Genomic DNA, 113,002 nt, shown 5'->3' with positions numbered 1-113,002 from the left:
CCCGCGAGGAGGGCAAGAAGATCACCGTCAAGGACGGCTTCGAGGCGCTCTGGATCCTCCTCAAGATCCGCGTCCGCGAGGGCTCGCGCACCCGTCCGCCGCAGACCGCGGGGATCTGAGCCGATGGCCAGGAGGGGTCCCGTCGCGCTCGCTAAGGCGCTGTACAGCGGCCTGATCTCGTACGTGCTGAAGTTCGGCGTCGTCGGGATCCTCGGCCTCGTCGTCGACGTCACCGTCTTCAACCTGCTGCGCGTCGGCGGGATCGGCGGCGAGCACCTCCTCTCCGGGCCCATCGGTGCGAAGGTCGTCGCGGTGGCCGCAGCGACGGTCGTGACCTGGTTCGGCAACCGCTACTGGACCTTCCGCGAGCACCGCCGCGCCAACTACCTGCTCGAGCTCGCCGAGTTCAGCGTCGTCGCGGTCGCCGGCATGCTGGTGAACCTGCTGCCGCTCTACATCTCGCACTACGTGCTCGGCTTCGACAACCTCGTCGCCGACAACATCTCGGCGAACGTGATCGGCCTCCTGCTCGCGACCGCCTTCCGGTTCGTGCTCTACCGCTTCTGGGTCTTCGGCCACCACCGCTCCGGCGGCGTCGTCGAGAAGCGCGAGGCGCAGATGGCGGCGGCGGCGCTGTTCGAGGACGACGCCGCGGCGGCGAACGACACCGCGTCGATCAAGCTCCGCTGACGTGCCCGCCTACAATGGCGGGGTGCCTGAAGAGACGACTGCCCTCACGCCCGCCGGAGACGGCCCGGACGCCACGGCTCCGGACGCCTCGGTTCCGATGACCGCGGCTCCGACCGCCACGACTCCGGACGCTCCGACGTCCCAGTCGCGGACGCCGGAGACGGTCGAGGAGCTCCGCGCCCGCCTCGACGAGCTGCTGAACGACCCGCTCGACGAGTGGGCCGCGAACATGCACTTCGGTGGTGGCGCCCACTACGTCGCCGACTTCGAGAGCACGCTCTCGTGGCGGGTCACCCGCCCGCTCCGCGCGGCGCGCACCTTCCAGATCCGGGTGGGCCAGCTCGGTCTGCCGGGAGCGGTGCAGCACTCGATCCGCTACGCGCAGCGCCGCTTCGGCGGTCGCAGCCGGTGAACGCCGTCGACCTCGCGGGCCGTGACGCCCGCCGCGCCTTCGTGGTGCAGCGACTCGAGCAGATCGCCCCCTTCGTCCTCGACGATCCCGAGCAGGCCGCCGACCTCGCGCTCCGCGGTCCCGGCCCGTTCCTCGACGAGATCGCGCGCACCGTCCAGCGGCGCGACGCCGACGACCTGACCTGGCTGTCGCTCACCGCGTTCCTCGGCGTCTACCCGGTGCCGCACCTCTTCAGCTGGTTCAAGCGCTCGCTGCAGCTCGCGAAGCCGCACGAGGCGATGCGGGTCTTCCTCGTCGCCGGCACGCGCGCCTCGACCGGCTACCACGACCTCTCGACCACGCTCTCCGTCGTCACCGGCGCCGTCGTCGTGGACGTCGACTTCTGCGCGCGGAACTCGCACGCCACCGGCATCCAGCGCGTCGTCCGCCAGACGATGAAGCGCTGGCACCGCGACCACGACCCGATCCTCACCGCCTGGGAGCACGGCTCGATGGCCCTGCGCCGCCTCGGCGAGGGCGAGCTCGAGCGCGTCATCGACTTCGAGACGAGCAGCACCCGGGAGTGGGATCCGGGTCGCCCCGAGCGCGTCGACTTCATCGTGCCGTTCCGCTCCACCCTCGTCCTGCCCGAGGTTCCGGTCATCGGGATCTGCGCCCCGCTCGCCGCGCTCGCGGAGTTCTCCGGCAACACGGTGAGCCTGATCGGCTACGACGCGATCCCGGTCGTGAGCGCCGACACCGTTCCGCCGCAGGAGAGCCTGCGCTTCGTCAACTACCTCACCGTGGTCAAGCACTCCAGCCGGGTGGCCGGCATCAGCGAGGCCGCGACCCAGGAGTTCGCGGGCTTCAACGCCGCGCTCCCCGCGCAGGGCCTCGAGGGCCCCGAGCTCTCCACGGTCTCCCTCCCGGTCGAGGCGCCGCCGCTGGACGGCGAGCACCTCGAGGAGGAGGACGACCTCCCGCTGGTGCTCTCGGTCGGCAGCCACGAGCCGCGGAAGAACCACCTCGCGATCCTGTTCGCCGCCGAGGTGCTCTGGCGCGAGGGCAAGCGGTTCCGCCTGCGCTTCATCGGCGGCGGCAACCCGTGGGCCACGCAGGTCTTCGACGTCCGGATCCGCGAGGCCCAGCGCCGCGGTCGCACCGTGGAGGTCGTCCGCGGGGCCGGCGACGACGTGCTGCTCTCGTCCTATCGCAACGCGCGCTTCTTCGTCTTCCCCTCCACCCACGAGGGCTACGGGCTCCCGGTCGCCGAGGCGCTCGCGCTCGGCATCCCCGCGATCACCTCGGACCGCGGCTCGCTCGCCGAGATCGCGGCCGACGGCGGCTGCATCACGGTCGACCCGTACGACGACGACCAGCTCACCGCCGCGATGCGCGAGCTGCTCGACTCCGACGAGCGGGTCGCCGAGCTCACCGCCGAGGCGCACGCGCGCCCGAAGCGGACCTGGAACGACTACTCCGCCGAGCTGTGGGCGGCCCTCGTGCCCTCCGCCTCGAGCGAGCAGGAGGAGAACGATGCGTGAGTCCACCGCCCTCGAGCGCCTGACGCTGCTGCTCGAGACCCTCGAGCCCACCACCGCGCCCTCGCGCGAGGTGCCGGCGCTCGTCCAGCAGGTCGCCGACGCGGTCGGCGAGCCGAGCTTCGAGCAGACCTGGCTCATGCTCGCGGTGGTGAACGCCGAGCTGCCCGTGCGCGAGCAGGTCGTCGAGTCGCGCCGCAGCGCCCGTCTCGACGGCGTCGCCGCGCTGCTGACCGGGCTGCTCCGGCCGACCCCGGCCTCCCGCGTGCTCGACGCCGTCCGCGCGCCGAGCACCGTCGTGATCGCCCGGCACGCCGTCCTGGTCGACGTGCACCACACCGCGCGCACGGGCCTCGCGACCGGGATCCAGCGGGTCGTCCGCACCACGATCGTCGAGTGGAACAGCCGGCACGACATCGGCCTCCTCGTCTGGGACGACGCGATGACGGGCTTCCGCGAGGTCGGCAACGAGCTGCGGACGAACGCGCTCTACGGCTCCGCGCCGGACGCCAAGCTCGACGCGCACGCGCCCGTGGTCGTCCCGTGGGAGTCGCTCTACGTGCTCCCCGAGCTCGCGATCGAGGACGAGCGCAGCGGACGCCTCGCCGCCTTCACCGAGTTCAGCGGCAACGCGACGACGATGATCGGCCACGACTGCGTGCCGCTGACGACCGCGGAGACCGCGCACGGCGGGATCAGCGGCCAGTTCCCGCGGACGCTCGTCGCCGTCTCGCACATGGACCGGGTGACCACGGTCTCCCGTGCCTCCGAGACCGAGTACCGCGGCTGGCGCGGCATGCTCGAGGGCGAGAGGGGGCCGGAGATCGACGCGATCCCGTTGCCCGCCTCCGCCGGCGGCGACGACGACTTCGACGAGGCCGCGACCCGGCTGACCCTCGGCGCCGTGGGCGACGAGCCGCTGGTGGTCTGCATCGGCAGCCACGAGCCGCGCAAGAACCACCTCGCGGTGCTGCACGCGGCCGAGCTGGCCTGGCGCTCCGGCGTCGAGTTCACGCTGGCCTTCATCGGCGGCAACGCCTGGAGCAGCGAGGAGTTCCAGGGGCGGATGCACGCGCTCCAGGACGAGGGCCGTCACGTCGACTCCTTCTCGGCGATCACCGACGAGCTGCTCTGGAGTGCCTACCGCAGCGCGACCTGCACGATCTTCCCCTCGCTGAACGAGGGCTTCGGGCTGCCCGTGGCCGAGTCGCTCGCGGTCGGCACGCCGGTGATCACCTCGGGCTTCGGCAGCATGAGGGACATCGCGGAGCAGGGCGGCGCGCTGCTCGTCGATCCGCGCGACGACCACTCGATCCGCGACGCGCTCGTGACGCTGCTGACCGACGACGAGGTGCACGCCCGGCTCACCGCCGAGGCGCGCGCCCGGGTCAACCGCACCTGGACCGAGTACGCCGACGAGGTCTGGACCTACGTCACGGCCGTCGCACCGGCGGGCGTCTCGACGCTCTGAGCGCGGGCTCGCGGGCGCTCGCCGTCCGCGGGCTCAGCGGCCCGCGAGCTCCCGCGCGGCCCGCACGAGCGCCTCGGCGGCCTCGTTCCACGGGGCGATCCGGCCGGGCTCGACCCGCCGGGGGCGTGCGAGAGCGGTCTCGATCGCGCTCCGCAGCGCGTCCTCGTCGCCGACCGGGACGAACGTCGCCGCCGCCTCGTGCCCGCGGAGCGCGTCGTGGATCCCCGGGATGTCGGAGACGATGACGGGCGTGCCGGTGGCGACCGCCTCCAGGGCGGGCAGGCCGAAGCCCTCGTGCAGCGAGACGAGCGCGAGCGCGTCGGCACCGGTCATCAGGGCGGGCATCTCCGCGTCCTCGACGAAGACCGGCGAGAGCCGGACGTCGGCGCCCGCGTCGGCGGCCCGGGCGACGGCCTCGCGGACGTCCTCGTCGTCCCAGGCAGTCGCGCCGACGATCAGCAGGGTGCAGCCGGCCGGGCGGTCGGCGGCCGCGAAGGCGCGGACGAGCGCCGCGACGTTCTTCCGCGGCTCGACGGCGCCCACGTAGAGCAGGTAGCGCTCGACGCCGACGCGCGCGGTGACGGCGGCGACCTCGTCGGCCTGTCGGGGACGGAAGTCCGCCGCGTCGACCGTCGTCGGCAGGATCCGCAGCCGCTCGCCCGCGACGCCGAGGTGCCGCTCGATCTCGCCGGCCGCGGACGCGGTGCCGGTGGCGACCAGGTCGGAGCGGGCCAGCCAGCCGGGCATCCGGGCCTGCAGGAGGGCGCGGCGGGCCGCCGGGACGAGCTCGGGCGCGACGGCGAAGCAGGCGTCGTGCACGAAGGTGATCGCTCGCGAGCGGCGGCTGAGCGCCCAGTTGCGGTAGTTGGGGAAGAAGTAGACCCCGCGGCCGACCAGCGGGTCGATCGGCACCGGCGTCCGGGTCAGCAGGCCGACCAGGCGCCGGGGGAGCGGGATGCCGCGCACGCGGAAGCCGAGCCCGTGCCGGGTGATCGCGGCGGTCTCGGACGCGGGGGCGAAGAGGACCACCTCGACCTCGCGGCGGAAGCGCTCCTCGCCGAGGGCGCGCAGCGTCTCCAGCAGCACGTGCCCGACCCCGGTGAGCCGCTCGGCCGCGAGGGGGCTCGCGTCGACGAGCAGCCGCACCGGGCGTGCGGTCACGCCCGGGTGACGCCGTCGACGGTGGCCGAGGCGGCCACGCTCACGAGGCCGACGCGCTTGTCGCTGCGCTCGACGGTGAAGCGGGCGCCGACCGGCACGCGGACGAACTCGCCGTTGCCGAGCGTGGAGGCCGACGCGTGCACGGCGTAGGTGCCGCCGCCGAAGCGGATGTCCGGGAGGGAGAACGTGATGGTCGTCTGCTCCGTGAGCGGCGGGTGCTCGAAGCCGAGGCGCATGGTGTTGGTGCCGAAGACCACCTGGCCGAGCGGGGTGTCCACGCCCATGCCGACGAACCAGTTCTCGACCGGGGCGCCGCTGAGCGGGCGCAGGGTCACCGACACCGTCAGGTCGTCGCCGGGGCGCAGGGTGCGGTTGCCCTCCTCGACCGTGCCGCCCTGGAGCTCGACGCTGACGATCTCGGCGGCGGGCAGCGGCTCGGGCTCCTCGCCGGCCTCCTCCGCCTCGACGATCGCCTCGGCGGTCTCGCGCTCGACGCGCTCCTGGCGGGAGTTCTCGAAGCCGTTGCGCAGGACCTCGAGGCCGCGGGCGGTCTCGCCGTCGTAGATGACGTTGCCGTGCTGCAGGACGACCGTGCGGTCGCAGAGCTCGCCGACCTGCTCGAGCGAGTGGGTGACCAGCACGATGGTCTTGCCCGCGCGCTGGAAGGCGCGGATGCGGTCCATGCACTTGCGCTGGAACGGCTCGTCGCCGACCGCGAGGACCTCGTCGACCAGCAGGAGGTCGGGGTCGGTGTGGATGGCGATCGCGAAGGCGAGCCGCACGTACATGCCGGAGGAGTAGAACTTCACCTGCGTGTCGATGAAGTCGACGATCTCGGAGAACTCGACGATCGAGTCGAACTTCTCCTCGAGCTCCCGGCGGGAGAGCCCGAGGATCGCGCCGTTGAGGAAGACGTTCTCGCGGCCGGTGAGGTCGGGGTGGAAGCCCGCGCCGAGCTCGAGCAGCGCCGCGAGGCGCCCGCGGCGCTCGACGGTCCCGGTGGTGGGCTGGATGATGCCGCCGATGAGCTTGAGCAGCGTGCTCTTGCCGGAGCCGTTCGCGCCGATCAGGCCGACCGTGGAGCCGAGCGGGATCTCGAGGTCGATGTCGCGCAGCGCCCAGAAGTCGTCGCGGTGCTGCTTGCCGCGGCCGAAGTTGACGATGCGCTCCTTGACGCTCTTGTCCTTGCGGATCACGAAGCGCTTGGAGGCGTTCTGGACGCGGATGATGGTCGGCATCTCGGTCGACTCGGGAAGGGCGACCTCGGACTCGAGCGTCATGGGATCAGATCTCCTGTGCGAAGTTGCCCTCGAGGCGGCGGAAGACGCGGTGGGCGAGCCACACGAGCACGACCCCGACCAGGAAGACGATGAAGAGGTGGAGGGCCATGTCGGCCGGCCACGGCTGACCGGCGACGGTGTTGAAGCTGCCGTCGGCCTGCTCGACCTGGGTCTCCCGCGAGCCGGGACCCCAGATCGCCCGCTGGAAGGCGAGCATCGCGTTGGTCATCGGGTTGAGCAGGTAGATCTGCTCGAGCCAGCCCGGCACGGTCTGGACGACGAAGGACCACGCGTAGGTGATCGGCGAGAGCCAGAAGAAGATCAGCAGGCCGACCTCGACGAGGAACTGGATGTCGCGGAGGTAGACGTTGAGCGCCGAGAGCGCGAGCGCGAGGGCCAGGCCGTAGACCAGGGTGACCGCGAGCGCCGGGATGATGAAGAGCAGCTGCCAGCTGACGTTGAGCGCCCCGAGCGCGATCGCGCCCACGATCAGCACCAGGAACTGCACGGCGAAGTTGAACAGCGCGGCGCCGATGGTGGCGACCGGGAAGATCTCGCGCGGCAGGTAGACCTTCTTGATCAGTCCCGCGTTCGCGAGGATCGAGGTCGTGCCGGTGGCGACGATCTCGCTGAACAGGTTCCACAGCGTCAGGCCGCAGAAGACGAAGATCGCGAAGACCGGGATGCCGCGGGCGGCGCCGAGGAACTGGCCGATCGCCACGTAGTAGATCATCAGCATCACGAGCGGGCGGATGAGCGTCCAGACGAAGCCGAGGCTCGAGTCCTTGTAACGCGCCTTCAGCTCGCGGTTCACGAGCAGCTTGAGCAGCTCGCGGTGCCGGAAGATGTCGATCAGCGACGAGACGAAGCCGCCCGAGCGCTGACCCGGCTGGGTCCCGCTCTGATGGAACGGCTCCTGTGCGATCGCGTCGACGCGGTCGGCCGCGCGCGTGATCGTCGTTTTCCTGCTGCTCATCGGACTCCCAGCCCTAGCACTGCCGGGGCGGCAGCCAGATCATTGTACGTAACGCCTGCGCCGCCGCACGGCGACGGGCGCTGGACGGCGGCGGGTGCTCAGCCCGCGGCGCGGGCGAGCTCGAGGTCGTGCTCGACCATGCGGGCGACGATCTCCTCGAAGGCGACCGTCGGGGCCCAGCCGAGTTCGGCCCGGGCCTTCGACGCGTCGCCGCGCATCTCCGGGGCGTCGACCGGGCGGGCGAAGCGCGGATCGATCCGGATCCGGTCCTCCCAGGCGTCGATGCCGGCCGCGGCGAAGGCCGCGCCGACGAACTCGCGGACGGAGTGCGCGACACCGGTCGCGATGACGTAGTCGCCGGCCGACCCGGCGCGCGAGGCGCGGACGAGCGCGTCGACGTAGTCGGGCGCCCAGCCCCAGTCGCGGCGGGCGTCGAGGTTGCCGAGCGAGAGCTCGGTCGCGGTGCCCGCGGCGATCGCGGCGACGCCGGCCGTGATCTTCCGGGTGACGAAGCTCTCGGGGCGGCGGGGCGACTCGTGGTTGTAGAGGATCGCGGAGGACGCGTGCAGGCCGCGGCCGCGGTAGACCCCGACGAGGTGGTGCGCGAAGGCCTTCGCCGCGCCGTAGGGCGAGACGGGGCGGATCGGCGTCGACTCGGTCTGCGGGTTCTCGGTCGCCGCGCCGAAGATCTCCGAGGAGGAGGCCTGCACGAAGCGCACCTCGCGGCCCGCCGACTCCTGCAGGGCCAGCGCGGCCTCGAGCAGCGCGGCGACGGCCGTGCCGGTCACCTCGGCGGTCAGCACCGGCTCCTGCCAGGACTGCGCCACCGAGGAGATCCCGGCGAGGTGGAAGACCGTGTCGGGCCGCGCCTCGGCGATCACGCGGCCGAGGCCGGCGGCGTCGCGGAGGTCGCCCTGGAAGGGGCGGACGGACGCGGGCAGGGAGGCGTCCTCGTCGCGCACGAGCGCGGAGACCTCCCAGCCGTCGGCGAGCAGACGCTCGACGAGGTAGCCCCCGTCCTGTCCGCTCGCCCCGGTGACGAACGCTGCGGGCACGGCGGCTACTTGATCAGCGCGGACTGCTCGGCGAGGTCGTTCTCGACCATCATCGAGACGAGCTCCGGGAAGGAGACCTTCGGCTGCCAGTCGAGCACGTCGCGCGCCTTCGCCGGGTCGCCGATGAGCAGGTCGACCTCGGCCGGGCGCATGAACGCGGGGTTCTGCGTGACGTAGGGGGTCCAGTCCTCGATGCCGACGTGGTTGAAGGCGATGTCGAGGTACTCGCGGATCTCGTGGGTCTCGCCGGTGGCGACCACGTAGTCGTCGCCCTCGGGCTGCTGCAGCATCCGCCACATCGCGTCGACGTAGTCGCCGGCGAAGCCCCAGTCGCGCTTGGCGTCGAGGTTGCCGAGCTCCAGCGTCTCCTGCAGGCCGAGCTTGATGCGGGCGACCGCGAGGCTGATCTTGCGGGTGACGAACTCCGGGCCGCGGCGGGGCGACTCGTGGTTGAAGAGGATGCCCGACGAGGCGTGCATGCCGTAGGACTCGCGGTAGTTGATGGTCATGTAGTGACCGAAGACCTTGGCGACGCCGTAGGGCGAGCGCGGCCAGAGGAGGGTCTCCTCGCTCTGGGGGACCTGCTGGACCTTGCCGAACATCTCGGACGAGGACGCCTGGTAGAACTTCACGCGCGACATGTCGTCGCCGGCGTAGAGGCGCACGGCCTCGAGGATGTTGAGCACGCCCTTGCCGGTCACGTCGGTCGTGAGCGACGCGTTCTCCCACGAGTAGGCGACGAACGAGATCGCGCCGAGGTTGTAGACCTCGTCGGGCTGCGAGGCGGCGAGCACGCGCACGAGGCTCGACACGTCGGTCAGGTCACCGGTGAGCAGCGTCACCTCGGGGACGGTGCGGCGGACGAGCTCGTACTTGGGGTTGTTCTGCCCACGGACGAGCCCGAAGACCTCGTAGCCCTTCTCGAGCAGCAGCTCGGCGAGGTAGAGGCCGTCCTGGCCGGTGATTCCGGTGATCAAAGCGCGGGGCACGTGGTGGTCCGTTTCGTCGGGGTCGGTGACAGCGGGCTACATACTACCCACCGGCCTCCGCCGCGCCGGGGAGCACCCGCCGCGAACGCTCCGCGGGGCGGAGGGCGGGCGCGGGTAGTCTGACCCGGCCCTCACCGCGAGGGAGCCTCGATCCGATCGGACGCCATGCCGGAACGCCTCGCCGTCACGCTCGCCGTGCTCACCGTCGACCCCGGGGGGATGGGCGGCGGCGAGACCTACGCCCGCGCGCTGACCCGGCTGCTCGTGACGCGGCCGGGGGAGGAGGGGCTGCGCGTGCAGGCGCTCGTCCCCGAGAACGCCCGCGGCTTCAGCGAGGGCGTGCCCGAGATCGTGGCCGAGGGCGTCGTCAGCGGGGCCGGCCACCGCCGCCGGGCGACGGGGATGCTCCAGGCGCTCGTGCGCACGCTCCGGCTCCGGCGTCTGCTCGGGCCGGACGAGATCCTCTACTTCCCCTTCACCGTCCCGCTGCCCTGGCCGTCGCGCCGGCAGGGGCACGTGCAGATGGTCTTCGACCTCCAGCACCGCGATCTCCCGCAGCTCTTCCCGCGCGTCGAGCGCGTCTTCCGGCGGATCGCCTACGAGGCCACCGCCCGCCGGGCCGACGCGATCATCACCATCAGCGCCTTCACCAAGGGGAGGATCGTCGAGCTGCTCGGCATCCCGGAGGAGCGGATCCACGTGTCCCACCTCGGGGTAGACACCGAGCGCTTCCGCCCGCACCTGGGCGCGCGCGAGGACTTCGTCTTCTACCCGGCGCGCGCCTGGCCGCACAAGAACCACGCGCGGCTGTTCGAGGCGATGCGCCTGCTCCGTGCCGAGGGCCACGACCTGCGGCTGGTGCTCACCGGAGGCGACCTGGAGAAGCTCGGCCCGCTGCCCGACTTCGTCGAGTGGCGCGGGCACGTGGGCGCCGAGGAGCTGGCGGAGATCTACCGGCGCGCCGCCGTCCTCGCCTTCCCGAGCCTCTACGAGGGCTTCGGCTTCCCGCCGATCGAGGCCATGGCCTCCGGCTGCCCCGTGGCGGCTGCGGACTCCGGATCGCTGCCCGAGATCTGCGGCGACGCCGCGGTGCTCGTCGATCCGCTCGAGCCGCGCTCGATCGCCGACGGGATCCTCGAGGCGATCGAGCGCTCCGCCGAGCTCGGCGCGAAGGGCGTCGAGCGCGCGGCCCGGTTCAGCTGGGAGCGCTGCCGGGAGGAGCACCTGGCGGTGCTGCGGGCTGTCGCGGCAGCCCGCCGGGCCGGTCGCCGGGGTGCAGGAGCCGCCGCCAGCTGAGCCCCTGCGCGGCGCGCATCGCGCAGATCACCAGCAGCAGCCAGCCGGCGTCGACCAGGAGCGAGCTCTCCGCGAGCGAGGTGACGACGAGGACGCTGAGCACCAGCACCGGCCAGACGTGCACGACCGCCTTCCGCTCGGAGGCGATGAGCCACGAGCGCCAGAGGGCGAGGCCGACCAGCACGAGGAAGAGCGCGACCCCGACGACGCCCACCTGCAGCGCCAGGTCGAACACGGCGTTCAGGCTGGAGGAGTGCGGCCGGCCGGAGAGGAAGTCGATCGCGTTGAACGGGTAGAGGTCGGTGCGCCAGTAGCCCACCCAGCCCCAGCCGATGATCGGCGCCAGGTCGGTGAAGCGCCAGACCTGCTGCCAGAGGGTGACCCGGAACTCGAACTCGCTGCCCGCGTTGAGCAGGTCGACGATCCGGAAGCGGAAGAGCCCTGCGGTGAGCGCGGACGCCACGAGCACCGCGAGCGTCGTGTACTGCCGCCGCCGACGCTGCTCGCCGGTGGCGCGGCGCACCCAGCGCAGGATCAGCGCGACGACCGCGGCGACGACGAGCACGCCGGCGCTGACCGCCGAGCGGGTGAGCACCAGGGTGACCACGGCGAGCGCGAGCGAGGCGAGGGCCGGGCCGCGCGCCACGGACCGGGTCATCAGCTCGACCGAGAAGGTGACGACCGCCAGCAGGCAGACCAGCCCCAGCTGGTTGCGGGTGCCGACCAGCCCCTGGATCGGGCCGCCGACGGCCAGGAGGCCCTCGACGCCGAGGAAGCGCAGCGGCCGGTCGATCAGGGCGCCGGAGAGCACCTCGACGGCCAGCGAGCCGATCAGCACGAACCGCATCACGTCGCCGACCGCGCGGATCACCTGGATGATGTCGCGGGTGAGGCCGATCGCGATCGCGAGGAAGGCGAGGGCGAGCTGGTACAGCACGCTCGAGGCGGTGGCCCACTGGTAGCCGCTCCAGAGCGTGCTGAGGGCGATCCAGCCGAGGAAGACCAGGATGCTGGTCGGCAGGAGCCCCTCCCAGTCGAGCAGCTCGCGCCGCAGCACGAGCATGACGGCCGCGAGGGCGGTGAGCGTCGCGATCGCCGCGATGTAGCCGGGCCAGCCGATCATCCCGCGCACCGCCGGCGCGCAGAGCACGACGACGAGGGAGGTCTGCGCGAGGGCCGCCGCGAACTGCGGGGACGCCAGGGCGTCCGCGAGGGCGGCCGGCAGAGCCGACGGCCGACCGCCCCTCATCGGATGGCGCGCTGGCCGGCGAGGGGGATCGGCTCGGCGGTGAGCGCGTCCTCCTCCTCGTTCGCGGGCTGCTTGGTCAGGACCGCCAGGGCGGCCAGCAGGAGCCAGCCGCTCTCGATCAGGAGCCGGCTCTCGAACAGCGCCTGCGCGAGGAGGGCGGCGAGCAGCAGCAGCGGCGCGAGCGACACGGCCGAGTAGGGCAGCGCCGTCGTCGCACTGCGGCGCGGGCGGTCGACGGCGCGGAACCAGGCGCGCCAGAGGGTCGAGACCACGAGGGCGGTGAAGAGCACCAGCCCGATGATGCCGAGCTGGAACCAGACATCGAGCCAGGCGTCGTGCGCCTGCAGGTAGAGGACGCCCTTGCGCTCGGCGAGGGTGTCGAACGGGGCGGCCCAGGGCGCCCAGTAGCTGACCCAGCCCCAGCCGAGGACGGGCCGCTCGGCGGCGAGCGCCCAGACCGAGCGCCAGATGTCGAGCCGGCCGGTCGCGTCCTCGCTCTTGCCGAGGAGGCCGAGCAGGGTGCCCCAGCCCGCGATCGCGCCGCCCGCGAGCACGACGGCGGTCGCGGCGGCCGTGACGTAGACGGGCCGCCGCTCCGACTCGCCACGGCGTCGCGCCCAGAGCGCGAAGGCCGCGGCCGCCGCGACGGCGACGACGCAGAGCAGCACGGTGGCGGAGCGGGTGAGCAGGAGCGTCGCGGCGAACAGGACGATCCAGACGGCGCCCCAGCGGGGACGGAGGCTGCGCGCGGCCAGCTCGATCAGCACGACGATCAGGCCGAGCAGGGCGAGGAAGCCGAGCAGGTTGCGGTTGCCGACGAGCCCCTGGATCGGCTCGCCGGTGAACAGCGCGGCCTGCGACCAGTAGAAGGCGTCCGGGATGCGGCCGGCCGGCAGGTCGATGACGAACGGCAGCACGGGCGCGCGGACGACGACCGCCACGACGAGCTCGAACACGAGCGAGGCGCCGACGGTGATCCGGAGCGCGCGGCCGAGGGCGGTGACGAACTGCGCCGTGCTGAGCGTCAGGGCGAGGGCGACCGCCCCGAGCGAGGTGGCGAGCTGCGCGACGACGCCGATCGCGCTCGCCCCGGGGTACGCCGACCAGAGCAGCGAGAGCACGGCGAGGGCGAGGAAGGCGACGAGCGCCTTGGGCGTCCGGCTCCAGCGCAGCCGAGGCCGCACCCGGACCAGCAGCACGACGACGCCGACCAGCAGCGCCGCGACGACGACCCCCCAGCCCCACCAGCCCGCGAGGTTCCGCAGCGCCTGGCCGCCCAGCATCACCGTGAGCACGGCCACCGCGAGCGCTCGGGGAGCGGCGGGCGCGGCGCGTCGGATCATGGCGAACAGTCTAGGGAGCGGGCGGCCGGCGAACGGGCGGGCTGCGCCTCAGACGAACGCGGCGCTGCCCGTGATCGCGCGGCCGACGATGAGCGTGTTCATCTCCCGGGTGCCCTCGTAGGAGTAGAGGGCCTCGGCATCGGCGAAGAACCGGGCGACCCCGTAGTCGAGGACGATGCCGTTGCCGCCCATCACCTCGCGGCACCAGGCGACCGTCTCGCGCATCCGCGCCGTCGTGTAGGCCTTCGCGAGTGCGGAGTGCTCGTCGCGCTGCTCGCCCGCGTCGAGCATCTCGGAGACCCGGGTGGCCAGGGCGATGCTCGCGGTGATGTTGCCGATGCTCTTCACCAGCAGGTCCTGCACCAGCTGGTGCCCGACCAGCGGCTTGCCGAACTGGACGCGCTCTCGGGCATAGCGCAGGGCGGCGTCGTAGGCGCCGATCGCGACGCCGATCGCCTGCCAGGCGACCTCGGCGCGGGTCAGCCGGAGGACCTTCGCCGTGTCGCGGAACGAGTTCGCGCCCTGCAGGCGCAGCGACTCCGGCACGCGGACGCCCTCGAGCACGATGTCGGCGTTCTGCACGGTGCGCAGGCTCTGCTTGCGGGCGATGGCCGTGGCGCGGTAGCCCGGGGTCGAGGTCGGGACGAGGAAGCCCTTCACCTGGCCGTCGGCGACGTCCTTCGCCCAGATCACGGTGACGTCGCTGAAGGTCGCGTTGCCGATCCAGCGCTTCTCGCCGTCGAGGATCCAGGTGTCGCCCTCGCGGCGGGCGGTGGTGCGCAGGCCCTGCGCGGAGTCGGAGCCGGAGTGCGGCTCCGTCAGGCCGAAGGCGCCGATCACCTCGCCCGAGGCGAGCTTCGGCAGCCACTCGGCCCGCTGCTCCTCGGAGCCGGCGACGCCGACCGTCCCCATCACCAGGCCGTTCTGCACGCCGACGTAGGTGGCGATGCTCGCGTCGACCCGGCCGAACTCGAGGGCGACCCAGCCGCGGAACACCGACGAGTTCTCGATCGTGCGCGTCTCGGGCCAGGAGAGGCCGATCACGCCGGTGGCGTGGATCCCGGGGATGAGCTGGCGCGGGAACTCGGCGCGCTCCCAGTACTCGTCGGCGATCGGGCGGACCTGCTCCTCGAGGAACGCGCGGACGCCCACGAGGAGCTCCTTCTCGGCGGGGGTGAGCCGCGACTCGAAGCCGTAGAAGTCGGCGTTGAGCAGTTCGAAGGTCGTGCTGTCCATGGTTCATCGCTCCATCGCTCGGGCGCGCAGCGACTCGGCCCGCAGGAGCGGCGGCGGTGCGGCTCCCCCCAGCGTACGAAGGGGGTGCCCGGGCGGCGCGGACGCTGGTGATCGGCGCCAAGCGGCGGCCGCTCCTCCGGGGCCGCTCTTGTAGATCCTGCTAGCGTCGGGCCCGGCCCGCCCCGGCAGGATCCGGACGGTGCCGTCTCGCACACCGCTCCCGGAACGGAAGGCCCTCGCCGTGTTCATCCCGATCGGCAACACCCCCCGCGACTACGCCTGGGGCTCGCTCACCGGCATCTCGGACGCCCTCGGCACCGCGCCGTCCGGCCGACCCGAGGCGGAGCTGTGGCTGGGGGCGCACCCGGGCTCGCCGGCCCGCATCCTCGACCCCGCCTCCGTCGGCGCGTCGACCCTCGCCGAGTGGATCGCCCGCGAGCCCGAGACGGCGCTCGCCGGAGTCGCCGGCTCGGTCGACCCCGTGTCCGGTGCGCCGCGGCTGCCGTTCCTGCTGAAGATCCTCGCGGCGGGCGCACCGCTCTCGCTCCAGGCCCACCCGTCGTCAGCGACGGCGCAGCGCCGGTTCGTCGAGGAGGACGAGGCCGGCGTCCCGCGCGACGCGGCCGAGCGCAACTACAAGGACCCGTTCCACAAGCCGGAGCTGATCTACGCGCTCACCGAGAGCTTCGACGCGCTCTGCGGCTTCCGCGAGCTCGACGGCACCCGGGCGCTGCTGGCCGAGCTGGCCGGTCGCGCCGCGGGGGAGGAGGCGGCGGCGATCACGCGCTTCGCCGCGCAGCTCGAGGGCGAGCCGACGGTCGTGCTCCGCCGGGCGGTCTCCTGGCTGCTCGCCGACGGCGACCGCGCGGAGGTCGCGGCCCTGATCGCGGCGGTCGTGGCCGCGTCGGCGGGCGAGGACCGCCTCGAGACGGCGACGGTGCGCTCGCTCGCCGAGGCCTACCCGGGCGACCCGGGCGTCGTGCTCTCGCTGCTGCTCAACCGCGTGCGGCTCGCCCGCGGCGAGGTGCTCTACCTGCCCGCCGGCAACATCCACGCGTATCTCGCGGGCACCGGGGTCGAGCTGATGGCCGCCTCCGACAACGTCCTCCGCGGCGGGCTCACGCCCAAGCACATCGACGTGCCCGAGCTGGTCAGCGTGCTCGAGTTCTCGCCGCTGCCGGTGCCGTACCTGCCGGCCGAGGAGCCCGCGCCCGGGCTGCGGGTCTACCGGCCGGACGTGCCGGACTTCCTGCTCGCCGTCGTCGAGCCGACCTCGGACGAGCCGGTGCGCGTCGAGCTCGACGGACCGGCCATCGCGATCGCCACCGACGGCGCGTTCACCGTGCACGGCGCCCAGGGCTCGGTCGAGGTCGAGCGCGGCGGCAGCGTGTACGTGACGCCGTCGGAGCGCGCCCTCTCGGTCACCGGCCGCGGCACCCTCTTCGTCGCCACCGTCTGACCGAGGGCCTTTCAGCCCGCAGGGCGCACCAAGCCGGTCGAGCAGCGCGCAGCGCGTCTCGGGACCCACCGCCATCGGGTCGGCGGGTCCCGGCGCGGCTCAGGAGGCGGCCGCGGCCGCCGACGCGAAGGTGCGGCGGTAGGCCGCCGGCGTCGTCTGCAGCACGCGGGCGAAGTGGTGGCGGAGGACGGCAGCGGTGCCGAAGCCGACGCGGGTGGCGATCGCCTCGAGGGTCAGGTCGGACTCCTCCAGCAGCTGCTGGGCGCGGAGGAGCCGCTGACGGTTGAGCCAGGCCAGCGGCGTGGTGCCCAGGTCGGCGCGGAAGCGGCGGGCGAAGGCGCGCGGCGACATCAGCGCTCGCCGGGCGAGCAGGTCGACGCTGAGCTCCTCGTCGAGGTGGCGCAGCATCCACTCGGTGACGTCGGCGAGCGAGTCCGCGCGTGCCTCCGGGATCGGCGTCGGGATGAACTGCGCCTGGCCGCCGTGGCGCTGCGGCGGCACCACCATGCGGCGCGCGACGACGTTCGCGGCCGCGGCGCCGAGCTCCTCGCGGACGACGTGCAGGCACGCGTCGATCCCGGCCGCGGTCCCGGCGCCCGTGACGATCCGGCCCTCCTGCACGAACAGGACGTCCGGGTCGACCTCGACCGCCGGGTGGCGCCGGGCGAGCTCGTCGGCGTGCATCCAGTGCGTCGTCGCCCGTCGCCCGTCGAGCAGGCCCGCCTCGGCCAGCACGAACGCGCCGCTGCAGACGCTCACGATCCACGCCCCGCGCTCGTGAGCGCGGCGCAGCAGGGCGAGCACGCGATCGTCGGCGGGGCCGATCGGGTGCGCCGGCACGGCGATCAGGTCGGCGTCCTCGGCCGCCTCGAGGCCGTCGGCGATCATCAGCTCGAAGCCGAGCGAGGTGCGCACCGGCCCCGGATCCGCGGTCGCGATGCGGAAGTCGAACACCGGCCCGCCGTGGTCGCGCCGGTCGATCCCGAACACCTCGCAGACCACGCCGAACTCGAACGGGGCGACCCCGGGCAGGGCGAGGACGGCGACGGAGTGGAGCACGGCGGCAGGATATCGTGACACCACGAGATCCCGCCACCAGGCCCGCGTCACCCCGCCGCTAGGGTTGCGTCGGTGCGCGCGCGGCGCCCGTCATCGAGGAGGATCCACATGGCATGGCTGGTCACCGGGGGAGCCGGGTACATCGGAGCGCACGTGGTGCGCGCGTTCGCCGAGCAGGGCATCGACCCCGTCGTCCTCGACGATCTGTCGTCCGGCCACGAGGGCTTCGTCCCCGAGGGCGTGCCGTTCCACCGCGGCTCGATCCTCGACGAGGCGCTGCTGGACGAGGTCTTCGCGCAGCACGAGATCGAGGGCGTCGTGCACGTCGCCGGCTTCAAGTACGCGGGAGTCTCGGTGCAGCGCCCGCTGCACACCTACGAGCAGAACGTCACCGGAACGATGCGCGTGCTCGCCGCGATGGAGCGCGCCGGCGTCCGCTCGATCGTCTTCTCCTCCAGCGCCGCGGTGTACGGCGCGGTCGACGCCGAGCTCGTCACCGAGAGCACCCCCAAGAGCCCCGAGTCGCCCTACGGCGAGTCGAAGCTGATCGGCGAGTGGCTGCTGGCCGACGCCGGCCGCGCGCACGGAGTGCGCCACGCCTCGCTCCGCTACTTCAACGTGGTCGGCTCCGGCTACCCGGACGTCTACGACACCAGCCCGCACAACCTCTTCCCGCTGGTGTTCGAGGCGCTGCTGGCCGGACGGACGCCGCGCATCAACGGCGACGACTACCCCACTCCGGACGGCACCTGCGTCCGCGACTACATCCACGTCGCCGATCTCGCGCTCGCGCACGTCGCGGCGGCGCAGCGCCTGGCCGCCGGCGAGCCGATCGAGCCCGTCTACAACCTGGGCAGCGGGTCCGGCGCCTCGGTCGGCGAGATCATGACCGCGATCGCCGACAGCACCGGCATCGCCTTCACCCCGGAGGTCGCCCCGCGCCGCCCGGGCGACCCGCCCCGCATAGTCGCCTCGGGCGAGACCGCGGCCCGCGACCTCGGCTGGGAGATGCGCCACACCGTCGCCGAGATGGTGGAGAGCGCCTGGCGCGCCCGGAGCGCCGCGGGGTCCTGACCCCGCCCGGGAGCTTCGACACGGTCGCGACACGCCGGTGTGTCGTGAACCCTCCACGGCGGGTTGAGGGTTTATGGTCCGCGACTTGACCTCAGCGAATGACACCGGTGTAATTACTGAGGCGGCCCACCCTCCGGCAGGAGCCGGTCGCCGATCATGTTCGCGGGCGGGGTAGGAGACGGTATGGCGATTCCCGACAGCGTCTCTGGCAGCGACAGAGGCTTCGGAAACGACAGAGGCTTCGGAAACGACGCGGGCCCCGGCAGCGACCGGGCCTCCGGCATGAGCGCGGTCCCCGAGGACTGGTTCGTCGATCCCGTCCGCCTCGGCGTCCCCGGCGTGCGCCAGGGCATCGACTCGGGCAGCGAGGCGCCCGGCGGCGCCCTCTCCTGGCAGGTCGACTCGCTCTGCGCGCAGACCGACCCGGAGGCGTTCTTCCCCGAGAAGGGCGGATCCACGCGCGACGCGAAGAAGATCTGCACCTCCTGCGAGGTCCGGGCGCAGTGCCTCGAGTACGCGCTCGAGAACGACGAGCGCTTCGGCATCTGGGGCGGCCTCTCCGAGCGCGAGCGCCGCAAGCTGCGCCGCCGGGCGTGACGACCGCCGCTCACCGGAGGCGGCGAGCCGCCGCGGGGCGCCCCGCGCCCATCGCTTAGGGTGGTCCGCGATGTATCCCCGAGTAACCGCCGTCCTGGTCGCCCACAACGGCGCGGCCTACCTGGAACGCACCCTCGCGGCGCTGCGGGCCCAGACCCGACAGCCCGATGCGACCGTGTTCGTCGACGGCGGATCGAAGGACGCGACCGGGCAGCTCCTCTCCGGCTGGGGTCCGACCCAGTTCGTCCAGGTCGCCGAGAACCTCCCGTTCGGCCAGGCCGTCGCCCGCGCCGTGCGCGTCATGCAGGCGCCGACGGGGGAGGACGAGTGGCTGTGGCTGCTCGCCGCCGACTCCGCTCCTGAGCCGGGTGCGCTCGCCGCGCTCCTCGGCGCGGTCGAGGTCGCACCCTCCGTCGCGGTCGCCGGACCGAAGGTCATGGACTGGACCCGCTCCGGCTACATCCGCAGCTACGGCGAGTCGATCACCAACTACGGCACCACGGTGCACCTCGTCGAGGACGAGCTCGACCAGGGCCAGCACGACGCCACGCCCGACGTGCTGGCCGTCGCCGCCGGCGGCATGCTCGTGCGGCACGCGCTCTGGGAGGAGCTGGGCGGCTTCGACCCCGGGCTGCCCGTGGTCGACGACGCCCTCGACTTCTCGATCCGCACCCGCCTCGCCGGACACCGGGTCAGCCGCGTCCCCGACGCGCGGGTCACCACCGCGTGCATCGGCCTCCAGCGCCCCGACGGCCGCCGGATCGACAGTGGGGAGCGCCGCCGCGCCCGCCAGCACCGCACCGCGCAGCTGCACCGCCGCCTCGCCTACGCCCCGGTGGCGCTGCTCGTCCTGCACTGGCTCTCGCTCGTTCCGCTCGCCGTCGGCCGTGCGGCCGTCCGGCTCCTGCGCAAGCAGCCCGGCCTCGTCGGCGGCGAGCTGCTCGCGGCCTTCGTCGTCGCGTTCGGCGGCACCAAGGTCTTCCACGCCAGGCGCGTCCTCCGCTCGTCGAAGAACGTCGGCTGGAAGGCCATCGCGCCTCTGCGCATCCCGCTCGACGTGGTCCGCCAGCTCCGCTCGGTCCGGCACGACGCCGTCCGGGTGCAGGCCAGCCGCGAGCGGCACCCGCTGCACTTCTTCCAGGCCGGCGGAGTCTGGATCGTCCTGGTCGCCGCGATCGCCGGGCTGATCGTCTACGCGCGCCTGCTCGCCGCCACCGCCATGGGCGGCGGCGGTCTGCTCACCCTCTCGCCGTCGGTCGGCGAGCTGTGGCGGAACGCCGCGTACGGCTGGCGCGACCTCGGCTCCGGCTTCATCGGCGCGGCGGACCCGTTCGCCGCGGTGCTCGCCGTCCTCGGCTCGCTCACCTTCTGGGCGCCGAGCTTCTCGATCGTCCTCCTCTACCTCACGGCTCTGCCGCTCGCGACGATGGGCGCGTGGATGATGATCGCCCGCCTCACCGCGCGGCCGATCGCCCGCGGCGCCGGAGCCTTCGTCTACCTGCTCGCGCCGGCCTTCTTCGCCGCCCAGTCCGAGGGCCGCCCGGCCGCGATCCTGGTGCACGTCCTGCTGCCCTGGCTCTTCTTCGCCGGCTTCGGCGCCTACCGCTCCTGGTCGTCCTCGGCGACCGCGTCGATCCTCGCGGCGGCGGTCGTCGCCTGCGCGCCGGTGCTCGCCGTGCCGCTCGCGCTGATCTGGATCGTCGTGCTGGCCACCTCGGGGCGCCGGATCGGGCGCTTCGCCGGACTGCCGATCCCGGCCCTCGCCCTGCTCTTCCCGATCATCGTCGCGCACGCCCAGCGCGGCGACTGGTTCGCGATCCTCGCCGACCCCGGTGTGCCGCTGCCCTCCGCCAGGGCGGACTTCTTCTCGCTCCTCGCAGGGTTCCCGTCCGGCGTCACGACCGGGTGGCTCGAGTTCCTCGGCGGTCTCGGCATCCCCGCGTCGGCGGCGGGTCTCGCGACCGCGGTGCTCGTGCTGCCCCTGGTGATCTCCGCACTCGCGGCGCTGCTGCTCCCGAACAACCTGTCCGCCCTGGGCGGGGTGGGCGTGGCCGCCGCCGGCCTGCTGACCGCGGCACTCGCACAGGGCATCCAGGTCGTGACCACCGGGTCCGAGGCGGTCGCCGTCTGGAGCGGCACGGGCCTCAGCCTGTACTGGCTCGGCCTGGTCGTCGGCTTCTCGCTCTCGGTCGCCGCGCTGCCGTCCTACCGGGTCATCCCCGCGCTGGTCGTGACCGCCGCCGCCGTCGTGGCGGTCGCTCCGCTGGCGGTGCTGTTCCCGACGGGCGGCGGGACCGTGACGACCGCCGGCTCCGACCGCTCGCTGCCGGCCTACGTCGCCGCCGAGGCGCAGAACGAGCCGCGGGTGGGCACGATCGTGCTCGTCCCGCAATCGGACGGCGGGATCCTCGCGCGCCTCGAGCGCGGCGCGGGAGCGACCCTCGACCAGCAGTCGACCCTCGCCGCGACCGGCACCGAGCAGACCGACGCCATCGACGAGCTGGCCGGCAACCTCGTCTCGCGCACCGGCTACGACATCGGCGCGGCCCTGCAGGACCTCGGCGTCCGCTTCGTCGTGCTCGCCCCGCCGACCAGCACCGACGCCGGTGACGCGGCCTCGGCCGTCAGCGCCCGCGCCGCGGTGTCGCTGGACGGGAACGCCGCGTTCTCCGCCGTCGGCGACACCCAGTACGGCCTGCTCTGGACCGCGGTCGACACCGAGGGCACCCGGATCGACGCGGCGCCGCAGGGCGTCGTCGGCCCCTTCGGCGTGGCTTACACGATCGCGCTGCTGATCGTGTTCCTGGTCGCCTTCCTGCTGGCCGTCCCGACCGGCCTCTCGCTCGAGCGCTCCCGCTCGGGAGCCGCCGTCGCGGGGATCGACGACGAGCCCGGCGAGGCCACCGGCCAGTTCGACGACGGGACCGACGATGCCTGACCGGTCGAACCCCGGATCCGCGACGCCTGACCCCGCCGACCAGGAGAAGCGCATGTCGCAGTCCCCGTCCCGCCCCTCCCGCGCCGACCGGCGTGCCGAGCGCGGCGCCTCGAAGCCCGCTCCGGCGAAGCCGACGGGCGCCCGCGACCGGACCGTCTCGGCCGCCCGCCACCGCCGGACCGTGCTCCGCAGTGCCGCCGGCGCCGCGGGACTGGCCCTGGCCGTCGCCGCGGTCGTGCTGCCGCAGATCCTGCCGACACCGCTGGCGACCGTCGCCGCCGACGGCGTGGTCGTCACTCCGGTGGCGGCGGACGGCACCCTCGTCTGCGCGGGCAGCCTGATCGACGCGAGCGACCCCGAGGAGCTCCGCGCCCTCGACGACTCGGGCACCTCGCTCTGGCCGCGGGACGCGACCGGCGACCAGTCGGTCCTGGACGAGGCCGACGTGGCCGCCGCGGGCACCGGCATCACCCGGCTCGCCGTCCCCGCCGAGTCCGACCCGACGCCCGGCGGCGTGACGACGCAGTCGATCGCGACCGAGCAGCTCTCCGGCCTCTCGGCGCTCGGCTGCGCGGAGCCCTCGGCCGACAGCTGGCTCGTCGCCGGATCGACCGACGTCGGCCGGACCTCGGTGCTCGTCCTCGCCAACGCCAGCGAGGTCGCGGCCACCGTGGACCTCTCGCTCTACGGCGAGAACGGCGTCGTCCCGGCGACCGGCGCCACCGGCATCGTCGTCCCGGCCGGCACCGTCCGCGCACTCCCGCTCGCCGGGCTCGCTCCCGACGTGGTCCAGCCGGTCGTGCGGATGACCGCACGCGGCGGCGAGATCGCGGCGAGCATCCAGAGCAGCGCCATCTCCGGCCTGACGCCGCAGGGCGTCGAGACGACCGGCCCCGCGGCGACGCCGGCCACACTCACCGTGATCTCCGGCTTCACCGTCGCGACGCCCCCGGCGGACACGGCGGGCGACGACGGCACGGGCGGCGAGGGCACTCCCGTCCTGCGGATCCTCGCGCCCGGCGAGGCGGACAGCACCGTCTCGATCGAGGTCGCCAACGAGGACCCGAGCGGCATCGGCACCTCGACGCAGGTGGTGGTCCCGGCCGGCCGCGTCGGCGAGGTCCCCCTCTCCGGCCTGGCGGACGGCTCCTACCGCGTCACGCTCACCTCGGACCAGCCCGTCGTGGCGGCCGGGCGCACGACGTCGACCGGCGCCGCCGGGACGGACTTCGCCTGGTTCGTCTCCGGGACCGCGACCGACGTTCCCTTCGGCGTCGGCAACACCGGTGAGGCGGGGGCCGTGCTGCACCTCGCGAACGGCAGCGACACCTCGGCGTCGGTGCAGCTCGAGTCGGAGGCCGGCAGCCGCACGCTCGACATCGGTCCGTTCGCCTCGGTGTCGGCCGAGCTCGGCGTCGACGCCGTCGTCGTCACCAGCGATCAGCCGGTGCAGGCGTCGGTCTCGATCGCGAGCGAGGGGCGGATCGCGGGCTACGCGATCGTGCCGCCCGGGCCGCTGTCCTCGCCGGTCACCGTCTACTCGCACTGAGCGGTCGGCGTCTCGGAGGCGCCGCTCGGCTCAGCGGTGCCGGACGCTCAGTGGTGCCGGAACCGGTCCGGGGAGATGTCCCACGGGTCGCGGCCGAGGAGCTCGGCGACCGCGCGGAAGACGTAGCTCTCGATCATCATCCGCTGGTGCCACTCGTCGCGGCGGTGCAGCTTCGCCAGCCGCTCGATCGGCACGCGGTACAGCGTGATGCGCCGCGCGGCGTGGTCGACCCGCCAGCGCGCGATGCCCGTGCCCTCGAGCCGGGCCGGGTCGACGTCGGGCGTGGAGGCGAGCTCCACCCGGATCCCCGCCAGCTCGTCCGGCCAGGCGTCGCGGAGGTAGTCGAAGGCCGAGCCGATGGTCGTCTCGAAGAAGTCCGCCCGGGTCTGCAGCGGCGGCAGGTGCGGGCCGGTGACGGCACCGCGGATGCCCCGGCCGTGCCGGTCGCGCGAGCCGCCGCGCACCGAGCTCGACTGACGAGCGGTGGAACGGCGTGCGCGGGGCATTGGACCAGCTTATGGCCCCGCGGCCTCTTGCTACTGTGGCGCGATGGACCGACGGCAGTGCTCGCGCACCGGGTGCAGCCTCCCCGCGGTCGTGACCCTCACCTACGACTACCGGGACTCGCTCGTCGCGGTCGGGCCGCTCAGCCCGCAGCCCGATCCGCACGGCTACGACCTGTGCGCCGAGCACGACCGGCGGCTGCTGGTGCCCCGGGGCTGGGAGACCGTGCGCTACCTCGAGCCGCCGTCGGCCTGAGCGTCCGGGGGAGCCGGAGCGCTCGGTGCAGCCCGAGTTCCCCGCCGAGCCCGTGGGGCCTCGCGCACCGGGAAGCCGCGCGGCGCGTCCGCGAGCACCGGTGCGAGCCGGCTCATCCGCCGGTCGACGAGCTCCAGCGCCCGCTCCTCGCGGCGTCGGCGCAGCGCGGCGACGGCGAGCAGGAAGTCCTCGGCGGGTGCGGCCGGGAGCGGTGAGACGAACGCGGCGGCCTCCTGCGCCAGCGACCGGGCGAGCTGCGAGCGCGAGGGCTCGGTCATCCCGGAGCGCTGGCGGAGGAACTGCGCGAGCCGGCGCGCCAGGGCGTCGGGCAGCCGGGCCACGTCTGCGGTCGCCGCCCAGCCGGTGAGCGGCGCCGGGATCTCGACGACGAGCGGGGGCGCGGCCGGTACCCGCTCGAGCTGGCTGTGCGTGCCGGCGAGCACGTCGCCGAGCCGGCGCGAGCGGCGCGAGAGCAGGCCCACCACCGCGGCCAGCCCACCTGCTGTCATCACGATCTCGAGCACGCCGGTGAGACCCCGGACGAGGGCGTGGCGGAAGCCGATCGCGCCTCCGTCGTCGCGGACGACCCGGGCGCCGACTGCGAGCTTGCCGAGCGAGCGCCCCCGCGTCGCGGTCTCGACGGCGACGGGCACCAGCACGATCGAGACCACCAGGGCGGCGATCGCGACGGCGGCCGAGGCGGCGGCGTCGAGCCCGCCGTCGCTCGCGAGGACGGCGACGAGGTAGAACAGACCGAAGGCGAGCAGGAACTCCGCGACGAGGTCGATGATCGCGCCGGCGGCCCGCAGGACGAACGAGGTGACGGGGATCTCGAGGGCGATCGCCTCGCCGGTGACCAGGCCCGCCGTGTCGAAGCCGGCGCTGTCGAGGCGGAGGTCGTCGCGGTCGTCGGACATGCAGCAGCTCCCTCGATCGTCGGCCCCGGCTATCATCTCAGCAGATGGACATCGATGCTCTCTCGGCCGCGCGCGGCGGCCAGTGGACCCGCCTGGACGAGCTCGCGCGCAAGCGCCGGCTGACCGGCGGCGAGGCCGACGAGCTCGTGGAGCGCTACCAGTCCGCCTCCGCCGATCTCGCCGCGATCTCCTCGACCGCGGGGTCGACCGCTGTCGGCACGCGCCTGGCCGTCTCGCTCTCGCGAGCGCGGGGCCGCCTGACCGGGACGCGCGAGGATCCGCTCGCCGCGGTCGCCCGCTTCGCCGTCGTCTCGTTCCCCGCCGCGCTGTACCGGATCCGCTGGCTGACCCTGGCCGTCGCGCTGGCGACCGTGCTGGTCGCCGGCCTCTTCGCGGTCTGGATCCTCGGTGACCCGCGCCTGCTCGCCGCGCTCGGCGACGACGAGCAGCTGCGCCGCTTCGCGCAGGAGGACTTCGTCGACTACTACTCGGAGAACCCGGCCGCGTCCTTCGCCGGTCAGGTGTGGACCAACAACGCCTGGATCGCGGCGCAGTGCGTCGCCTTCGGCATCGTCGGCGTCTACGTGCCGTACATCCTGCTGCAGAACGCGCAGAACCTCGGCACCTCGGTCGCCGTGATGTTCCACGTCGGCGAGGGCGACACCTTCTTCCTCTACATCCTCCCGCACGGCCTGCTCGAGCTGACGGCGGTCTTCGTCGCCGCGGCGGCCGGGCTGCGGATCTTCTGGGCCTGGATCGCGCCCGGGCCGCGCACCCGGGGGCAGGCGCTCGCGGAGGACGCGCGGAGCCTGTTCACGGTCGCGATCGGGCTGGTCTTCGTGCTGCTCGTCTCGGGCGTGATCGAGGGCTTCGTGACGCCGGCGCCGTGGCCGTGGTGGCTGAAGATCGGCATCGGCGCGCTCGCGCTCGGCGGCTTCATCGCCTACTTCCTGGTGCTCGGCGGCCGGGCCGTGCGCGCGGGGGAGACGGGCGACCTCGGCCGCTTCGACGCCGGTTCGCGGAGCATCAGCGAGGGCTGAGCGCGAGGTCCGGGCTCAGAGCCGGCCGGTGGCCTTCAGCGCGAGGTAGCGGTCGGCGAGGGCGGGCGGCAGCTTCTCCGGCGAGGCGAGCACCACGTCGCCGCCGAGCCGCCGCACGGCGGCCGCCAGCCGGTCCGCGTCGGCGAGCGAGCGCTCCGCCGCCGCGGCCGCGTAGACCGCACCGCGGTCGCCGCGGTCGGCGGCCATCCGGGCCAGCTCGGGGTCGATCGCGCAGGCGACGACCACGGTGTGCTGCCTCGTGAGCTGCGGGAGCACCGCGAGCAGCCCCTCCGATGCGCCGACGGAGTCGAGCGCCGTGAGCAGCACGACGAGCGAGCGCTGCGAGACCAGGGTGCGAACCTGGCCCGGCACGGCCGACCAGTCGGTCTCGATCAGCTGCGGCTGCACGGGGGCGAGCGCGTCGACGACGCGGCTCAGCACCTCCGTCCCGGTCGCGCCGTGCACGCGGGCGCGCCGGGCGCGGTCGAAGGCGAGGACGTCGACGCGGTCGCCGGCCGAGGCGGCCAGCGCCGACAGCAGCAGCGACGCCTCGATCGCCGTGTCCAGGCGCGGCTCGTCGTCGATGCGGGCGGCGGAGGTTCGGCCGGTGTCGAGCACGAGCACCACCCGCCGGTCGCGCTCGGGTCGCCAGGTGCGGACGACGGGCTCGCGGCGCCGGGCGGTGGCCCGCCAGTCGAGCGAGCGGACGTCGTCGCCGCGGACGTACTCGCGCAGGCTGTCGAACTCGGTGCCCTGACCGCGGATCATCACGCTGGTGCGCCCCTCCAGCTCGCGCAGGCGGGCGAGGCGCGAGGGCAGGTGGCGGCGGGAGCGGAACGGCGGCAGCACCCGGACGACAGCGGGCGCCGCGAGGGTCGCCTGCCGGCCGGCCAGCCCGAGGACGCCGTTCGAGCGGATCGTCGCGTGCAGCGCCCGGCGCTCTCCGCGGCGGCGCGGCTCGAGGACCGTGCGGACCGCGCGGCGCTCGCCCGGCGGCAGCCGCAGCGGCGAGCGGGTCGCGAGCGCCCCGGCGGAGGGCTCCCAGGCGTCGCGGACGACGCCGGTGATCCGGTGCCGTCCCGTGTTCGTGATCAGCAGCGTCGCCTCCGCGCGCTCGCCGAGGCGCACCCGGTCGGGGGTCCGCCGCTCGAGCACGACCGCGCGCGCGGAGCCGGCCACCGCGAGGTCGACGCCCACCAGGATCAGCCAGACCAGCAGCCACAGCCCGAGCACGGCGAAGGCGACCTCGGCCCGGCGTCCGAGCAGGACGACCGGCACGAGGCCGACGAGGAGGACGAGGACGGAGCGTCCGGTGAGGTGCACGGCTCAGACCGGGACGCGGACCTGCTGCAGGATGCCGCCGAGGACGGCCTCCGTGCGCACGCCCTCGAGCTCCGCCTCGGGCTGGAGCTGCATCCGGTGCCGCAGCACGGGCAGGACCATCGCCTGGACGTGGTCCGGGGTGATCGAGCCGTAGCCGTTCAGCCAGGCCCAGGCGCGGCTCGCGGCGAGCAGCGCCGTCGATCCGCGGGGGCTGACGCCGAGCTTCACACTCGGGCTCTCGCGGGTCGCGCGGGCGAGGTCGACGATGTAGCCGAGCACGTCCGGGCCGGCGCCGACGCGGCGGACGGAGGCCTGGGCCGCCCGCAGCCGCCCCGCGTCCAGCACCGGGTGGACCCCCGCGGCGGCGAGGTCGCGCGGGTCGAAGCCGGCCGCATGCCGCGAGAGCACCTCGACCTCGACGTCCCGCGGCGGCACGTCGAGCACCAGCTTGAGCAGGAAGCGGTCGAGCTGCGCCTCGGGGAGCAGGTACGTCCCCTCGTACTCGACCGGGTTCTGCGTCGCCGCGACGAGGAACGGGTCGGGGAGGCGGAGCGTGCGGCCGTCGACGCTGACCTGGCGCTCCTCCATCGCCTCGAGCAGGGCGGCCTGCGTCTTCGGCGGCGTGCGGTTGATCTCGTCCGCGAGCAGCAGGTTCGTGAAGACCGGGCCCTCGCGGAAGGCGAAGCCCGAGGTGGAGGCGTCGTAGACGAGCGAGCCGGTGATGTCACCGGGCATCAGATCGGGGGTGAACTGCACGCGCCGGGTGTCCAGTCCCAGCGAGACCGAGAGCGCGCGCACGAGCAGCGTCTTCGCGACGCCCGGCACGCCCTCGAGCAGCACGTGCCCGCCGGCGAGCAGGGCGATCAGCAGCCCGGAGACGGCGCCGTCCTGGCCGACGACGGCGCGGCCGACCTCGGAGCGGACGCGGTCGAGCTCGCGGCGGAGCTCGTCGTCCGCGATCGGGGGGAGGGAGGAGTCGCTCATCGGAGGGGGCCTTCCGGTCGTTCGTGGTCGGGCTGATCGTGGTCGAGGCGGTCGCGCGCGGGGCGCCCGGTGCCGGCTCCTGCGGTGCCCGGTCCTGCGGTGCCGGCCGCGGCGGTGCCCGTGCGGGGTGCGCGGGCGGCGCGGAGCGCGCTCTCGAAGCGCAGGAGCTCGTCGGAGGCGGCCACGAGTGCGGTGTCGTCGGCCGGCTCGTCGTCGACGAGGAGCCGGCGCACGGCGCGCGGGTCGCGCTCGAGCAGGGCCGCGGCCGCCGCGACGACCTCGTCCACTCCGCTCGACGGGGCCAGACCGAGCAGGGCGGCGGAGCGGTGCAGCGTGCCGATCCGCAGTGCGTCCAGCGCGCGCACCTGGGTGGCGCCGTGGGCGTAGAGGCGGGCCCGGCCGCGGGCGGTCTCGCTCGCGTGCACGACGACGGGCAGCGGCTCGACGGCGAGCGGGCCGAATCGCCGCCCGCGCCAGACGGCGGAGGCGACGAACACCCCGACGAGCAGCAGCAGCGCCGGCGTGACCCAGCCCGGCGCGAGATCGGCCGGGTCGACGGCGGCGGAGGTCGCGTCGGCCGCGCCGGCGCGGTACCAGACCAGGCGGTCCTCGCCGCCGAGGAGGCCCAGCGCGAGGGCGGCGCGTCCCTCCTCGGCGACGGTGCCGTTGCGCAGGAGGTCGGCGTCGCCGACGGCGATCACGTCGGGGCCGCCGGCCGGGGAGTCGGCGACGAGCGCGAAGGCGTCGTCACCGGACGGGAAGCAGCCCGCGGCGCCGCCCTCGAGGACGCGGAAGGTGCTGCCGCCCGCGGGGATCCCCGCGGCGCGCTCCGCGGCGGGCAGCGTGCAGGAGGCGGCGAGGACGCCGTCCTCCTGCGGCGCGCCGGCGAAGGCGACGCCGGGCAGCAGCGCGTCGAGGGCCGCGCCGGACGGCTCGACGAGGACGACCGCGGCGGGGTCCTCGGCGAGCCGGGCGTACTGCTCCTCGTCCAGCGCCGAGCCCGGATCGTCGATCAGCAGCGTGCTGCCCGGGCCGACCGCGCGCAGGGCCTCGTCGAGCGAGTCGGCGCGGACGACGTCGACGCCCTGCTCGCGCAGGACCTGGGCGACCGCGCGGGCGCCGTCCGGTGCCGCGCTGTCGACGTCGAGGTCGGCGGCGGGCACCGGGGAGCCGGTCGCCACGGTCAGCAGGACCGTGCCGACGACGACGATCGCCGCCAGGAGCGCCCAGATGCGTCCCCGGCGCAGCAGCGCGCCGAGCGTGGGGGAGGAGACGGTGTCGACGGGAGCGTCCGACGCCGGCGGAGCAGCGGGCGCGGTCATCGCAGCGCCTCGAGCGGGACCGGCGCGGCCGCGAGCGCGCGGTCGAGCTCGGCGACCCGCTCGCAGTCCTCGCGCCCGCAGGGCAGGCCGAGGTAGCGGACCCGGTCGAAGGCGTCCGCCGAGCGCCGGAGCGCGTCGGCGGAGGCGGGGAAGACGGCGGCGGCCCGGCGGGAGAAGCCGTGCGCGGTGGTGCCGGGCGAGACGGTGAGGATCGTGCGCTCGTCCAGGGCGCGCACCAGGGCGCGGAACCGCTCCACCAGCGCCTCGTCCCAGTCGCCCCGGGCGGCCGCCGCCTCGGCGAGGGCGCGCAGCTCCGCGGCCGAGCGGCCGTCGTCGTCGGCGAGGACCGCCCCGGTCACGCGACTGCGCTGCCGCAGTCGCGGCCGTCCCGCGAGGACGAGGGCGACCACGACGAGCACCACCAGCACGAGCACGCCGATCAGCGCCGCGAGCGGCACGCCGACGCCGTCGCCCGGCAGCGTGAGCGAGGTGAACCAGTCGCGCACGGCCTGCACCAGGTGGTCGAACCAGTTCGGCTCGGCGGCGCGGTAGCGCGGGTCGGCGAGCTCCTCGAGGAGCAGGCGGCGGGCCTCCTGCGCATCGGGGTCGAGCGGCGCCGTGGCGAGCGCGAGGCGGATCACGGCGCGGTCCGCTCCGGAGCGGGGAAGGGATCGGGGGACTCGCGCCCGGCCGCGCGCTCCTCGACGTGCCGCATCAGCACGAGGTCGAAGCCCTCGCGCCGGATCCGGCGATCGAGGTAGACGAGCCCGGTGACCGCCGACTGCAGCACCGTGCCGACCGCGCCGACGACGAGGCCGACGGCGACCGAGAGCAGCGCGACGACGATCGACGCGACCACCTGCGCGTTCGGGTCGGTCGGCGCGACCAGCGCCCCGCCGATCGGGATCAGCAGGCTGAAGGGCGTTGAGACGACCTGCCCGGCCGCCTGGATGATGACCGCCATCAGCGCGAGCGCGCCGAACGTCCGCCAGAACCCGCCGGTGACGAGCCGCCAGGAGCGCGCGACCGCCCGGCGCAGCGGGAGCCGCTCGAGCACCAGGAGGCTCGGCACCAGCGCGAGCTTCGTCGCGAGCCAGACGCCCACCGCGGTCGCGGCGAGGCCGGCCAGCACGAGCACCAGGATCCCGCCGACGACCGCACTGGCCCCCGCGTCCTGGGCGCCGAGGAGGAAGAGCGGCACCGAGAGCGCCGCCGCGGCGACGACCAGCACCAGGACGCCGACGCCCTGCAGCACGGTCCAGCCCACCAGCGCCCAGAAGCGGCCGCGGAGCCGCCGGAGCAGCGCGCGCAGCGTCGGCCGCTCGCCGAGGACGGCGCGTGACACCTCGAGCACGACGACGCCCTGCACGAGCGCGCCGGTGGCCAGGGTGACGGCGAGCGGGATCAGCGCCGCGAGCACGACGATCGCCAGCGACCCCGACGCGACGGCGTCCCGATCGGCGACCTCGGCCTGGGTGATCCGGCCGACCGCGAGAAGGGCGACGGCGCCGTAGAGCACGAGAGCGAGCAGCGAGCCGAGGCCCTGCACGAGCAGCGCGACGCCGAGGGTGGTGCGCGGGCTGCGGCGGAGGACCGCGAAGGGCGCGCCGAGCAGGGTGCCGAAGCCGAGCGGCCGCAGCGGGATCAGCCCGGGCTTGGGCGGAGGAGTCCAGCCCTGCGGCGGGAACGGGCCGGCGGGACCCGCGGTCGGAGACCAGGACACGGGCGCGACCGGTGCGACAGGGGCGACGCGCGGCCGCGCGTGGTCGCCCTCCGGAGCCCCGGCGGGCGGTGGCCACTGAGCTGCGTCGGTCATCCCTCCCATGCTGTCACAGCCGCGCTCGGCCCTCGCGGTCGGGCGCGGCCGTGCTCCCACTCGCGTCGGTTAGCCTGACCCCATGAGCGCGCGAATCCTGGTGGTCGACGACGATGCGGCCCTGGCCGAGATGATCGGCATCGTCCTGCGCGCGGAGGACTGGGACGTCTCCTTCTGCGCCGACGGCACGGGCGCCCTCGAGGCCTTCCGGCGGGCCCGGCCGGACCTCGTCCTGCTCGACCTGATGCTGCCCGGGATCGACGGCATCGAGGTCTGCCGCCGGATCCGCGCCGAGTCCGGCGTCCCGATCATCATGCTGACCGCCAAGTCCGACACCTCCGACGTCGTGCAGGGTCTCGAGTCCGGCGCGGACGACTACATGGTCAAGCCGTTCGACCCGAAGGAGCTGGTCGCGCGGATCAAGACGCGCCTGCGCCCCTCCCAGGTCGCCGCCAACGCCGTCCTGCAGGTCGGCGACCTCAGCCTCGACGTCGCCGGGCACGAGGTCCGCCGCGGTGAGACCCGCATCGGCCTGACACCGCTCGAGTTCGACCTCCTCCTCGCCCTCGCCTCGAAGCCGCAGCAGGTGTTCACCCGCGAGATGCTGCTGGAGCAGGTCTGGGGCTACCACTACAAGGCCGACACCCGGCTCGTGAACGTCCACGTGCAGCGCCTGCGCGCGAAGGTCGAGAAGGACCCGGACGATCCGCGCATCGTGATGACCGTGCGCGGCGTCGGCTACCGCGCCGGCTCCGTGCTGCCGAGCTGACGTGAGCCTCGCGCGCCGCTTCCGGGCGCCGGCGCTGCGGCGCTGGCCGCGGAGGGTGCTCCGGGCCTGGCGGAGCTCGCTGCAGTTCCGCGCCGTCGCCATCACCGTGCTGCTCAGCGGCATCGCGATCGGCTCGACGGGCGCCTACCTCTCCTACAGCATCAGCGACAACCTGTTCCAGTCGCGGCTCGACCAGGTCACCGGCGACACCTCGCGCGCCACCCGCGCCGCGCAGGGCTACCTCGACGCGGCGACGGTCTCGACCCGGCAGGACATGGAGGAGGTCATGAACTCGGTGCGCACCGCGGTGCGCGACGCCTCCTCGTCCGCCCTGATCGCGGTCGTGCGCGCGCCCGATCAGGAGGCGTCCTCGCTCGCCCCGCAGGACAGCTACAACCGCGAGCTGCAGAACGGCGTCATCAGCGACGACCTGCGCGCGCGGGTGCAGGCCGGCGCCGACGGCCAGTACTGGCAGTCGGTGAGCCTCGGCGCCTCGGGCCAGCAGCTCCCGGGCATCGTCGTCGGCTCGACGATCGAGCTGCCGAGCTCCGCGGGGCGCTACGAGCTCTACATCGGCTACTCGCTCGCGGACGCGGAGCGCACGCTGCAGTTCGTGCAGCAGGTCCTCAACATCGCCGGCATCCTGCTGATCCTCCTGATCGGCGCGGTCAGCTGGGTCGTCGTCCGGATCGTGGTCGCGCCCGTGCGGGTGGCGGCGGAGACCAGCCAGCGCCTCGCCGCGGGCGACTTCGACGTGCGCATCCCGGAGAGGGGACAGGACGTGATCGCCACCCTCGCCCGCTCGTTCAACGGGATGGCCGACAGTCTCCAGGAGCAGATCAGCGAGCTCGCCACGCTCAGCCGGGTGCAGCAGCGCTTCGTCTCCGACGTCTCGCACGAGCTGCGCACCCCGCTGACCACGATGAAGCTCGCCGGCGACGTGCTCTACGACCAGCGCGAGGGCTTCCCGCCGGTCGCCGAGCGCACCGTCGAGCTGCTGCACGGCCAGATCGGCCGCTTCGAGAGCCTCCTCGCCGATCTGCTGGAGATCTCCCGCCACGACGCCGGCTCGGCCGAGCTCGAGCTGGAGCCGGTGAACCTGGTGCGGCTGGCCGGCGAGGAGATCGAGGGGATGCGCGGGATCGCCGAGGCGAACGGCTCGCGGCTCACGCTCTCCGCCCCCGGCGGCTACTTCGACGCCGAGATGGACGCCCGCCGCATCCGGCGCATCGTGCGCAACCTGCTCGGCAACGCGGTCGAGCACGGCGACGGCCGCGAGATCGTGGTCACGGTCGACAGCAACGCCACCGCGGTGGCGCTCGCCGTCCGCGACTACGGTCACGGCATGAGCTCCGAGGAGGTGGTCCGCGTCTTCGACCGCTTCTGGCGCGCCGATCCGTCCCGCCGCCGCACCCTCGGCGGCACCGGCCTCGGCCTCTCCATCGCGCAGGAGGACACCGCGCTGCACCACGGCTGGCTGCAGGTCTGGTCGATGCCCGGCCGCGGCGCGTGCTTCCGGCTCACGGTCCCGCGTCGGCGCGGCGAGCGGATCGACGCCTCCCCGCTGCCGCTGCCGCCCGTGGACGCGGGCGAGCAGGCCTACTCCGGTCCCATCGTTCTGCCGCCACTGCCGCTCGGCGGCGTGCCCGAGCACGGGGTCGTCCAGTGAGGGGCGTGCGCTCCGCGGTCGCCGCGGTGCTGCTGCTGGCCGCCCTCGCCGGCTGCGCGGGCATCCCGCGCGGCGGCGATGTCGGCGTCGGCCGCCCGGACACGGCGCCGCAGGACCTGCAGTACGACTTCCTCCCCTCCGGCCCCGCCGAGGGCGCCGACCAGTTCGAGATCCTCACCGGCTTCATCGACGCGGCGTCGAGCCCGCAGAACAACTACAAGATCGCCCGCGAGTTCCTCTCCACCGGAGCCGACTGGACGCCGGGCGAGCACGTCACCGTCGACGAGGGCCAGCGCTCCTCGACCCAGCCCGGCGCGTCGACGCTCTCGCTCACCATCACCCCCGTGGCCGAGGTCGACGCCACCGGCGTCTACTCCGAGGTCGCGACGACCACCGCGCTGGAGCTGGACTACGGCTTCGTCCAGGAGAACGGCGAATGGCGGATCAGCTCTCCGCCCAGCGGCGTCGTCATCGACCGGACCACCTTCGAGCAGGTCTTCTCCACCTACGCGCTCTACTTCTTCGACCCGAGCTACTCCTACCTGGTGCCGGATCTGCGCTGGTTCGCCTCGCGCGCGGACAGCTCGACCAGCACCACGATCGTCACCGAGCTGCTGCGCGGGCCGACGCCGTGGCTCCGCGACTCGTCCGCCGTCGTCTCGGCCTTCCCGACCGGGACGGCGCTCGCCGCCGAGACGGTGCCGGTCGAGGCGCAGCGGGCCGTCGTCGACCTGAACTCGGCGGCGCTCGAGGCCGACGAGCGGCAGTGGCGCCGGATGGCGCTGCAGCTCGGCAGGAGCCTGGCCAACGTCTCGAACGTCACCGGGGTCTCGCTCTCGGTGCAGCAGAACCCGATCGAGATCCCGACCGAGGTGACCGGGCTGCCGACCTCGCCGCGGGTGGACACCCGGCCGCTGGTGCTGACCGACGGCGACTTCGGCTTCCTCGGCTCCTCGGGACTCGCCGAGACGGCCGTCTCGGACCGGATCGCGGCGCTCTCGCCGCGGGCCGCGGTGCTGGGCGAGCAGCGGGGCGCCGACTCGAGCGCCTCGGCGGCCGTCCTCACCTCGGCCGGCGTCTCGCTGCTCACTCCCGGCGTCGACGACGTGCTGCTCGACGCCCGGAGCGGCCTCGCGGCCCCCGGCATGGACCCCTTCGGCTACGTCTGGTCGGTGCCCACGGAGGCGCCGGGCCAGCTGGTCGCCTACTCCTCCGACGGCTCCCGGTCGCTGCAGGTCGCGACCGCCTGGCCGGAGATCGAGTCGATCGCCTCGTTCGCGCTGTCCCGGGACGGCACGCGGATGCTCGCCTTCGCGCAGGACGGGCAGCAGGCGACCGTGCTCGTCGCCGGGGTCACCCGCTCGGCCAACGGCGATCCGATCGCGGTCGGCGAGCCGGTCGTGCTGCGCTCGACCCTCGGCACGGCGGTCGCCGCCGCCTGGACGGACGAGCTCGACGTCGTCTCGGTCGTCCGCGGCTCCACCGGCGAGGACACGGTGACGATGAACCAGCTCGGCGGAGGGGACACCCCGCTGGGGACGACCACCGGGACCGTGCAGATCGCGGCCGGCAACGCCTCGACGCAGATCCGCCTCCTCGCCGAGGGCGGCGAACTGCGCCAGCAGCGCGGCTCGGCGTGGCAGACGGTCGCGACAGGCATCGAGCTCCTCGCGACACAGACCGGCATGGGGTCCTGAACCCGGGCACACTCGCCCGATGCTGCGCGATCACCTCCTCGACGCCCTCGCCGTTCTGCTGCCGGTCGACTGCCCGGCCTGCGGGCGGCCGGCGACGCGGGTGCCCTGCCCGGACTGCGCAGCGGAGCTCGCCGCGCAGGCGCGACCGGACGTCCGCCGCCTGGGGTCCGACGACGACCCGCTCGAGGTGCGCGTCGGCGCGGAGTACGCCGGGACGGTGCGGCGGCTCGTCCTCGCGCTGAAGGCGGAGGGGCGGGTGGCCGCAGCGCGACCGCTCGGCGCGCTGCTGCGACCCGTGCTGCTCCAGGCGCTCGACGGCGCTCCGGCGCTGCTGGTCGCACCCCCCGGCTCGCGCCTGCGGCATCTGCGGCGCGGCTTCGACCCTGTCGACCTGCTGGTGCGCGCGGCGGGCGGGCGCCTCGCCCGGCCGCTCACGAGGACCCGGCTCGCGCTCGACCAGGTCGGCCTCGCCCGGGCGGAGCGGCACGCGAACCTCGACGGCGCGTTCCGCGCCAGGCGTCCGCTCGACGGCGAGCGGATCCTGCTGGTGGACGACGTGGTCACCTCGGGGGCGACCCTGCTCGAGCTGCGCCGGGCCGTCCGCGCGGGCGGGGGAGACGTGGCGGGGGCGGCCGCGCTCGCCGGGACCCCCGGCGGCCGCAGCGCGACTTCCTGATGAACTCCCGAGGACGATCCGGTGACCGCGGGTCTACGCTCGGGGGACGGCGTGAACGGTCCGCCCGGAGAAAGGCGGCACGCCGTACTCGACTGGGAGGTTGTCATGGACATCGACATCACAGGCCGCAACATGGGCATCACCGATCGCTTCCGCGCCTACGCGACGGAGAAGTCGGAGAAGATCGCCCACCTCGCCGACCGGGCGCTCGCGCTCGAGATCAAGGCGAGCCGTCACAGCGAGGGCAAGGGCGCCGCCGGCGGCGACCGGGTCGAGCTCACGCTCATCGGCAAGGGGCCCGTGGTGCGGGCCGAGGCGAGCGGAGCCGACAAGTACGCGGCCTTCGACGTCGCCCTCGGGCGCCTGCTCGAACGGGTGCGTCGAGCCAAGGACCGCAAGAAGGTGCATCGCGGTCAGCATCGGCCGACCTCGCTGCGCGACGCGGCGGCCGACGACTTCAGCGTCGTCGCGATCCAGCCGGCGGACGCCGAGGTGCTCGAGCGCCTGAGCACGGGCGTGATCCCCGTTCAGGAGGAGCCGGCCCCGGAGCCGGTCGCCGCGGACGAGGACGACGCGGAGGAGCCGTACTGCCCCGTCGTCATCCGCAAGAAGGTCTTCCCCTCCGTCTCGATGAGCGTCGACGACGCCGTCGACTACATGGAGCTGGTCGGCCACGACTTCTACCTCTTCATCGACGCGGACACCGACCGCCCGAGCGTCGTCTACCGACGCAAGGGCTGGGACTACGGCGTGATCGGCCTCGGCGACGAGGCGGACGCGCAGCCCGAGGCCGCCGCGGTCTGACCCGGGAGCCCCCCGGAGGTCCGCCTCCGGGGGGTTCTTCGCGCCCTGTCGGACCGCGCACAGCCCGCCCCGGCTAGTGTGGTTCCGTCCGCGCCGTGCCGTCGGGCACCTGTCTTCTACGTTTTGGAGTACCCCGTGGCCTCAGTTCTCGAAAAGGTCCTTCGCGTCGGGGAGGGCCGGGTCCTCCGCCGCCTCGAGAACTACGCGAAAGCCGTCAACGCCCTCGAAGAGGACTTCACGCACCTCAGTGACGAGGAGCTGAAGAACGAGACCGTCGAGCTGCGCGAGCGCTACTCGAACGGCGAATCGCTCGACGACCTGCTGCCGGAGGCCTTCGCGGCCGTCCGCGAGGCCTCGCGCCGCACGCTCGGCCTGCGCCACTTCGACGTCCAGCTGATGGGCGGCGCTGCACTGCACCTCGGCAACATCGCCGAGATGAAGACCGGAGAGGGCAAGACCCTCGTCGCGACCCTGCCGGCGTACCTCAACGCCATCGCGAGCCGCGGCGTGCACATCGTCACGGTGAACGACTTCCTCGCGAACTACCAGTCCGAGCTGATGGGGCGCGTGTTCCGCGCCCTCGGCATGACGACCGGCGTGATCCTCTCCGGCCAGACGCCCGAGCAGCGCCGCGAGCAGTACGCGGCCGACATCACCTACGGCACGAACAACGAGTTCGGCTTCGACTACCTCCGCGACAACATGGCCTGGCAGGCGCAGGACATGGTCCAGCGAGGCCACTTCTTCGCCGTGGTCGACGAGGTCGACTCGATCCTCATCGACGAGGCGCGCACCCCGCTGATCATCTCCGGCCCCGCCTCGGGCGAGGCGAACCGCTGGTTCGCCGAGTTCGCCGGCCTCGCCACGCGCCTGATCGAGGGCGAGGACTACGAGGTCGACGAGAAGAAGCGCACCGTCGGCGTGCTCGAGCCCGGCATCGAGAAGGTCGAGGACTACCTCGGCATCGACAACCTCTACGAGTCCGCGAACACCCCGCTGATCTCGTTCCTCAACAACTCGATCAAGGCCCGCGCCCTGTTCAAGAAGGACAAGGACTACGTCGTCCTCAACGGCGAGGTGATGATCGTCGACGAGCACACCGGCCGCATCCTGGCCGGCCGCCGCTACAACGAGGGCATCCACCAGGCGATCGAGGCGAAGGAGGGCGTGCAGGTCAAGGCCGAGAACCAGACCCTCGCCACCGTCACGCTGCAGAACTACTTCCGCCTCTACGGCAAGCTCTCCGGCATGACCGGAACGGCCGAGACCGAGGCCGCCGAGTTCATGTCGACCTACAAGCTCGGCGTGGTCTCCATCCCGACCAATCGCAAGATGCAGCGCATCGACAACGCCGACCTCGTCTACAAGAACGAGCAGGTCAAGTTCGAGCAGGTCGTCGAGGACATCGTCGAGCGCCACGCGGCGGGCCAGCCCGTCCTGGTCGGCACGACGAGCGTCGAGAAGAGCGAGTACCTCTCCCGCCTGCTCGCCAAGAAGGGCGTGCGGCACGAGGTGCTGAACGCCAAGAACCACGCGCGCGAGGCCGCGATCGTCGCCCAGGCCGGCCGCCTCGGCGCCGTCACCGTCGCGACCAACATGGCCGGCCGCGGCACCGACATCATGCTCGGCGGCAACGCCGAGTTCCTCGCGGTCACCGAGATGTCGACCAAGGGCCTCAGCCCCGTCGACACCCCCGAGGAGTACGAGTCCGCGTGGGACGACGTCTTCGCGGGCGTCAAGGCCAAGGTCGCCGAGGAGGCCGAGAAGGTCCAGGCCGCCGGCGGTCTCTACGTGCTCGGCACCGAGCGCCACGAGTCGCGCCGCATCGACAACCAGCTCCGCGGCCGCTCCGGCCGCCAGGGCGACCCGGGCGAGAGCCGCTTCTACCTCTCGCTCACCGACGACCTGATGCGCCTGTTCAACTCCGGCGCGGCCGAGGCCCTGATGGGCCGCGGCAACGTGCCGGACGACATGGCGATCGAGTCGAAGGTCGTCTCGCGCGCCATCCGCAGCGCGCAGTCGCAGGTCGAGGCGCGCAACGCCGAGATCCGCAAGAACGTCCTCAAGTACGACGACGTCCTCAACCGCCAGCGCGAGGCGATCTACTCCGACCGCCGCCACATCCTCGAGGGCGACGACCTGCACGAGCGCACCCAGAAGTTCCTCGTCGACGTGATCGACGAGATCCTCGAGGTGCACACCGGCGAGGGCAACGGCGACGACTGGGACTTCGACGCGCTCTGGACCGAGCTGAAGACCCTCTACCCGGTCAGCCTGTCGATCGACGAGGTCGTCCAGGAGGCCGGCAGCCGCGGCCGGATCAACAAGGAGTTCATGCGCCGCGAGATCCTCTCGGACGCGAAGCTCGCCTACCAGGGCCGCGAGGAGCAGCTCGGCGCCCCCGCCATGCGCGAGCTCGAGCGCCGCGTCGTGCTCTCGGTGATCGACCGCCGCTGGCGCGACCACCTCTACGAGATGGACTACCTCAAGGACGGCATCGGCCTGCGCGCGATGGCCCAGCGCGACCCGCTGGTCGAGTACCAGCGCGAGGGCTTCACCCTGTTCCAGCAGATGATGGGCCAGATCCGCGAGGAGACCGTCGGCTTCCTCTTCAACCTCGAGGTCGAGGTCACCCAGAAGCAGGGCGAGGTCGCCGGCGTCGCCGCGAAGGGCCTCTCCGAGCCGGTCGCCCCGGTCGAGAAGCTCAGCTACTCCGCGCCGAGCGACTCGGGCGGCGTCGAGGTCCGCGATCAGCGCGGCCGGGTGCAGCAGGCGGCGACGGCGAAGGCCAGCGCCGCGGCGGCTCGCGAGGCGCGCCCGGACGACGCGGAGGATGCCGCGACCACCGGCGCCTTCGGCCAGCAGACCGGCGGCTCCGACGAGACGCCGAACAACCGCCAGGAGCGCCGCGCGCAGACCAAGCGCCGCTGATCCCGGCTCTGCCGACCGGCACGACGAAGGTCCCGGTCCCGACTCCGCTCGAGCGGAGCGCGGGATGCGGGGCCTTCGTCGTCGACAGCGCGGGCGCGTGATCGGCGGCGTCAGACGCGGTGCCGCACCAGCGCCGAGACGAAGCCGCCGGCGAAGGTGTCGCCGAGGCCGATCGTGGTGGGGCGGTCGGTCTCGAGCACGAGGCCGGGCGTGCAGACGGCCTGCAGCCGAGCCGTGACCGCGGTGCAGACCGCGACTCCGCCGGGCTGCGCCGGCAGCTGTGCGACGCGGTCGTAGTCCGCGGCGGTGATGCCGTCGCCGAGCAGGTAGCGGGTGCTCGCCATCGTCACTCCGCCGAGGAGCGCCGCGCGGTAGCGCTCGGCCTCCGCTCCGACGGCCGCCGACCAGTGCCGGGTGTGCACGACGAGCACCGGGCCGGGGAGGAGCGCCGCGGCCGCGCCCAGCGCCTCGACCACGGCATCCGGGTCGAGCAGGTCGAGCCGGTGCCCGAGCAGCGCCTGCAGCTCGTCCTCGTTCATGCTGACGACGTCGACGCAGCCGAGCAGGGCGGAGCGGGCCCGGTCCTGCAGAGCGGGCAGGTGGAAGCCCGCGTCCTCGTAGATCACATCCGCGGAGGCGGGCAGCGCCGCGAGGTGGCGCTGCAGCGTCTCCAGCCGGTCCGTCAGCACCGCCCCGTCCTGGATGCTGTTGAAGCCGGAGACCAAGAAGACGCCCGCGTCGGCCAGCATGCCGCCGAGTCCCTCCGCCAGCAGCAGCTCGCGGTTGGGCGGGTGACGGGACCTAGGCTTGTCGGGTGTCGACCCTCAGTGATCTCGTCCTCTCCCACGGCCGCTCCACGGACGCGGACGTCGAATGGCTGCACCTCCTCGTCGGCGATCTCCAGCTCCTCGCCGACCTCGCCTTCGCCGACATCGTGCTCTGGGTGCCGACCGCCGAGGGCGGCTTCGTCGCGGTCGCGCACGCCCGGCCCTCGAGTGCGGCGACCCTCTTCTACCGCGACTTCGTCGGGCAGAAGATCAAGGCGGAGTGGCGCGCCCAGGTCGCCGAGGCCTTCGAGAGCGCTCGCATCGTCGACACCTCGGCCCCGGACTGGTTCGAGGAGACGCCCACCCGCGTGCGCGCCGTGCCGGTCATCCGGCGCCTCGGCGGCTCCGACAGCGCGACCACCGATCAGCCGATCGCGGTCGTCACCCGGCACACCAACCTCAGCGAGACGCGCACGCCCAGCCGCCAGGAGTTGACCTTCAACGACTGCGCGAACGACCTCTTCTCGATGATCGCCTCGGGCGACTTCCCCGACCTCGGCGCGCCGACCGGGCCCCGGCGCGGCGCCCCGCGCGCCTCCGACGGCCTGATCCGCCTCGACGTGGACGGGATCACGACCTTCGCCAGCCCGAACGCGCTGTCGGCGTTCAACCGCATCGGCTTCGCGGACGAGCTCGAGGGCGAGTCGCTCGCCGAGGTCACCACCGGCCTGGTCGCCGGCAAGGTCGTCATCGACGAGTCGCTGCCGCTGGTCGTGACCGGCCGCGCGCCCTGGCGCACCGACATCGAGGCGCGCGGGGTCACCGTCTCGCTGCGCGCCATCCCGATCCGCGACCGCGGGGAGCGCGTCGGCGCCGTCGTGCTCTGCCGCGACGTGACCGAGCTGCGCCACCAGGAGCGGGAGCTGATCACCAAGGACGCGACGATCCGCGAGATCCACCACCGGGTGAAGAACAACCTGCAGACCGTCGCGTCGCTGCTGCGGATCCAGGCCCGGCGCACCCACTCCGATCTCGCCCGCGAGGCGCTGACGCAGGCCATGCGCCGCGTCGCGGCGATCGCGGTCGTGCACGACACCCTCTCCGAGGGGCTCGCGCAGAACGTCGACTTCGACGCGGTGTTCGACCGGGTTCTGCTGCTGATCGCCGAGGTCGCCTCGACGCACAACACCACCGTGCACCCCACCTTCACCGGCAGCTTCGGCGACCTGCCGAGCGAGTACGCCACTCCGCTCGCCCTCGCGCTGACCGAGCTGGTCACCAACGCGGTCGAGCACGGGCTCGCCGGCCGGGAGGGCGACGTCGAGATCGTCGCGACCCGCGGCGACGACGAGCTCACCGTCAAGGTGCGCGACACCGGAGTCGGACTGCCGGAGGGCAAGGTCGGCTCGGGTCTGGGCACGCAGATCGTGCGCACCCTGATCCAGGGCGAGCTCGGTGGGACGATCGACTGGCACACGCTGGTCGGCCGCGGCACCGAGGTGACCATCGAGGTGCCGCTGCGCTGGCTGAAGGGCCCGCGGGTCTGAGCCGCACCGGTCCGCGCCGCGCGGGCTCGGTCCCCGCCCGGAGTCCCCGGGAACGACGCGACCCCCGCTGCCGGAGGGCGAGCGGGGGTCGGGGTCGTGCGGTGCCGGGTGGTCCCGGTGCCGGCGCTACGAGGCGCGGCGGGCGCGGGCGGCGCGGCGCTTGAGGGCGCGGCGCTCGTCCTCGCTGAGGCCGCCCCAGACGCCCGAGTCCTGACCGGTCTCGAGGGCGTACTGCAGGCAGACCTCGGTGACGGTGCAGCGACCGCAGACGGTCTTCGCCTTCTCGATCTGGTCGACCGCGGGTCCGGTGTTGCCGACCGGGAAGAAAAGCTCGGGGTCAGCGGTGAGGCAAGCGGCCTTGTCGCGCCAGTCCATGCGGGTGCTCCTTGTGTGACAGCGTGCGTGGAGGAACCACGCAGTGTTCGGGTGGGATGATCGAGTCACACCGACGGCCTGGACCATCGGTATGCACCGGGCGCCCGAACCGGCGCACGCCACGAGACCCTGCGCAGCTGCGCAAGGCGGTTCGGGTGCGGGACCGGACGGTGCTCGGTTCTTCCCGACAGATCGCCCCGCTCGCACGCATGCCTCTCGGCACGGCAGGATCGGGGTGTTCACATCGGCGGTAACCCACGACCCTGTGAGCGGTGAAACGAACTGCACTAGCCTGTCACGGAGGCAGGCTCGAATCAAGAGTGCTGGATGGGATGCAGCTGTGATCATGGACGGGAACCGGCCTCCGACCAGGCCGGGAAGCGGCCGGCGGCCCCTCGGCCTGCTCCTCCTGGTCGCCGTTCTGGCGCTGGAGACCGCTGCCGTGGCGTGCATCACGGGGTGGCTCGTTATCGAGCTCCTCACCACCCGGGCCGGCTCGATCGGCGGCGGGATCGCGATCGTCGTGCTCTCCGTCATCGCCCTGGCCTGGGTCGCCGCGACGACCGTCGGAACCGCCCGGTGCCGCAGCTGGATCCGCGCCTCCGCCCTGACGATCCAGCTGGTGATGATGGCCGTCGCCCTCGGCGCGTTCCAGGGGCAGTACGCCGTGCCGGACATCGGCTGGGCGCTGCTGGCGCCGGCCCTGCTGGCCGTGGTGCTGCTCTTCCTGCCGAGCACGGTCGCCGCCACCCGCCGCGATCCCGGGCTGAGCTAGCGTCACCGAGCCGGCCGCCCCGCGCCGGCGTCACTGGGCTAGCGTCGGAGGATGGACTCCACCCGACTCGGCCTCAGCGGCCTCCAGGTCTCCCCGATCATCCTCGGCTGCATGAGCTTCGGCGCGCCCGACCGCGGTGCGCACGGCTGGAGCATGGGGGAGGAGGAGTCGCGGCCCTTCCTCCGCCGGGCGCTCGAGCTCGGCATCACCACGTTCGACACCGCCGACGTCTACTCCGACGGCACGAGCGAGGAGTTCGTCGGCCGCGCTCTCGCGGACTTCGCCGTGCGTGAGGAGGTCGTCATCGCGACCAAGGTGCACGGCACGATGCGCCCGGGCGCGAACGGTGGCGGGCTCTCGCGTCGGCACATCCTCAGCGCGATCGACGACAGCCTCCGCCGCCTCGGCACCGACTACATCGACCTCTACCAGATCCACCGCTGGGACCCGCAGGTGCCGATCGAGGAGACGATGGAGACTCTGCACGACGTCGTCCGCACCGGCAAGGCGCGCTACATCGGCGCGTCGAGCATGTGGGCGTGGCAGTTCGCGAAGGCGCAGTACACCGCCGACCTCGGCGGCTGGACCCGCTTCGTCTCGATGCAGGACCAGTACAACCTCATCCAGCGCGAGGACGAGCGCGAGCTGCACCCGTTCTGCCTCGACCAGGGCGTCGGCGTGATCCCGTGGTCGCCGCTGGCCCGGGGGCGCCTCACCCGCGACTGGGACGCGACCACATCGCGCACCGAGACCGATCTCTACGGGAAGACGCTCTACCACCAGCAGGAGGAGGCCGACCGTCGGACCGCGGGCACCGTCGAGCGCATCGCTGCCGAGCGCGGCGTCCCGCGCGCGCAGGTCGCCCTCGCCTGGGTGCGCCAGCAGGAGGCGGTGACCGCCCCGATCGTCGGCGCGACGAAGATGCAGCACCTCGAGGACGCGGTCGCCTCCGTCGACCTCGAGCTGACGGCCGAGGAGCTCGACGCCCTCGGCGCCGACTACGCCCCGCGCTTCAACGAGGGCTTCTAGCCCTCGGCGGATCTCGAGACGCCCGCTGCGCGGGCTCCTCGATCAGCATGGGCGATCCGCGGCCCCGGCCGGCTGGTCGAAGCGCGGCGTAGAGAGGCGCGGCGGGTCAGGCCAGCTTGAGCTTCTTGCGCAGCGCCTGCACGTGGCCGGTGGCGCGCACGTTGTACTGGGCGAACTCGAGGGCGCCCTCGGGGCCGACGACGAAGGTCGACCGGAACACGCCGACGACCGTCTTGCCGTAGCTGTTCTTCTCGCCCCAGACGCCGTAGGCGCGGTGCACGCTCATGTCCGGGTCGCTCAGCAGCGGGTACGCGAGGCCGTGCTCGTCGGCCCAGCGGCGCAGCGCCTCAGGGGTGTCGCGCGAGACGCCGAGCACCTCGTAGCCGGCCGCCTGCAGGGCCGCGGTGCTGTCGCGGAAGTCGCACGCCTCGGTGGTGCAGCCGGGGGTGTCGGCCTGCGGGTAGAAGAAGAGGATGACGCGGCGGCCGCGCAGGCCCTCGAGGGCGACCGGGGAGCCGTCCTGGTCCGGCAGCGTGAAGTCGGGGGCGGTGTCGCCTGCGGCGAGGCGCTCGTCGGCGGGGATCGGGGGGAGGGCGGTGTCGGTCATCGTCTGCTTCCGTCGGTGGTGGCGAAGGTGGTCAGGAGGCGCTGGAGCGAGTCGAGGCGCTCCGGCCCGCTCGCGCCCAGCAGCCCGCCCTCGACGGCCTCGATGATCGCGCAGTCGGGGGAGTCGGGGAGGTGCGTGCAGCCGCGCGGGCAGTCCTCGGCGAGCACGGCGAGCGTCGTGAAGGCGCCGAGAATGTTGTCGGTGTTCACGTGGCCGAGGCCGAAGGAGCGCACGCCCGGGGTGTCGATCACCCAGCCGTGCCGGTCGCCGCGCTCGACGCGCAGCGAGACGGTGGAGGAGGAGGTGTGCCGGCCGCGCCCGGTCACCGTGTTCACCCGGCCGATCGCCCGGTGCGCGTCGGGGACGAGCTTGTTCACGAGCGTCGACTTGCCGACTCCGGAGTGGCCCACCACGACGGTCTCGTGGCCGAGCAGCGCCTCGGCGATCTCGTCGACGGGCGGCTCGTCCTGGCTGGAGAGGAAGACGCGGAGGTCGAGGCCCTCGAAGTTGCGCAGGAACGGCGCCGGGTCCGCCAGGTCGGTCTTGGTGATGCAGAGCATCGGGGTGATCCCGGCGTCGAAGGCGGCGACCAGGTAGCGGTCGACCAGCCGGGTGCGCGGCTCCGGATCGGCGGCGGCCACCACGCACACCATCTGGTCGGCGTTGGCGACGATCACCCGCTCGATCGCGTCGGTGTCGTCGGCGCTGCGGCGCAGCAGCGTCGATCGCTCGCGGATCCGGACGATGCGGGCGAGGGTGCCCTCGTCGCCGCTGGAGTCGCCGACCACGTCGACGCGGTCACCGGGGACGATCGCCTGCTTGCGCAGCTCGCGGGCCCGCGCCGCCGTGAACTCGTGCTCCTCCGGGGTGCCGTCGCCGATCATCACGGTGTAGCGGCCGCGGTCGACACCGAGGACCATCGCGATCTCGGCGTCCTCGTAGGCCGGCCGGTTCTTCGTCCGCGGCTTGGTGCCCTTGGGGTTCGGCCGCACTCGCGCGTCCGACTCGTCGTAGCCGTCGAAGTCGTCGAGCACTCCGTCGGCGTCGAGGCCGCTGTCCGTCCACCACGACACGGGTCAGACCCCGCCCGCGAGTGCGGTCCAGAGCTCGGGGAACTGCGGCAGGGTCTTCGAGGTCGTCGCGATGTCCTCGATCGCGACGCCGGGGACGACCAGGCCGATCAGCGCACCGGCGTGGGCCATGCGGTGATCGGAGTAGGTGCGCCAGCGGCCGCCGTGCAGCGGCGCGGGCTCGATCCGCAGACCGTCCTCCAGCTCGGTGACGGAGCCGCCGAGGCCGTTGATCTCGGCGGCGAGCGCGGCGAGGCGGTCGGTCTCGTGGTGGCGGATGTGGCCGATGCCGGTGAGTGTGCTCGGGCCGCTCGCGAGCGCGGCGAGGGCCGCGAGCGCGGGGGCGAGCTCGCCGCCCTCCGAGAGGTCGAGCTCGACGCCGAGGATCTCGTCCCCGCCGCGGACGACGAGGTCCTCGCCGTCGCGCTCGACGCTCGCGCCGAACATCGGCAGGATCCGCTCGAGGTGCGCGCCGACCTGGGTGGTCTCGGCCGGCCAGTGCCGGAGGCGGACGGTGCCGCCGGTGACGAGTGCGGCGGCCAGGAACGGCGCGGCGTTGGAGAGGTCGGGCTCGATCAGGACCTCGGCACCGGCGATCCGCTGCGGCGCGATCGTCCAGGTGCCGGGCGTCGAGGCGTCGACGCTCACGCCGCGGGCCGCGAGGGCGGCGATCGTCATGTCGATGTGCGGCTGGCTCGGCAGCGCGCCGCCCTCGTGCCTCAGGCGCAGGCCCTCGTCGAACCGGGCCCCGGCGAGGAGGAGGGCCGAGACGAACTGGCTCGAGCGGGTGGCGTCGACCACGGCGTCGCCGCCGCGGATCGAGCCGGAGCCGTGCACGGTGAAGGGGAGCGAGCCGCGCCCGTCGTCCGCCACGTCGACGCCGAGCGAGCGGAGAGAGGCGATGGTCGCGCCCATCGGCCGCTTGTAGGCGTAGGCGTCGCCGTCGAAGGTGGTGGGCCCGAGCGCCAGCCCGGCCAGGGGCGGCAGGAAGCGCATCACGGTGCCGGCCAGGCCGCAGTCGATCGTCGTGGAGCCGAAGAGCTCCTCGGCCGGCTCGACGACGAGATCGGCGCCGAAGGAGCCGGTGGCGCCTTCCTCGCGGATCGTCGTGCCGAGCGAGCGCAGGCCCTCGATCATCAGGGCGCTGTCGCGCGAGTGCAGCGGCGCGCGCAGCACTGACGGAGCGTCGGCCAGAGCGGCGAGGACGAGCTCGCGGTTCGTCAGCGACTTGGAGCCGGGCAGCTCGACCACGGCGTCGAGGGCGCCGACGGCGGACGGCGCGGACCAGTCCTCCTCGCCGGGGAGCGCGCGGGCGTCGCCGTACGGATCGAACTCGGGAGCGGAATAACGCGAGAAGACCATCGGTTGTCAGAGTAGTCGGCGAACGGACCGACGGCAGGATCAGGCGGGAGGCGAGGCATGACGGCGACGATCGACCTCGTGCGACCCCGGCCGGCCCGACCGGCCGCCTCCCGGCGCCGCGGCCTAGAATCGCGTGTGATGACTCGCGACGACAGCACACGCCCCAGCACCGCCGACGAGGCGCAGGCGACCGAGGAGACCGAGACGATCGAGGAGACCGTCGAGGAGGCTCTCGACGACGCCGCTCCCGACGCTCCGGTCGACCTCCGCGCGCTGTTCGAGCAGCAGGCGCTGCCCTTCATCGACCAGCTCTACGCGGCCGGCCTGCGGATGACCAAGAACCCCTCCGACGCCCAGGACCTCGTCCAGGAGACGTTCGCGAAGGCGTTCGGCGCGTTCAAGCAGTTCGAGCAGGGCACGAACCTCAAGGCGTGGCTCTACCGCATCCTCACCAACACGTTCATCAACTCGTACCGCAAGAAGCAGCGCGAGCCGTACCAGAGCGCGATCGACGAGCTCGAGGACTGGCAGCTGGGCGGCGCCGAGTCGACCACCGCCACCTCGAGCCGCTCGGCCGAGGCCGAGGCGATCGACCACCTCCCCGACACCGCCGTCAAGGAGGCCCTGCAGGCGATCCCGGAGGACTTCCGGCTCGCCGTCTACTTCGCCGATGTCGAAGGGTTCTCGTACCAGGAGATCGCCGACATCATGAAGACCCCCGTCGGGACCGTGATGAGCCGGCTGCACCGCGGCCGGCGCATGCTGCGCGAACGACTCACCGACTACGCACGCGAGCGCGGGATCCGCGCCGCTTTCACCACCGGGAGCACGAAATGACCGACTGCGGCTGCACGAAGGCGAAGGCCGAGCTCGAGGAGTACCTCCACAACGAGCTGTGCAAGGAGGACGCCGCCGACATCCGCGAGCACATGGCGAACTGCCCCGACTGCTCCGGTGAGGCGAAGGTCGGCGTCGTGCTGACCGTCGCCGTGCAGCGCGCGTGCAAGGAGACGGCGCCGGAGGACCTCCGCGCCCAGGTGCTCGGCATGCTGCGCGATGCGCAGGCGAGCCACGCGGCGGCTCCGGCGCGGGTCTAGCGCTCCGCACTCTCTGCTCGACGACCTCCGGCTCGTCGGAACGCGCGCGGCTCGCAGGAGCCATCCGTTCCGGCGAGCCGGAGGTCTTTCCGCGAGCCGGACTCTCGTGAGGCGAGAGGTCGCCGAAATCCGGCTCGCAGAACGACGTCCGGCGCGCCGGATCCGAGGATTCCGACGAGCCGGACTCGATGCGGCGAGCCGGAGCCGCCGCCGAGGGGGCGGCTCCGGTCGGGCGGTCAGCGCTGCAGCGCTCGGCCCAGCAGGTCGGCCTGCTCGGAGGCGTGCCGCTTCGCCGAGCCCGCGGCGGGGGAGGCCGCGGCCGGGCGCGAGACGACGCGGATCGGCCGGTCCAGCTGCGGAGCGACGTTCAGCGCGATGAACGGCCAGACGCCCTGGTTCTCGGGCTCGTCCTGCACCCAGACGAACTCCGCGTCCGGGTAGCGGGCGGCGATCGCGCGCAGCTCCTCGATCGGCGCCGGGTAGTACTGCTCGACGCGCACCAGCGCGATGCCGTCGTCCGGCTTCTTCTCCAGCTCGGCCTTGAGGTCGTAGTGCACCTTGCCGGCGTGCAGGAGCACCCGGGTCACGGCCGACGCGTCCTGGACGCGGGCGTCGTCGATCACGGGCTCGAAGCGGCCCGAGGTGAAGTCCTCGACCGGGCTCGACGCCCCGCGCAGGCGCAGCATGGCCTTCGGAGTGAAGACCACCAGCGGGCGGCGCGGCCGCGAGTACGCCTGGCGGCGCAGCAGGTGGAAGTACGACGCCGGGGTCGACGGACGCGCGACGGTCATGTTCCGCTCCGCGCACATCTGCAGGTAGCGCTCGATGCGGGCGGAGGAGTGGTCCGGGCCCTGGCCCTCGTAGCCGTGCGGGAGCAGGAGCACGAGCGACGAGCGCTGGCCCCACTTCTGCTCGGCGGAGGAGATGAACTCGTCGATGACGATCTGGGCGCCGTTCGCGAAGTCGCCGAACTGCGCCTCCCAGAGCACGAGCGAGTCGGGCCGCTCGACCGAGTAGCCGTACTCGAACGCCATCGCGGCGTACTCCGAGAGCAGCGAGTCGTAGATCCACAGGCGGGCCTGCGAGTCCGACAGGTTCATCAGCGGCAGCCACTCCTGGCCGTTCTCGCGGTCGTGCAGCACCGCGTGGCGCTGGACGAACGTCCCGCGGCGGGTGTCCTGGCCGACGAGGCGCACCGGGGTGTCCTCGAGCAGCAGCGAGCCCAGCGCGAGCAGCTCGCCGAAGGCCCAGTCGATCGAGCCGGAGCGGCTCATCTCCTGGCGCTTGGTGAGGAGCTGCTGCAGCTTCGGGTGCACGGTGAAGCCCTCGGGCGGCGAGGTGAACGCGTCGCCGATGCGGGTGACCACCTCGGCCTTGACGCCGGTCACCTCGGGCTCGCCGGGGTAGTCCTCGCCCTGCTGGGCGTCCGGCAGCTCGAGGTCGGCCACGGAGTCGCCGTCGGCGCTGATCACCGGGATCGCACCGGTCTGCGCGGCGTGCGTCTCGGCGAAGGCGCGCTCGAGGCGGTCCTGGAAGTCCTGGTGCGCCCGGTCGTACTCCTCCTCGGTGATGTCGCCGCGACCGACGAGCGCCTCGGTGTACAGCTTGCGCACCGAGCGCTTGGCCTCGATCAGGCTGTACATCAGCGGCTGGGTCATCGAGGGGTCGTCGCCCTCGTTGTGGCCGCGGCGGCGGTAGCAGATCAGGTCGATGACCACGTCGCGGTTGAACCGCTGGCGGTACTCGAAGGCGAGCTGGCCGACGTGCACGACGGCCTCGGGGTCGTCGCCGTTCACGTGGAAGATCGGCGCCTGGATCGTCTTCGCCATGTCGGTCGAGTAGATCGAGGTGCGCGCCTCGTGCGGCGGGGTCGTGAAGCCGACCTGATTGTTGATGTTGATGTGGATCGTGCCGCCGGTGCGGTACGCCCGCAGCTGGGACATCTGCAGCCCCTCGACGACCACGCCCTGGCCCGCCATCGCGGCGTCGCCGTGGACGAGGATCGGCAGGGTGGTGAAGGTGCCGATCGGCTTGCGGTCCTGCTTGGCGCGGACGATGCCCTCGAGCACGCCGTTGACGGCCTCGAGGTGGGAGGGGTTCGCCGCCAGGTAGACGGGGATCTCCTCGCCGCCGGCGCCGCGGAAGGTGCCCTCGGTGCCGAGGTGGTACTTCACGTCGCCCGACCCCTGGACCGTCTTCGGGTCCTGGGTGCCCTCGAACTCGCGGAAGATCTGGCCGTAGGTCTTGCCGGCGATGTTGGTCAGCACGTTGAGGCGGCCGCGGTGGGCCATGCCGATGGCGACCTCGTCGAGGTCCGCGTCCGCCGCGCCCTGCAGGACGGCGTCCAGCAGCGCGATCAGCGACTCGCCGCCCTCGAGCGAGAAGCGCTTCTGGCCGACGTACTTGGTCTGCAGGAAGGTCTCGAACGCCTCGGCCTCGTTGAGGCGGCCGAGGATCCGCAGCTGCTCGTCGTGGCCCGGCTTCTCGTAGCCGCGCTCGAGCTTCTGCTGCATCCAGGCGCGCTGCTCCGGGTCCTGGATGTGCATGTACTCGACGCCGACGGTGCGGCAGTAGGAGTCGCGCAGGATGCCGAGGATGTCGCGGAGCTTCAGCTGGCGGGAGCCGCCGAAGCCGTCGGTGACGAACTCGCGGTCGAGGTCCCAGAAGGTGAGGCCGTGGCTCTCGATGGCGAGGTCCGGGTGCGAGCGCTGGACGTACTCCAGCGGGTCGACATCGGCCATCAGGTGGCCGCGGACGCGGAAGGAGTTGATGAGCTCCTGCACCCGCGAGGTCTTCGAAACCCGCTCGGCGAGGTCGACGGCGATGTCGGTCGACCAGTGGATCGGGTCGTAGGGGATGCGCAGCGCGGAGAAGATGTCCTCGTAGAAGCCGCGCTTGCCGAGCAGCAGCTCGTGCACGATCTTGAGGAACTCGCCCGAGCCGGCGCCCTGGATGACGCGGTGGTCGTAGGTCGAGGTCAGCGTGATCGTCTTGCCGATGCCGAGCTCGACGAGCGTCTTCTCGGACGCGCCCTGGAACTCCGCCGGGTACTCGAGGGCGCCGGCGCCGATGATGCAGCCCTGGCCCTTCATCAGGCGGGGCACGGAGTGCACGGTGCCGATGCCGCCCGGGTTGGTCAGCGAGAGGGTGGTCCCGGCGAAGTCGCCGGCCGCGAGCTTGTTGCCGCGGGCGCGCTTGACGAGGTCCTCGTAGGCGGCGAGGTAGGCGGTGAAGCTCAGCGTGTCGGCGCGCTTGATGCTCGGGACGAGCAGGGCGCGGGTGCCGTCGGGCTTGGGCATGTCGATCGCGATGCCGAGGTTGATGTGCGCCGGGGCGACGACCGAGGGCTTGCCGTCCGGCTCGTCGTAGTAGACGTTCTGGCTCGGGAAGTCCTTGAGCGCGCGGATCAGCGCCCAGCCGATCAGGTGGGTGAACGACACCTTGCCGCCGCGGGTGCGGCGCAGGTGGTTGTTGATGACGATGCGGTTGTCGATCATCAGCTTCGCCGGGATGGTGCGCACGCTGGTGGCCGTCGGGATCGACAGGCTCGCGTCCATGTTCGTGGCGAGGCTCTTGGCCATGCCGCGCAGGGGGGAGACGACGTCCTCCTCCACGGCGGCGGCGGGCTCGGCCGGCTTGCTCACGGGGGCGTCGGCCGGGATGGGCTGCGCCTTCGGCTGCTTCGAGGTGGTCTTCGCCGTGCTGGTCGCCGAGGTGGCCGGATGGCTCACCGCTCCGCCCGCGCTCGTCGACACGCGCTCGGCGACGGGCGCCTTCGCCGGGGCGGCGGGGGCGGCGGCCGCGGGGGCCTCCGCGCCGGCGGGGGCGGCACCGCCGAGCTGCTTGCCGTAGCGCTCGAGGATCGGCCACCAGGACTCGTCCACCGAGGCCTTGTCGGCGCTGTACTGCTCGTACAGCTCCTCCACCAGCCACTCGTTGGCCCCGAAGTCCTCCGAGCCCTGATCTGTTCCCGCTCCGGTCAACTGGCTCGACACAGCCGATCGCCCACTCTCTCCGTTGATTCGTTCTCGATCATCCGGACGGCACCGTCGCATCCGACACGCATCTGGGCGTCGTCGCCCGGTCCCGTCCCGGTCGTCAAGCCTAGCCCGGATCCTCCGGCGAAGGTCCCCAGCCGGGCCGGAGTAGCGTCGTCTCCATGCGCTTCTACGGTGGAACACCCTCCGGCGACCTCACCTACTCGGACGTCTTCCTCGTTCCCGGCCGGTCCTCCGTGACCAGCCGGCTCGACGTGTCGCTCGCCCCCGGTGACGGCACCGGAGCCAGCATCCCGATCGTCTCCTCGAACATGAACTCGGTCACCGGGCCCCGGCTCGCGGCGACGCTCGCCCGGCGCGGCGGGCTCGGCGTCCTCCCGCAGGACATGCCGCTGCAGCAGCTCGACGCGGCGATCCGCTGGGTGAAGGACCAGCCGGTCGCCTTCTCGGGCGCGCTCACCGCCTCGCCGTCGACGACCGTCGAGGAGGCGCTCGCGATCCTCCCGGCCGTCGCGGGCCACGGCTTCGTGGTGCAGGAGGAGGACGGCAGGATCCTCGGCTGCGTCCCGGCCGCGCGGCTCGCCACGGCCCTGGAGGACGCCAGGCTCGGCGACCTCGTGCACGGCGCCTCCGCCTCGATCGACGCCGACGACGTCACCACCGCGCGCGCCGCCTTCGACCTGATGGTCGCGGCCGACCTCGACTTCGCCCCGGTGCTGCACCACGGCGCGCTCGTCGGCACGCTCTCGCGCACCGGCGCGCTGCGCTCGACCATCTACGACCCCGCGCTGGACGCCGACGGGCGGCTCCGCATCGCCGCGGCGGTCGGCATCAACGGCGACGTCGCCGCCAAGGCGCGCGCCCTCGTCGCCGCGGGCGTCGACGTGCTCGTGCTCGACACGGCGCACGGCCACCAGGAGGGGATGCTGCGCGCGCTGCGCACCGTCTCCGCGCTGAAGCTCGGCGTGCCGATCGCGGCCGGCAACATCGTCACCGCCGACGCGGTGCACGACCTCGTCGACGCGGGCGCGGACATCCTCAAGGTCGGCGTCGGCCCGGGCGCGATGTGCACCACGCGGATGATGACCGCTGTCGGGCGGCCGCAGTTCTCCGCTGTGCTCGAGACGGCGGAGCGGGCCCGCGAGCTCGGCGCGCACGTCTGGGCCGACGGCGGCGTGCGCTACCCGCGCGACGTGGCGCTCGCGCTCGCGGCCGGTGCGGCCTCGGTGATGATCGGCTCCTGGTTCGCCGGCACGATCGAGGCGCCGGGCGAGCTGCGCAGCGACGCGGCCGGCCGGATCTACAAGGAGAGCTGGGGGATGGCCTCGGCCAAGGCCGTGCAGGAGCGCTTCGACCGCCTCGACGCCTATGAGCTCGCCCGCAAGCGGCTCTTCGCGGAGGGCATCTCCTCGTCGATGATCTACCTCGACCCGCTGCGCCCGTCGCTCGAGGACCTGCTCGACATGATCACTTCGGGCGTGCGCTCCTCCTTCACCTACGCCGGGGCGCGCAGCGTCGCCGAGTTCCACGAGCGCGCGCTGGTCGGCCTGCAGTCGGCGGCGGGCTACGAGGAGGGCAAGGCGCTGCCGGTCAGCTGGTGACCGCTCGCCGGTGACCGTCAGCCGGTGCCCGGCGCGCGCGTGCTAGAACCGAGCCCATGACGATCGTCGACAACGCCGTGTACGTCGGCGGTCACCGCATCCGGAACCCCGACTCGCTCGAGGACACCTTCGAGCTGATGCGCGACGAGCACGGCATGGCCTGGATCGGGCTGTACCGCCCGAGCCGCGAGGAGGTCGAGGCGGTCGCCCAGGAGTTCGGGCTGCACCCGCTCGCCGTCGAGGACGCGCTGAGCGGCCACCAGCGGGCGAAGCTCGAGCGCTACGACGACGGGCTCTTCGTGGTGCTCCGTCCGGCGCGCTACGTGGACTCCGCCGAGACGGTCGTCTTCGGCGAGCTGCACGTGTTCGTGGGCCCCGACTTCGTGGTCACCATCCGGCACGCGGACTCGCCGGACCTGGCGGCGGTGCGCAAGCGGCTCGAGGGGGACCCGTCGCTGCTCTCCCGCGGACCGGAGGCGGTGCTCTACGCGATCCTCGACCAGGTCGTCGACGAGTACGCGCCGGTGGTGAACGGCGTCCAGGGCGACGTCGACGAGATCGAGGACCAGCTCTTCGGCGACGGCTCGGACGACGGGCTCTCGGAGCGCATCTACCGGCTCTCCCGCGAGGTCATCCACTTCCAGCGCTCGGTGCAGCCGCTGACGGCGCTGCTGCGCGAGCTCGCCGAGGCGCCGGACGCGGCCCCGGGCGCCGACGCGACGCTCGACCACGTCGAGCTGCACCGCTCGCTCCGCGACGTGCTCGACCACACCATCCGGGTGACGGAGGCCGTCGACGCGCTGCGGGCGATCCTGGACAAGGCGCTGACCGTGCACTCGACGCTGGTCTCGCGGCGGCAGACCGAGACCGGGCTGGCCCAGAACGACGTGGTGCGGAAGATCTCGTCCTGGGCCGCGATCCTGTTCGCACCGACGCTCGTCGCGGGCATCTACGGCATGAACTTCGACGACATGCCGGAGCTGCACTGGCGGCTCGGCTACCCGTGGGCGATCGGGCTGATGCTGGTCTTCGGCTTCGCGCTCTACGCCGTGTTCAAGCGCAAGAAGTGGCTCTGAGCGCGGCCCTGCCGGAGCCGGGCTGCCGCTAGACTCGACGCCACAATGGACGACCCCCCTTCTGCGCATCCGCCCTCGCACCGGCTCGTCCGGATCTCCCCGATCCCCTCGGGCTCGATCCTGCAGCCGCTCCCGCTTCCGCTGACCGGGGGTGATCCCCGTGGGCACTGAGTGGCTCCTGCTCGGCGTCGGCCTGCTGCTGACGCTCGGCACCGGCGTGTTCGTCGCGAGCGAGTTCGCGCTGGTCAACCTCGACCGCGCCGATCTCGAGGCCCGCCGCGACCGCGGCGAGACCCGCCTCGGCATGACGATCGCCGCCCTCCGCGTCACCTCGACGCACCTCTCCAGCGCGCAGCTCGGCATCACGCTGACGACGCTGCTCACCGGCTACACGATGGAGCCGGCGCTCTCGACGCTGCTGCGCGTGCCGTTCGGCGGGCTCGGGATCCCGGACGAGGTGCTGACGCCGATCATGACGGTGCTCGCCATCGTCATCGCGACCCTGCTGTCGATGATCCTCGGCGAGCTGGTGCCGAAGAACTTCGCGCTGGCGCTGCCGCGGGCGACGGCGAAGCTGGTCGTGCCGATCCAGACCGCGTTCACCACCGTCTTCCGGCCGGCCGTCGCGCTGCTGAACGGCAGCGCGAACGCCCTGCTCCGCCTGGCCGGCATCGAGCCGAAGGAGGAGCTCTCGGGCGCCCGCAGCGCCGAGGAGCTCTCGAGCCTGGTGCGCCACTCCGCGAGCGCCGGACTGCTCGAGGAGGACACGGCCGACCTGCTCGGGCGCACCCTCCGCTTCTCCGCGCTCTCCGCGGGCGACGTGATGACGCCGCGGCTGCGGCTGTCCACGCTCGAGCGCTCCAGCACCGCCCAGGACGTCCTCGACCTCGCGCGGACCACCGGCCTCTCGCGCTTCCCGATCACGGACGACGACATCGACGACATCGTCGGCGTCGTGCACGTCAAGCAGGCGGTCGCGGTGCCGCGCGGCAAGCGCTCCGAGGTGCCCGTCACCGCCCTGCGCTCGGAGCCGCTCCGCGTGCCCGAGACGATGAAGCTCGACGTGCTGCTCACCGAGCTGCGCGGCCGCGGCTTCCAGCTCGCCGTCGTCGTCGACGAGTACGGCGGAACGGCGGGCGTCGCGACGCTCGAGGACCTCGTCGAGGAGCTCGTCGGCGAGGTGGCGGACGAGCACGACCGCTCGCGCCCCGACGTCGTGAAGCTGCCCGGCTCGACCACCTTCCCCGGCATGCTGCGGCCCGACGAGGTGCGCGACCGCGCCGGCGTCGTCATCCCCGAGGAGGGGCCGTACGAGACGGTCGCCGGGTTCGTGATGAGCGAGCTCGGCCGCCTGCCCGCCGTCGGCGACGAGGTGCCCGTCGAGGGCGGCTCGCTCCGCGTGGAGCGGCTCGACGGCCGGCGCATCGACCGGCTCCGCTTCACCCCGGACCCCGACGCGGCGGGCGAGGGCATCCCCGACCCGCTCGCCGACGTGGGCCGGCCGCACCGAGGACGCCAGGAGGCCGACCATGAGTGACTGGGCAGGAATCGCCTGGCTCGTGGTGCTGCTCGCCGCGAACGCCTTCTTCGTCGGAGCGGAGTTCGCGGTCATCTCCGCGCGCCGCTCCCAGATCGAGCCCCTCGCCGAGAGCGGACGCCGCAGCGCGATCACGGCGCTCGCCGCGATGGAGCACGCCACGCTGATGCTGGCGACGACGCAGCTGGGCATCACCGTCTGCTCGCTGCTGATCCTCAACGTCAGCGAGCCGGCGATCCACCACCTGCTCGAGGTGCCGCTGCACGCGGTCGGCATCCCGGACGAGTTCTCGGGCACGGTCGCCTTCGTGATCACCCTGGTGATCGTCTCGTTCCTGCACGTCGTGCTCGGCGAGATGGTGCCGAAGAACATCTCGTTCTCGATGCCGGACCGCGCCGTGCTGCTGCTCGCGCCGCCGCTCGTCGCGATCGCCCGCGTGATCAGCCCGATCATCGTCGCGCTCAACGCGATCTCGAACGGGGTGCTGCGGCTCTTCCGGGTCGAGCCGAAGGACGAGGCGAACAGCACCTTCACGCTCGAGGAGGTGCAGACGATCGTCGACCAGTCGACCCGCGAGGGCACCCTGCGCAGCAACGGCACCCTCCTCGCCGCGTTCGAGTTCACCGAGAAGAAGGTGCACGACGTGGCGCTGCCGCTCGACGGCATCGTCAGCCTCCCCGCCGGAGCCTCGCCCGCCGACGTCGAGCGCGCCGTCGCGAAGCACGGCTTCTCGCGCTACGTCGTGCTCGGCGAGGACGGGCAGCCCGAGGGCTACATCCACCTCAAGGACGTCCTCGACCTCGACGGCGACACCGAGGGTCCCAAGTTCCGCCTGCCCATCCCGGCCAAGCGGATCCGCCAGCTCGCCTCGATCTTCGAGGCCACCGACCTCGAGGACGCCCTCGCGATCATGCGCCGCACCGGCGCCCACCTCGCGCGCGCCTTCGACGAGCAGGGCCGCGCCACCGGCGTCCTCTTCCTCGAGGACATCATCGAGGAGTTGGTCGGCGAAGTCGACGACGCCACCCGCCGCTGAGGCGCGGGCCGGGGAGGCGGCGCTCGCGGCGTTGTCGTCGGTCGCGATACCGCCGGTATCGCTCCCTCCTCCGCCTTGCGATCACCACCTCCCCGGCCCGCGCCTCGACTCGAGGCGGGGTGGCAGCGGCTTCGCCGGCTGCGGTGGGCAGCGGCTTCGCCGACTGGGCTTCACGGCGGAAGCGTCGCCGGCTGCGGGTGCGGCAGCGGCGGCCCTTCATGCTGGTCGAGTAGCCCCGCAGGGGCGTATCGAGACCCACCGTCTCCAGCAGGGCGGGACTGCAGACTCAGGTGCTGACGGTGGTGGATCTCGATACGCCCGCTTCGCGGGCTACTCGATCAACATGGTGCCCGGTCCCGCTGCACATGTGAGGTGGTGATGATCATGCTGGTCGAGTAGCCCGCAGGGGCGTATCGAGACCCGCGTCATCAGGCGTGCGGCTGCCGGAGTTCTGCTGCGGGCGGATCTCGCAGAGGGCGGCGTCAGGGGTGCGACCTAGGCTGGCGGGATGACGGATGGGCAGAAGGAGTTCGGGCTCGCGGAGGCGGCGTCGGCCGTGCGGGTGCCGCGTGCCGAGGACGACAAGTACAGCCGCGGGGTGCTCGGGATCGCGACCGGGTCGGAGCGCTACCCGGGGGCGGCGGTGCTCGGGGTCGAGGCGGCGGTGCGCACCGGGCTCGGCATGGTGCGCTACCTCGGGCCGGAGCGGCCGTCCGCCCTCGTGCTGGCGCGTCGCCCCGAGGTCGTCACCTCGGCCGGGCGGGTGCAGGCCTGGCTCCTCGGCTCCGGGACGAGCGCGGACGACCGCTCGGAGGACGAGCGCGCCGCCCTGCTCGAGCAGCTGCACTCGGGGATCCCCGTGGTGCTCGACGCGGGCGCGCTCGACCTGATCGGCGAGGCCCGCGGTCCGGTGGTCATCACTCCGCACTACCGCGAGCTCGCCGGCCTGCTCGCGCGCGCCGGGGTGGACGTCGACGCGGCCGCGATCGCCGCCGACGCGAGCGGCTGGGCGCGGCGCACCGCCGAGCGCTTCGGGGTCTGCGTGCTGCTCAAGGGCAGCACCACGCACGTGGTCTCCGGGAGCACCGCCCACGAGGTCAGCGGCTCGACGCCCTGGCTCGCCACGGCGGGCAGCGGGGACGTCCTCGGCGGAGTGCTCGGCGCGCTGCTGGCCGGCCGAGCCGCGGATGCGGAGAGCCGGGGGACGACGCTCGGGGACGAGGATCTCGCGGCGGTCGCCGCCGCCGCGGCCGTCCTGCACGCGCAGGCCGGCGCGGCGGCGTCCGGAGGCGGGCCGATCGCGGCCCTCGACATCGCCGAGCAGCTCCCCGGCGTCGTCGCACGGCTGCTGAACTGAAACGCCGCCATCGCCTGCCGCACTGAACCGATCGCGTCCCCGGCCCGTTGACACAGGAGAGACGGCCTTCCCCCGCGACCCGCACATCGGAGCCGCACAGCCGCCTCATCGGAACCCCCGAGCTCCCGGCCCTAGCGTCGGGGACGACAGCCGCGTCCGCCCCCCACCCAGGAGAACAGACATGACCGCGAAGACCACGACTCCCGTCCGCTACGCCCTCACCCTCCTCGCCGGAGCCGGCACCCTCGCGGCCCTCGCCGCCTGCTCGAGCACCGCCACCGCCGGGACCGAGGACGCCGGCTCGAGCGCCGCCGCGACCAGCGCGCCCGCCGCGACCTCCAGCGCCGCCCCCGAGTCGACCGGTTCCGCGTCGACCGGCTCCACCGCGACCGGCGCCTACGCCGACGGCACCTACGAGGCCGACGGCTCCTACACCTCGCCCGGCGGCAACGAGTCGGTCGGCGTCGAGCTGACCCTCGAGTCGGGCGTCGTCACCGCCGTCACGGTGACCCCCGAGTCCGAGAACCCGACCGGCCAGGAGTACCAGACCCGCTTCGCCAGCGGCATCTCGGGCGAGGTCGTCGGCAAGAGCCTCGACGAGCTCGACGTGACCAAGGTCTCCGGCTCCTCGCTCACCTCCGGCGGCTTCAACGACGCCGTCGAGACGATCAAGGCCGATGCCGCGGCCTGAACCTCTGCACCCTGACGCCGCGCCGACCGCGACCCGGCGCGTCCTCGAGAGCGCGTGGCGCTTCGAAGCGATCGGCACCACCTGGCAGATCGACACGGACGCGCCGCTGGACGCGCTCGTGCGCGAGCGGGTCCGCGCGCGCATCGAGGCCTACGACCGCACCTGGTCGCGGTTCCGCGACGACTCCGCCGCTTCGCGCCTTCGGACCGAGCCCGGCGAGCACGTCTTCCCGGCGGAGGCGGTCGAGCTGTTCGCCCTCTACGACGAGCTCTTCGCGCTGACCGGGGGCGGCGTCACGCCGTTCGTCGGCGACGCCCTCGAGCAGCTCGGCTACGACCCGGCCTACTCCCTGGTTCCGCGCGGCCCCGTCGCGCCGGCTCCGTCCTGGGCCGCGGCCCGCGTCGGCGGGGGAGCGACGCTCCGCACCGCGGCCGGAGTCGTGCTCGACGTCGGCGCGGCCGGCAAGGGTCAGCTCGTCGACCTCGTCCTGGACGAGCTCGCGAGCGCGGGCGTCGAGCGCGCCGTCGTCGACGCGAGCGGCGACCTGCGCGCCCGCGGGGTCGGCGCCTACCGCGTCGGCCTCGAGCACCCCTTCGACGCGAGTCGCGCGATCGGCGTCGCCGAGCCGGGCGAGCGCGCGCTCTGCGCCTCGGCCGGCAACCGCCGGGCCTGGGGCGACGGGCTGCACCACGTCCTCGACGGCCGCACCGGCCGCCCGGTCGACACCGTCATCGCCACCTGGGTCGTCGCCGACAGCACCCTCGTCGCCGACGGTCTCGCGACCGCCCTCTTCGTCTGCCCGCCCGAGGTGCTCGCCGAGCACTTCGACTTCGAGTTCGTCCGCGTGCTCAGCGCCGGCGGCCTGCACTACTCGCCCCGCTTCCCCGGAGAGGTCTTCTGATGATCGGCACCCTCGATCGCGCCCTCGGTCGCATCACCATGTACCGGCTGGTCTGGCTGACGCTCGCCGCGCTCCTCGTGGTCGCGCTCGGCTACTCCGCCGCCGGGCTGATCTTCTTCACACCGATCGAGATCGCGGCGACCGCGGTCGTGGCGATCGTCTCGACGACCGGGGCGACCTGGCTGATCGCCCGGCTGGTCGGCTCGCCCGCCCACCTCGAGTCCTCGCTGGTGACCGGACTGCTGATCGCGTTCCTCCTCTTCCCGACCTCGGAGCCGCGCGCGCTGCTCGTCGTGGCGCTGATCGGCCTGATCGCCGCCGCCTCGAAGTACGTGCTGGTCTGGCGCGGGCGCCACCTCTTCAACCCGGCCGCCGTCGCGGTGCTGATCGTCGGCATCGCGCAGGGCCTGCTGCAGGACACCCCGATCGCGGGCTCGCTGACCGCCGCGGCCTGGGCGCTGCCCACCGGCGCGCTCTGGCCGTGGGTGCTGCTCGGCGCGCTCGTCGTCGTCGCACGGGTGCGCCGCTGGGCGATCGTCGTCGTCTTCATCGCGGTCGCCGGAACCGTCTCCGTGCTCAACTCGGTGATGAACGGACAGGAGCCCGGAGCCGCGCTGTCGCTGGTCCTGACCGCGTACCCGTTCGTCTTCGCCGGCGCCTTCATGCTGACCGAGCCGCTGACCCTCGCCCCGCGCCGCTCCCAGCAGCTGATCGTGGCCGTCGTCGCGGCTCTGCTCACGACGGTCCCGTTCTCGCTCGGACCGCTGCACGCCAGCCCGGAGCTCGGCCTCGTCGCGGGCAACGCGATCGCGTTCTTCTTCGGCCAGCGCCGGCGGCTGTCGCTGGAGCTGCGCTCCTCGAGCGTCATCGCTCCGGGCATCACGGAGTACCGCTTCGCCTCGCGGACGCCGGTGCGCTTCGAGGCGGGCCAGTGGCTCGAGCTCGACGTGCCGCACCGCTCCGACGGCCGGGGGAGCCGTCGCACCTTCTCCATCGCCTCCGCTCCCGCCGACGGCGAGATCGCCGTGGCCATGCGGCTGCCCGAGAAGGCGAGCAGCTTCAAGCGGGCGCTCGCCGGTCTCGAGCCCGGTGCCGTGGTCCGCGCCACGAGCGTCGGCGGCGACTTCGTGCTGCCGGCCGACCCGGCGACACCGCTGCTCCTGGTCGCGGGCGGCATCGGCTTCACGCCGTTCGCGAGCCAGCTGAGGGCGATCGCGGCCGGACCGGAGCGCGACGTGGTCGTCGTCTACGCGGCCGCCCGGCTGGAGGACGTGGCGTACCGCGAACTCCTCCGCGCCTCCGGGGCCCGCGTCGTGCTGGTCTCGCCCGAAGCGCCGGATCGGCTGCCCGAGGGCTGGTCGCACGTCGTCGGACGGATCACGGCGGAGCGCCTCGCGGACGCCGTGCCCGACGCACCGCGCCGGGTCGGGTTCGTCTCCGGCTCGCCCGCGTTCGTCGACTCCGTCCGCGGCGCCCTCCGCTCGGCCGGTGCGAAGAAGGTCCGCACCGACGCCTTCGCCGGGTACTGATGCGGCCGTCGGCCGCTCAGGAAGGAGTTCCCAGGGCCGTTCAGGGGTCCGATGAGGGCGCCGTCTACACTGACGCGGTGCCGACCCCTGCCGCCCCAGAGACCGCCGCCACCCGCGCCTCCCTCCGCCCGTCCGCCCGCCCGATCGCGTGGCTGCGCGAGAACCGCGACTCCGCCGCCGTGCTGTGGGGCGGCTTCGCCCTCGTGCACGTCCTGCTCTCCCTGCTCGCGCTCTACGCCCCAGGACTGCCGATGGGCGACGTCAGCATCGTCTACAAGGGCTGGATGCGGACCGCCGTCGAGGGCGGCGGGCTCGTCGGCTTCGACACCGGCTGGGTCTACCCGATCCTCGCCCTGGTGCCGATCAGCGCCGCCTGGCTCTTCGGCGAGGCGGGCTACGACCTGACCTGGCTCGTCGGCGTGATCGCCGTCGATGCGGCGGCCTTCGCCCTGCTCCTGCACCGCGGGATCCCCGCCCGGCTCGCTGCGGCGCGCTGGTGGCTGCTCTTCCTGGTGCTCCTCGGTCCGATCGCCGTCGGCCGGATCGACGCCTTCACCGTTCCGCTCGCCATCGCCGGGCTGCTCTGGGCCTCCAGCCGACCGGTCGTCGCCGCGCTCGCGCTGACCGTCGCGACGTGGATCAAGGTCTGGCCCGCCGCCCTGCTCGGTGCCGCCGTCCTGGTGCTGCGCGGCCGCTGGCGGCTCGTCGCCGTCGGCGCCGGGCTCTCGGTCGCGATCATCGCCGGCGCGTATGCGCTCGGCGGCGGCGAGTACGTCTTCAGCTTCGTCACCGACCAGACCACGCGCGGTCTGCAGATCGAGGCGCCCGTCAGCACTCTCTGGATGTGGCTCTCCATCGGCGGCTGGGCCGGCAGCTACGTCTGGTACGCCGCCGACATCAACACCTTCGAGATGCACGGCCCGTTCACCGATGTCGCCGCCGAGCTGATGAACCCGGCGCTCGCGCTCGCGGTGGTCGGCACGGTGCTGCTCGGTCTCCGGGCGCTGCGCGCGAAGGCGTCGCCGGTGCGGCTGCTGCCGCTGCTGAGCCTCGGACTCGTCCTGGTGCTGATCGACATCAACAAGGTGCTCTCGCCGCAGTACATCGTCTGGCTGGCGCCGCCGGTGATCGTCGGGCTCGTCGTGGCCGGTCGCGACTTCGCGACGCCGGCGAAGCTGACCCTCGCGATCGCGGTGTTCACGCAGATCGTCTACCCGTACCTCTATCTCTTCCTGCTGTACTCGAACGCGGGCATGGTGCTGGCGCTGACCGTGCGCAACGTCCTGCTGCTCGTGCTGCTCGGCTGGGTGCTCCGCGAGCTGTGGCGGACAGGGAGCCGCGCTCGCGCTGCCGAGGGCGTGCGCGCCTAGGCTGGACGGAGGGTCCGGTGGTCGGATCCGCTGGGAGGTCCCTCGTGCTGGTCGCATTCTCCGTCGCTCCGTCCGGCGGTGAGGGCTCCGACGCCTCCGTCCACGACGCCGTCGCCGCCGCCGTCCGCATCGTCCGCGACTCCGGCCTGCCGAATCGCACGACCTCGATGTTCACCGAGATCGAGGGCGAGTGGGACGAGGTCTTCGACGTGATCAAGCGCGCGACCGAGGCGGTCGGCGCCTACGGGTCGCGGGTCTCGCTGGTGCTGAAGGCCGACATCCGGCCCGGCTACTCGGGCGAGATCGACGCCAAGATCGAGCGGCTCGGCCGCGCGCTCGAGGAGTGAGGCGCGCGGGAGCGCTCTCCGACTCGAATCGTTTCGATCCGCTTCCGATCCTCGCTATCGTGGTCCGGTGACCCTCTCCCCGGCCCGGACCCGCCTCGCCCTGCTCGCCCTCGCGATGGGGGGCTTCGCCATCGGCTCGACCGAGTTCGTCGCGATGGGGCTGCTGCCGCAGCTCGCCGCCGACCTGCTCCCGGACGTCTACGCCGTGAGCTCCGAGCAGGCGAACTCGCAGGCCGGACTGCTGATCTCCGCCTACGCGCTCGGCGTCGTCGTCGGTGCTCCGACGATCGCCGCGGCCGCCGCGCGCTGGCCGCGCAAGCGCCTGCTGCTGATCCTGCTGGCCGCGTTCACGATCGGGACCGTCGCCTCGGCCCTGCTGCCGACCTTCCCGCTCGTGCTGGCCGCCCGCTTCGTCGCGGCGCTGCCGCACGGCGCGTACTTCGGCATCGCCTCGCTCGTCGCCGCCGACCTGATGGGGCCGGGCAAGCGCGGCAAGGGCGTCGCCTTCGTGCTGTCGGGACTGACCATCGCGAACGTCGTCGGGGTGCCCGCCATCACCTGGGTGGGGCAGAACGCGGGCTGGCGCAGCGCGTACCTCGTCGTCGCGGCGATCTTCGCGGCGACCGTGGTGGCCGTGTGGCTGCTCGTGCCGTTCCAGCGGGGGAACCCGGGCGCGACCATGCGCAACGAGCTGAAGGCCTTCGCCCGGCTGCAGGTCTGGATGACCCTGCTGATCGGCGCGATCGGCTTCGGCGGGCTCTTCGCGATGTACAGCTACATCACGCCGCTGTCGACCGAGGTGACCGGGTTGCCGCTGGGCGCCGTGCCGTGGATCCTGGTAGTGATCGGCCTGGGCATGACGGTCGGCAACCTGGCGGGCGGCTGGGCGGCCGACCGGAACGTGCGGCTCGCACTCGTGGTGCTGTTCCTCGGGGTGCTCGTGTCGCTGATCGGCCTGGCGCTGACCGCGACGTCGGTCGTGGGCCTGGTCGTGTTCACGTTCCTTGCGGCGGGCTTCTCCGCGGGAGCGTCGCCGGCGATCCAGACCCGGCTGATGGACGTCGCCCGCGACAGCCAGACCATCGCCGCGGCGCTCAACCACTCCGCGCTCAACATCGGCAACTCCGTCGGCGCCGCTCTCGGCGGGGTGACCATCGCCGCCGGCCTCGGCTACCTGTCGCCGATCTGGGTCGGCGTGGTCCTCACCGCGGCCGGCATCCTGCTCGCCTTCGCCAGCATCGCCATCGACCGCGCCCGCGGCACCGTCGACGCGCCGCGCGACCCGTCCCGCCCCGCCACAGGCAGCGTCCCGGTCAACGCCCTGTAGGGGCGCCGCGGTGCATGCTGATCGAGTAGCCCGCGCGAGCGGGCGTATCGAGATCCACCGGCACCGGACGGGGGTCTGCAGGCCGCCCTGCTGACGCCGGTGGGTCTCGATACGCCCCTGCGGGGCTACTCGACCAGCATGGAATGGGCACCACACGGTACGCCTTGCCTGCAGACCAGCCGACCACGGAGCGGCGCAGACGGAAATCCGCGTGTCAGCGGATTCTCCGCAGCCGCCGTGAGACGCTCTGCGAAATGCGCCCACCTCGTGCAGCCGACTGCGGCGCGGCGGGCGGGGACCGCCGCGCAGAACGAGCACGGGTTCCGCGCCGGACGGCGCGGAACCCTCAATCCGTTTCGATGAGGATCCCGTCGTGGATGGCGCGCTTGCGCAGTGCGACCTTGGTGCCGACGTCGATGCCGACCACGCGGTACTTCTCGCGGATGCGCTTGAGGTAGGACTTCGCGGTCTCCTCGGAGATGCCGAGCTCGAAGGCCACGGACTTGACAGGCTCGCCGCCGCCGTAGAGCGCCATCACGCGGCGCTCCTGCGCGCTGAGCTTGGGGGCGCCGTCGGAGTCGCCGGTGGAGAGCGCCATGTCGAGCTCGTGCGAGATGTAGGAGTGGCCGTCCTTGGCCGCGCGGATCGCCTCGACGATCATGTCGGCGTCCTCCGTCTTGACGAGGTAGCCGAGCGCGCCCGAGGCGAGCGCCTCGCGGACCACGGCCGGCTCGGAGTAGGTGCTCATCAGCACCGTCTTCACGCCGGTGGTCTTCAGGGTGGAGAGCTTGACCGAGATCGGGATGTTGTCCTTGAGGTCCAGGTCGAGCAGCACGACGTCGACGGGGAACTCGGGGTGGGTGAGCAGCTCCGGCCAGGAGGCGACCGCGGCGACCAGCTGGATGTCCGACGCGGCGCCGCGGATCCACTCCGTGAGGGCACCGAGGAGCATCTTGTGATCGTCGACCACGGCGAGCGTGATCTTCGGTTCTGCGGTGGAGGTCATCGGTGTCCTTCGGCTCGGCGGGAGGGCGGGGCGGTCGTCTCTGCTCAGCGATCGGCCGGATTCTCGACGTAGCAGTCGATCTCGATCCGGAGCGCGTCGTCGTGGGACGTGTCGCGGAACGCGCCGACCTGTGCGATAGCCTCCCACGTCGCGGGATCGACTCCGCGCACGGGCACGCCCTCGGACTGCAGAGTGAGCGGCACCAGCAGGGAGCGCGGCGGTGCGTCTGCCTCGGGTTCGCGCGGTGCGCCCGCCTCCACGTGCAGCACGACGGTGAGCCCGGAGGCGCCGTCGAGGATGAGCCAGATGGCGGAGAGCAGGCCGTCCCGCTGCTGGTGGCCGAGGAGGCCGGCGGTGCCGTCGGGGTCGTGCAGATCGACGAGCGGGGCCAGCAGCTCGGACTCCTGGATCGCGTGGTGCAGCCAGGTCTCGCGACGCCCCTCGATGAGGTGCAGTCGGAGGCTGGTCGCGAGCGCGGCGGCGTGCGCGGCGCGGTGCGGATCGAGCGGCAGGACGGTCGTGCCGTCGCCGACCTCGGCGAGCAGGCGCTCGGCCGCGAGGTCGAGGCGGGCGAGCTCCTCCGAGGCGAGCATGCCGACCGCGTAGCGCGGTCCGAGGGTGGTGCTCTGGACGAGGGCGCGGTCGATCTCGAGCTGGACCATCCGGCGGAAGCCGCGCATCATCACGACCGCGACGACGGCGGGCGCGAGGGTCACGGCCATCGCGCTGATCCGCACCGAGAACGAGGTCTCGTCGCCCGAGCCCATGACGCTGTAGGCGACGAGCTCGGCGACCGCGATGGCGAAGGCGACGGCGAGGACCTCGATGCTGCGGCGGTGCACGATCATCGCGGCGTGGGCGACCGCGGCGGCCACTGCGGCGGTCGGGACGGCCGCGGACGGGCCGTGACCGGCGACGGCGATCAGGTCCAGCGCCACGGCCCCGGTGATCCCGACGAGCAGGCCCAGATACGCGGCCGTGGGCAGGCGCTGACCGCAGACGTGGATGGCGACGACGGTCGCGGTGAAGGAGGCGACGAGGAGGAGCCAGGCGACGACGACCAGCCCCGGCCGCGCGTAGTCGTCGACGGTGGCGAGGAAGACCAGGAGCTCGTAGGCCATCAGCGCCGCCGCGATGCCGGTGAGGCCGCTGCCGAGGTAGCTGGTGCCCAGGGTCTCCTGCTGTCCCTTCCGCGCGCGGGCGGAGCGGGGCGAGCCGTCGGGCCGGCGTGGAGCGGCGCCGGGTCCGCCGAGGAGGGGGGAGGCCCGCTCGGTGCCGGCGCTCACTTGGGCACCTCCAGCACGACGGTGGTGCCGGAGCCGGGTGAGCTGAAGAGCCGGGTGCGGCCGCCGACGTCCGCGAGCCTCGCGACGACCGACTCCTTGAACCCGAGCTTCGTCGCGGGCACCGTGGCGATGTCGAAGCCGGCACCGGCGTCCGTCACCATCGCGCGGACGGTCTGCTCGTCCTCGGTGATGGTGACGTCGGCGGACTCGACACCGGAGTGCCGCCGCACGTTCTCGAGGCACTCGGCGAGGGCGAGCAGGAAGGAGTCGAGCGCGGCGCCCTCGAGGACGACCTCCCCGGAGCCGTGCAGGACGACCTCGAGGCCCAGCCGGCCGAACCGGTCCCGGACGTCCTCGAGCGAGTTCGCGGCGGGCGACGCCGTGACGCTGGTCAGCTGGTACGAGCCGGACGCGCTCGGCGTCGGCGTCCCGCCGAGGCGCAGCTGGCGCAGGAGCTGCGCGTCCTGCGCGGCCTGGCGGCGGAGCGCGTCCTCGGAGACGCCGCGGCCGGAGTGGGCGAGCAGGGTGAGTGTCGCGAGCACCGTGTCGTGCAGGAGCCGCGCTCCCTGGCGGCGCTGCGCCTCCGTCTCGCTGGCCTGCCGCTCGACGCGGTGCGCATTGCCGATGCTGTCGATGCGCCGGACGACCCGGGGGACGGCCGTGCTGATCCAGAGCGCGAATCCGGCGAGCGTGCCCCACGGCAGCAGGCTCTGCACGAGCGCGTTGGACAGCATCGCCTCCTCGGCGACCAGCACGGAGACGACGACGCTCGGCACCAGGACGGGCAGGAGCAGCAGCAGCCGACGGGCGGAGGTGGTCACCACGACGGCGACGGTGCTGGTGACGGCGTTGGCGGTGCCGACGAGCACGTAGCCCTCGAAGCCGCTGCTCACGCCGATGGCGCTCGCGAGCCCGATGCTCAGCGCCAGGCCGCCGGCGGCGAGCAGGAGCACCCAGAGCGTGCGTCCGCTGCGGCCGAGCTGCAGGTGGAGGACGGCGAGTCCGAGGAGCAGCGCCACCGCGAACGGCACGGCGTCGGGCGCCAGCGCCCCGGGGCCGAGGACCAGGGCGATCGCCGTGGCGTCGATCAGCAGGCCGATGCCGCACGCGGACTGGCGGAGGAGGCGGTCGCGCTCGCGAGCGCTGCGGACCAACGGCACGGGCACGCTCCTTCCGGTGGGCGGCGCGGGGCGGACCCCCGTCTCACGATAGTCACAGACCAGCGGTCGGCCCGCGGGACGGCCGGGATCGGGTCAGACCGCCAGGAGCCTCGCGAGGTGGCCGCCGACCGCGTCGTCCTCGATGAGGAAGGCGTCGTGCCCGAACGTCGAGCTGATCACCGCGACCTCGTCGCCGTCGATGGTGCCGCGGGCGTGGGCGGCGATGATCCGCTGACCGTCCACCGGGAACAGCCGGTCGCTGTCGATCCCGAGCACGAGCGTCGGGCTGGTGATCCGCTCGAGCGCCTCGGCCTCGCCGCCGCGCCCGCGCCCCACGTCGTGCGAGTTCATCGCCTCGACGAGGGTGATGTAGCTGTTCGCGTCGAAGCGCCGGGTGAACTTGTTGCCGTGGAAGTCGAGGTACGACTCGACCGCGAACCGGCCGCCGCCGCCCAGTGGGCTGAGACCGGACTGCCAGCTCCGCTCGAAGCGGTCGTTGAGCTCGGACGGGCTGCGGTAGTTGAGCAGGGCCATCCGGCGGGCCAGCGCGAGGCCGTGGTACGGGCCCTTGCCGTCACCGGCGTCGTAGTAGGCGCCGCCCGCGAAGGCGGCGTCGTTGCGGATCGCCTCGAGCTGGACGAAGTTGAGCGCGATCTGGTCGGAGGTGGCGCGCGGGGGAGCGGCGAGGACCGCGAGCCGGGCGACCCGCTCGGGGTGGTCGATGCCCCACTCCAGCGCCTGCATCCCGCCCATCGAGCCGCCGATGACGGTGTGCCAGCGGTCGATGCCGAGCCGGTCGGTGAAGAGCGCCTGCACGGCGACCTGGTCGCGGATCGTCGTGTACGGGAAGCGCGCGCCCCACTCGTGCCCGTCGGGGGCCAGCGAGGCGGGGCCGGTCGAGCCCTGGCAGCCGCCGAGCATGTTCGGGGCGACGACGAAGTAGCGGTCGGTGTCGATCACGAGGCCGGGCCCGACGAGTCCGGACCACCAGCCGTCGGTCGCGTGACCCGGGTCGCCGCGGCCGATCAGGTGGGAGTCGCCGGTCAGCGCGTGCAGGACGAGGATGGCGTTGTCGCGCGCGGGGGAGAGCTCGCCCCAGCTCTCGTAGGCCACCCGGACGTGGGGGAGGCGGCCGCCCGCCTCGAAGGCGAACGGGCCGATCTCGACGAAGCGCCGGCCGCCCGGGTGGTCGCCCTCGCGCCAGGCCCCGGTGGCGGGCGGCTTGCCGATCACCGAGCGGAGCTGGCGCTCGGTGACGAACGCCGAAGGGACGGTGTCCTCGAGTGTCTGCTGCCAGTCCATAGCGGTGTCCATCGTGGCAGAGCGCGGCGGGCGCCCGGCCTTTGTTACGCGGGGGTGACGCTCGCCTCGCTGATCGAGTAGGCCGCGGAGCGGCCGCCCGCCCGTGCTGATCGAGGAGGCCGCGGAGCGGCCGTATCGAGATCCGCCGATGTCAGCGCGGTGGGTCTCGATACGCCGCTGCGCGGCTACTCGACCAGCATGACGGGGCGGTCAGGCGTTCGCGCGGGAGGCCTCGACGACGCTGCGGGCGGCCTGCAGGGCCTGGGCGAGGTCGGCGCGGAGGTCGTCGATGTTCTCGAGGCCGACGGAGAGGCGGACGAGCCCGGGGGTGACGCCGGCGGTGAGCTGCTGCTCCGGGGTGAGCTGCGAGTGCGTGGTCGACGCCGGGTGGATCACCAGCGAGCGGACGTCGCCGATGTTCGCCAGGTGCGAGAACAGCACGAGCGAGTCGACGAAGGCGCGTCCCGCGTCCACCCCGCCCTTGAGCTCGAACGAGAGCACCGCGCCCACGCCCTTCGGCGCGTAGTGGTTCGCCGCCGCGTACCAGGGCGAGGTGGGCAGTCCCGAGTAGTTGACCGTCGCGATGTCGGAGTGGTTCTCCAGGTACTCCGCGATCTCCTGCGCGTTCTGCACGTGGCGCTCGATCCGCAGCGACAGCGTCTCGATGCCCTGGATCAGCTGCCAGGCGCTCGCCGGGGCGATCGAGGCGCCGAGGTCGCGCAGCAGCTGCACGCGGGCCTTGATGATGTAGGCGAGGGAGTCGCCGACCGCGTCCGTGTACACGGCGCCGTGGTACGAGTGGTCGGGCGTGGTCAGCCCCGGGAACTTCGCCGCGTTCGCGGTCCAGGAGAAGGTGCCGCCGTCGACGATCGCGCCGCCGATCACCGTGCCGTGACCACCGAGGAACTTCGTCGCCGAGTGCACGATGATGTCCGCGCCGTGCTCGAACGGGCGGATCAGGTACGGCGTCGCGATGGTGTTGTCGACGATCAGCGGGACGCCCGCCGCGTGCGCGACATCGGCGACGGCGCGGATGTCGAGGATGTTGATCTTCGGGTTGCCGATGGTCTCGGCGAAGAAGAGCTTGGTGTTCGGGCGGACCGCGCGGCGCCACTCCTCCTGGTCGTCCTGGTTCTCGACGAAGGTCGTCTCGATGCCCAGCTTGGCCAGCGTGTACTTGAACAGGTTGTAGGTGCCGCCGTAGATCGACGACGACGAGACGAGGTGGTCGCCCGCCTGCGCGATGTTGAGCACCGCCGCGGTCTCGGCCGCCTGGCCGGACGCGAGCAGGAGCGCCCCGGAGCCGCCCTCGAGCGCGGTGAGGCGCTCCTCGACGACCGCCTGGGTCGGGTTCTGGATGCGGGTGTAGATGTTGCCGAACTCGGCGAGCGAGAAGAGGTTCTTCGCGTGCTCGGCGTTGTCGAAGACGTAGGAGGTGGTCTGGTAGATCGGGGTCGCGCGCGCCTTGGTGACGGGATCGGGCGCGGCTCCGGAGTGGATCTGCTTGGTCTCGAACTGCCACTTCTCGGAGTCGGTCATGGTGCATCCCATCGCATCGTCGGTTCGGAACGGAAGGCCGTTCCCCGTCGCGACGAGCCTAGGTGCGGGTCCTCGGCGCGGCCAGGGCGCCCGACACACGGGGTAACCGCGACGGATCAGCGGCCGGTGCGGATCCCGGACGTCGGATGCGGGTCGCGCTTGGACCCGGTCGGGTCGGCCCGGTTCGGGCGCTCGGGCCGCTCGTCGACGACCGGCGCGAAGAGCCAGGTCGCCCTCGGCTCGACGATCTTGTGGAAGACGGTGCGCGTCCAGCCCAGCGAGAGCGCGATCGCGACCGCGATGCAGAAGACGATCATCAGGATCAGCGCGACCGTGCTCTCGGTCGCGGACAGCAGCCCGGACTCGCGCAGCGGGTAGAGGACGAAGCTGTGCAGCAGGTAGACGTACATCGTCGACTGCCCCCAGGCCGTCATCGCCGTGCGTCGGCGCGGGATCAGGCTGAACAGCGCGAGCGAGAGCACGATCGCGGTCGCCATCAGCGCCAGGCGGACGAGCCCCGCCCACCAGGCGGTCTCGCCGAGCGCGTCGTACGGCCGGTCGTAGAAGAACCAGTAGCGCAGATCCGCCGCGCGGAAGGCGTCGATGTTGACGGTCATCACGACGACCGTCGCCGCGAAGAGCGCGACGGCGATGACCCGGGAGAGCAGGATCTGCCGCGGCGTCAGGTCGAGCCAGCGGTCCACCAGCAGCCGCGAGCCGGCCTTCCAGCCGCGCAGCCGCCAGCCGAAGACGAAGAACGGCAGGATCCCGATCGCCCGCGCCAGCGAGAAGGTCGAGTCGATGTTGTCGTAGTAGCTGACGCCGACGGCGAGGACCACGCTGATCAGCAGCGGCCAGCGCAGCAGCGCGAGGTAGGGGAGGACCAGCCGGAAGATCCCGAGCGCGAGCAGGAACCACAGCGTCCAGCTCGGCTTGGTCGGGTTGAACTCCTGCTTGCCCTCGACCGCGAACTGCACCAGCGTCCAGATCGTCTCCATGATCAGGTAGGGCAGCAGGATGTCGGTGAGCACCCGGCGCATCGCGCGGGCGTTCGGCGCTCCGCCCTTGGAGAAGTAGCCGGAGATGATCGCGAAGGCCGGCATGTGGAAGGCGTAGATCGTCAGGTAGACGACGAGCGACGTGTCCGAGTTGGCGGTCAGCCGCTGGATGCCGTGGCCGATCACCACGAGCGCGACGCAGACGAAGCGGGCGTTGTCCCAGAGGGGAACGCGGCGCTTGGGGGCGGTGGGCGACCCGGCGGTGGCGGGAGCCGGGTCGGCGGGCTGCATGCGGCCAGGCTAGCGTTGGCTCCGACGACGGAGTCGATGGTGTCCGAGGCTTGACGGAAAGAGGACGAGCGTGGTTCGACGCGTTGTGGTGACGGGAGCGAGTTCGGGGATCGGTGCGGCGACGGTCCGCCTGTTCCGCGAGCACGGCTGGGACGTGGTGGCGGTCGCCCGCCGCCGGGAGCGGCTGGAGGCGCTCGCCGCGGAGACCGGAGCGAGCCTGTTCGTCGCCGATCTCACCGACGCGGCGCAGGTCGACGCGCTGCGCGACCACCTCGCGGAGACCGGCCCCGTGCACGCCCTCGTCAACAACGCCGGCGGCGCGCTCGGTCTCGACTCGGTCGAGGCGTCCGACCCCGCCGACTGGACCCGGATGTTCGAGATCAACGTGCTCTCGGTCAAGCTCGTCACGAGCGCGCTGCTCCCGCTGCTGCGTTCGGGCATCGCCGACGAGGGCTCCGAGGGCTCGGCCGACATCGTCACCGTCACCTCGATCGCCGGCCACGTCGCCTACGAGGGCGGCGGCGGCTACAACGCCGCGAAGTTCGCCGCGCACGCGCTCGTCGCGGTCCTCCGCCTCGAGCTCGCCGGTGAGCCGATCCGCGTGATCGAGATCGCGCCCGGCATGGTGCACACCGAGGAGTTCTCCCTGGTCCGCTTCGGCGGCGACAAGGAGCGCGCCGACAAGGTCTACGCCGAGGTCCCCGCCCCGCTGGTGGCCGAGGACGTCGCCGCGGCGATCGTCTCCTCCGTCGAGCTGCCGCCTCACGTCAACCTCGATCTGGTGACGATCAAGCCGGTGGCGCAGGCCGCCCCGCACAAGGTGATCAAGGGCGCGCTCACCCCGAAGGCGTGACAGGCGCCGTTCGCGAGGCCCCGTGATGTGACGCGGGGCCTCGCGACGCTCTAGCCTGTCCCTCATGGTTTCCGACGCCGACGACTCCGCCGCCCTCCTCGCCGCCACGGAGAAGGAGGTCCTCGGCTGGCTCGAGTTCGGTGACGCCGCTCGCCATCTCGCCGACGACGTCGTCGCCTCCGGCTACCGCCCGGAGCTGGTCGTGGCCATCGCGCGCGGCGGTCTGCTGCTCGCTGGCGCCGTCGCCTACGCGCTGGGCATCAAGAGCTGCGGTGCGTTGAACGTCGAGTTCTACACCGGCGTCGAGGCGCGGCTCGCGGCCCCGGTCGTGCTGCCGCCGCTGCTGGACGAGGCGTCGGTGCGCGGGAAGCGCATCCTCCTGGTCGACGACGTCTCCGACTCCGGCCACACCCTCGCCCTCTCGGTCGACCTGATCCGCGCGATGGGCGCCGAGGTGCAGACCGTCACGCTCTACACGAAGCCCCGCACGGTGCTCGAGCCCGACTTCTTCTGGCGGCGCACGCCGCGCTGGATCGTCTTCCCCTGGTCGGCGCTGCCCCCGGTGGCGGGCGCCCTCGCGGAGGACGACGAGTGAGCGTCCACCTGATCGGCGGCGGCGGCGGAGCCGAGCACGACCCGCAGCTCTACGGAGCATTCCTGGCGGAGGCGCACGACCGCGCCGTCGACGCCGGCCGCATCGAGGGCCCGCGGATCGCGATCGTCGTCGTGCACGACGGCCTCGGCCCCGAGGTCTACGCGGGCTGGGCCGCGACGCTCGCCACGGTCGGCAAGCTCCTCCCGTTCGCGGTGATGAAGCCCGAGGGCGGCCGGATCGACCCCGCGGTCTTCGACGACGTCGACGGGATCTTCGTCGGCGGCGGCCTCACCCCCGCTTACCGCGACGCGCTCGAGGCGTCCTTCCCGCGCCTGCGCGACCTCGTCTCCTCCGGAGTGCCGTACGCCGGCTACTCGGCGGGCGCCGCGGTCGCGGCCGACCGCGCGATCGTCGGCGGCGATCGCATCGGCGGAGTCGCCGTGGCGCCGGAGCACGCGGCCGAGGAGCTGGACGAGGTGACGGTGCTCGAGGGCATCGGCCTGGTCGACGTCTCGATCGACGTGCACGCCGCGCAGTGGGGCACGCTCGGCCGCCTGGTCGCGGCCGTCGAGGCCGGACTGGTCGACGGCGGCGTCGCGATCGACGAGTCGACGGTCCTCACCGTCGGCACGGGGGCCCTGCGCGTCCGCGGCGCCGGCTCGGTCTGGCGCGCGAGCGCGGGCGAGGCCGGAGTGTCGGTCGCCACCCTCGCCGCGAGCTGAGCGTGGACCTGCAGGAGCTGGCGGGTGCCGGCCTGATCGACCGCGGCTGGGCCGAGGCGCTCGCCCCGGTCGCCGGCGACATCGCGGCGATGGGCGACTTCCTCCGCGCGGAGACCGCGGCCGGGCGCCCCTACCTCCCGGCCGGCGCGCAGGTGCTTCGCGCGTTCGCCGCGCCGCTGGAGGACGTCCGCGTCCTGATCGTCGGGCAGGACCCGTATCCGACGCCCGGGCATCCGATCGGGCTGTCCTTCGCCGTGGACCGGCACGTCCGGCCGCTGCCGCGCAGTCTGCAGAACATCTATCGCGAGCTCCGCGACGACCTCGGTGTCTCCCCGCCCGAGCACGGCGACCTCAGCGGCTGGACGCGCAGCGGCGTGCTGCTGCTCAACCGCGTCCTCACCGTCGCGCCGGGCGCACCCGCCTCGCACCGCGGCAAGGGCTGGGAGCGGGTCACCGAGCACGCGATCCGCACACTCGTCGCCCGCGAGCAGCCGCTCGTCGCGATCCTCTGGGGACGCGACGCGGCGAACCTCCGGCCGCTGCTGGGCGACTCCGGGATCGTCGAGAGCGTCCACCCCAGCCCGCTGTCCGCCTCCCGCGGCTTCTTCGGCTCGCGCCCGTTCAGCCGCGCGAACGAGCTGCTCGCCGAGCGCGGGGCCGAGCCCGTCGACTGGGCGCTCCTGCCCTGAGCCCCGGGGCCCGACACCGCGGCCCGCCGCGCGTGCGGTGCTCCGCCACCCCGGCTACGCTGGCCCGGATCGCGGCCGCCGCCCGGGATCAGCGACGCCGACCACCACCGCCGAGAAGGAGCGAGATGCTCGAGGAAGAGTACGAGCAGCGCCGGGTCCTCCCGCCGCACCTGCGCCGGGCGCCCGCCCCCGAGCCGGAGTTCTCCTTCGAGATCCGCGAGGCGCGCAGCGCGGACCTGCCGGACATCCAGGAGATCTACAACCACTACGTCCGGAACACCGTGGTGACCTTCGACGAGGACGACTCGACGCTGAAGGAGTGGCGCTCGAAGTTCGCGCGCAACCAGAAGCTCGGGCTGCCGTTCATCGTGGCCGTCTCGCCGTCGGGGCAGATCCTGGGCTACGCGATGGTGTCGCCGTGGTCGTCCAAGCGCGCCTACCGCTTCACCGTCGAGAACTCGATCTACCTGCGCGCCGCCTCGACCGGCAAGGGCCTCGGCAAGGCGCTGATGACCGAGCTGCTCGAGCGCGCGAAGGCCGTCGGCATCCGCCAGGTCATGGCCGTCATCGCGGACAAGGGGGCGGAGGCGTCGCTGACGATGCACGCGAAGTACGGCTTCGTCGAGGTCGGCCGGATGGGCCGTGTCGGCTTCAAGTTCGAGCGCTGGCTGAGCACCGTGCTGATGCAGAAGACGCTCAAGTAGCGCCACCGGCGTCTCTGCGAATGCGCCGGACTGCGGAGAACCGAGCGGGGTCCTTCCCTACACTTGTCGGCATGGAATGGCTCGTCCCGCTCATCGTCGTCGTCGTGCTCGTCGTGATCCTCGGGATCTACCTCTGGGCCACCTACAACTCCCTCGTCACGCTGAACGTCCGCGTCGACGAGGCCTGGAGCGACATCACCGTCCAGCTGAAGCGGCGGGCGGATCTGATCCCGAACGTCATCGACTCGGTGAAGGGCTACGCCTCGCACGAGCGGCAGGTGTTCGACTCGGTGACCCGCGCCCGCGCCGAGACGCTCTCCGCGCAGGGGCCGGCCGAGGCGTCGGCCGCCGAGGACCACATGCAGAAGGCGCTGAAGTCGATCTTCGCCGTCGCCGAGGCGTACCCGCAGCTGCAGGCCAGCCAGAACTTCCTGCAGCTGCAGGGCGAGCTGGTCGACTCGGAGGACAGGATCCAGTCGGCCCGCCGCTTCTACAACGGCGGTGTCCGCGAGATGAACACCAAGGTCACCGTCTTCCCCAACACGCTCTTCTCCCGCCGCCTCGGCTTCTCCGAGCGCGAGTTCTTCGAGGTCGGCGACCTCGCCGCCATCTCGGAGCCGCCCCGCGTCCAGTTCTGACGCCACGGAGGAAGCGGCCCTGGCGGCGCCCCCCCCTGCTGCCGGTCGAGTAGCCCCGCAGGGGCGTATCGAGACCCACCGTCATCGACACGCCTGGTCTGCAGACTCGACTTCCGACGGTGGTGGATCTCGATACGCCCGCTGCGCGGGCTAATCGATCAGCAAGTGCTTCTCGACCCACCGTCAGCGCGCTGCCGGTGCTCCCGCCGCGAGCGGGCCGCCGTCGAGCGTCGTGAGGTACTCGTCGAAGACGGGGGCCGGGTCGGTGCCCGTCGCGACGGCGTCCACGAGGGCCCGCCGCACCAGCGCCAGCACGACCGTGGCGAGCACGGCCGCGCGCGGCTCGTCCGCCGCGGGCAGGCGCATCCGCCGGGCGATGCTCGGGGTGAGCGCGGCCTCGCCGTCGTGCAGCGACTGCGCCCAGACCGCGCGCATGCCGGGCGTCTCGGTGAGCAGCGGCATCAGCCGCAGCGTCCGCTCGAGCTGCGGGCCGGACGCGGCCGCGGCGAAGGCGGCGCCCAGCGCGGTGTTCAGCGACTCCGACTCCGGCCGCGCGACGAGCTCCCGCGCCATCGCCGCGATGGCCGCGTAGAGCACGGGCCGCACGCAGTCCTCCTTGCCGCCGAGGTAGCGGTGGAAGGTGCGCAGCGAGATGCCGGCGGCGTGCGCCAAGTCGATCGAGCTGACGCCCTTGGTGGTCCCGCGCTCGAGCAGCAGGGCGACGCACTTCTCGGACAGGGCGAGCGCGATGGTGCCCTGCCGCTCCTGCGGACCGCTCATGCGAGGACCTCCCGGTGGCCGGTGGTGAGGGCGACGAGGAGCTCGGGCGCGAGGGTGCCCCGCCCGACGACGTCCACGGTGTCGAGCCCCTGCCAGTGCGCGGCGGCGACGAGCAGCGCGGCGAGGCGCTCGGCCGTGTCCGGCGGCGCTCCGGGCTCGCGCCAGGCCGCCTGCACCCTCAGCACGCCGTTCTGCCGGTCGCTCTTGAGGTCGACGCGCGCCGCGATCACGTCGTCGAGCAGCACGGGCAGCACGTAGTAGCCGTGCACGCGCTGGGCCGCCGGGGTGTAGATCTCGATCCGGTAGTGGAAGTCGAAGAACAGCTCGGCGCGCGGGCGGTGCCAGACGACGGGATCGAAGGGGGAGAGCAGTGCGTCGGCCCGCAGCTCGCGCGGTCGCCGCGCCGCCGTGTGCCGCCAGAGCGGCAGCGGGCGCCCCGAGCGCTCCCAGCCGCGGACCTCGACCGGCACCAGCTCGCCCGCGTCGACCAGGTCGTGCACGGCCGCGAGCGTCGGCGCCTTCAGCAGCCGGTGGTAGTCGGCCAGATCGCCGAGCGTCCCGACGCCGAGCGCGAGGGCGGAGCGGCGCACCAGCTCGCGGACCGCGTCCTCGGTGGAGACCTCCGCCTCGAGCACCTCGCGGGGCAGCACCTGATCGGCGAGCGCGTAGGAGCGCTCGAAGCGCGTGCGCCCGGCGGTCACCACCTCGCCCCAGCGGAAGAGCACCTCGAGCCCGCGCTTCATGTCGGACCAGCCCCACCACGGACCGGTCCGGGTGTTGGCCTCGTGCTCGATCTCCGACGCGCGCAACGGCCCGTCGGCGAGGGCCGCGCGCAGCCAGTCGAGCGTGGACCGGTTCTCGGCCGCCCAGCCCTCGTGCTCGGGCAGGCGGACGCGGCGGTAGTGCTCCATCCGCCAGCGGTAGAGCGGGAGGTCGGCGCGGCGGATCAGCGCCGCCTCGTGCGCCCAGTACTCGAGGTAGTGGCCCTTCGGCGAGAACGCGACCGCGTCGAGGAGGGCGCGGTCGTAGGGGCCGAGCCGGGCGAGGACGGGGAGGTAGTGGCTCCGCTCGAAGACGTTGACCGAGTCGAGCTGCAGCGGCCGGATCCGGTCGATCACGCCGAGGATCTGCCGCGTGCCGACCCGCGGCGGCGGCGCGGCACCGAAGCCCTGGGCGGCCAGGGCGATGCGGCGCGCGAGCGCGGGGCTGAGCTGCTCGGTCATGGTGCCCCCACGCTAGCGAAGGCCGCCGACATCGGCCGATCCCGCCCCGGCGCCGAGTGTTCCCGTCCGGTTCATCCGGGCGGCCCCGGGATGTCGGGAGCCGCCCCTACGTTTCCCGAGGCGCCCGCAGGGGCCCACCCACCCGACTCCTGGAGGACTCTTGACGACCCAGCGCTTCCCCCGCCCCGGCGTGCTCGCCGCCGCGACCGCCGCTCTCGCTCTCACCCTGACCGCCTGCTCCGGCGACGCCGGCGCCTCGTCCGGCGACGCGTCCGTCGACGCCTCGACCGCGACCTCCGCCGCCGACCTCGGCGGGCTCGACGCCCTGGTCGAGGCCGCGAAGGCCGAGGGCGAGCTGAACGTGATCGCGCTGCCCGACAACTGGGCCAACTACGGCGAGCTCATCTCGGGCTTCGAGGACGAGTACGGCATCACCGTCAACTCCGCCGACCCGGACGTCTCCTCCGCCGAGGAGATCAGCACCGCGCAGAACCTGGCCGGCCAGGACACCGCTCCGGACGTCTTCGACCTCGGTGCCGCCGTGGCGCTCGCCAACACCGACCTCTTCGCGCCGTACAAGGTCGAGACCTGGGACGACATCCCCGAGGGCAACCGCGAGGAGACCGGCCTCTGGGTGAACGACTACACCGGCCTGATGTCGATCGGCTACGACGCCGACGCCGTGCCCGCGCCCGAGTCGCTCGACGACCTGCTCGGCGCCGACTACCGCGGCTCCGTCGCGATCAACGGCGACCCGACCCAGGCCGGCGCCGCGGCGGCCGCCGTGCAGCTCGCCGCCCTGCAGTCGGGCGGCTCGGCCGACGACGTCCAGTCCGGCATCGACTTCTTCGAGAAGCTCAACGACGCGGGCAACTTCCTGCCGCTGGACCCGACCGACGCGACCATCGCCTCCGGCGAGACCCCGGTCGTCTTCGACTGGAGCTACAACAACCTCGCCGCCGCGAAGGCGAACGAGGGCACCCGCGAGTGGATGACGACGGTGCTGCCCGGGACCGCGGTCGGCAGCTACTACAACCAGGCGATCAACGCCGACGCGCCGCACCCGGCCGCCGCGCGCCTCTGGCAGGAGTACCTCTACTCCGACGCCGCGCAGAACCTCTACCTCGCGGCCGGCGCCTACCCGGTGCGCCTGGCGGCCATGGTCGACGCCGGCACGGTGGACACGGAGGCCCTCGACGCCGTCGGCGCCGCTCCGGAGGACCTCGTCCAGTTCACCTCCGAGCAGACCGAGGCCGCCTCGGCCCTGCTGGCCGAGAAGTGGGGCGCGGCGATCCAGTGACGACCGCCGCCGTCCGCGCCGTTCCCGGGGCCCGCGCGCCCCGGGGACGGCGCGGTCTTCCCGCAGCGCTCGGCGTCGCTCCGTTCGCGGTGTACGTCCTGCTCTTCCTCGCCGTGCCGACCGTCCTCGCGGTCGGGACGGGCTTCGTGGACGGCGACGGGCGGCCGACGCTCGCGAACGTCGCGGCGCTGGGCGACCCGGTCGTCCTGTCCGCCTTCGGCGCCTCGCTCGGACTGTCGGCGCTCACCGCCGTCGTCGGCGCGGTCCTCGGCGGCGTCGTCTGCCTCGCTCTGCTCGGCGCCGATCCGCGCGGTCCGCTGCGCACGATCGTCGACGCCGCGGCGAGCGTGCTCGCCCAGTTCGGCGGCGTGATGCTCGCCTTCGCCTTCATCGCGACGATCGGCGTGCAGGGCCTGGTCACGACCCTCCTGGCCGGCGCCGGCGTCGACCTCTACGCCGACGGCGTCTGGCTGTACCAGCTGCCCGGGCTGATCCTGCCCTACCTCTACTTCCAGGTGCCGCTGATGGTGCTGACCTTCCTGCCTGCGCTCGAGGGTCTGCGCCCCGAGTGGGCCGAGGCGAACGCCGTGCTCGGCGGGGGAGCGGTGAGCTACTGGTGGCGGGTCGCGGTCCCCGTGCTCGCGCCCTCCTTCCTCGGCTCGGTGCTGCTGCTGTTCGCCAACGCGTTCTCCTCGTTCGCCACGGCCGCGGCACTCATCAGCCAGGGCGCGCAGATCGTGCCGCTGCAGATCCGCGCCGCGCTCGTCAGCGAGACGGTCCTCGGCCGGGAGAACCTGGCCGGCGCGCTCGCGCTCGGGATGCTCCTCGTGATGATCGTGCTGATGTCCGGCTACGCGCTGCTGCAGCGCCGGGCCCGTCGGTGGCAGCGGTGACCCGCGCTCTCTCCCGCATCGTCCTGGTCGTCACCGGCCTCGCCTTCGCGGTGCCGCTGATCGCGATGGCGGAGTTCACCCTCCGCGGCGCCGGCGGCTACGACCTCTCGCACTGGACCGCGATCCTCGACCCGGAGAACGAGCGCGGCTACCGCGCGCTCTTCCAGGGCATCGGCAACTCGCTGATCCTCGCGGTGGTCACCGCCCTGATCGTGCTCGTGCTGCTGGTGCCGACGATGCTCCTCGTCGAGATCCGCCTGCCGCGGCTAAGCCGACCGCTCGAGCTGGTCTGCCTGCTGCCGCTGACCGTCCCCGCGATCGTGCTGGTCGTCGGGCTCGCGCCGGTGTACTCGGTGATCACCCGCCTCGTCGGCTCGGCGCCCTGGACGCTCGCGCTCGCCTACGGCGTGCTCGTGCTGCCCTACGCCTACCGCGCGATCGCTGCCGACCTCGCGGGCCTGGACGCGATCACGCTCTCGGAGGCCGCCCGCTCGCTGGGCGCCGGCCCGTTCGGCGTGCTCGTCCGGGTGCTGCTGCCGAATCTGCGCCGCGGTCTCGTCGCCGCCGCGCTGATCACGGTCGCCGTGGTCCTCGGCGAGTACACCATCGCCTCGCTGCTCAGCCGCACCACCCTGCAGACCGGTCTCGTGCAGGTGTCGAAGCAGGACGCCTACGTCGCCGTGATCTTCTCCCTCCTCTCCCTCCTGTTCGCCTTCGCCCTGCTGCTCGGGATCGGCCGCCTCGCGCGGATCGGCCTCGTCGCCACCGGGCGCCGCGCCTCGAAAGGCACCTCGTGACCGCGCCCCTCTCCCCGGGCGCCCGCGTCCGCTTCCTCGACGTCGCCCGGCACTTCGGCGCGGCTCGCGCCCTCGGCGGCGTCTCGTTCGACGTGGCGCCCGGGGAGTTCATCGCCCTGCTCGGCCCCTCGGGCTGCGGCAAGACCACTGCTCTCCGCGCCCTCAGCGGGCTCGAGCGGATCGACTCCGGCCGCATCCTGGTCGACGAGCGCGACGTCGCCGATCTGCCGGTCGCCCGCCGCGACATGGGCATGGTCTTCCAGTCCTACTCGCTCTTCCCGCACCTGCGCGCCCGCGAGAACGTGGAGTTCGGGCTGCGCACCCGCGGTGTCGCGGCGAAGGAGCGGCGGACGGCCGCGCAGGACGCGCTCGACCTGGTCGGCCTCGGCGCCCTGGGCGATCGCTACGCGCACCAGCTCTCCGGCGGGCAGCAGCAGCGGGGCGCCCTGGCGCGGGCGCTCGTGACCCGCCCCCGGGTGCTGCTCCTGGACGAGCCGCTCTCCGCGCTGGACGCGAAGGTCCGCGTGCAGCTGCGCGACGAGATCAAGCGGCTGCAGTCCGAGATCGGCATCACCACCTTCTTCGTCACCCACGATCAGGAGGAGGCGCTCGCCGTCGCCGACCGGGTCGCGGTGATGAACGCGGGGAGGATCGAGCAGCTCGGCGCGCCCGAGGACCTCTACGCCCGGCCGTCGTCGCCGTTCGTCGCGCACTTCGTCGGGCTCTCGAACGTCGTGCCGGGGGTCGTCTCGAGCGGGGCCGTCTCGGTGCTCGGAGCGCGCCTGCCCCTGGTGGACAGCGCGGCCGTCGACGGCGCCGTCTCGGCGTTCCTCCGCCCCGAGGACATCGAGATCGTGCCGGGCGGCGCTCCGGGCGATCTGCCTGCCGTGGTCCTCGCGACCAGCTTCCTCGGACCGGTGCGCCGCTCCACGGTCCGCACCGAGCAGGGGGACGAGCTCGTCGTCCAGCACGCGGCCGGGATCCGGCTCGAGCCGGGGGAGCGGGTCGGCCTCGCGCTCGCGCGGCGGCCGGTGGCCGTCCGCGCGGCCTCGTGAGCTGTCGCGGATTCCGCCCGCGGAATGCGGCGGGGATTAGTCTGGGCGGATGAGACTCGGCCGGTCCCGCCGCACGTCCGGCGCCCGCGACGCCGTCCGCGCCGCCGCGGCTCCCGAGCGGGCTCCGCAGCCCCGCCCGCTCGACCCGGACGCCGCCTTCGTCAGCACCGGGATGCGCATCGCCGGGGCCTGGGCCTGGCGGATCCTCGTCGTCGCCGGTGCCCTCGCCGTGATCGGCCTGCTGGTGATCGAGCTGCGGCTGATCGTCATCCCGCTGCTGCTCGCGATCGTCATCGCGGCGCTCCTCGTGCCGTTCTCGACGTTCCTGCAGCGGCACCACTGGCCCAAGTGGCTCGCGATCGTGGTGGCCGAGCTCGGCATCGTCCTCGTGATCGGCGGCCTGCTCTTCCTCGTCGTCACCCAGGTCACCTCCGGCTTCGACGACCTCAGCCGCCAGACCGTGCAGTCCTACGACGCCCTGAAGTCGTGGCTGCTCGAGGGGCCGCTGCACCTGACCGAGACCGACATCAACCAGTACGCGCAGCAGGCGCTCGCCGCCGTGCAGCAGGACTCGGGGATGCTCGTCAGCGGTGCGCTCAGCGTCGGCTCGACGGTCGGGCACGTGCTCACCGGGGTGCTGCTGACGCTGTTCTCGACCCTCTTCATCCTGATCGACGGTCCGAACATCTGGCGCTGGGTCGTGCGGCTCTTCCCGCACCGCGCCCGGAGGGCCGTCGACGGGGCCGGCCGCGCGGGCTGGATCACGCTGACCAACTTCGTGAAGGTGCAGATCCTGGTCGCCTTCGTCGACGCGGTGGGCATCGGGCTCGGCTCGTTCCTGCTCGGCGTCCCGCTCGCGATCCCGATCGGCGTGCTGGTCTTCCTCGGCTCCTTCGTGCCCGTGATCGGCGCGGTCGTCACCGGCGCGCTGGCCGTCTTCATCGCCCTGGTCTACAACGGCCCGGTCATCGCGCTGATCCTGCTGATCGTCGTCCTCGGCGTCCAGCAGCTCGAGGGGCACATCCTCCAGCCCCTGATCATGGGCTCCGCCGTCAAGGTGCACCCGCTCGCCGTCGTCCTCGCGGTCGCCGGCGGCTCGATCGTCGCGGGCATCGCGGGCGCGTTCTTCGCGGTCCCGGTCGTCGCGACCCTCAACGTCATGGTCAACTACGTCGCGAGCGGAGCCTGGCGCTCGCCGACCCGAACCCCCGAGAGAGTTGCCGAAGAGCATGCAGACTAGCCGCGTCGTCGGACCGACCCTGAGCGAGTTCGAGGCGGCCCGAACCGTCCTCGCCCCCGTCATCGCGAACACTCCGATGGAGACGAGCACCTTCCTCGCCGAGGTGCTCGGCTCGCCCGTCTTCCTCAAGTGCGAGAACCTGCAGCGCACTGGCTCGTACAAGATCCGCGGCGCCGTGTTCCGGCTCTCGCACCTCACCCCCGAGGAGCGGGAGCGCGGCGTCGTCGCCGCCTCGGCCGGCAACCACGCCCAGGGCGTCGCCTTCGCCGCGCGCGAGCTCGGCATCAAGGCGACCATCTTCATGCCGATCGGCGTCGCGCTGCCCAAGCTCGCGGCGACCCGCGACTACGGCGCGGAGGTGGTGCTCAGCGGGCACATCTTCAACGAGGCGCTCGCCGCGGCGGCCGAGTTCGCCGAGAGCACCGGCGCGGTCTTCATCCCGCCCTACGACCACCCCGACGTGATCACGGGCCAGGGCACCATCGGCCTGGAGATCCTCGAGCAGGCTCCCGGTGTCGAGACGCTCGTCGTCCCCATCGGCGGCGGCGGGCTCATCGCCGGCGTCGCATCGGCCGCGAAGCAGAAGGCCGCCCAGGAGGGCCGCACGCTGCGCGTCATCGGCGTCCAGGCCGCGAACGCCGCGCCCTACCCGCTCTCGCTCGCGGCCGGAGAGCCGATCGCCATCACGATCTCGCCCACCATCGCCGACGGCATCGCGGTCGCGAAGCCCGGCCAGCTGAACTTCGAGATCATCCGCGAGGTCGTCGACGAGGTCGTCACCGTCGAGGACGACGACACCGCCCGGGCGCTGCTGGTGCTGCTCGAGCGCGCGAAGCTCGTCGTCGAGCCGGCCGGAGCCGTCGGCATCGCCGCGATCCTCACCGGCAAGATCCGGAACGCGGGCCGCACCGCGGTCATCCTCTCCGGCGGCAACATCGATCCGCTGATGATGGAGCGGGTGATCAGCCGGGGCCTCGCCGCCTCCGAGCGCTACCTGAAGATGAGCATCGGCCTGCCGGACCGGCCGGGTCAGCTCGCGCGGATCGCCGACCTGATCTCGGAGGCCAACGCCAACGTCGTCGAGGTGCTGCACACCCGGCACGGCCGCGGCCTGCAGATCAGCGAGGTCGAGCTCGAGATCAGCGTCGAGACCCGCGGCCCCGAGCACGCCGACCGCGTCCTCCAGGTCCTCCGCGACGCCGGCTACAGCCCGCGCCTCTCCCGCGGCTAGTCCGCCGGATACGCGAGATGCCACTTGTGACGCTTCGACACGGCGTGTCGAGCGCACAAGCGGCATCTCGCGGAGTGACTCACGACTGAGCACGTCCCGGTGACCCGTCCGCAAGGCGGAGGAGGAAGCGATAGCGGCGCTATCGCGACCGACGACAACGCCGCGGACGGGTCACCGGGACGTGCTCAGTGGCCGTTCCAGGTCTCGACGTCGACGACCTTGACGGTGATGTTCCGGCCGTTGGGGGCCTCGAAGGTGGTGGAGTCGCCGACCTTCAGGCCCATGATCGCGCCGCCGAGCGGGCTCTGCGGGCTGTAGACGTCGAGGTCGCTCTCGCCCGCCATCTCGCGGTTGCCGAGGAGGAAGCGCGACTCGTCGCCGGCGATCTCGGCGGTGATGATCGTGCCGGCCTCGACGACTCCGTGGCTCTCGGGCGGCGTGCCGATCTCGGCCTCGCGCAGCAGCGCGGTCAGCTGGCGGATGCGCGCCTCGATCTTGCCCTGCTCGTCCTTGGCGGCGTGGTAGCCGCCGTTCTCCTTGAGGTCGCCCTCCTCGCGCGCGACCTCGATGCGCTTGGCGATCTCGAGGCGTCCGTTGGTGGACAGCTCGGTGTGCTCCGCCTGGAGGCGGTCGTACGACTCCTGGGTCATCCAGGTGACCTGAGGCTGGTCGGCCATGGTGGGCTCCTCACATGACGGCCGCGCGCGACCGACGGTGCTGTCGGGCGCCTGGCCCGTCGAGCGGATCGACCGAGGGCGTGCGGCGGGGGAAAAGACAAGGCCCCGACGAGTCCGTCAGGGCACCCCGACACCCTACGGGAGCCAGCAGGAGGAGATCAAACCTGTCGTGGCGAGCTCCGTGGTGCGCACCGTCTCGGTGTAGGAGCGGAAGCGATCGGTGGACGCGGGGTACTCGACGACGAGCCAGCCGACCACGGCGGACTGCTCGTTGAGCGCCTGGACGGCGCAGGCCGCGTCGCGCCCGGTCGGGACGGTGAGGTCGAACGACACCTGGACGGTGCGGTCGTCGACGACCACGTGCGCGGTGTCCTGCACGTCGACGCCGTCGCGGGCGCCGTCGAGGCCGGCCCAGATCACCCAGGCGGCGAAGACCGCGACGAAGGCGACGGCGACGAGGGCGAAGAGGCGCCGGTCGCCGCGGCGGCTGCGCGGGGTGCGCCCGTAGCGGGAAGCCAGGGGGCCGGCGGCGCGGACGGCGTCCGGGTCGAGGGCGGGGTCGCTCGCGCGCTCGTCGCTCTCGGACGTTCGGGCGGCCACGGAACTCCCTGGGGTGAAGCGACTATTCTGGCGGGTGACGTGCGCCGGTGGAAACCGAGCGACGCCCCCATTAAACCCCGACGAATCGAGCGATCGTGTCCCAGGCCGTCCAGGTCTCCGCAGATTCAGAGGCGCCTGCCGCTGTGGCGCCGCGCGAGGTCCCGCGCCTGCTCGCCGTGCACGCCCACCCGGACGACGAGTCCAGCAAGGGCGCCGCGACCCTCGCCTCCTACGCCGCCCGCGGTGCCGAGGTCATGGTCGTCTCCTGCACCGGCGGCGAGGCCGGCTCCGTTCTGAACGAGGCGCTCGGCGCCCGCGCGCACGCCGAGCGCGACATGGGCGGCCTGCGCCGCTACGAGATGGCCGCCGCGCAGCGCGCGCTCGGCATCGAGCACGCCTGGCTGGGCTTCGTCGACTCCGGGATGCCCGAGGACGGCGCCGTCGCCGCGGACTCCTTCGCCGGCCTGCCGCTGCCGACCGCGTCGGCACCGCTGGTGCGCCTCGTCCGCCGGTTCCGCCCGCACGTGATCATCAGCTACGACGAGAACGGCGGCTACCCGCACCCGGACCACATCCGGGCGCACCAGGTCGCGGTCGAGGCGTTCCGCGCCGCGGGCGAGGCCGACGAGTACCCCGGCACCGGCGCCGCCTGGTCGGTCTCGAAGCTCTACTACGACCGCGTGTTCAGCTCGCAGAAGCTGCGCGCCATCGCCGAGCACATCCGCGCGATCGACCCGGAGGACCCGCTGCTCGCGGCCTTCGAGGAGATGAAGCGCTGGAACGAGGAGACGCCCTACCTCGCCACCACGAAGATCGTCGTCTCCGGCTTCCACGACCGCCGCGACGCCGCCCTGCTGGCGCACGCGAGCCAGGTCGCGCCGGACAACAAGTTCTTCTTCCTCCCGCACTCGGCGATCGACGCCGCGTGGCCGACCGACGACTTCCAGCTCGTGCAGAGCCGGGTCGACGCGCCGACGCCGGAGACCGACCTCTTCGCCGGGATCGATGTCGCGCTGCCGGATGACGCCGCCCTCGCCGCCCCCGCCTCCGAGGAGCAGTCCGCATGATCGCCGCGACCGTGCTCGAGGCCGCCCACGTCGCCCTGATCCGCGCCGCCGAGGCCACGCCGGTGCCGACGACCGCGCCGGAGTTCAACGAGGACACGGTGACGCCCGGCCTGTTCGGCTTCATCACGATGTTCGTGATCGCGCTCGCCGCCGTGTTCCTCGCGCTCGACATGGTCCGCCGCGTCCGCCGGACGACCTACCGCGCCCAGGTCAACGAGCAGCTCGACTCCGAGGAGCGCGAGCGCGCGGAGGACGCCCCGTCCGGACGCTGACGCCCGGACGCCGAGCGCGGTGCGCCGACGCGCCCGGCGGTCAGCCGACGTTGTAGGTCGGGTGCAGGCAGACGATCAGCGCCGCCGTCCAGTGGCAGAGGAACGCCACCGCGGTCAGCGCGTGGAAGATCTCGTGGAAGCCGAAGACCCCGGGCACCGGGTTCGGCCGCTTGATCCCGTAGATGACCGCGCCGACGGAGTAGCAGAGGCCGCCGACCAGCACGAGCACCATCATCGCCGCGCTCGCCTCGAACAGCGGGCCGAGGTACATCACCGCCGCCCAGCCCAGCAGCAGGTAGAGCGGCACGTAGAGCCAGCGCGGCGCGGAGATCCAGAACACCCGGAAGCCGATCCCGAGCAGCGCCCCCGCCCAGACCAGCACGAGAAGCAGCGAGCCCTGCGCGGGCGGCAGGGCGAGAGCGGCGAGCGGCGTGTAGGTGCCGGCGATCAGCAGGAAGATGTTCGCGTGGTCGATCCGCTTGAGGATCATCTTGGTCCGCGGCGACCAGTCGAAGCGGTGGTAGAGCGCCGAGTTGCCGAAGAGCAGCAGCGACGAGACGGCGAACACGGTCGCGGCCCACTTCGCCGGTGCGCCGTCGGCGACGCTGACCAGGACGATGCCCGCGACGATCGCGACCGGGAACAGTCCGGCGTGGATCCAGCCGCGCCAGGTCGGTCGCGCCTCCGTCGCCGGGCCGTGCTCGATCTCGTCCTCGACGAGCGGAAGGGCGGGGAGCGAGGGGCCGGCCGCGTCGTCCTCCGCCAGGGCGCGCGCATCCGGATCGGGCGTGGGGGAGGTCGGCCGGTGGCTCATACGGACGAGGATACGACCCGCCGCCGCAGGGCGACCGGGAGAGCCTGCTCGAACGGGGGAACAGCCGTGGTCCGGTACCGGGCCGCGGTTTCGACTACCGTGGCACCGTGCCGAAGCCGAGACTGCCCGTGGGGAGCGACCTGCTCTACGGCGTCTACAAGAAGCGGCTGCGCTCGAGTCTCGAGGGCGCCGCGCTGCCGAACCACGTCGCGATGATCATCGACGGCAACCGCCGCTGGGCACGCCAGCGCGCGCTGGAGACGGCCGCGCACGGCCACCGCGCGGGCGCGGCGAAGGTGCACGAGTTCCTGCAGTGGTGCGACGAGCTCGGCATCCGGCACGTCACCCTCTACCTGCTCTCGCAGGACAACCTGGTCGGCCGGGAGAGCTCCGAGCTCACCGAGCTGATCGCGATCATCGCCGACCTCGCCGAGGAGGTCTCGCAGCAGCCCGAGTGGCGGGTGCAGCACGTGGGCTCGGACGACGGGCTGCCGGAGTCGCTCGTCTCGGCTCTCGACCGCGCGGAGGAGCGCACCGCCGCGCACACCGGCCTGCACATCAACCTCGCGGTCGGCTACGGCGGCCGCCACGAGATCGCGCAGGCGGTCCGCAGCATCCTCGACGAGCACGGCAAGCGCGGCTCCTCGATCGAGGACGTCGCGGGCCTGCTCACCCCCGAGCTGATCGGCGAGCACCTCTACACAAGCGGTCAGCCCGACCCGGATCTGGTGATCCGCACCTCGGGCGAGCAGCGCCTCTCCGACTTCATGCTCTGGCAGAGCGCGCACAGCGAGTTCTACTTCATGGAGGCGCTCGGCCCCGACATCCGCGAGGTCGACTTCCTCCGGGCGCTGCGCGACTACGCCGGCCGGCACCGCCGGTTCGGCAGCTGAGCTGCCCTCCCGCGCGCGCTGTTCACATAGCCGTTACACGTTCGTCTCGGCAAGAACCACACGGCTGTCATTTCCGGGATTAGGTTCGGATCATCAGGTGACGCACCTGGTCGAGTCGGCCACACAAGTACGACTCGATGACTGCCAGTGAAGGAACTGCGCGGTGCCGAGACGCACCACCGGCCGACTCGAATCCTCTGAAGTGAGTCGGGGGCTCCGGCCCCCGGAATGTGGAGAGTCGACGTGACAGTTCCCCAGGGTACGGATCCGCAGAACGGCACGCAGGGCGCGGTCGAACGCCGCGCGCAGCACGGCTCCTCGGATCGCACCGAGCAGCTCCAGCGCACCTACGTCCTCGACACCTCGGTGCTGCTGTCGGATCCCTCCTCGATGTTCCGCTTCGCGGAGCACGCCGTCGTCCTGCCGATCGTCGTGATCAGCGAGCTCGAGGGCAAGCGCAACGACCCCGAGATCGGCTACTTCGCCCGCCAGGCGCTGCGGCACCTCGACGAGCTGCGGGTCAAGCACGAGCGGCTGGACTTCCCGATCCGGGTCGGCCGAGGCGGGACCCTCCGCGTCGAGCTGAACCACTCGAACATGTCGGTGCTGCCCAGCGGGCTGCAGCTCGGCGACAACGACTCGCGGATCCTCGCCGTGGCGATGAACCTGCAGAGCGAGGGCGCCCTCGTCACCGTCGTGTCGAAGGACATGCCGATGCGCGTGAAGGCCGCGTCGATCGGCCTCGCCGCCGAGGAGTACCTCGCCGAGCTCGCCCCCGAGTCGGGCTGGACGGGCATGGACGACGTCACCCTCCAGGGCGACCAGATGAGCGAGCTCTACGACCGCGAGCGGCTGTTCACCGACGAGGTCGCCGACATCCCGATCAACACCGGCTTGGTCGTGCACTCGGATCGCGGCTCCGCGCTCGCCCGGGTGACCGGCAAGCGCCAGATCACGCTGGTGCGCGGCGACAAGGACGTCTTCGGGCTGCACGGCCGCTCCGCGGAGCAGCGGCTCGCGATCGACCTGCTGCTCGACCAGGAGGTGGGCATCGTCTCGCTCGGCGGCCGGGCCGGCACCGGCAAGTCGGCGCTCGCGCTCTGCGCGGGGCTCGAGGCGGTGCTGGAGAAGCGCCAGCACAAGAAGATCATGGTGTTCCGGCCGCTCTACGCGGTCGGCGGCCAGGACCTCGGCTTCCTGCCCGGCGACGCCGCCGAGAAGATGAACCCCTGGGCGCAGGCGGTCTTCGACACCCTCGGCGCGCTGGTCTCGCAGAACGTGCTCGACGAGGTGATCGAGCGCGGGATGCTCGAGGTGCTGCCTCTGACGCACATCCGGGGGCGCTCGCTGCACGACGCCTTCGTGATCGTCGACGAGGCGCAGTCGCTCGAGCGCAACGTGCTGCTGACGGTGCTGTCGCGGGTCGGCCAGAACTCGCGGGTGGTGCTCACCCACGACGTCGCCCAGCGCGACAACCTGCGCGTCGGCCGCTACGACGGCGTCGCCTCGGTGATCGAGACGCTGAAGGGGCACCCGCTGTTCGCGCACGTGACACTGACCCGCTCCGAGCGGTCGGCGATCGCGGCGCTGGTCACCGAGATGCTGGAGTCGAACGAGTCGGCCTGAGTCCTCCCCGCCGGCGGCTCGCGTCTGAGCGGCCTCCGGCTCGCGGAACCGGTCCCGGCTCGCCGGATCGACCTGTTCCCGTGAGCCGGAGGTCGTTCCGCGTGCCGGAGGTGCTCGAAGGCCGACGTGCGGGGGGGCTGCGGCGCGTACCGTGGGGCGGGTGAGCATCCTCGACGACGCGCTCCTCGAGCGCTTCCGCCTCCGCGCGGCCGACTACGACGCGCGCAACGTCTTCTTCACCGAGGACCTCGAGGAGCTGAAGGCCGCCGGGTATCTGACGATGCTCGTCCCGGCGGAGCTCGGCGGCGGCGGCCTCGGTCTCGAGCAGGCCACGGCCGAGCACACCCGGCTGGCGACGGCCGCTCCCGCGACCGCGCTCGCGACCACGATGCACCTGGTCTGGACCGGCATCGCGAAGGCTCTGCGCGCCCGCAGCGACGCCTCGCTCGAGCACGTGCTGGTCGACGCGGCGGCCGGGCACGTCTTCGCCTTCGGCAACAGCGAGCCCGGCAACGACCTCGTGCTCTCCGACTCGCTCACCCGCGCGGAGCCGCTCGGCGACGGCGGCTACCGCTTCACCGGAACCAAGATCTTCACCTCGCTCTCGCCGGCCTGGACCCGGCTCGGCGTCTTCGGCCGCGACGACAGCGGGCCGGAGCCGCGGCTCGTGCACGGCTTCGTCGACCGGCCGTCGCCGGACGCGCCGGTGCCGGGGCTCACTGTGCACGACGACTGGGACACCCTCGGCATGCGCGCGACGCAGAGCCGGACCACGGTGCTCGACGGCGTCGAGGTGCCGGCCGCGCGGATGTTCCGCTCGCTGCCCGTCGGCCCGACCGCCGACCCGCTGGTCTTCGCGATCTTCGCCGACTTCGAGCTGCTGATCGCCTCGGTCTACCTCGGGGTGGCCCAGCGCGCCCTCGAGCTCGGCGTGGCGTCGGCGCGGAAGCGGACGTCGCTCCGGGCCGGCGGGCGGCTACTCTCCGAGGACCCGGACATCCGCTGGCGCCTCGCCGACGCCGCGATCCTGCTCGACGGACTCCGGGCACCGCTCGCGAGCGCGGCGGCCGACGTCGACGCCCTGGTCGAGCGCGGGGCGGCCTGGTTCCCGTCGCTCGTCGGCGTGAAGATCCGCACCACCGAGGCGGCACTGCGCATCGTCGAGAGCGCCGTCCGCGTCTCGGGCGGCTCGTCCTACCGCCGCGACTCCGAGCTCTCCCGGCTCTACCGCGACGTGCTCGCCGGGCTCTTCCACCCCTCCGACGACGAGTCCGCGCACGGGCTCTTCGCGAACGCGCTGCTCGGGTCGGTGCCGCCGCGGGAGTGACGGGCGGACGTCCGGCATCGCCTGTGGAGAACTCCGGCGGGCACGGGGTGATCGGCCCTACAGTCTCCGGATGCACCGGCTCCAGGACCTCTCGGCGGCGCTCGTCGGCGCGCTTCTGCTCGGCGCGATCGGGCTCGCGCGGGTCGAGGGGCTCGCGGCGATCGTCGTCCTCGTCGTCGCTGCGGCGACCGTGCCGCTCGTGGTCGCGGACGTGCGCGAGCGGCGGCTGCCGAACGCGCTGACGGTGCCGATCCTGCTGGTCGGGCTCGTGTCGATGGTCGGCGGGGTGCTCTCGGCGCGGGTGTCGGGGGAGCTGCCCGCCGTGCTCGCGACGGCTCTCGTGCTCGGACTGCTGCACCTCGCAGGTGGGCTCGGCCGGGGCGACGTGAAGCTGGGGACGGGGCTGGCGCTCCCGCTCGCGGCGATCGATCCGGCGCTCGCCCTCCTGGCGCCGGTGCTCGCGTTCGTCCTGGCCGGGGCGTGGAGTCTGCCGTCGGCGCTGCGGGGCGGGGGCGAGCGGATCCCGTTCGGGCCGTTCCAGCTCGCCGCGTTCTGGATCGTCATCGTCGGGGCGTGACAGGCGAGCCTCGGACGCTGGTCCGCACGGCCGCGGAGGTGTAGACCGGGTGCCGAGCGAGGAGGCCGACGTGGCGGACGGCGACGGAGACGACGGGGTGGACGGTGGGAGCGCGGCCCTGCAGCGGGGGACGACCTGCGCGATCGTGGGCGGCGGGCCGGCGGGCCTGGTGCTCGGTCTGCTGCTGGCGCGGGCCGGCGTCGCGGTGACGGTGCTGGAGAAGCACGCCGACTTCCTCCGCGACTTCCGCGGCGACACGGTGCATCCGACGACGCTCGGGCTGCTCGAGGACCTCGGGCTCCTCGACCGCTTCGAGGCGATCCGGCACTCGCGGGTGGAGCGGGTGACGATCCCCGGCCGCGACGGGCGCGACGTGGTGATCGCGGACTTCGCGCGGCTGCCGGTGCGCCACCCGTACGTCGCGATGGTGCCGCAGTGGGACCTGCTGGCCCTGGTCGCCGAGGCGGCGCAGGCCGAGCGCTGCTTCACGCTCCTCACCGAGCACGAGGTGACCGGCGTCGTCCGCGAGGGCGGGCGGGTCGTCGGCGTCGAGTACCGGTCGCCGGCCGGGGAGGGGCGCCTGCTCGCCGATCTGACGGTCGCCTGCGACGGGCGCTGGTCGGCCGTGCGCCGCTCGTCCGGACTGCCCGTGCGGTCGCTGGCGGTCGGCTTCGACGTCTGGTGGTACCGCCTGCCGACCGCGCGGGCCGTGGGCGAGTCGCTCCTGCCGCGGATCGGGCGCGGGCGGGTGTCGATCGCGATCCCGCGCGACGGCTACCTGCAGATCGCGCGGCTGGGGCTCAAAGGCACCGACGCGGCGGTGCGGGAGCGGGGGATCGAGGCGTTCCGGGTGGAGGCGGCCGATCTGCTCCCCGAGGTCGCCGAGGACGTGGCGGGGATCGCGTCGATGGACGACGTGAAGCACCTCGACGTCCGGCTCGAGCGGCTGCCGCGCTGGCACGCTCCAGGGGTGCTCTGCCTCGGCGACGCGGCGCACGCGATGTCGCCGGTGGGCGGCGTCGGCATCAACCTGGCCGTGCAGGACGCGGTGGCGGCCGCGCGGCTGCTGGCCGGGCCGCTGCGCCGCGGTGTGCTGCGGACGGCAACGGCCGACCGCGTGCTCGCGCGGGTGCAGCGCCGGCGCGCGCTGCCCGCGATGCTGATCCAGTCGCTGCAGCGGGTCCTGCACGCGAGGCTGATCCTGCCGGCGCTGAACGGGCGGCTCTCGGGACCGCCGACCGCGCTCGCGGTGCTGCTCCGGCTGCTGCCCGGGCTCGCCGTCGTGCCGGCGGCACTGGTCGGCATCGGTCCTCGACCCGAGCGCGCGCCGTCGTGGGCGCGGCGGCCGGCCGCGCGCTGACGGCCGACGTCCTGGCCGCGGTGGGTCTCGATACGCGCCTGCGGCGCTACTCGACCAGCATGGTGTGGGCGCCCGTCCCACGGCGGCGGCCCGGTCCATGTTGATCGAGCAGCCCGCGGAGCGGGCGTATCGAGATCCACCGTTGTCTGGAGTGGGGGTCTCGATACGCGCGTGCGGCGCTACTCGACCAGCATGAGAGCGGGGCTCAGCCCGGGTGGGTCATCGACATGACGTCGAGGGCGCTGTCGAGCTGCGACTCCGTCACCTCGCCGCGCTCGACGAAGCCGAGGTCGACGACGGACTCGCGGACGGTGATGCCCTTCGCGACCGAGTTCTTCGCGACCTTGGCGGCGGCCTCGTAGCCGATCACCTTGTTCAGCGGCGTGACGATCGAGGGCGAGGACTCGGCGAGAGCTCGCGCGTGCTCGACGTTGGCCTCGAGGCCGTCGATGGTCTTGTCGGCGAGCAGCGTGGCCGAGGCGGTGAGCAGGCGGATCGACTCCAGCAGCGCCGTGCCCATCACCGGGATGGCGACGTTCAGCTCGAAGGCTCCCGAGGCTCCGGCCCAGGCGATCGTCGCGTCGTTGCCGATCACGCGGGCGCAGACCATCAGGACCGCCTCCGGGATCACCGGGTTCACCTTGCCGGGCATGATCGACGAGCCGGGCTGGAGGTCCGGGATGCTCAGCTCGCCGAGACCGGTGTTCGGGCCGGAGCCCATCCAGCGCAGGTCGTTGTTGATCTTGGTGAGGCTGACGGCGAGCACGCGGAGCGCGCCGGACGCCTCGACGAGCGAGTCGCGGGCGCCCTGCGCCTCGAAGTGGTTGCGCGCCTCGGTGACGGGCAGGCCGGTCTCCTCCGCGAGGCGGGCGATGACCTTCGCCGGGAAGCCGGCGGGCGTGTTGATGCCGGTGCCGACGGCGGTGCCGCCGAGCGGGACCTCCGCGACCCGGGGGAGGGCGGACTGCACGCGCTCGATGCCGAGGCGGATCTGCGCCGCGTAGCCGCCGAACTCCTGGCCGAGGGTGACGGGCGTCGCGTCCATCAGGTGGGTGCGGCCGGCCTTGACGACCTCGGCCCACAGCTCGGCCTTGGTCTCGAGGGCCTCGGCCAGGTGCTCGAGCGAGGGCACCAGGTCCTGGATCAGCGCGCCGGTCACGGCGACGTGCACCGAGGTCGGGAAGACGTCGTTCGAGGACTGCGAGGCGTTGACGTGGTCGTTCGGGTGCACCGCGCGGCCGAGCGCGGTCGTCGCGAGGGTGGCGAGCACCTCGTTCATGTTCATGTTCGACGACGTGCCGGAGCCGGTCTGATAGACGTCGATCGGGAAGTGCTCGCCGTAGCCGCCGCCGACGACGAGGTCGGCCGCGTCGGCGATGGAGCGGGCGATCTCGCCGTCGAGCACGCCGAGATCGGCGTTGACGAGGGCCGCGGCCTTCTTGATCCGGGCGAGGGCCGCGATCTGGGCGGGCTCGAGGCCGGCGCCGGAGATCGGGAAGTTCTCGACCGCGCGCTGCGTCTGCGCGGCGTAGAGCGCGTCGCGCGGGACGCGGACCTCGCCCATCGTGTCGTGCTCGATGCGGAAGGCGTCGTCGGCGCCGGAGTTGGTCGGGGAGGTGTCCACCACGCTGTGTTCGTCCTGTTCTGTTCGGTTCATCGGTTCGGTGAGAGGAGGTCGGTGGTCGGCTGCTCGGCGGCCGGAGCGGTCGCGTCGGGGCCCGACACGCTCTGCAGGGGGCTGGAGGTGCGCTCCTGCTCCGAGCGGTACGGGCTCATCTGCGGCGGATCGATGCCGAGGACCACGTCGGAGTCGACGGTGCCGTCGGCGAGGCGGTAGTTGGCGCCGACGACCGCGAGCTCTCCCGCGGCGACCGCGTCGGCGATGAGCGGGGAGCGCTGCAGCAGCTCGGCGACGGTGTCGCGGAGGTGCTCGCGGCCGACCGCGAGGGCGTCGGTCGTCGACGGGTCGACGAGCACGCGGCCGTCGGGCTGCGGGCCGACGATGCGGCGGACGGCCGGGATGATCGGCTCGATCAGGTGCTCGATGTGCGGCGGGAGGCGCTCGGCGTCGGGCGCCTGCGACTGGATCGCGGCCTTGACCGCTCCGCACTCGTCGTGGCCGAGGACGAGGATCAGCTTCACGCCGAGCACGGCGACGCCGTACTCGAGGGAGCCGATGATCGAATCGGCGATGACCTGGCCGGCGTTGCGGACCACGAAGAGGTCGCCGAGGCCGAGGTCGAAGATGATCTCGGCTGCAAGGCGCGAGTCGCTGCAGCCGAAGAGCGCGGCGAGCGGCTTCTGCTCGGCGGCGAGCTCGTTGCGGCGCTCGACGTCCTGGCGGGGGTGGCGGGGCTCGCCGGCGACGAAGCGCTGGTTGCCGCGCAGCATCTCCTTCCAGACCCACGACGGCGGGCGCGATTCGCGCGCGACGACGATGCTCTGCGGGACCTCGTGCTGGGGACTCGACGGATCGAAGCTCAACGGGACTCCTCCTGGCCGATCTGCGGGGTGATGGCGTCGACGACCTGGCGGATCTCGTCCGTCGGCGCCGTGCCGTAGACGAGGTAGGTGCTGCCACCGGCCGTCGTCTCGAGAGCGTAGGGGCTGTTGCCGGTCTCGCTGGCACCGTCGCGGTGGTCGTAGACCGTCCACTCGCGGCCGTCGATCTGCTCGACGCCGGTCGCCGCGGCGCTGTCGAGCTGGCCGGAGACCCAGCGCTCGTCGGCGTCGAAGCCCTGGCTGACGCCGATGTAGCCGCTCTTGGGCGTGATCAGGCCGACGTACCAGTACTCGACCCCGCCGTCCTCGCGCAGCTCGGCCGCGTTCGAGGACCAGGAGTCGGGCATGTCGGGCGCGGCGAGCGTCTCGCTCTCGCCGAGCTGGAACTGGGCGGCGACCGCCGGCACGTCCACCGGGTCGCGGACGGTGCCCTCGCCGCGCGGGACGATCAGCACGATCAGCGCCACGGCGCCGACGGTCGCGAGCAGCGAGAAGACGAGGTTGTTGACGGTCTTGCGCTGGCGGTAGAGCCGGGAGTTCTCGGCCTTGCGGGCCGCGGTCTCGGCGGCCGTCTCGGGACGGCCGAGCTCGGCGACGACGCGCGGCGGCTTCTCGCGGCTCATCCGGCGCTCGATCCGCCGGCGGCCGATCCGCCTGAGCGGGCGGCGTCGAGCCGAGCGCGGGCACCGATCAGCCACTCCTCGCAGCGGGCCGCGAGCGCCTCGCCGCGCTCCCAGAGGGCGAGCGAGCGCTCGAGGGTGGAGCTGCCCTGCTCGAGCTCGGAGACGACGCGGACGAGCTCGTCGCGCGCCTGCTCGTAGCTGAAGCCGGAGACGTCGGTCTCGCGGGTCGGGACGGGGTCGCTCGACGGCACGGCGGGGGAGTCGGTGCGGGCGTCGGCCATGGGGGTGATCCTATCGATCGGGGCTGCGAGGAGGGCGCGGGCGGGTGGGAGCGGGACGGGTCAGCCGCGGCCGGCGGGATCGGCGGCGGGCCCTGTCGAGCGGGCGGCGACGGCGCCCTCGGCGAGGGTGAGCACGAGCGCCTCGCCCTCGGCCGCGTCCTGCGGGGTGCGGACCACGTGACCGTTGCCGTTCTGCACGATCGCGTAGCCGCGGTCGAGGGTGTGCTGCGGCGACAGCGCGCGGAGGTGGCCGTGCAGGCGCTCGACCTCGAGGTGGGCGCGCTCGATCCGCCGCTCGACCAGCTCGGCGCCGCGGGCGACCCAGCGGGTCAGCTCCTCGGAGCGCTGGTCGACCAGGACGCGAGGCTGGGCCAGGACCGGCCGCGAGCGCAGCTGCGACAGGCGGTCGATCTCGTGCGAGACGAGCCCGCTGACGCGGGTGGTCATCCGCAGCCGCGCCTGCTGCACCCGGAGCAGCTCGTCGGAGACGTCCGGGACGACCCGCTTCGCCGCGTCGGTCGGGGTGGACGCGCGGAGGTCCGCGACGTCGTCGAGCAGCGGGCGGTCCGCCTCGTGCCCGATCGCGCTGACCACGGGGGTGGTGCAGGCCGCGACCGCCCGCACGAGGGACTCGTCGCTGAAGCCGAGCAGGTTCTGGAAGTCGCCGCCGCCGCGGGCGATCACGATCACGTCGATGCTCGCGTCGGCGTCGAGCGTGCGCAGGGCCGAGGTCACCTCGGACACCGTGCGCTCGCCCTGCACGGCGGCGTGCACGACGCGGAAGCGGACGGCCGGCCAGCGCAGCTGGGCGTTGCGGAGGACGTCCTTCTCGGCGTCGGAGTCCTTGCCGGTGATCAGGCCGATCCCGTGCGGAAGGAAGGGCAGCCGCTGCTTGCGCGCCGGCTCGAACAGCCCCTCCGAGGCGAGCTGCCGGCGCAGCCGCTCGAGCTTCTCGAGCAGATCGCCGAGCCCGACGTGCCGCATCTCGAACACCTGCATCGAGAGCGTGCCGCCCTTGACCCAGTAGTTCGGCTTGACCAGCGCGATCACCCGGTCGCCCTGCTTGAGGTCCGCCGGGAGGCGGGCCCGGACCGAGGACCAGACGGTGAAGCCGACGGTGGCGTCGCCGGAGAGGTCCTTCAGCTTGCCGTAGACGTTGCCGCCGGAGACGCCCCACTGCGTGATCTCACCCTCGACCCACGCGGTGCCGAGGCGCTCGATCCAGCCCTTGATCTTGCTCGCGAGCAGACCGACCGGCCAGGGAGCATCGGCGGTGGGAGGGGCGTCTGTCATCGGTGCCTTCGCTGGAGCGGGCGGGCGGGGGAGCGGGCGGCGGACCCGCGACGACAACGGTACGGGATGCCTCCGACACCTCGGCGGCCGCGGCGCCGGGCCGGGCGCGAGGCGGCCCGTCCGGCCGCCGGTCAGCGGATCCGGCCCTTCCGCGGGGAGCACAGGATGCACCGCGTAGAATCGCGGGGTGAGTGAAGCCCCGATCAGCCTGCCCATGCCGCGCATGCCCCGCGCTACCGGGCGCCTGCGCGACGAGCCCGTCGACGGTGCCAAGCGGGTGCTCCTCGCCGCCCCGCGCGGCTACTGCGCCGGCGTCGACCGCGCGGTCGTCGCCGTCGAGAAGGCCATCGAGCACTACGGCGCCCCCGTCTACGTGCGCAAGCAGATCGTGCACAACGTGCACGTCGTCTCCACGCTCGAGAGCCAGGGCGCGATCTTCGTCGAGGAGGTCGACGAGGTCCCCGAGGGCTCGCACATCGTCTTCAGCGCGCACGGCGTCTCGCCGGCGGTCGTGCAGGGCGCGGCCGACCGCGGCCTCCAGGCGATCGACGCGACCTGCCCGCTGGTCACCAAGGTGCACCGCGAGGCCGTCCGCTTCGCACGCGACGACTTCGAGATCCTCCTGATCGGCCACGAGGGGCACGAGGAGGTCGAGGGCACCGCGGGCGAGGCCCCCGATCACGTGACCCTGGTCGGCAGCCCCGACGACGTCCCGAACATCGTGGTGAAGGACCCGGACAAGGTCGTCTGGCTCTCGCAGACCACGCTCTCGGTCGACGAGACGATGGAGACGGTGCGCCGCCTCCGCGAGCGCTTCCCGAACCTGCAGAACCCGCCGAGCGACGACATCTGCTACGCCACCCAGAACCGCCAGGTCGCGATCAAGAAGGTCGCCGAGCACGCCGAGCTGGTCATCGTGGTCGGCTCGGCCAACTCCTCGAACTCGGTCCGCCTCGTCGAGGTCGCGCTCGAGTACGGCGCGAAGGCCGCGTACCGGATCGACTACGCCAGCGAGATCAAGCAGGAGTGGCTCGACGGCATCCGCACCGTCGGCGTCACCAGCGGCGCCTCGGTGCCCGAGGTCCTCGTCCGCGAGGTGCTCGACGACCTCGCCGCCGCCGGCTACGACGACGTCGAGGAGGTCAAGACGGCCGAGGAGGACCTGATGTTCTCGCTCCCCAAGGAGCTGCGCAAGGACGTCGCCGGCAAGCGCGACGCCCGCGGGGCCGGCGGACGCGTGAGCGCCTCCGTCAGCGCCTGACGCTCCGCACGCAGAACGAGGAGAAGGCCGCCGCTCCCGAGGGAGGGCGGCCTTCTTCGCGTCAGCGGGTCGAGCGCTAGACGTCCGTGCCGGTCCCGGCGGACATCCGCGAGACGTAGTCGGCGAAGGTCGGATCGCCGAGGATCGCGATGGCCGCGACCGTCAGCGAGAGCACGACCGTCGCGACGATCCCCAGGATCGGCACGAGCACCGCGCGCTTGCCGGCCCGCAGCCGGCGGATCGAGATCCAGACCGCGAACGCGACGATCAGCGCCTGCGCGAGCGCCACGACCAGCCCGAGGGTGCGGGCGAGATCGGGGGAGGCGTAGGTGCCGATGCCCTGGCTCGTGTACAGCTCGGAGAGGGTGGTGGCGAAGCTCGAGGGGTCGAGCAGCGTCGGCACGGCGAAGAAGACGCCGAGCGCCAGCAGGATGATCGTGATCAGCCGGTCGACGGGGTGCGCGACGGTCTTCGCGGAGGGCGCGGTCGCGGGCCGCGGATCGGTCTCGGACCCTCGCGGGTCGGGGACGACGACGGCGTCCTCCGGAGGCGTCCACGACCAGCCGGGCGGCGCGTACTCGCCGTACCGCGGTTCCGGGCGCTCTGTGCGGCCCGGCTGGTCGTGTGCGTTCGTCACGGAGCGGTGCCCTACTTGCCGGAGTGGCCGGCGGAGCCGAGCTGGCGGGTCGCCTCGGCGACGCGGACGGCCATGGCGGACTCGGCGATCTTGCCCCACGAGCGCGGGTCGTAGACCTTCTTGTTGCCGACCTCGCCGTCGACCTTGAGGAAGCCGTCGTAGTTCTTCAGCACGGTGTCGGCGACCGAGCGGCTGAAGGCGTACTGGGTGTCGGTGTCGATGTTCATCTTCACGACGCCGTTGCGGACCGCCTCGGCGATCTCCTCGTCCGTCGAGCCGGAGCCGCCGTGGAAGACGAGGTCGAGCGGGAGCGCCTCGGTGCCGTACTTCTTCTGCAGGCCGTCCTGGATCTCGCGGAGCAGCTCGGGGCGCAGGCGCACGTTGCCGGGCTTGTAGACGCCGTGGACGTTGCCGAAGGTCAGCGCGGCCATGTAGCGGCCCTGCTCGCCTAAGCCGAGGGCCTCGACGGTCGCGATCGCGTCGTCGAGCGTGGTGTAGAGGTGCTCGTTGATGTCGTGCGAGACGCCGTCCTCCTCGCCGCCGACGACGCCGATCTCGACCTCGAGGATCGCGTTGATCGCCTTCACGCGCGGCAGGATCTCCTGGGCGATCTTCAGGTTCTCGTCGAGGGGCACGGCCGAGCCGTCCCACATGTGCGACTGGAAGAGCGGCTCGCGACCGGCCTTGACCTCCTCCTCGGAGGCGGCGATCAGCGGGTAGACGAAGCCCTCGAGCGCGTTCTGCGGGCAGTGGTCGGTGTGCAGCGCGACCGTGACCGGGTAGTTCTTGGCGACCTCGGTGGCGAACTTCGCGAAGGCGATCGCTCCGGCGGCGCGGTTCTTGACCGTGTGGCCGGCGAAGTAGTCGGCGCCTCCGGTCGTGACCTGGATGATGCCGTCCGAGCCGGCCTCGGACAGGCCCTGCAGCACCGAGTTGATGGTCTGCGAGGAGGAGACGTTGAACGCGGGGTACGCGAAGCCGCCCTTCTTCGCCTTGTCGAGCATCTCTGCGTACTGGTCCGGGGTAGCGACGGGCATGGCATCTCCTTTGACGGATGAACGGGAGGGGGTCGGGCGAGGCCCGCGTCGGCGTCGAGTCTAGCGAGGCGGCTGCGGGGCGTCCCCCGGGCGCGGGGCGGGCCTCGGATAGACTCCGCTCCGGGATGGGGATCCGCTCCGCGGGTCCTGCGACGACGCCGTCTGCACGAACTCGAACGCGAAGGACTCCGCGCTGTGACCGATATCGACCACGACTCGCTCTACCTCCACCCGGACCGCAACCTCGGGATGGAGCTCGTCCGAGCCACCGAGGCGGCGGCGATCCGCGCCGTCCCCTTCATCGGCAAGGGCGACAAGAACGCCGCCGACGGCGCCGCCGTCGACGCGATGCGCACCTTCCTCGGCACCGTCAACTTCGACGGGGTCGTCGTCATCGGCGAGGGCGAGAAGGACAACGCGCCGATGCTCTACAACGGCGAGCACGTCGGCAACGGCTCCGGGCCGGCCGCCGACATCGCCGTCGATCCGATCGACGGGACCTCGCTGACCGCCGCGGGCCGGCAGAACGCGCTGTCGATGATCGCCGTCGCCGACCGCGGGGCGATGTTCGACCCCTCCGCCGTCTTCTACATGGAGAAGATCGTCACCGGGCCCGAGGGCGTGGGGATCATCGACATCGAGCGCCCGATCGGCGAGAACATCCGCGCGCTGGCGCGGGCCAAGCGCAAGCCCGTCGACGAGATGCGCATCGCGGTGCTCGACCGCCCGCGGCACGCGCAGCTGATCGACGACATCCGCGCGGCGGGCGCCGGGACGCGGCTGCTGCTCGACGGCGATGTCGCGGGCGGCATCAACGCCGCTCGGCACGACTCGCGGGTCGACATGTGCGTGGGGACCGGAGGGACGCCCGAGGGCATCATCACCGCGTGCGCCATCCGCGCGCTCGGCGGCGTGATCCAGGGCATCCTCCGCCCCAAGGACGACGACGAGCGCCAGCGCGCGATCGACGCCGGCCACGACCTCGACCGCGTCCTGCACGCGAACGACCTGGTCCGCAGCGACAACACCTACTTCGTCGCCACCGGCGTGACCAACGGCGGGCTGGTGAAGGGCGTCCGCAAGGAGGGCCACATCATCACCACCGAGTCGATCGTCCTGCGCTCGCGCTCGGGCACGATCCGTCGCGTGACGGCCCAGCACCTCGCGGAGAAGTGGGTCTAGGCGGCCGACCCCGTCACCTGCTGGTCGAGTAGCCGCGCAGCGGCGCACCCCTGCTGAAGCAGTGTGCGCCGGTGTTGCGCTTCATGCTGGTCGAGTAGCCGCGGAGCGGCGTATCGAGACCGACGTCTGCAGGACGGCGGATCTCGATACGCGCCCTGCGGGCGCTACTCGATCAGCATGATGGGGGCGCGCCCTGTCCGGTGGTCGAGTAGCCGCGGAGCGGCGCACCCCTGCTCGAGCCGCCGCGGAGCGGCGCCCGCATGCTGGTCGAGTAGCCGCGGAGCGGCGTCTCGAGATCCCGCGGCTCAGGCCGTGCGCTCGTCCGGCGCGAGGAGCTCGACGGCGGTCAGGCGGCGCGGTGTCACCGTGACGCCGCCGGCCGGCGCGATCACGCGGGACTCGTCGAGGGTGTCGAACTGGCGCGCGGTGACGAGGACGCGGGTCTCGAGCGAGCCGGCGAAGGCGTTGTAGGAGTCGACCGTCTTCTCGATCGAGCGGCGCAGCCCCTCCGCGTGGTCGGCGAGGGTCGCCAGCCGCGCGTAGAGCGTCTTGCCGAGATCGAGCAGGCGCTTCGCGTCGTCGGTCAGGACGTCCTGCTGCCAGGTGTAGGCGACGGTCTTCAGCACCGACCAGAGCGTCACCGGCGAGGCGAGGGCGACCCGCTTGCGGAACGCGTACTCCAGTAGCGTCGGATCGGCGTCGAGCGCGCTGGCCAGCAGCGGCTCGCTGGGGATGAAGGCGATGACGAACTCCGGGCTCGCCGGCAGCCCGGTCCAGTAGGCGCGGCCGGCGAGGGCGTCGATGTGCCCGCGGAGGGCGCGCACGTGCGCGCGGAGCAGCCCTGCGCGGCGGGCTTCCTCCTCGGCGCCCGCCCCCGCGGGGATCGCGCTCGCCTCGAGGTAGGCGTCGAACGGCACCTTCGCGTCGACGGCGATCGCCTTGCCGCCGGGGAGGCGCACGACCATGTCGGCGCGGCCCTTCCCGCCCTCGCCCTCCAGGCCGAACTGCACGTCGAAGTCGACCCGTTGCGTCAGCCCGGCCGCCTCGACGACGTTGCGCAGCTGCGTCTCGCCCCACGCACCCCGGCTGGCGCTCGACCGCAGCGCGGACGCGAGCGTCTCGGTGGTCGAGCGGAGCCTCTCCCCGGCGAGCCGCTGCCCCTCCAGCTGCTCGGTGATGGCGCCGAACTGCGCGGCGCGCTCGCTCTCGAGACGGCGCACCGACTCCTGCATCCCGCGCAGGCTCTCGGCGACGGGGGAGAGCGTCTGCAGGATCCGCGCGTCGTGCCGCTCGCGCTCGGCGACGACCCGCAGCTGCTCCTGCAGCTCGCGGATCTGGTCGCGGGCGGAGCCGAGGTGCTCGCGGTGCTGCTCCACGACCGACTCGTGCCGTTCCTCGAGCCCCTCGGCCCGCGCCTGCGCCGTGGCCAGCTCGAGGGCGAGCGCGGTGTCGGGAGTGCGGGCACGGGCGAGCAGCACGGCGACGACGGCGGCGAGGAGCGCGCCGACCGCGAGGCCGAGGACGAAGCTGAGTTCCATGCGCCGAGGAGACCACGGACCTCCGACATCCGCCCTGCGGCGCTCCGACGATGTCCGTCTGACCCTCGGACGGGTGTCCGGAGCGGGAGGAGGCGGAGTCGGAGGTTGCCCCTAGGCTTCGGGACCATGGGGAATCACCGCCGTCCTTCGCGCCTGCTCACCGCCGCACTCGCCCTCGCCGTCGGACTCGGGACCGCTCTCGTCCCGGTCGCCGCCGCCTCCGCCGCCGACGAGACGCTGCCGCCCGCGTCCGTCCTCGTCGATCCGGGAGCGGGGGAGGCGCAGGTCACCGCCGCCGACGGCTCCGTCCTGCCCGACGTCAAGGTCCAGTACGAAGCGGAGAGCACCAAGAGCTTCCGCGCCGGCTACATCTTCAGCGACGCGAACTTCTTCGACAGCGACGCCCGCTCGGCGCAGCAGATGCAGGCGCTCCTGGACGACAAGGGCCGCAACTGCTCCGGTACGCCCAACGGCGTGCCCTGCCTCAAGGCCTTCAGCCAGGTCACGCCGTCGAAGGCGGCCGACCCGATGTGCAAGGCGTACCGCGGCGGCGTCCTCGAGTCCGCGGCGTCGATCTTCGCCGGCGTCGGCGAGGCGTGCGGCATCAGCCCGCTCGTGCTCGCCGTCCTCGTGCAGAAGGAGACGAGCCTCGTCTCGACGACGAGCCCCACCGAGCGCCTCTACAACCGCGCGACCGGCTTCAACTGCCCCGACAGCACCGGCTGCGACAACGGCTCCGCCGGCTTCTTCACTCAGGTCTACGGCGCGGCCCGCCAGTTCAAGAAGTACGCGAACCCGCCCGGCTCCGGCTCGAACTTCACGGCCTACGCCGCGGGCACGACGCCGAGCATCCTCTTCAACCCGGACACGTCCTGCGGCTCGTCGCCGGTCGCGATCCGCAACCAGGCCACGGCGAACCTCTACTACTACACGCCCTACCAGCCCAACAGCTACGCGCTGACGAACACCGGCAACCAGGCCTGCGCCACCTACGGCAACATCAACTTCTGGTACATCTTCAGCGACTGGAACGGCTCGCTCGCCAACGCCGGCGTCGCCCCGGCCGGCCGCGTCGACGCCCCGAGGATCTCGGGCGGCACGCTGACCGCCTCCGGCTGGGTCGTCGACCCGACGACGCAGCGCGCGCAACTCGCCACCACGGTCACCATCACCGCGCCCGACGGCTCCAAGACCGTCCGCACCCAGACCGCGAACGCCTCCCGCGGCGACATCCCGGGCGAGTACCCGGCCGCCGGCGGCAACCACGGCTTCTCCGCGACCGCCCCCGCCTCGGCCGCGGGCACCTACACGGTCTGCGCCAGCGCCGCCTCGGTGGACTGGAACCTCTGGACCGGCTCGGGCGACGCGAAGGCGCCCGGCACCAAGGACCTCGGCTGCACGAGCGTGTCCAACGGCACGACCGTTCCCGTCGAGCGGATCGCCGGCACCGACCGCCAGGACACGGCCGTCCGCGTCTCGAAGGCGACCTTCACGGCGAACGTCCCCGTCGTCTACGTCGCGACCGGCTCCGCCTTCCCCGACGCGCTGAGCGCCGCGCCCGCCGCGGCCAAGCAGGGCGGCCCGCTCCTGCTCGTCGACCGCGACTCGATGTCGCAGCCGGTCCGCACCGAGCTGACCCGCCTCAAGCCCGCGAAGATCGTCGTGGTCGGCTCCACGCTGAGCGTCAGCGACGCCGTGCTGCAGGACCTCAAGCAGTACGTGCGCGGCGGAGCGACCCCCACCCGCCTCGGCGGCGTCGACCGCTACGACACCGCGAAGAAGGTCGTCCAGTACGCCTTCTCCGACGGGTCGAGCCGGGCGTGGCTCGCGACGGGCGAGAAGTTCCCCGACGCCCTGGGCGCCAGCGCGGCCGCCGGCTCGGTGGACGCTCCGGTGCTCCTGGTGAACGGGACGCTGGCGACCGCGGACGTCACCACGAAGAGCCTCGTCTCGCAGCTCGGAGTCCGCTCGCTCACCATCGCGGGCAACGCCCTCTCGGTGAGCGACGGCATCGAGCGCTCGCTCGCCGTCGCCTCGAAGACCCGCATCGCGGGCTCGGACCGCTACGACACCTCGGAGAAGCTGAACAGGGCCGCCTTCCAGCGCGCGAGCACGGTCTACCTCGCGACCGGGGAGAACTTCCCGGACGCGCTCGCCGGAGCGACCGCCGCCGGCTACACCTCGAGCCCGCTCTTCGCGGTCCCGCGGGACTGCGTGCCGCAGGCGGTGCTGAACGACATCAGTGCGTTCGGCGCCAAGAAGGTCGTCCTGCTCGGCGGCCCGAACACGCTGTCGGACGCGGTCGCGCGGCTCACGCCCTGCGGCTGATGCTCCGGCGCACGGCCGCTAGCGTGGAGGGATGAGCTCGGCCGATCCCTCCCCGGTCGCCCCCTCCCCGTCCGTCGTGCGACGTCGACGGGGAGGGGCGGCGGCCCTCGCCGCCCTCGCGGTGATGCTGCTGCTCCCCGGCGCGACGGACCTCGGCGCCGCGGCCGCTCCCGCAACCGAGGTGCCGAGCATCCGGATGTGGACCGACCTGGCCGGTGGCGTCGACGGGTCGGGCTTCGATCCCGGCGACATCGTGTCGGACGAGGTCTTCTTCGACGGCGACGCCCTCGGCCCGCTGACGATCCAGGCCTTCCTCAACGCGCGGGTGCCCTCCTGCGCGGGGACCGACGTCCCGTGCCTGCGGGACTACGCCGAGGACACCGGCGACGTCGCCGCCGACGAGCAGTGCGCCGCCTACACCGGCGACGAGGACAGCTCCGCCGCGGAGATCATCGCCTTCGTCGCGGGCGCCTGCGACGTCAGCCCCGCCGTGCTGCTGACGCTGCTGCAGAAGGAGCAGTCACTGGTGACCGACAGCGCGCCGAGCGAGCGCCAGTTCCGCAGCGCCACCGGCTACGGCTGCCCGGACACGGCCGACTGCGACACCGACTACTTCGGCTTCTTCGGCCAGGTCTACGGCGCGGCCTGGCAGTTCCAGCGCTACCGCAACCCGGAGAGCAGTTTCGACTGGTACCCGGTCGGCGAGACCAGCGAGATCCAGTACTCGCCCGACGCCGCCTGCGGGACGGCCCCGGTGCGGATCGAGAACGCGGCGACCGCGGGGCTCTACTACTACACGCCGTACCAGCCGAACGCGGCCGCGCTGGACGACCTCTACGGCTCGGGCGACGCGTGCTCGGCCTACGGCAATCGCAACTTCTGGCGCATCTTCAGCAACTGGTTCGGCGACCCGCGCGCGGGGGAGTGAGCGCGCCGGCTCTCGGATCGCCGCCCCGGGCGTCAGGCGGCGACCGGCGCCTTCGGCCGCAGGCGCTTGACGGAGACGCCGGCCAGCTCGCCGAGCTCGGCCAGGCTCCCGGCCCCGTGCCGGCGGGCGGCGTGCACCACGATCGCGGCGCAGGCCTCGGCGTCCGCCGAGGCGTCGTGGTGGCGGAAGTCGTCGTAGCCGGCGGCGAACGCGACGGACGGCAGGCGGTAGGACTCGAGCTGGTAGGTCCTGCGCGCGAGCTGGAGCGAGCAGAGGTAGTTGTAGGCGGGGAGCTCGAGCGCCGTCGCGGCGCAGGCGGCGCGGATGACGCTCATGTCGAAGCCGGCGTTGTGGGCGACGAAGACGTCCTCGCCGGCGAAGGCGACGAGGTCGGCGAACTGCTCGACCCAGGAGGCGGCGCCGTGCACGTCGTGCTTGCGGATGCCGTGGATGCGGGTGTTCCACTCGAGGAAGTCGTCGTAGCCGTAGGGCGGGCGGATGAGCCAGCCCGCGCGGTCGACGACGCGGCCGTCGCGGACCTTCACCAGCCCGACGGAGCAGGCGGACGCTCCGTGCGAATTGGCGGTCTCGAAGTCGATGGCGGTGAAGTCGATGGGCACGACTTCACCCTCTCACGCACCTCCGACGCCGCCGGGACCGGCACGCGGCACCCCCGCGACCACGCCGTAGGATGGATGCCCGTGGCTCTCACTATCGCAATCGTCGGACTCCCCAACGTCGGCAAGTCGACGCTCTTCAACGCGCTGACCAAGAACACGGTGCTCGCCGCGAACTACCCGTTCGCGACGATCGAGCCCAACGTCGGAGTCGTGAACCTGCCCGACTCCCGCCTCGAGGTGCTCGCCGGCATCTTCGGCTCCGAGCGCATCCTGCCCGCGCCCGTGTCCTTCGTCGACATCGCCGGCATCGTCCGCGGCGCCTCGGAGGGCGAGGGCCTGGGCAACAAGTTCCTCGCCAACATCCGCGAGGCCGACGCGATCGCGCAGGTCATCCGCGGCTTCGAGGACGCCGACGTCGTGCACGTCGACGGCAAGGTCGACGCCGCGAGCGACATGGAGACGATCAACACCGAGCTCGTCCTCGCCGACCTGCAGACCCTCGAGAAGGCCGAGGCGCGCTACGAGAAGGAGCTCAAGGGGAAGAAGATCGAGCCGATCGTGCTCGAGACCGCGAAGAAGGCGCGCGAGTTCCTCGACACCGGCAAGCCGCTCTCGGCGTCGTCGATCGAGCTCGAGCCGATCCGCGAGCTGGGCCTGCTCACCGCGAAGCCCTTCATCTACGTCTTCAACGTGGACGAGGCCGTGCTGACCGACGACGCGCGCAAGGCCGAGCTGGCCGCGCTCGTCGCCCCGGCGCACGCGATCTTCCTCGACGCCAAGATCGAGTCCGAGCTGATCGACCTCGACGAGGCCGACGCCGCGGAGATGCTCGAGTCCACCGGCCAGACCGAGTCGGGCCTCAACCAGCTCGCGACCATCGGCTTCGACACCCTCGGCCTGCAGACCTACCTCACGGCGGGCCCGAAGGAGACGCGCGCCTGGACGATCGGCAAGGGCTGGACCGCCCCGCAGGCGGCCGGCGTGATCCACACCGACTTCCAGAAGGGCTTCATCAAGGCCGAGATCATCTCGTTCGAGGACCTCGTCGAGACCGGCTCCATCGCCGAGGCCCGCGCGAAGGGCAAAGCCCGCATCGAGGGCAAGGACTACGTGATGCAGGACGGCGACGTGGTGGAGTTCCGCTTCAACGTGTGACGACCGCCCGGGCTCCGGCTCGCGGAACGCCCTCCGGCTCGCAGGATCTCGACGATCCGGCGAGCCGGAGGTGTTTCCGCGTGCCGGAGGGCCGCGTCGGCCGACGTGCCGAGCCTCAGTTGAGGACGTCGCCGATGATCCAGCTCGAGAGGCCGACCAGCGTGCAGACGCCGACGACGACCCAGGCGACCGTCCGGCGGGTCGAGCGGGCGACGGCCTCCGAGGTGCGCGGGGTCGGCCGCAGCGGCGCGACGTAGGCGGGCGGGGCCTCCGCAGCGCCGGGGACCAGCCGGGGGAGCGTCACCGGCCGGCCGTCGACCCAGTCCGCCGGCAGCTCGGCGGCGCGCGCCGCCTGGAGGGTCAGCTCGGCCTTCAGGGGCGAGCCCTGGAGCGAGCAGTAGGCGACGGCGGTGAGGCCGAGGCCGGCCAGGTGGCGGAGGGTGGGCGCGAACTGCTCGGACGTCGCGGTGGTCAGCTCGCCCACGCGGTCGCCGTCGAGGCGCACCTCCACGAGACCGCCGTCGAGGTGGAGCGTCACGAGGAGGAGGCCGCGGCCGCCCTGGGGGACCACGCCGGCCAGGCGGACGAAGTGCTCGTCCTCGCGCTGCACCTGCAGGGCGCGACCCCACGGCAGGATCGAGTAGCGCTCCTGGGGCGGCGCGTTGAGCGGCACGAGGAGCTCGGGGGCGACAAGGGCGACCTTCACCGAGGCGCGCAGGCCCTCCTCCGTCCGCTCGGCGCGCAGCCGGGCGGACGTCGTGGGGGCGGCGCGACCGGCGACGACGCGGGAGAGGCCGGTGAGCGCGGGGGCGCGGCGGTAGGCGTCGGGGAGATAGCCGATCACGCGGCCGCCGGCGCGGACCGAGACGGCGGGAGTGCCGGTGGGGTGGTCCGGCTCGGGCACGAGGACGACGTCGAGGATCCGGTCGGAGATCTCGCCCGCGCGCAGAGGGCGGCCGACGACGGCGGCGATCTCCTCGATCCGCTCCGCCTCGTCCGTGGCGTCGACGGTGGGGGTCCCGGCGGAGTTCGGGAGGCGGTACTCGACGTGCTCGGGGGCGGTGTCCGGCAGCCTGCGCTGCTCCTGCTCGTCCGGGTCGCCGGGCGCCGAGTCCTCCGCGGAGCGGCGGGCGTCGGTCCAGGCGGTGCCGTCCCACCAGCGCATCGACCCCGGGCGGGCGTCATCGCGGTACCAGCCCGCAGGTGCGGCGCGTTCGTCGTCCACCGGGTCCCCGTTCTCTCGGCCCGTCGAGTCTACGAGGGGCCCGCGGCGTCCCTCCGCTCGGCGGGGGAGGCCCCGACTCCGCAGAAGCCGCGGTAGTCGCGCTCGACTACCGCGACTCTCGGGGAGTGGAGCGAGGCCGGGAGGCAGAGGCGCCTCCGAGTCCGCGGAAGTCGCGGTAGTTGCGCTCGACTACCGCGACTTCTGAGGAGTGGGGCGAGGCGGTGAAGTGCCGGGTGACGCGGTGGCGGTCGGTGCGTTCAGAGGGCCGGGTTCTCGTCCGCCGGGTCCTCCGTCGCGAAGGCGACGAGCTGGGCCGGGGCGCAGTCGCGGAGGGCCGGGGCGGAGTCGAGGGCGCCGGCGAGCAGTCCGCTCACGTGCCGGGCGTGCCCCGGGTTGATCGGCGCGGGGTCCTCGAGGACCTCCACCAGTCGGTGGAGCACGGCACAGGTGTCCGGACGCGACATGCGATCCACCGTATTGACGGCCCTCGCCTCCCGGTAGAGGCGATTCGCGCCAGACCCCCCGTCTACGCTTCGGACATGACTCGATTCGAAGGCTCCGTCGTCCTCGTCCTCGGTGCCTCCGGCGGGCTGGGGCGGCTGATCGCGGACGAGCTGGAGCAGCGCGGCGCGACCGTGGTCCGCTCCGGGCGCCGCGCCGCCGACCTCGGCGACGCGCCGCTCGTCGCCGATCTCCTCGGCGAGGACGCTCCGCAGCGCCTCGTCGACGAGGTCCTCCGCCGGCACGGACGGTTGGACGGCGTCGTCGTCGCGGCCGGCGTCGTCGCATTCGGTCCCTCCTACGAGCTCGACCCGGCGGTGCTCGAGGAGCTCGTCGACGTGAACGCCCTGGCGCCGATACGCGTGCTCACGGCGACGTTCCCCGCCCTGTCCGCCTCCGGGAATCGGCCCTTCGCGGTCACGATCAGCGGGGTGGTCGCCGAGGCGCCGACCGCCGGTCTCGCGGCGTACTCCGCGTCCAAGGCGGCCCTGTACTCGTTCGTCCGGGCATCGGCCCGGGAGTACCGGAAGGCGGGCGTCCTCCTGCTCGACGCGCGGCCCGGCCACACGGAGACCGCGCTGTCGCAGCACCCGCTGGCGGGCACGGCTCCGCGCTTCGGCGCGGGGCACTCGCCGGAGACGGTCGCGGCGCGCATCGTTCGCGCCGTCGAGGACGGCGAGACGGACCTGCCGCCGGCGGCCTTCGACGCCTAGACGAGTCCGGGAACAGAAGCGGTCGCTCGTCCCTCCACAGCCGCGTGATCGCTCGGCCCTCCCCAGATCTCGGTATCCGGCGCCGGAGCGAGCGCGGTGCTCGCCACCATCGACGCATGGGAATCCGTTATTACGCTTACGCCTTCGATGCCGATCTGACCGAGCGCGCGCTCGCCGACCCGCGGAGCGTGATCGGCGAGACC

General features: G+C 73.0%; 104 protein-coding genes and 1 pseudogene (2 of these 105 only partly in view). 61 read left to right on the top strand and 44 right to left on the bottom strand.

Translation table 11 applies throughout. The features are described from left to right. The 5 genes in view from MT353_RS02095 to MT353_RS02075 are tightly spaced (at most 22 nt apart) and all read left to right on the top strand, a layout consistent with a single transcriptional unit that may run on beyond the window. Nucleotides 1-119: the end of a glycosyltransferase family 2 protein gene (locus MT353_RS02095; protein WP_243615397.1), read on the top strand. It extends 607 nt beyond the left edge of the window; only the last 119 of its 726 coding nucleotides appear in the window; its start codon lies off the left edge, out of view; it ends in the stop codon at nt 117-119. Nucleotides 120-123: 4 nt separating this feature from the next. Beyond that, nucleotides 124-690: a GtrA family protein gene (locus MT353_RS02090; RefSeq protein WP_123735229.1), complete on the top strand. Its 567-nt coding sequence runs from the start codon at nt 124-126 to the stop codon at nt 688-690. A 22-nt stretch (nt 691-712) separates the two neighbouring features. Next, nucleotides 713-1,102: a hypothetical protein gene (locus tag MT353_RS02085; protein ID WP_243623502.1), complete on the top strand. Its 390-nt coding sequence runs from the start codon at nt 713-715 to the stop codon at nt 1,100-1,102. Beyond that, on the top strand, nt 1,099-2,625 hold the full coding sequence (locus tag MT353_RS02080; RefSeq protein WP_243623501.1) for a glycosyltransferase family 1 protein: 1,527 nt from the start codon (nt 1,099-1,101) through the stop codon (nt 2,623-2,625). Before MT353_RS02085 ends, MT353_RS02080 begins: the two co-directional genes overlap by 4 nt. Further along, entirely contained in the window at nt 2,618-4,093 is a 1,476-nt protein-coding gene (locus tag MT353_RS02075; protein WP_243623500.1) for a glycosyltransferase family 1 protein, read from the top strand. Before MT353_RS02080 ends, MT353_RS02075 begins: the two co-directional genes overlap by 8 nt. 33 nt (nt 4,094-4,126) lie before the next feature. On the opposite strand, the gene MT353_RS21835 is transcribed toward MT353_RS02075, so the two are convergent. From MT353_RS21835 to MT353_RS02050, 5 genes are all read right to left on the bottom strand, one after another. After that, nucleotides 4,127-5,254 carry a glycosyltransferase family 1 protein gene (locus MT353_RS21835; protein WP_243615400.1) on the bottom strand — a complete coding sequence of 376 codons (1,128 nt, stop codon included), beginning with the start codon at nt 5,252-5,254 and terminating at the stop codon, nt 4,127-4,129. Then, nucleotides 5,251-6,534 (bottom strand): ABC transporter ATP-binding protein, encoded by a 1,284-nt coding sequence (locus tag MT353_RS02065; protein WP_243582407.1) that lies wholly within the window; start codon nt 6,532-6,534, stop codon nt 5,251-5,253. The genes MT353_RS21835 and MT353_RS02065 overlap by 4 nt, the downstream gene beginning before the upstream one ends. A gap of 4 nt (nt 6,535-6,538) precedes the next feature. Beyond that, on the bottom strand, nt 6,539-7,510 hold the full coding sequence (locus MT353_RS02060; protein WP_123735234.1) for an ABC transporter permease: 972 nt from the start codon (nt 7,508-7,510) through the stop codon (nt 6,539-6,541). A 98-nt stretch (nt 7,511-7,608) separates the two neighbouring features. Then, entirely contained in the window at nt 7,609-8,565 is a 957-nt protein-coding gene (locus tag MT353_RS02055; protein WP_243623499.1) for a GDP-mannose 4,6-dehydratase, read from the bottom strand. 5 nt (nt 8,566-8,570) lie between these two features. Beyond that, complete coding sequence (locus MT353_RS02050) at nt 8,571-9,554, bottom strand: GDP-mannose 4,6-dehydratase (protein ID WP_123444375.1); 984 nt, start codon at nt 9,552-9,554, stop codon at nt 8,571-8,573. 165 nt (nt 9,555-9,719) lie between these two features. Here MT353_RS02050 and MT353_RS02045 point away from each other — a divergent pair, with 165 nt between their 5' ends. Next, entirely contained in the window at nt 9,720-10,850 is a 1,131-nt protein-coding gene (locus MT353_RS02045) for a glycosyltransferase family 1 protein (protein WP_243623498.1), read from the top strand. Here the strand turns inward: MT353_RS02045 and MT353_RS02040 are convergent. The 3 genes from MT353_RS02040 to MT353_RS02030 are packed head-to-tail and all read right to left on the bottom strand — an operon-like array spanning nt 10,750 to nt 14,678. Continuing rightward, nucleotides 10,750-12,099 carry an O-antigen ligase gene (locus tag MT353_RS02040; protein ID WP_123735237.1) on the bottom strand — a complete coding sequence of 450 codons (1,350 nt, stop codon included), beginning with the start codon at nt 12,097-12,099 and terminating at the stop codon, nt 10,750-10,752. The genes MT353_RS02045 and MT353_RS02040 overlap by 101 nt on opposite strands. Then, the gene (locus MT353_RS02035) at nt 12,096-13,442 is read right to left on the bottom strand and encodes an O-antigen ligase (RefSeq protein WP_243623497.1); all 1,347 of its coding nucleotides are present in this window, start codon (nt 13,440-13,442) and stop codon (nt 12,096-12,098) included. Before MT353_RS02035 ends, MT353_RS02040 begins: the two co-directional genes overlap by 4 nt. A gap of 48 nt (nt 13,443-13,490) precedes the next feature. Beyond that, nucleotides 13,491-14,678, bottom strand: coding sequence for an acyl-CoA dehydrogenase family protein (locus MT353_RS02030; protein ID WP_123735239.1), 1,188 nt, complete (start codon nt 14,676-14,678; stop codon nt 13,491-13,493). Nucleotides 14,679-14,877: 199 nt separating this feature from the next. On the opposite strand from MT353_RS02030, the gene manA reads away from it, so the two are divergent. Further along, the gene (gene manA / locus MT353_RS02025; protein WP_243623496.1) at nt 14,878-16,137 is read left to right on the top strand and encodes a mannose-6-phosphate isomerase, class I; all 1,260 of its coding nucleotides are present in this window, start codon (nt 14,878-14,880) and stop codon (nt 16,135-16,137) included. Between the two features lie 99 nt (nt 16,138-16,236). On the opposite strand, the gene MT353_RS02020 is transcribed toward manA, so the two are convergent. Beyond that, nucleotides 16,237-17,196: a GlxA family transcriptional regulator gene (locus tag MT353_RS02020; RefSeq protein ID WP_243623495.1), complete on the bottom strand. Its 960-nt coding sequence runs from the start codon at nt 17,194-17,196 to the stop codon at nt 16,237-16,239. Between the two features lie 108 nt (nt 17,197-17,304). On the opposite strand from MT353_RS02020, the gene galE reads away from it, so the two are divergent. The 4 genes from galE to MT353_RS02000 all read left to right on the top strand — a co-directional run bounded on the left by galE (nt 17,305) and on the right by MT353_RS02000 (nt 23,354). After that, nucleotides 17,305-18,270, top strand: a complete 966-nt coding sequence (galE, locus tag MT353_RS02015) for a UDP-glucose 4-epimerase GalE (RefSeq protein ID WP_243623494.1) — start codon at nt 17,305-17,307, stop codon at nt 18,268-18,270. A 282-nt stretch (nt 18,271-18,552) separates the two neighbouring features. Beyond that, the gene (locus MT353_RS02010; protein ID WP_123444423.1) at nt 18,553-18,867 is read left to right on the top strand and encodes a WhiB family transcriptional regulator; all 315 of its coding nucleotides are present in this window, start codon (nt 18,553-18,555) and stop codon (nt 18,865-18,867) included. A gap of 70 nt (nt 18,868-18,937) precedes the next feature. Beyond that, on the top strand, nt 18,938-21,805 hold the full coding sequence (locus MT353_RS02005; protein WP_243623493.1) for a glycosyltransferase family 2 protein: 2,868 nt from the start codon (nt 18,938-18,940) through the stop codon (nt 21,803-21,805). A 52-nt stretch (nt 21,806-21,857) separates the two neighbouring features. Continuing rightward, on the top strand, nt 21,858-23,354 hold the full coding sequence (locus MT353_RS02000) for a DUF5719 family protein (RefSeq protein ID WP_243623492.1): 1,497 nt from the start codon (nt 21,858-21,860) through the stop codon (nt 23,352-23,354). 47 nt (nt 23,355-23,401) lie between these two features. Here the strand turns inward: MT353_RS02000 and MT353_RS01995 are convergent, their stop codons facing one another. Continuing rightward, entirely contained in the window at nt 23,402-23,860 is a 459-nt protein-coding gene (locus MT353_RS01995; protein ID WP_123734335.1) for a metallopeptidase family protein, read from the bottom strand. A 43-nt stretch (nt 23,861-23,903) separates the two neighbouring features. On the opposite strand from MT353_RS01995, the gene MT353_RS01990 reads away from it, so the two are divergent. Beyond that, the gene (locus MT353_RS01990; protein WP_123444386.1) at nt 23,904-24,113 is read left to right on the top strand and encodes a DUF3499 family protein; all 210 of its coding nucleotides are present in this window, start codon (nt 23,904-23,906) and stop codon (nt 24,111-24,113) included. Here the strand turns inward: MT353_RS01990 and MT353_RS01985 are convergent. Beyond that, nucleotides 24,089-25,030 carry an RDD family protein gene (locus MT353_RS01985; protein WP_243623491.1) on the bottom strand — a complete coding sequence of 314 codons (942 nt, stop codon included), beginning with the start codon at nt 25,028-25,030 and terminating at the stop codon, nt 24,089-24,091. The genes MT353_RS01990 and MT353_RS01985 overlap by 25 nt on opposite strands. A 44-nt stretch (nt 25,031-25,074) precedes the next feature. Between MT353_RS01985 and MT353_RS01980 the strand changes: the two genes are divergently transcribed. Beyond that, nucleotides 25,075-26,070, top strand: coding sequence for a stage II sporulation protein M (locus MT353_RS01980; protein ID WP_133963414.1), 996 nt, complete (start codon nt 25,075-25,077; stop codon nt 26,068-26,070). A gap of 15 nt (nt 26,071-26,085) precedes the next feature. Here the strand turns inward: MT353_RS01980 and MT353_RS01975 are convergent, their stop codons facing one another. The 5 genes from MT353_RS01975 to MT353_RS01955 are packed head-to-tail and all read right to left on the bottom strand — an operon-like array spanning nt 26,086 to nt 31,515. Continuing rightward, nucleotides 26,086-27,393: a DUF58 domain-containing protein gene (locus MT353_RS01975; protein ID WP_243623490.1), complete on the bottom strand. Its 1,308-nt coding sequence runs from the start codon at nt 27,391-27,393 to the stop codon at nt 26,086-26,088. Nucleotides 27,394-27,396: 3 nt separating this feature from the next. Beyond that, on the bottom strand, nt 27,397-28,377 hold the full coding sequence (locus tag MT353_RS01970) for a MoxR family ATPase (RefSeq protein WP_123735248.1): 981 nt from the start codon (nt 28,375-28,377) through the stop codon (nt 27,397-27,399). Then, entirely contained in the window at nt 28,374-29,699 is a 1,326-nt protein-coding gene (locus MT353_RS01965) for a DUF4350 domain-containing protein (protein ID WP_243623489.1), read from the bottom strand. Before MT353_RS01965 ends, MT353_RS01970 begins: the two co-directional genes overlap by 4 nt. Further along, complete coding sequence (locus tag MT353_RS01960) at nt 29,696-30,340, bottom strand: DUF4129 domain-containing protein (RefSeq protein WP_243623488.1); 645 nt, start codon at nt 30,338-30,340, stop codon at nt 29,696-29,698. Before MT353_RS01960 ends, MT353_RS01965 begins: the two co-directional genes overlap by 4 nt. Next, nucleotides 30,337-31,515: a hypothetical protein gene (locus MT353_RS01955; protein ID WP_243623487.1), complete on the bottom strand. Its 1,179-nt coding sequence runs from the start codon at nt 31,513-31,515 to the stop codon at nt 30,337-30,339. Before MT353_RS01955 ends, MT353_RS01960 begins: the two co-directional genes overlap by 4 nt. A gap of 82 nt (nt 31,516-31,597) precedes the next feature. On the opposite strand from MT353_RS01955, the gene mtrA reads away from it, so the two are divergent. The 6 genes from mtrA (at nt 31,598) to secA (ending at nt 40,061) form a co-directional block, all read left to right on the top strand. Continuing rightward, entirely contained in the window at nt 31,598-32,284 is a 687-nt protein-coding gene (gene mtrA / locus MT353_RS01950; protein ID WP_123444394.1) for an MtrAB system response regulator MtrA, read from the top strand. A gap of 1 nt (nt 32,285) precedes the next feature. Continuing rightward, nucleotides 32,286-33,953: an MtrAB system histidine kinase MtrB gene (gene mtrB / locus MT353_RS01945; RefSeq protein WP_132435837.1), complete on the top strand. Its 1,668-nt coding sequence runs from the start codon at nt 32,286-32,288 to the stop codon at nt 33,951-33,953. A 5-nt stretch (nt 33,954-33,958) separates the two neighbouring features. Then, nucleotides 33,959-35,650: a GerMN domain-containing protein gene (locus tag MT353_RS01940; RefSeq protein ID WP_243623486.1), complete on the top strand. Its 1,692-nt coding sequence runs from the start codon at nt 33,959-33,961 to the stop codon at nt 35,648-35,650. 19 nt (nt 35,651-35,669) lie between these two features. Further along, nucleotides 35,670-36,326 carry a ComF family protein gene (locus MT353_RS01935; RefSeq protein ID WP_243623485.1) on the top strand — a complete coding sequence of 219 codons (657 nt, stop codon included), beginning with the start codon at nt 35,670-35,672 and terminating at the stop codon, nt 36,324-36,326. Nucleotides 36,327-36,431: 105 nt separating this feature from the next. Continuing rightward, nucleotides 36,432-37,130, top strand: a complete 699-nt coding sequence (gene hpf, locus MT353_RS01930; protein ID WP_123444397.1) for a ribosome hibernation-promoting factor, HPF/YfiA family — start codon at nt 36,432-36,434, stop codon at nt 37,128-37,130. 135 nt (nt 37,131-37,265) lie between these two features. Beyond that, complete coding sequence (secA, locus tag MT353_RS01925; protein WP_127886111.1) at nt 37,266-40,061, top strand: preprotein translocase subunit SecA; 2,796 nt, start codon at nt 37,266-37,268, stop codon at nt 40,059-40,061. Between the two features lie 110 nt (nt 40,062-40,171). Here the strand turns inward: secA and MT353_RS01920 are convergent, their stop codons facing one another. Next, a complete protein-coding gene (locus tag MT353_RS01920) occupies nt 40,172-40,810 on the bottom strand; it encodes an ADP-dependent glucokinase/phosphofructokinase (RefSeq protein WP_243623484.1) in 639 nt (212 codons plus the stop codon). A 65-nt stretch (nt 40,811-40,875) separates the two neighbouring features. Here MT353_RS01920 and MT353_RS01915 point away from each other — a divergent pair, with 65 nt between their 5' ends. Continuing rightward, a complete protein-coding gene (locus MT353_RS01915; RefSeq protein ID WP_123702681.1) occupies nt 40,876-42,375 on the top strand; it encodes a sensor histidine kinase in 1,500 nt (499 codons plus the stop codon). A 126-nt stretch (nt 42,376-42,501) separates the two neighbouring features. Here the strand turns inward: MT353_RS01915 and MT353_RS01910 are convergent, their stop codons facing one another. Continuing rightward, complete coding sequence (locus tag MT353_RS01910) at nt 42,502-42,750, bottom strand: WhiB family transcriptional regulator (RefSeq protein WP_056045195.1); 249 nt, start codon at nt 42,748-42,750, stop codon at nt 42,502-42,504. A gap of 442 nt (nt 42,751-43,192) precedes the next feature. Between MT353_RS01910 and MT353_RS01905 the strand changes: the two genes are divergently transcribed. Continuing rightward, nucleotides 43,193-43,525 (top strand): hypothetical protein, encoded by a 333-nt coding sequence (locus MT353_RS01905; protein ID WP_243623483.1) that lies wholly within the window; start codon nt 43,193-43,195, stop codon nt 43,523-43,525. A gap of 51 nt (nt 43,526-43,576) precedes the next feature. Next, nucleotides 43,577-44,554 carry an aldo/keto reductase gene (locus MT353_RS01900; RefSeq protein ID WP_243623482.1) on the top strand — a complete coding sequence of 326 codons (978 nt, stop codon included), beginning with the start codon at nt 43,577-43,579 and terminating at the stop codon, nt 44,552-44,554. Between the two features lie 106 nt (nt 44,555-44,660). Here MT353_RS01900 and bcp read toward each other — a convergent pair whose 3' ends face one another. Genes bcp through aroA form a run of 3 tightly spaced genes read right to left on the bottom strand, consistent with a single transcriptional unit; the run spans nt 44,661 to nt 47,593 of the window. Continuing rightward, entirely contained in the window at nt 44,661-45,161 is a 501-nt protein-coding gene (gene bcp, locus MT353_RS01895) for a thioredoxin-dependent thiol peroxidase (protein WP_243623481.1), read from the bottom strand. Next, on the bottom strand, nt 45,158-46,234 hold the full coding sequence (rsgA, locus tag MT353_RS01890; RefSeq protein WP_173250401.1) for a ribosome small subunit-dependent GTPase A: 1,077 nt from the start codon (nt 46,232-46,234) through the stop codon (nt 45,158-45,160). Before rsgA ends, bcp begins: the two co-directional genes overlap by 4 nt. Before the next feature lie 3 nt (nt 46,235-46,237). Continuing rightward, nucleotides 46,238-47,593 carry a 3-phosphoshikimate 1-carboxyvinyltransferase gene (gene aroA / locus MT353_RS01885; protein ID WP_243623480.1) on the bottom strand — a complete coding sequence of 452 codons (1,356 nt, stop codon included), beginning with the start codon at nt 47,591-47,593 and terminating at the stop codon, nt 46,238-46,240. Between the two features lie 138 nt (nt 47,594-47,731). Here aroA and MT353_RS01880 point away from each other — a divergent pair, with 138 nt between their 5' ends. Next, nucleotides 47,732-48,430 (top strand): sigma-70 family RNA polymerase sigma factor, encoded by a 699-nt coding sequence (locus tag MT353_RS01880; RefSeq protein ID WP_123444430.1) that lies wholly within the window; start codon nt 47,732-47,734, stop codon nt 48,428-48,430. Beyond that, on the top strand, nt 48,427-48,690 hold the full coding sequence (locus MT353_RS01875; RefSeq protein ID WP_123444408.1) for a zf-HC2 domain-containing protein: 264 nt from the start codon (nt 48,427-48,429) through the stop codon (nt 48,688-48,690). The genes MT353_RS01880 and MT353_RS01875 overlap by 4 nt, the downstream gene beginning before the upstream one ends. 236 nt (nt 48,691-48,926) lie before the next feature. Here the strand turns inward: MT353_RS01875 and MT353_RS01870 are convergent, their stop codons facing one another. Further along, nucleotides 48,927-52,685, bottom strand: coding sequence for a multifunctional oxoglutarate decarboxylase/oxoglutarate dehydrogenase thiamine pyrophosphate-binding subunit/dihydrolipoyllysine-residue succinyltransferase subunit (locus MT353_RS01870; protein WP_243623479.1), 3,759 nt, complete (start codon nt 52,683-52,685; stop codon nt 48,927-48,929). Nucleotides 52,686-52,849: 164 nt separating this feature from the next. Between MT353_RS01870 and MT353_RS01865 the strand changes: the two genes are divergently transcribed. The 11 genes from MT353_RS01865 (at nt 52,850) to MT353_RS01815 (ending at nt 65,460) form a co-directional block, all read left to right on the top strand. Then, complete coding sequence (locus MT353_RS01865) at nt 52,850-54,289, top strand: GuaB1 family IMP dehydrogenase-related protein (protein ID WP_243623478.1); 1,440 nt, start codon at nt 52,850-52,852, stop codon at nt 54,287-54,289. 56 nt (nt 54,290-54,345) lie between these two features. After that, nucleotides 54,346-55,365, top strand: a complete 1,020-nt coding sequence (gene corA / locus MT353_RS01860) for a magnesium/cobalt transporter CorA (RefSeq protein ID WP_243623477.1) — start codon at nt 54,346-54,348, stop codon at nt 55,363-55,365. A gap of 160 nt (nt 55,366-55,525) precedes the next feature. Beyond that, the gene (locus MT353_RS01855) at nt 55,526-56,902 is read left to right on the top strand and encodes a hemolysin family protein (protein WP_243582421.1); all 1,377 of its coding nucleotides are present in this window, start codon (nt 55,526-55,528) and stop codon (nt 56,900-56,902) included. Further along, nucleotides 56,895-57,938, top strand: a complete 1,044-nt coding sequence (locus MT353_RS01850) for a hemolysin family protein (protein ID WP_123444413.1) — start codon at nt 56,895-56,897, stop codon at nt 57,936-57,938. The genes MT353_RS01855 and MT353_RS01850 overlap by 8 nt, the downstream gene beginning before the upstream one ends. A 508-nt stretch (nt 57,939-58,446) precedes the next feature. After that, the gene (locus tag MT353_RS01845) at nt 58,447-59,295 is read left to right on the top strand and encodes an ADP/ATP-dependent (S)-NAD(P)H-hydrate dehydratase (protein WP_243623476.1); all 849 of its coding nucleotides are present in this window, start codon (nt 58,447-58,449) and stop codon (nt 59,293-59,295) included. A gap of 181 nt (nt 59,296-59,476) precedes the next feature. Beyond that, entirely contained in the window at nt 59,477-59,986 is a 510-nt protein-coding gene (locus tag MT353_RS01840; protein WP_132435822.1) for an FMN-binding protein, read from the top strand. Further along, nucleotides 59,973-60,887: an FAD:protein FMN transferase gene (locus MT353_RS01835; RefSeq protein ID WP_243598876.1), complete on the top strand. Its 915-nt coding sequence runs from the start codon at nt 59,973-59,975 to the stop codon at nt 60,885-60,887. The genes MT353_RS01840 and MT353_RS01835 overlap by 14 nt, the downstream gene beginning before the upstream one ends. Continuing rightward, entirely contained in the window at nt 60,887-62,416 is a 1,530-nt protein-coding gene (locus MT353_RS01830; protein WP_243623475.1) for an oxidoreductase, read from the top strand. Before MT353_RS01835 ends, MT353_RS01830 begins: the two co-directional genes overlap by 1 nt. Before the next feature lie 77 nt (nt 62,417-62,493). Further along, entirely contained in the window at nt 62,494-63,786 is a 1,293-nt protein-coding gene (locus MT353_RS01825) for a glycosyltransferase family 87 protein (RefSeq protein ID WP_243623474.1), read from the top strand. Nucleotides 63,787-63,830: 44 nt separating this feature from the next. Continuing rightward, complete coding sequence (locus MT353_RS01820; RefSeq protein WP_243623473.1) at nt 63,831-64,133, top strand: thiamine-binding protein; 303 nt, start codon at nt 63,831-63,833, stop codon at nt 64,131-64,133. Nucleotides 64,134-64,248: 115 nt separating this feature from the next. Continuing rightward, the gene (locus MT353_RS01815) at nt 64,249-65,460 is read left to right on the top strand and encodes an MFS transporter (RefSeq protein WP_243623766.1); all 1,212 of its coding nucleotides are present in this window, start codon (nt 64,249-64,251) and stop codon (nt 65,458-65,460) included. A 346-nt stretch (nt 65,461-65,806) separates the two neighbouring features. On the opposite strand, the gene MT353_RS01810 is transcribed toward MT353_RS01815, so the two are convergent. The 6 genes from MT353_RS01810 to MT353_RS01785 all read right to left on the bottom strand — a co-directional run bounded on the left by MT353_RS01810 (nt 65,807) and on the right by MT353_RS01785 (nt 73,042). Beyond that, entirely contained in the window at nt 65,807-66,466 is a 660-nt protein-coding gene (locus tag MT353_RS01810) for a response regulator (protein ID WP_123445394.1), read from the bottom strand. A gap of 44 nt (nt 66,467-66,510) precedes the next feature. After that, on the bottom strand, nt 66,511-67,752 hold the full coding sequence (locus MT353_RS01805; RefSeq protein ID WP_243623472.1) for a hypothetical protein: 1,242 nt from the start codon (nt 67,750-67,752) through the stop codon (nt 66,511-66,513). Continuing rightward, entirely contained in the window at nt 67,749-68,912 is a 1,164-nt protein-coding gene (locus MT353_RS01800; RefSeq protein WP_243623471.1) for a sensor histidine kinase, read from the bottom strand. The genes MT353_RS01805 and MT353_RS01800 overlap by 4 nt, the downstream gene beginning before the upstream one ends. A 93-nt stretch (nt 68,913-69,005) precedes the next feature. Then, nucleotides 69,006-70,214, bottom strand: a complete 1,209-nt coding sequence (locus MT353_RS01795; RefSeq protein ID WP_123735270.1) for a homoserine O-acetyltransferase — start codon at nt 70,212-70,214, stop codon at nt 69,006-69,008. A gap of 210 nt (nt 70,215-70,424) precedes the next feature. Then, complete coding sequence (locus MT353_RS01790; protein ID WP_123445398.1) at nt 70,425-71,753, bottom strand: bifunctional o-acetylhomoserine/o-acetylserine sulfhydrylase; 1,329 nt, start codon at nt 71,751-71,753, stop codon at nt 70,425-70,427. Nucleotides 71,754-71,869: 116 nt separating this feature from the next. Beyond that, the gene (locus tag MT353_RS01785; RefSeq protein ID WP_243623470.1) at nt 71,870-73,042 is read right to left on the bottom strand and encodes an acyltransferase family protein; all 1,173 of its coding nucleotides are present in this window, start codon (nt 73,040-73,042) and stop codon (nt 71,870-71,872) included. A gap of 70 nt (nt 73,043-73,112) precedes the next feature. On the opposite strand from MT353_RS01785, the gene MT353_RS01780 reads away from it, so the two are divergent. The 6 genes from MT353_RS01780 to MT353_RS01755 all read left to right on the top strand — a co-directional run bounded on the left by MT353_RS01780 (nt 73,113) and on the right by MT353_RS01755 (nt 77,243). Beyond that, the gene (locus tag MT353_RS01780; protein WP_243582423.1) at nt 73,113-73,895 is read left to right on the top strand and encodes an SDR family oxidoreductase; all 783 of its coding nucleotides are present in this window, start codon (nt 73,113-73,115) and stop codon (nt 73,893-73,895) included. Between the two features lie 64 nt (nt 73,896-73,959). Next, a complete protein-coding gene (locus MT353_RS01775; RefSeq protein ID WP_123445400.1) occupies nt 73,960-74,490 on the top strand; it encodes a phosphoribosyltransferase in 531 nt (176 codons plus the stop codon). Continuing rightward, complete coding sequence (locus MT353_RS01770; RefSeq protein WP_123445401.1) at nt 74,487-75,212, top strand: Type 1 glutamine amidotransferase-like domain-containing protein; 726 nt, start codon at nt 74,487-74,489, stop codon at nt 75,210-75,212. Before MT353_RS01775 ends, MT353_RS01770 begins: the two co-directional genes overlap by 4 nt. A 2-nt stretch (nt 75,213-75,214) precedes the next feature. Then, nucleotides 75,215-75,901 (top strand): uracil-DNA glycosylase, encoded by a 687-nt coding sequence (locus MT353_RS01765; protein WP_374204641.1) that lies wholly within the window; start codon nt 75,215-75,217, stop codon nt 75,899-75,901. Between the two features lie 125 nt (nt 75,902-76,026). Beyond that, nucleotides 76,027-76,605 (top strand): GNAT family N-acetyltransferase, encoded by a 579-nt coding sequence (locus MT353_RS01760; RefSeq protein WP_123702722.1) that lies wholly within the window; start codon nt 76,027-76,029, stop codon nt 76,603-76,605. 71 nt (nt 76,606-76,676) lie between these two features. After that, entirely contained in the window at nt 76,677-77,243 is a 567-nt protein-coding gene (locus MT353_RS01755) for a LemA family protein (protein ID WP_123445403.1), read from the top strand. 183 nt (nt 77,244-77,426) lie between these two features. On the opposite strand, the gene MT353_RS01750 is transcribed toward MT353_RS01755, so the two are convergent. Beyond that, nucleotides 77,427-78,023 carry a TetR/AcrR family transcriptional regulator gene (locus MT353_RS01750; protein WP_243598884.1) on the bottom strand — a complete coding sequence of 199 codons (597 nt, stop codon included), beginning with the start codon at nt 78,021-78,023 and terminating at the stop codon, nt 77,427-77,429. Next, nucleotides 78,020-79,246, bottom strand: coding sequence for a winged helix-turn-helix domain-containing protein (locus MT353_RS01745; RefSeq protein ID WP_243598885.1), 1,227 nt, complete (start codon nt 79,244-79,246; stop codon nt 78,020-78,022). The genes MT353_RS01750 and MT353_RS01745 overlap by 4 nt, the downstream gene beginning before the upstream one ends. A gap of 160 nt (nt 79,247-79,406) precedes the next feature. Here MT353_RS01745 and MT353_RS01740 point away from each other — a divergent pair, with 160 nt between their 5' ends. The 6 genes from MT353_RS01740 to ilvA are packed head-to-tail and all read left to right on the top strand — an operon-like array spanning nt 79,407 to nt 85,762. Next, on the top strand, nt 79,407-80,546 hold the full coding sequence (locus MT353_RS01740) for an ABC transporter substrate-binding protein (RefSeq protein WP_243623469.1): 1,140 nt from the start codon (nt 79,407-79,409) through the stop codon (nt 80,544-80,546). Continuing rightward, nucleotides 80,543-81,439, top strand: coding sequence for an ABC transporter permease subunit (locus tag MT353_RS01735; RefSeq protein WP_243598887.1), 897 nt, complete (start codon nt 80,543-80,545; stop codon nt 81,437-81,439). The genes MT353_RS01740 and MT353_RS01735 overlap by 4 nt, the downstream gene beginning before the upstream one ends. Beyond that, nucleotides 81,436-82,236 (top strand): ABC transporter permease, encoded by an 801-nt coding sequence (locus tag MT353_RS01730; RefSeq protein WP_243623468.1) that lies wholly within the window; start codon nt 81,436-81,438, stop codon nt 82,234-82,236. The genes MT353_RS01735 and MT353_RS01730 overlap by 4 nt, the downstream gene beginning before the upstream one ends. Then, nucleotides 82,233-83,291: an ABC transporter ATP-binding protein gene (locus tag MT353_RS01725; protein ID WP_243623467.1), complete on the top strand. Its 1,059-nt coding sequence runs from the start codon at nt 82,233-82,235 to the stop codon at nt 83,289-83,291. The genes MT353_RS01730 and MT353_RS01725 overlap by 4 nt, the downstream gene beginning before the upstream one ends. 49 nt (nt 83,292-83,340) lie before the next feature. Beyond that, nucleotides 83,341-84,531 carry an AI-2E family transporter gene (locus MT353_RS01720; RefSeq protein ID WP_123735277.1) on the top strand — a complete coding sequence of 397 codons (1,191 nt, stop codon included), beginning with the start codon at nt 83,341-83,343 and terminating at the stop codon, nt 84,529-84,531. Continuing rightward, nucleotides 84,521-85,762 carry a threonine ammonia-lyase gene (ilvA, locus tag MT353_RS01715; protein WP_123445410.1) on the top strand — a complete coding sequence of 414 codons (1,242 nt, stop codon included), beginning with the start codon at nt 84,521-84,523 and terminating at the stop codon, nt 85,760-85,762. The genes MT353_RS01720 and ilvA overlap by 11 nt, the downstream gene beginning before the upstream one ends. A 185-nt stretch (nt 85,763-85,947) precedes the next feature. Here the strand turns inward: ilvA and greA are convergent, their stop codons facing one another. Together greA and MT353_RS01705 are read right to left on the bottom strand one after the other, a co-directional pair. Then, the gene (gene greA / locus MT353_RS01710) at nt 85,948-86,439 is read right to left on the bottom strand and encodes a transcription elongation factor GreA (protein WP_123445411.1); all 492 of its coding nucleotides are present in this window, start codon (nt 86,437-86,439) and stop codon (nt 85,948-85,950) included. Between the two features lie 135 nt (nt 86,440-86,574). After that, entirely contained in the window at nt 86,575-87,039 is a 465-nt protein-coding gene (locus MT353_RS01705) for a DUF4307 domain-containing protein (protein WP_123702743.1), read from the bottom strand. Nucleotides 87,040-87,182: 143 nt separating this feature from the next. On the opposite strand from MT353_RS01705, the gene mca reads away from it, so the two are divergent. Both mca and MT353_RS01695 read left to right on the top strand, forming a co-directional pair. Beyond that, nucleotides 87,183-88,106, top strand: a complete 924-nt coding sequence (gene mca / locus MT353_RS01700) for a mycothiol conjugate amidase Mca (protein WP_243598891.1) — start codon at nt 87,183-87,185, stop codon at nt 88,104-88,106. Continuing rightward, nucleotides 88,103-88,378, top strand: a complete 276-nt coding sequence (locus MT353_RS01695; RefSeq protein WP_123735280.1) for a hypothetical protein — start codon at nt 88,103-88,105, stop codon at nt 88,376-88,378. Before mca ends, MT353_RS01695 begins: the two co-directional genes overlap by 4 nt. A 40-nt stretch (nt 88,379-88,418) precedes the next feature. Here MT353_RS01695 and MT353_RS01690 read toward each other — a convergent pair whose 3' ends face one another. Then, nucleotides 88,419-89,192: a hemolysin III family protein gene (locus MT353_RS01690; protein ID WP_127886137.1), complete on the bottom strand. Its 774-nt coding sequence runs from the start codon at nt 89,190-89,192 to the stop codon at nt 88,419-88,421. 107 nt (nt 89,193-89,299) lie between these two features. On the opposite strand from MT353_RS01690, the gene MT353_RS01685 reads away from it, so the two are divergent. The 5 genes from MT353_RS01685 (at nt 89,300) to MT353_RS01665 (ending at nt 94,975) form a co-directional block, all read left to right on the top strand. Then, the gene (locus tag MT353_RS01685; protein WP_123445415.1) at nt 89,300-90,085 is read left to right on the top strand and encodes an isoprenyl transferase; all 786 of its coding nucleotides are present in this window, start codon (nt 89,300-89,302) and stop codon (nt 90,083-90,085) included. A 228-nt stretch (nt 90,086-90,313) separates the two neighbouring features. Further along, a complete protein-coding gene (locus MT353_RS01680; protein WP_374204680.1) occupies nt 90,314-91,711 on the top strand; it encodes a PhoH family protein in 1,398 nt (465 codons plus the stop codon). 151 nt (nt 91,712-91,862) lie between these two features. Further along, nucleotides 91,863-93,038 (top strand): acyl-CoA dehydrogenase family protein, encoded by a 1,176-nt coding sequence (locus MT353_RS01675; protein ID WP_243623465.1) that lies wholly within the window; start codon nt 91,863-91,865, stop codon nt 93,036-93,038. A gap of 70 nt (nt 93,039-93,108) precedes the next feature. Further along, a complete protein-coding gene (locus tag MT353_RS01670; protein WP_243623464.1) occupies nt 93,109-93,615 on the top strand; it encodes a prepilin peptidase in 507 nt (168 codons plus the stop codon). Between the two features lie 70 nt (nt 93,616-93,685). After that, the gene (locus MT353_RS01665) at nt 93,686-94,975 is read left to right on the top strand and encodes an FAD-dependent oxidoreductase (protein ID WP_243623463.1); all 1,290 of its coding nucleotides are present in this window, start codon (nt 93,686-93,688) and stop codon (nt 94,973-94,975) included. A gap of 205 nt (nt 94,976-95,180) precedes the next feature. Here MT353_RS01665 and MT353_RS01660 read toward each other — a convergent pair whose 3' ends face one another. The 5 genes and pseudogenes from MT353_RS01660 to xseA all read right to left on the bottom strand — a co-directional run bounded on the left by MT353_RS01660 (nt 95,181) and on the right by xseA (nt 99,674). Beyond that, nucleotides 95,181-96,602 (bottom strand): aspartate ammonia-lyase, encoded by a 1,422-nt coding sequence (locus tag MT353_RS01660; RefSeq protein ID WP_243623462.1) that lies wholly within the window; start codon nt 96,600-96,602, stop codon nt 95,181-95,183. Nucleotides 96,603-96,760: 158 nt separating this feature from the next. Then, a pseudogene (locus tag MT353_RS01655) lies at nt 96,761-97,366 on the bottom strand (carbonic anhydrase); the annotation flags it as partial. 89 nt (nt 97,367-97,455) lie between these two features. Then, nucleotides 97,456-98,100 (bottom strand): DUF4245 domain-containing protein, encoded by a 645-nt coding sequence (locus tag MT353_RS01650; RefSeq protein ID WP_243623461.1) that lies wholly within the window; start codon nt 98,098-98,100, stop codon nt 97,456-97,458. Beyond that, nucleotides 98,097-98,381, bottom strand: a complete 285-nt coding sequence (locus MT353_RS01645; protein WP_243586462.1) for an exodeoxyribonuclease VII small subunit — start codon at nt 98,379-98,381, stop codon at nt 98,097-98,099. The genes MT353_RS01650 and MT353_RS01645 overlap by 4 nt, the downstream gene beginning before the upstream one ends. Nucleotides 98,382-98,441: 60 nt before the next feature. Beyond that, complete coding sequence (xseA, locus tag MT353_RS01640; protein ID WP_243598901.1) at nt 98,442-99,674, bottom strand: exodeoxyribonuclease VII large subunit; 1,233 nt, start codon at nt 99,672-99,674, stop codon at nt 98,442-98,444. Nucleotides 99,675-99,888: 214 nt separating this feature from the next. Between xseA and MT353_RS01635 the strand changes: the two genes are divergently transcribed. Beyond that, a complete protein-coding gene (locus MT353_RS01635) occupies nt 99,889-100,935 on the top strand; it encodes a 4-hydroxy-3-methylbut-2-enyl diphosphate reductase (RefSeq protein WP_243623765.1) in 1,047 nt (348 codons plus the stop codon). A 76-nt stretch (nt 100,936-101,011) separates the two neighbouring features. Here MT353_RS01635 and MT353_RS01630 read toward each other — a convergent pair whose 3' ends face one another. Both MT353_RS01630 and fbaA read right to left on the bottom strand, forming a co-directional pair. After that, the gene (locus MT353_RS01630; RefSeq protein WP_243623460.1) at nt 101,012-101,572 is read right to left on the bottom strand and encodes a DUF6264 family protein; all 561 of its coding nucleotides are present in this window, start codon (nt 101,570-101,572) and stop codon (nt 101,012-101,014) included. Nucleotides 101,573-101,583: 11 nt separating this feature from the next. Then, nucleotides 101,584-102,609, bottom strand: coding sequence for a class II fructose-bisphosphate aldolase (gene fbaA / locus MT353_RS01625; RefSeq protein ID WP_243623459.1), 1,026 nt, complete (start codon nt 102,607-102,609; stop codon nt 101,584-101,586). Between the two features lie 249 nt (nt 102,610-102,858). Here fbaA and glpX point away from each other — a divergent pair, with 249 nt between their 5' ends. After that, nucleotides 102,859-103,791 carry a class II fructose-bisphosphatase gene (glpX, locus tag MT353_RS01620; protein WP_123445977.1) on the top strand — a complete coding sequence of 311 codons (933 nt, stop codon included), beginning with the start codon at nt 102,859-102,861 and terminating at the stop codon, nt 103,789-103,791. Nucleotides 103,792-104,096: 305 nt separating this feature from the next. On the opposite strand, the gene MT353_RS01615 is transcribed toward glpX, so the two are convergent. Further along, on the bottom strand, nt 104,097-105,329 hold the full coding sequence (locus tag MT353_RS01615; RefSeq protein WP_243623458.1) for a DNA recombination protein RmuC: 1,233 nt from the start codon (nt 105,327-105,329) through the stop codon (nt 104,097-104,099). A 126-nt stretch (nt 105,330-105,455) separates the two neighbouring features. Here MT353_RS01615 and MT353_RS01610 point away from each other — a divergent pair, with 126 nt between their 5' ends. Then, nucleotides 105,456-107,657: a cell wall-binding repeat-containing protein gene (locus MT353_RS01610; RefSeq protein WP_243623457.1), complete on the top strand. Its 2,202-nt coding sequence runs from the start codon at nt 105,456-105,458 to the stop codon at nt 107,655-107,657. A gap of 31 nt (nt 107,658-107,688) precedes the next feature. After that, complete coding sequence (locus MT353_RS01605) at nt 107,689-108,585, top strand: hypothetical protein (RefSeq protein ID WP_243623456.1); 897 nt, start codon at nt 107,689-107,691, stop codon at nt 108,583-108,585. A 32-nt stretch (nt 108,586-108,617) separates the two neighbouring features. Here MT353_RS01605 and MT353_RS01600 read toward each other — a convergent pair whose 3' ends face one another. Next, a complete protein-coding gene (locus MT353_RS01600; protein WP_243623455.1) occupies nt 108,618-109,205 on the bottom strand; it encodes an exonuclease domain-containing protein in 588 nt (195 codons plus the stop codon). Nucleotides 109,206-109,286: 81 nt separating this feature from the next. On the opposite strand from MT353_RS01600, the gene ychF reads away from it, so the two are divergent. Beyond that, complete coding sequence (ychF, locus tag MT353_RS01595) at nt 109,287-110,360, top strand: redox-regulated ATPase YchF (RefSeq protein WP_243623454.1); 1,074 nt, start codon at nt 109,287-109,289, stop codon at nt 110,358-110,360. A gap of 115 nt (nt 110,361-110,475) precedes the next feature. Here ychF and MT353_RS01590 read toward each other — a convergent pair whose 3' ends face one another. Together MT353_RS01590 and MT353_RS01585 are read right to left on the bottom strand one after the other, a co-directional pair. Then, complete coding sequence (locus MT353_RS01590; RefSeq protein WP_243623453.1) at nt 110,476-111,585, bottom strand: DUF2510 domain-containing protein; 1,110 nt, start codon at nt 111,583-111,585, stop codon at nt 110,476-110,478. Nucleotides 111,586-111,842: 257 nt separating this feature from the next. Next, nucleotides 111,843-112,049: a hypothetical protein gene (locus tag MT353_RS01585; protein ID WP_243623452.1), complete on the bottom strand. Its 207-nt coding sequence runs from the start codon at nt 112,047-112,049 to the stop codon at nt 111,843-111,845. A gap of 75 nt (nt 112,050-112,124) precedes the next feature. On the opposite strand from MT353_RS01585, the gene MT353_RS01580 reads away from it, so the two are divergent. Both MT353_RS01580 and MT353_RS01575 read left to right on the top strand, forming a co-directional pair. Then, nucleotides 112,125-112,799 (top strand): SDR family oxidoreductase, encoded by a 675-nt coding sequence (locus MT353_RS01580; RefSeq protein ID WP_243623451.1) that lies wholly within the window; start codon nt 112,125-112,127, stop codon nt 112,797-112,799. Between the two features lie 116 nt (nt 112,800-112,915). After that, nucleotides 112,916-113,002: the start of a hypothetical protein gene (locus tag MT353_RS01575; protein ID WP_243623450.1), read on the top strand. Its footprint extends 405 nt past the window's final position; only the first 87 of its 492 coding nucleotides appear in the window; its start codon is at nt 112,916-112,918; the stop codon falls past the right edge of the window.

Source organism: Rathayibacter sp. VKM Ac-2927 (genome assembly GCF_022815525.1).
In the GTDB taxonomy this organism is placed as follows: Bacteria; Actinomycetota; Actinomycetes; order Actinomycetales; family Microbacteriaceae; genus Rathayibacter; species Rathayibacter festucae.
This window is presented reverse-complemented; position numbering and strand designations above follow the sequence as displayed.

Excerpts from the sequence above, each read along its gene's own strand:
- MT353_RS01695 (WP_123735280.1), top strand. The coding sequence starts at position 88,103 with ATGATCGCCGCGACCGTGCTCGAGGCCGCCCACGTCGCCCTGATCCGC.
- MT353_RS01920 (WP_243623484.1), bottom strand. The coding sequence starts at position 40,810 with ATGCTGGCCGACGCGGGCGTCTTCTTGGTCTCCGGCTTCAACAGCATC.
- MT353_RS02000 (WP_243623492.1), top strand. The coding sequence starts at position 21,858 with ATGTCGCAGTCCCCGTCCCGCCCCTCCCGCGCCGACCGGCGTGCCGAG.
- MT353_RS01900 (WP_243623482.1), top strand. The coding sequence starts at position 43,577 with ATGGACTCCACCCGACTCGGCCTCAGCGGCCTCCAGGTCTCCCCGATC.
- MT353_RS01720 (WP_123735277.1), top strand. The coding sequence starts at position 83,341 with ATGAGACTCGGCCGGTCCCGCCGCACGTCCGGCGCCCGCGACGCCGTC.
- MT353_RS01670 (WP_243623464.1), top strand. The coding sequence starts at position 93,109 with ATGCACCGGCTCCAGGACCTCTCGGCGGCGCTCGTCGGCGCGCTTCTG.
- MT353_RS01810 (WP_123445394.1), bottom strand. The coding sequence starts at position 66,466 with ATGACCTCCACCGCAGAACCGAAGATCACGCTCGCCGTGGTCGACGAT.
- MT353_RS01645 (WP_243586462.1), bottom strand. The coding sequence starts at position 98,381 with ATGGCCGACGCCCGCACCGACTCCCCCGCCGTGCCGTCGAGCGACCCC.
- MT353_RS01585 (WP_243623452.1), bottom strand. The coding sequence starts at position 112,049 with ATGTCGCGTCCGGACACCTGTGCCGTGCTCCACCGACTGGTGGAGGTC.
- MT353_RS01605 (WP_243623456.1), top strand. The coding sequence starts at position 107,689 with ATGAGCTCGGCCGATCCCTCCCCGGTCGCCCCCTCCCCGTCCGTCGTG.
- MT353_RS01970 (WP_123735248.1), bottom strand. The coding sequence starts at position 28,377 with ATGAGCGACTCCTCCCTCCCCCCGATCGCGGACGACGAGCTCCGCCGC.
- MT353_RS01980 (WP_133963414.1), top strand. The coding sequence starts at position 25,075 with ATGGACATCGATGCTCTCTCGGCCGCGCGCGGCGGCCAGTGGACCCGC.
- greA (WP_123445411.1), bottom strand. The coding sequence starts at position 86,439 with ATGGCCGACCAGCCTCAGGTCACCTGGATGACCCAGGAGTCGTACGAC.
- bcp (WP_243623481.1), bottom strand. The coding sequence starts at position 45,161 with ATGACCGACACCGCCCTCCCCCCGATCCCCGCCGACGAGCGCCTCGCC.
- MT353_RS01760 (WP_123702722.1), top strand. The coding sequence starts at position 76,027 with ATGCTCGAGGAAGAGTACGAGCAGCGCCGGGTCCTCCCGCCGCACCTG.
- MT353_RS01580 (WP_243623451.1), top strand. The coding sequence starts at position 112,125 with ATGACTCGATTCGAAGGCTCCGTCGTCCTCGTCCTCGGTGCCTCCGGC.
- MT353_RS01995 (WP_123734335.1), bottom strand. The coding sequence starts at position 23,860 with ATGCCCCGCGCACGCCGTTCCACCGCTCGTCAGTCGAGCTCGGTGCGC.
- MT353_RS01750 (WP_243598884.1), bottom strand. The coding sequence starts at position 78,023 with ATGAGCGGTCCGCAGGAGCGGCAGGGCACCATCGCGCTCGCCCTGTCC.
- MT353_RS01850 (WP_123444413.1), top strand. The coding sequence starts at position 56,895 with ATGAGTGACTGGGCAGGAATCGCCTGGCTCGTGGTGCTGCTCGCCGCG.
- hpf (WP_123444397.1), top strand. The coding sequence starts at position 36,432 with ATGGACATCGACATCACAGGCCGCAACATGGGCATCACCGATCGCTTC.
- MT353_RS01815 (WP_243623766.1), top strand. The coding sequence starts at position 64,249 with ATGGGGGGCTTCGCCATCGGCTCGACCGAGTTCGTCGCGATGGGGCTG.
- MT353_RS02065 (WP_243582407.1), bottom strand. The coding sequence starts at position 6,534 with ATGACGCTCGAGTCCGAGGTCGCCCTTCCCGAGTCGACCGAGATGCCG.
- MT353_RS01840 (WP_132435822.1), top strand. The coding sequence starts at position 59,477 with ATGACCGCGAAGACCACGACTCCCGTCCGCTACGCCCTCACCCTCCTC.
- mtrA (WP_123444394.1), top strand. The coding sequence starts at position 31,598 with ATGAGCGCGCGAATCCTGGTGGTCGACGACGATGCGGCCCTGGCCGAG.
- galE (WP_243623494.1), top strand. The coding sequence starts at position 17,305 with ATGGCATGGCTGGTCACCGGGGGAGCCGGGTACATCGGAGCGCACGTG.
- MT353_RS02005 (WP_243623493.1), top strand. The coding sequence starts at position 18,938 with ATGTATCCCCGAGTAACCGCCGTCCTGGTCGCCCACAACGGCGCGGCC.
- MT353_RS01785 (WP_243623470.1), bottom strand. The coding sequence starts at position 73,042 with ATGCAGCCCGCCGACCCGGCTCCCGCCACCGCCGGGTCGCCCACCGCC.
- MT353_RS02060 (WP_123735234.1), bottom strand. The coding sequence starts at position 7,510 with ATGAGCAGCAGGAAAACGACGATCACGCGCGCGGCCGACCGCGTCGAC.
- ilvA (WP_123445410.1), top strand. The coding sequence starts at position 84,521 with ATGCAGACTAGCCGCGTCGTCGGACCGACCCTGAGCGAGTTCGAGGCG.
- MT353_RS02035 (WP_243623497.1), bottom strand. The coding sequence starts at position 13,442 with ATGATCCGACGCGCCGCGCCCGCCGCTCCCCGAGCGCTCGCGGTGGCC.
- MT353_RS01875 (WP_123444408.1), top strand. The coding sequence starts at position 48,427 with ATGACCGACTGCGGCTGCACGAAGGCGAAGGCCGAGCTCGAGGAGTAC.
- MT353_RS01610 (WP_243623457.1), top strand. The coding sequence starts at position 105,456 with ATGGGGAATCACCGCCGTCCTTCGCGCCTGCTCACCGCCGCACTCGCC.
- MT353_RS01835 (WP_243598876.1), top strand. The coding sequence starts at position 59,973 with ATGCCGCGGCCTGAACCTCTGCACCCTGACGCCGCGCCGACCGCGACC.
- MT353_RS01635 (WP_243623765.1), top strand. The coding sequence starts at position 99,889 with ATGCCGCGCATGCCCCGCGCTACCGGGCGCCTGCGCGACGAGCCCGTC.
- MT353_RS01910 (WP_056045195.1), bottom strand. The coding sequence starts at position 42,750 with ATGGACTGGCGCGACAAGGCCGCTTGCCTCACCGCTGACCCCGAGCTT.
- fbaA (WP_243623459.1), bottom strand. The coding sequence starts at position 102,609 with ATGCCCGTCGCTACCCCGGACCAGTACGCAGAGATGCTCGACAAGGCG.
- xseA (WP_243598901.1), bottom strand. The coding sequence starts at position 99,674 with ATGACAGACGCCCCTCCCACCGCCGATGCTCCCTGGCCGGTCGGTCTG.
- glpX (WP_123445977.1), top strand. The coding sequence starts at position 102,859 with ATGGAGCTCGTCCGAGCCACCGAGGCGGCGGCGATCCGCGCCGTCCCC.
- aroA (WP_243623480.1), bottom strand. The coding sequence starts at position 47,593 with ATGGTCTTCTCGCGTTATTCCGCTCCCGAGTTCGATCCGTACGGCGAC.
- MT353_RS01795 (WP_123735270.1), bottom strand. The coding sequence starts at position 70,214 with ATGGACTGGCAGCAGACACTCGAGGACACCGTCCCTTCGGCGTTCGTC.
- MT353_RS01845 (WP_243623476.1), top strand. The coding sequence starts at position 58,447 with ATGACGGATGGGCAGAAGGAGTTCGGGCTCGCGGAGGCGGCGTCGGCC.
- MT353_RS02090 (WP_123735229.1), top strand. The coding sequence starts at position 124 with ATGGCCAGGAGGGGTCCCGTCGCGCTCGCTAAGGCGCTGTACAGCGGC.
- MT353_RS02075 (WP_243623500.1), top strand. The coding sequence starts at position 2,618 with ATGCGTGAGTCCACCGCCCTCGAGCGCCTGACGCTGCTGCTCGAGACC.
- MT353_RS01755 (WP_123445403.1), top strand. The coding sequence starts at position 76,677 with ATGGAATGGCTCGTCCCGCTCATCGTCGTCGTCGTGCTCGTCGTGATC.
- MT353_RS01880 (WP_123444430.1), top strand. The coding sequence starts at position 47,732 with ATGACTCGCGACGACAGCACACGCCCCAGCACCGCCGACGAGGCGCAG.
- MT353_RS01790 (WP_123445398.1), bottom strand. The coding sequence starts at position 71,753 with ATGACCGACTCCGAGAAGTGGCAGTTCGAGACCAAGCAGATCCACTCC.
- MT353_RS01690 (WP_127886137.1), bottom strand. The coding sequence starts at position 89,192 with ATGAGCCACCGGCCGACCTCCCCCACGCCCGATCCGGATGCGCGCGCC.
- MT353_RS02045 (WP_243623498.1), top strand. The coding sequence starts at position 9,720 with ATGCCGGAACGCCTCGCCGTCACGCTCGCCGTGCTCACCGTCGACCCC.
- MT353_RS01965 (WP_243623489.1), bottom strand. The coding sequence starts at position 29,699 with ATGACCGCGCCCGCTGCTCCGCCGGCGTCGGACGCTCCCGTCGACACC.
- MT353_RS01745 (WP_243598885.1), bottom strand. The coding sequence starts at position 79,246 with ATGACCGAGCAGCTCAGCCCCGCGCTCGCGCGCCGCATCGCCCTGGCC.
- MT353_RS01615 (WP_243623458.1), bottom strand. The coding sequence starts at position 105,329 with ATGGAACTCAGCTTCGTCCTCGGCCTCGCGGTCGGCGCGCTCCTCGCC.
- MT353_RS01650 (WP_243623461.1), bottom strand. The coding sequence starts at position 98,100 with ATGAGCCGCGAGAAGCCGCCGCGCGTCGTCGCCGAGCTCGGCCGTCCC.
- MT353_RS01830 (WP_243623475.1), top strand. The coding sequence starts at position 60,887 with ATGATCGGCACCCTCGATCGCGCCCTCGGTCGCATCACCATGTACCGG.
- MT353_RS02010 (WP_123444423.1), top strand. The coding sequence starts at position 18,553 with ATGAGCGCGGTCCCCGAGGACTGGTTCGTCGATCCCGTCCGCCTCGGC.
- MT353_RS02030 (WP_123735239.1), bottom strand. The coding sequence starts at position 14,678 with ATGGACAGCACGACCTTCGAACTGCTCAACGCCGACTTCTACGGCTTC.
- corA (WP_243623477.1), top strand. The coding sequence starts at position 54,346 with ATGACGATCGTCGACAACGCCGTGTACGTCGGCGGTCACCGCATCCGG.
- MT353_RS01935 (WP_243623485.1), top strand. The coding sequence starts at position 35,670 with ATGCTGCGCGATCACCTCCTCGACGCCCTCGCCGTTCTGCTGCCGGTC.
- MT353_RS01955 (WP_243623487.1), bottom strand. The coding sequence starts at position 31,515 with ATGACCGACGCAGCTCAGTGGCCACCGCCCGCCGGGGCTCCGGAGGGC.
- MT353_RS02040 (WP_123735237.1), bottom strand. The coding sequence starts at position 12,099 with ATGAGGGGCGGTCGGCCGTCGGCTCTGCCGGCCGCCCTCGCGGACGCC.
- MT353_RS01775 (WP_123445400.1), top strand. The coding sequence starts at position 73,960 with ATGGTTTCCGACGCCGACGACTCCGCCGCCCTCCTCGCCGCCACGGAG.
- MT353_RS01865 (WP_243623478.1), top strand. The coding sequence starts at position 52,850 with ATGCGCTTCTACGGTGGAACACCCTCCGGCGACCTCACCTACTCGGAC.
- MT353_RS01990 (WP_123444386.1), top strand. The coding sequence starts at position 23,904 with ATGGACCGACGGCAGTGCTCGCGCACCGGGTGCAGCCTCCCCGCGGTC.
- MT353_RS01680 (WP_374204680.1), top strand. The coding sequence starts at position 90,314 with ATGTGGAGAGTCGACGTGACAGTTCCCCAGGGTACGGATCCGCAGAAC.
- MT353_RS01985 (WP_243623491.1), bottom strand. The coding sequence starts at position 25,030 with ATGTCCGACGACCGCGACGACCTCCGCCTCGACAGCGCCGGCTTCGAC.